General features: G+C 67.1%; 117 protein-coding genes and 4 tRNA genes (2 of these 121 only partly in view). 54 read left to right on the forward strand and 67 right to left on the reverse strand.

Annotated elements, in window-relative coordinates; all coding sequences use genetic code 11:
• The 16 genes from secD to D4739_RS15060 all read right to left on the reverse strand — a co-directional run.
• A protein-coding gene (gene secD, locus D4739_RS14985; protein ID WP_120061355.1) for a protein translocase subunit SecD crosses the window boundary here: on the reverse strand, positions 1-425 show its start. 1,120 nt of this gene lie to the left of the window's left edge; the window shows 425 of its 1,545 coding nt (coding positions 1-425); it begins with the start codon at positions 423-425; the stop codon falls past the left edge of the window.
• Positions 425-754 (reverse strand): preprotein translocase subunit YajC, encoded by a 330-nt coding sequence (gene yajC / locus D4739_RS14990; RefSeq protein ID WP_147384946.1) that lies wholly within the window; start codon positions 752-754, stop codon positions 425-427. Before yajC ends, secD begins: the two co-directional genes overlap by 1 nt.
• A 72-nt stretch (positions 755-826) precedes the next feature.
• Positions 827-1,858, reverse strand: coding sequence for a Holliday junction branch migration DNA helicase RuvB (gene ruvB, locus D4739_RS14995; RefSeq protein ID WP_120061943.1), 1,032 nt, complete (start codon positions 1,856-1,858; stop codon positions 827-829).
• Positions 1,859-1,918: 60 nt separating this feature from the next.
• The gene (gene ruvA, locus D4739_RS15000; protein WP_120061357.1) at positions 1,919-2,515 is read right to left on the reverse strand and encodes a Holliday junction branch migration protein RuvA; all 597 of its coding nucleotides are present in this window, start codon (positions 2,513-2,515) and stop codon (positions 1,919-1,921) included.
• Complete coding sequence (ruvC, locus tag D4739_RS15005; RefSeq protein ID WP_220699309.1) at positions 2,512-3,057, reverse strand: crossover junction endodeoxyribonuclease RuvC; 546 nt, start codon at positions 3,055-3,057, stop codon at positions 2,512-2,514. Before ruvC ends, ruvA begins: the two co-directional genes overlap by 4 nt.
• A gap of 94 nt (positions 3,058-3,151) precedes the next feature.
• Entirely contained in the window at positions 3,152-4,303 is a 1,152-nt protein-coding gene (locus D4739_RS15010) for a WD40/YVTN/BNR-like repeat-containing protein (protein ID WP_147384947.1), read from the reverse strand.
• A gap of 28 nt (positions 4,304-4,331) precedes the next feature.
• On the reverse strand, positions 4,332-4,694 hold the full coding sequence (locus D4739_RS15015) for a DUF1801 domain-containing protein (protein ID WP_120061359.1): 363 nt from the start codon (positions 4,692-4,694) through the stop codon (positions 4,332-4,334).
• 57 nt (positions 4,695-4,751) lie between these two features.
• Positions 4,752-5,522 (reverse strand): YebC/PmpR family DNA-binding transcriptional regulator, encoded by a 771-nt coding sequence (locus D4739_RS15020; protein WP_120061360.1) that lies wholly within the window; start codon positions 5,520-5,522, stop codon positions 4,752-4,754.
• Between the two features lie 23 nt (positions 5,523-5,545).
• Positions 5,546-6,163 (reverse strand): pyridoxal 5'-phosphate synthase glutaminase subunit PdxT, encoded by a 618-nt coding sequence (gene pdxT / locus D4739_RS15025; RefSeq protein ID WP_120061361.1) that lies wholly within the window; start codon positions 6,161-6,163, stop codon positions 5,546-5,548.
• Positions 6,164-6,172: 9 nt separating this feature from the next.
• The gene (locus D4739_RS15030) at positions 6,173-6,934 is read right to left on the reverse strand and encodes a TetR/AcrR family transcriptional regulator (protein ID WP_120061362.1); all 762 of its coding nucleotides are present in this window, start codon (positions 6,932-6,934) and stop codon (positions 6,173-6,175) included.
• A gap of 9 nt (positions 6,935-6,943) precedes the next feature.
• Positions 6,944-7,816: an acyltransferase family protein gene (locus tag D4739_RS15035; RefSeq protein ID WP_147384950.1), complete on the reverse strand. Its 873-nt coding sequence runs from the start codon at positions 7,814-7,816 to the stop codon at positions 6,944-6,946.
• 94 nt (positions 7,817-7,910) lie between these two features.
• A complete protein-coding gene (locus tag D4739_RS15040; RefSeq protein WP_120061364.1) occupies positions 7,911-8,459 on the reverse strand; it encodes a DUF6891 domain-containing protein in 549 nt (182 codons plus the stop codon).
• Positions 8,460-8,468: 9 nt separating this feature from the next.
• A complete protein-coding gene (gene pdxS / locus D4739_RS15045) occupies positions 8,469-9,383 on the reverse strand; it encodes a pyridoxal 5'-phosphate synthase lyase subunit PdxS (RefSeq protein WP_120061365.1) in 915 nt (304 codons plus the stop codon).
• 118 nt (positions 9,384-9,501) lie between these two features.
• Positions 9,502-10,107 carry a phosphatidylinositol phosphate synthase gene (pgsA, locus tag D4739_RS15050; RefSeq protein WP_120061366.1) on the reverse strand — a complete coding sequence of 202 codons (606 nt, stop codon included), beginning with the start codon at positions 10,105-10,107 and terminating at the stop codon, positions 9,502-9,504.
• Between the two features lie 12 nt (positions 10,108-10,119).
• On the reverse strand, positions 10,120-10,881 hold the full coding sequence (locus D4739_RS15055) for an inositol monophosphatase family protein (RefSeq protein ID WP_120061367.1): 762 nt from the start codon (positions 10,879-10,881) through the stop codon (positions 10,120-10,122).
• Between the two features lie 103 nt (positions 10,882-10,984).
• Complete coding sequence (locus D4739_RS15060) at positions 10,985-11,605, reverse strand: antibiotic biosynthesis monooxygenase (protein ID WP_120061368.1); 621 nt, start codon at positions 11,603-11,605, stop codon at positions 10,985-10,987.
• Between the two features lie 251 nt (positions 11,606-11,856).
• Here D4739_RS15060 and D4739_RS15065 point away from each other — a divergent pair, with 251 nt between their 5' ends.
• The 4 genes from D4739_RS15065 (at position 11,857) to D4739_RS17375 (ending at position 15,221) form a co-directional block, all read left to right on the forward strand.
• Positions 11,857-13,545 (forward strand): sigma-70 family RNA polymerase sigma factor, encoded by a 1,689-nt coding sequence (locus D4739_RS15065; RefSeq protein ID WP_182920436.1) that lies wholly within the window; start codon positions 11,857-11,859, stop codon positions 13,543-13,545.
• A 79-nt stretch (positions 13,546-13,624) separates the two neighbouring features.
• Entirely contained in the window at positions 13,625-14,275 is a 651-nt protein-coding gene (locus tag D4739_RS15070) for a sortase domain-containing protein (RefSeq protein WP_120061370.1), read from the forward strand.
• Between the two features lie 112 nt (positions 14,276-14,387).
• Positions 14,388-14,975: a hypothetical protein gene (locus D4739_RS15075; protein WP_120061371.1), complete on the forward strand. Its 588-nt coding sequence runs from the start codon at positions 14,388-14,390 to the stop codon at positions 14,973-14,975.
• Positions 14,976-15,092: 117 nt separating this feature from the next.
• Positions 15,093-15,221, forward strand: a complete 129-nt coding sequence (locus D4739_RS17375; protein WP_274380498.1) for a hypothetical protein — start codon at positions 15,093-15,095, stop codon at positions 15,219-15,221.
• On the opposite strand, the gene D4739_RS15080 is transcribed toward D4739_RS17375, so the two are convergent.
• The 3 genes from D4739_RS15080 to D4739_RS15090 all read right to left on the reverse strand — a co-directional run bounded on the left by D4739_RS15080 (position 15,205) and on the right by D4739_RS15090 (position 18,521).
• On the reverse strand, positions 15,205-15,747 hold the full coding sequence (locus D4739_RS15080) for an HIT family protein (protein ID WP_120061372.1): 543 nt from the start codon (positions 15,745-15,747) through the stop codon (positions 15,205-15,207). The two genes, D4739_RS17375 and D4739_RS15080, sit on opposite strands and share 17 nt — an antisense overlap.
• Positions 15,748-15,752: 5 nt before the next feature.
• Positions 15,753-17,762 carry a threonine--tRNA ligase gene (gene thrS / locus D4739_RS15085; protein ID WP_120061373.1) on the reverse strand — a complete coding sequence of 670 codons (2,010 nt, stop codon included), beginning with the start codon at positions 17,760-17,762 and terminating at the stop codon, positions 15,753-15,755.
• A 78-nt stretch (positions 17,763-17,840) separates the two neighbouring features.
• A complete protein-coding gene (locus tag D4739_RS15090; RefSeq protein WP_120061374.1) occupies positions 17,841-18,521 on the reverse strand; it encodes a GAF and ANTAR domain-containing protein in 681 nt (226 codons plus the stop codon).
• A 125-nt stretch (positions 18,522-18,646) separates the two neighbouring features.
• On the opposite strand from D4739_RS15090, the gene D4739_RS15095 reads away from it, so the two are divergent.
• On the forward strand, positions 18,647-19,126 hold the full coding sequence (locus tag D4739_RS15095; protein WP_120061375.1) for a DUF6328 family protein: 480 nt from the start codon (positions 18,647-18,649) through the stop codon (positions 19,124-19,126).
• Here the strand turns inward: D4739_RS15095 and D4739_RS15100 are convergent.
• From D4739_RS15100 to D4739_RS16960, 3 genes are read right to left on the reverse strand one after another with little or no spacing between them, the layout of a single operon-like run.
• Positions 19,094-19,330 (reverse strand): hypothetical protein, encoded by a 237-nt coding sequence (locus tag D4739_RS15100; RefSeq protein ID WP_120061376.1) that lies wholly within the window; start codon positions 19,328-19,330, stop codon positions 19,094-19,096. The two genes, D4739_RS15095 and D4739_RS15100, sit on opposite strands and share 33 nt — an antisense overlap.
• A 35-nt stretch (positions 19,331-19,365) precedes the next feature.
• Entirely contained in the window at positions 19,366-19,512 is a 147-nt protein-coding gene (locus D4739_RS16955) for a GPGG-motif small membrane protein (RefSeq protein WP_182920437.1), read from the reverse strand.
• Positions 19,513-19,568: 56 nt separating this feature from the next.
• The gene (locus tag D4739_RS16960) at positions 19,569-19,727 is read right to left on the reverse strand and encodes a Z-ring associated ZapG family protein (RefSeq protein WP_182920438.1); all 159 of its coding nucleotides are present in this window, start codon (positions 19,725-19,727) and stop codon (positions 19,569-19,571) included.
• Positions 19,728-19,867: 140 nt separating this feature from the next.
• Between D4739_RS16960 and D4739_RS15105 the strand changes: the two genes are divergently transcribed.
• Genes D4739_RS15105 through D4739_RS15115 form a run of 3 tightly spaced genes read left to right on the forward strand, consistent with a single transcriptional unit; the run spans position 19,868 to position 21,527 of the window.
• Positions 19,868-20,689 carry a sigma-70 family RNA polymerase sigma factor gene (locus D4739_RS15105; protein WP_120061377.1) on the forward strand — a complete coding sequence of 274 codons (822 nt, stop codon included), beginning with the start codon at positions 19,868-19,870 and terminating at the stop codon, positions 20,687-20,689.
• Positions 20,690-20,719: 30 nt separating this feature from the next.
• The gene (locus D4739_RS15110; RefSeq protein ID WP_120061378.1) at positions 20,720-20,905 is read left to right on the forward strand and encodes a hypothetical protein; all 186 of its coding nucleotides are present in this window, start codon (positions 20,720-20,722) and stop codon (positions 20,903-20,905) included.
• Between the two features lie 19 nt (positions 20,906-20,924).
• On the forward strand, positions 20,925-21,527 hold the full coding sequence (locus tag D4739_RS15115; RefSeq protein ID WP_120061379.1) for a class I SAM-dependent methyltransferase: 603 nt from the start codon (positions 20,925-20,927) through the stop codon (positions 21,525-21,527).
• Positions 21,528-21,549: 22 nt separating this feature from the next.
• Here the strand turns inward: D4739_RS15115 and D4739_RS15120 are convergent, their stop codons facing one another.
• From D4739_RS15120 to D4739_RS15140, 5 genes are all read right to left on the reverse strand, one after another.
• On the reverse strand, positions 21,550-21,882 hold the full coding sequence (locus tag D4739_RS15120) for an STAS domain-containing protein (RefSeq protein WP_120061380.1): 333 nt from the start codon (positions 21,880-21,882) through the stop codon (positions 21,550-21,552).
• On the reverse strand, positions 21,879-23,960 hold the full coding sequence (locus D4739_RS15125) for a SpoIIE family protein phosphatase (RefSeq protein WP_120061381.1): 2,082 nt from the start codon (positions 23,958-23,960) through the stop codon (positions 21,879-21,881). Before D4739_RS15125 ends, D4739_RS15120 begins: the two co-directional genes overlap by 4 nt.
• Before the next feature lie 74 nt (positions 23,961-24,034).
• Positions 24,035-24,502 carry a hypothetical protein gene (locus tag D4739_RS15130; RefSeq protein WP_120061382.1) on the reverse strand — a complete coding sequence of 156 codons (468 nt, stop codon included), beginning with the start codon at positions 24,500-24,502 and terminating at the stop codon, positions 24,035-24,037.
• A 95-nt stretch (positions 24,503-24,597) separates the two neighbouring features.
• Positions 24,598-25,290 (reverse strand): response regulator, encoded by a 693-nt coding sequence (locus D4739_RS15135; protein WP_120061383.1) that lies wholly within the window; start codon positions 25,288-25,290, stop codon positions 24,598-24,600.
• A complete protein-coding gene (locus D4739_RS15140; protein WP_120061384.1) occupies positions 25,287-26,435 on the reverse strand; it encodes a sensor histidine kinase in 1,149 nt (382 codons plus the stop codon). The genes D4739_RS15135 and D4739_RS15140 overlap by 4 nt, the downstream gene beginning before the upstream one ends.
• Positions 26,436-26,567: 132 nt before the next feature.
• On the opposite strand from D4739_RS15140, the gene D4739_RS15145 reads away from it, so the two are divergent.
• Complete coding sequence (locus tag D4739_RS15145) at positions 26,568-28,709, forward strand: MMPL family transporter (RefSeq protein WP_120061385.1); 2,142 nt, start codon at positions 26,568-26,570, stop codon at positions 28,707-28,709.
• A gap of 66 nt (positions 28,710-28,775) precedes the next feature.
• On the opposite strand, the gene D4739_RS15150 is transcribed toward D4739_RS15145, so the two are convergent.
• Both D4739_RS15150 and D4739_RS15155 read right to left on the reverse strand, forming a co-directional pair.
• Positions 28,776-29,744 (reverse strand): ADP-ribosylglycohydrolase family protein, encoded by a 969-nt coding sequence (locus tag D4739_RS15150; protein ID WP_120061386.1) that lies wholly within the window; start codon positions 29,742-29,744, stop codon positions 28,776-28,778.
• Between the two features lie 64 nt (positions 29,745-29,808).
• The gene (locus D4739_RS15155) at positions 29,809-32,238 is read right to left on the reverse strand and encodes a GmrSD restriction endonuclease domain-containing protein (RefSeq protein ID WP_120061387.1); all 2,430 of its coding nucleotides are present in this window, start codon (positions 32,236-32,238) and stop codon (positions 29,809-29,811) included.
• A gap of 329 nt (positions 32,239-32,567) precedes the next feature.
• Between D4739_RS15155 and D4739_RS15160 the strand changes: the two genes are divergently transcribed.
• Entirely contained in the window at positions 32,568-33,416 is an 849-nt protein-coding gene (locus D4739_RS15160) for a hypothetical protein (RefSeq protein ID WP_120061388.1), read from the forward strand.
• A gap of 241 nt (positions 33,417-33,657) precedes the next feature.
• Here D4739_RS15160 and D4739_RS15165 read toward each other — a convergent pair whose 3' ends face one another.
• The 6 genes from D4739_RS15165 to D4739_RS15185 all read right to left on the reverse strand — a co-directional run bounded on the left by D4739_RS15165 (position 33,658) and on the right by D4739_RS15185 (position 39,075).
• Positions 33,658-35,367 (reverse strand): DUF2075 domain-containing protein, encoded by a 1,710-nt coding sequence (locus D4739_RS15165; protein WP_120061389.1) that lies wholly within the window; start codon positions 35,365-35,367, stop codon positions 33,658-33,660.
• A complete protein-coding gene (locus D4739_RS15170) occupies positions 35,348-35,674 on the reverse strand; it encodes a nucleotide pyrophosphohydrolase (RefSeq protein WP_120061390.1) in 327 nt (108 codons plus the stop codon). The genes D4739_RS15165 and D4739_RS15170 overlap by 20 nt, the downstream gene beginning before the upstream one ends.
• 191 nt (positions 35,675-35,865) lie before the next feature.
• Positions 35,866-36,549, reverse strand: coding sequence for an MAE_28990/MAE_18760 family HEPN-like nuclease (locus tag D4739_RS16710; RefSeq protein WP_182920439.1), 684 nt, complete (start codon positions 36,547-36,549; stop codon positions 35,866-35,868).
• A 3-nt stretch (positions 36,550-36,552) separates the two neighbouring features.
• The gene (locus D4739_RS15175; RefSeq protein ID WP_120061391.1) at positions 36,553-37,734 is read right to left on the reverse strand and encodes a DUF262 domain-containing protein; all 1,182 of its coding nucleotides are present in this window, start codon (positions 37,732-37,734) and stop codon (positions 36,553-36,555) included.
• Positions 37,735-38,024: 290 nt separating this feature from the next.
• Positions 38,025-38,459 carry a hypothetical protein gene (locus tag D4739_RS15180; RefSeq protein ID WP_120061392.1) on the reverse strand — a complete coding sequence of 145 codons (435 nt, stop codon included), beginning with the start codon at positions 38,457-38,459 and terminating at the stop codon, positions 38,025-38,027.
• Positions 38,460-38,880: 421 nt separating this feature from the next.
• A complete protein-coding gene (locus tag D4739_RS15185) occupies positions 38,881-39,075 on the reverse strand; it encodes a MerR family transcriptional regulator (RefSeq protein WP_120061945.1) in 195 nt (64 codons plus the stop codon).
• A 221-nt stretch (positions 39,076-39,296) separates the two neighbouring features.
• On the opposite strand from D4739_RS15185, the gene D4739_RS15190 reads away from it, so the two are divergent.
• The 6 genes from D4739_RS15190 to D4739_RS15215 all read left to right on the forward strand — a co-directional run bounded on the left by D4739_RS15190 (position 39,297) and on the right by D4739_RS15215 (position 45,417).
• Positions 39,297-40,220: an Nmad2 family putative nucleotide modification protein gene (locus D4739_RS15190; RefSeq protein ID WP_147384954.1), complete on the forward strand. Its 924-nt coding sequence runs from the start codon at positions 39,297-39,299 to the stop codon at positions 40,218-40,220.
• A complete protein-coding gene (locus D4739_RS15195; protein WP_120061394.1) occupies positions 40,217-41,083 on the forward strand; it encodes an Nmad3 family putative nucleotide modification protein in 867 nt (288 codons plus the stop codon). Before D4739_RS15190 ends, D4739_RS15195 begins: the two co-directional genes overlap by 4 nt.
• An 87-nt stretch (positions 41,084-41,170) precedes the next feature.
• The gene (locus D4739_RS15200) at positions 41,171-41,998 is read left to right on the forward strand and encodes an HNH endonuclease (protein ID WP_120061395.1); all 828 of its coding nucleotides are present in this window, start codon (positions 41,171-41,173) and stop codon (positions 41,996-41,998) included.
• Between the two features lie 294 nt (positions 41,999-42,292).
• Entirely contained in the window at positions 42,293-42,997 is a 705-nt protein-coding gene (locus D4739_RS15205) for a hypothetical protein (RefSeq protein WP_120061396.1), read from the forward strand.
• A complete protein-coding gene (locus tag D4739_RS15210; protein ID WP_120061397.1) occupies positions 42,930-43,304 on the forward strand; it encodes a hypothetical protein in 375 nt (124 codons plus the stop codon). Before D4739_RS15205 ends, D4739_RS15210 begins: the two co-directional genes overlap by 68 nt.
• A gap of 313 nt (positions 43,305-43,617) precedes the next feature.
• Entirely contained in the window at positions 43,618-45,417 is a 1,800-nt protein-coding gene (locus D4739_RS15215) for an IS481 family transposase (protein WP_274380506.1), read from the forward strand.
• 670 nt (positions 45,418-46,087) lie between these two features.
• Here the strand turns inward: D4739_RS15215 and D4739_RS15225 are convergent.
• A complete protein-coding gene (locus D4739_RS15225; protein ID WP_182920440.1) occupies positions 46,088-52,501 on the reverse strand; it encodes a DNRLRE domain-containing protein in 6,414 nt (2,137 codons plus the stop codon).
• 663 nt (positions 52,502-53,164) lie between these two features.
• On the opposite strand from D4739_RS15225, the gene D4739_RS15230 reads away from it, so the two are divergent.
• Entirely contained in the window at positions 53,165-54,292 is a 1,128-nt protein-coding gene (locus D4739_RS15230; protein ID WP_147384956.1) for a hypothetical protein, read from the forward strand.
• Between the two features lie 10 nt (positions 54,293-54,302).
• Positions 54,303-56,543, forward strand: a complete 2,241-nt coding sequence (locus tag D4739_RS15235) for a hypothetical protein (RefSeq protein WP_147384958.1) — start codon at positions 54,303-54,305, stop codon at positions 56,541-56,543.
• A 584-nt stretch (positions 56,544-57,127) separates the two neighbouring features.
• On the opposite strand, the gene D4739_RS15245 is transcribed toward D4739_RS15235, so the two are convergent.
• Positions 57,128-58,213, reverse strand: coding sequence for a helix-turn-helix domain-containing protein (locus tag D4739_RS15245; protein ID WP_120061402.1), 1,086 nt, complete (start codon positions 58,211-58,213; stop codon positions 57,128-57,130).
• Between the two features lie 41 nt (positions 58,214-58,254).
• Positions 58,255-58,911: a hypothetical protein gene (locus tag D4739_RS15250; protein WP_120061403.1), complete on the reverse strand. Its 657-nt coding sequence runs from the start codon at positions 58,909-58,911 to the stop codon at positions 58,255-58,257.
• 462 nt (positions 58,912-59,373) lie between these two features.
• On the opposite strand from D4739_RS15250, the gene D4739_RS15255 reads away from it, so the two are divergent.
• Genes D4739_RS15255 through D4739_RS15290 form a run of 8 tightly spaced genes read left to right on the forward strand, consistent with a single transcriptional unit; the run spans position 59,374 to position 66,679 of the window.
• A complete protein-coding gene (locus D4739_RS15255) occupies positions 59,374-59,637 on the forward strand; it encodes a hypothetical protein (protein WP_120061404.1) in 264 nt (87 codons plus the stop codon).
• A gap of 3 nt (positions 59,638-59,640) precedes the next feature.
• The gene (locus D4739_RS15260; protein WP_120061405.1) at positions 59,641-60,051 is read left to right on the forward strand and encodes a hypothetical protein; all 411 of its coding nucleotides are present in this window, start codon (positions 59,641-59,643) and stop codon (positions 60,049-60,051) included.
• Complete coding sequence (locus D4739_RS15265) at positions 59,993-62,515, forward strand: ATP-binding protein (protein ID WP_120061406.1); 2,523 nt, start codon at positions 59,993-59,995, stop codon at positions 62,513-62,515. The genes D4739_RS15260 and D4739_RS15265 overlap by 59 nt, the downstream gene beginning before the upstream one ends.
• Positions 62,512-64,338, forward strand: a complete 1,827-nt coding sequence (locus tag D4739_RS15270; protein ID WP_147384960.1) for a hypothetical protein — start codon at positions 62,512-62,514, stop codon at positions 64,336-64,338. Before D4739_RS15265 ends, D4739_RS15270 begins: the two co-directional genes overlap by 4 nt.
• A gap of 43 nt (positions 64,339-64,381) precedes the next feature.
• Positions 64,382-64,849 carry a hypothetical protein gene (locus D4739_RS15275; protein WP_147384961.1) on the forward strand — a complete coding sequence of 156 codons (468 nt, stop codon included), beginning with the start codon at positions 64,382-64,384 and terminating at the stop codon, positions 64,847-64,849.
• Positions 64,846-65,841, forward strand: coding sequence for a M23 family metallopeptidase (locus D4739_RS15280; RefSeq protein ID WP_120061409.1), 996 nt, complete (start codon positions 64,846-64,848; stop codon positions 65,839-65,841). The genes D4739_RS15275 and D4739_RS15280 overlap by 4 nt, the downstream gene beginning before the upstream one ends.
• Positions 65,838-66,113 carry a hypothetical protein gene (locus tag D4739_RS15285; RefSeq protein ID WP_147384963.1) on the forward strand — a complete coding sequence of 92 codons (276 nt, stop codon included), beginning with the start codon at positions 65,838-65,840 and terminating at the stop codon, positions 66,111-66,113. The genes D4739_RS15280 and D4739_RS15285 overlap by 4 nt, the downstream gene beginning before the upstream one ends.
• Before the next feature lie 29 nt (positions 66,114-66,142).
• A complete protein-coding gene (locus tag D4739_RS15290; protein ID WP_120061411.1) occupies positions 66,143-66,679 on the forward strand; it encodes an HD domain-containing protein in 537 nt (178 codons plus the stop codon).
• On the opposite strand, the gene D4739_RS15295 is transcribed toward D4739_RS15290, so the two are convergent.
• From D4739_RS15295 to D4739_RS15315, 5 genes are all read right to left on the reverse strand, one after another.
• Entirely contained in the window at positions 66,667-67,137 is a 471-nt protein-coding gene (locus tag D4739_RS15295) for an NUDIX hydrolase (RefSeq protein WP_120061412.1), read from the reverse strand. The genes D4739_RS15290 and D4739_RS15295 overlap by 13 nt on opposite strands.
• Positions 67,138-67,188: 51 nt before the next feature.
• Positions 67,189-69,384, reverse strand: coding sequence for an AAA family ATPase (locus D4739_RS15300; protein ID WP_120061413.1), 2,196 nt, complete (start codon positions 69,382-69,384; stop codon positions 67,189-67,191).
• A complete protein-coding gene (locus D4739_RS15305) occupies positions 69,381-69,980 on the reverse strand; it encodes a hypothetical protein (protein WP_120061414.1) in 600 nt (199 codons plus the stop codon). The genes D4739_RS15300 and D4739_RS15305 overlap by 4 nt, the downstream gene beginning before the upstream one ends.
• Complete coding sequence (locus tag D4739_RS15310) at positions 69,977-71,431, reverse strand: SIR2 family protein (RefSeq protein ID WP_147384965.1); 1,455 nt, start codon at positions 71,429-71,431, stop codon at positions 69,977-69,979. The genes D4739_RS15305 and D4739_RS15310 overlap by 4 nt, the downstream gene beginning before the upstream one ends.
• 109 nt (positions 71,432-71,540) lie before the next feature.
• Positions 71,541-72,317 carry a DUF5919 domain-containing protein gene (locus D4739_RS15315; RefSeq protein ID WP_182920441.1) on the reverse strand — a complete coding sequence of 259 codons (777 nt, stop codon included), beginning with the start codon at positions 72,315-72,317 and terminating at the stop codon, positions 71,541-71,543.
• Between the two features lie 148 nt (positions 72,318-72,465).
• On the opposite strand from D4739_RS15315, the gene D4739_RS15320 reads away from it, so the two are divergent.
• From D4739_RS15320 to D4739_RS15335, 3 genes are all read left to right on the forward strand, one after another.
• Complete coding sequence (locus D4739_RS15320) at positions 72,466-72,897, forward strand: plasmid replication, integration and excision activator (protein ID WP_120061416.1); 432 nt, start codon at positions 72,466-72,468, stop codon at positions 72,895-72,897.
• Positions 72,897-73,115, forward strand: a complete 219-nt coding sequence (locus tag D4739_RS15325; RefSeq protein WP_120061417.1) for a hypothetical protein — start codon at positions 72,897-72,899, stop codon at positions 73,113-73,115. Before D4739_RS15320 ends, D4739_RS15325 begins: the two co-directional genes overlap by 1 nt.
• A gap of 226 nt (positions 73,116-73,341) precedes the next feature.
• On the forward strand, positions 73,342-73,548 hold the full coding sequence (locus D4739_RS15335; RefSeq protein ID WP_120061419.1) for a hypothetical protein: 207 nt from the start codon (positions 73,342-73,344) through the stop codon (positions 73,546-73,548).
• A gap of 188 nt (positions 73,549-73,736) precedes the next feature.
• Here D4739_RS15335 and D4739_RS16965 read toward each other — a convergent pair whose 3' ends face one another.
• Positions 73,737-73,877, reverse strand: coding sequence for a hypothetical protein (locus D4739_RS16965; protein ID WP_182920505.1), 141 nt, complete (start codon positions 73,875-73,877; stop codon positions 73,737-73,739).
• A gap of 192 nt (positions 73,878-74,069) precedes the next feature.
• On the opposite strand from D4739_RS16965, the gene D4739_RS15340 reads away from it, so the two are divergent.
• From D4739_RS15340 to D4739_RS15365, 5 genes are read left to right on the forward strand one after another with little or no spacing between them, the layout of a single operon-like run.
• A complete protein-coding gene (locus tag D4739_RS15340; RefSeq protein WP_220699310.1) occupies positions 74,070-75,014 on the forward strand; it encodes an FtsK/SpoIIIE domain-containing protein in 945 nt (314 codons plus the stop codon).
• On the forward strand, positions 75,011-75,271 hold the full coding sequence (locus D4739_RS15345; protein WP_120061421.1) for a WhiB family transcriptional regulator: 261 nt from the start codon (positions 75,011-75,013) through the stop codon (positions 75,269-75,271). Before D4739_RS15340 ends, D4739_RS15345 begins: the two co-directional genes overlap by 4 nt.
• An 11-nt stretch (positions 75,272-75,282) precedes the next feature.
• Positions 75,283-76,836: a replication initiator gene (locus tag D4739_RS15355; RefSeq protein ID WP_220699311.1), complete on the forward strand. Its 1,554-nt coding sequence runs from the start codon at positions 75,283-75,285 to the stop codon at positions 76,834-76,836.
• Positions 76,829-77,029 (forward strand): helix-turn-helix domain-containing protein, encoded by a 201-nt coding sequence (locus tag D4739_RS15360; RefSeq protein WP_120061424.1) that lies wholly within the window; start codon positions 76,829-76,831, stop codon positions 77,027-77,029. The genes D4739_RS15355 and D4739_RS15360 overlap by 8 nt, the downstream gene beginning before the upstream one ends.
• A complete protein-coding gene (locus D4739_RS15365; protein ID WP_120061425.1) occupies positions 77,026-78,186 on the forward strand; it encodes a site-specific integrase in 1,161 nt (386 codons plus the stop codon). The genes D4739_RS15360 and D4739_RS15365 overlap by 4 nt, the downstream gene beginning before the upstream one ends.
• 99 nt (positions 78,187-78,285) lie before the next feature.
• On the opposite strand, the gene D4739_RS15370 is transcribed toward D4739_RS15365, so the two are convergent.
• From D4739_RS15370 to D4739_RS15380, 3 genes are all read right to left on the reverse strand, one after another.
• Positions 78,286-78,360: transfer RNA gene (locus D4739_RS15370), tRNA-Val, on the reverse strand.
• Between the two features lie 28 nt (positions 78,361-78,388).
• Positions 78,389-78,462 (reverse strand) — tRNA-Cys (locus D4739_RS15375).
• Between the two features lie 34 nt (positions 78,463-78,496).
• A tRNA-Gly gene (locus tag D4739_RS15380) sits at positions 78,497-78,569 on the reverse strand.
• Positions 78,570-78,677: 108 nt separating this feature from the next.
• Here D4739_RS15380 and D4739_RS15385 point away from each other — a divergent pair.
• Positions 78,678-79,460: an aminotransferase class IV gene (locus tag D4739_RS15385; RefSeq protein ID WP_182920442.1), complete on the forward strand. Its 783-nt coding sequence runs from the start codon at positions 78,678-78,680 to the stop codon at positions 79,458-79,460.
• Between the two features lie 90 nt (positions 79,461-79,550).
• Here D4739_RS15385 and D4739_RS15390 read toward each other — a convergent pair whose 3' ends face one another.
• On the reverse strand, positions 79,551-79,982 hold the full coding sequence (locus tag D4739_RS15390) for an SsgA family sporulation/cell division regulator (protein ID WP_238473743.1): 432 nt from the start codon (positions 79,980-79,982) through the stop codon (positions 79,551-79,553).
• Between the two features lie 133 nt (positions 79,983-80,115).
• On the opposite strand from D4739_RS15390, the gene D4739_RS15395 reads away from it, so the two are divergent.
• The 5 genes from D4739_RS15395 (at position 80,116) to D4739_RS15415 (ending at position 82,501) form a co-directional block, all read left to right on the forward strand.
• Entirely contained in the window at positions 80,116-80,583 is a 468-nt protein-coding gene (locus tag D4739_RS15395) for a PGPGW domain-containing protein (RefSeq protein WP_182920443.1), read from the forward strand.
• A 54-nt stretch (positions 80,584-80,637) separates the two neighbouring features.
• Positions 80,638-80,709, forward strand: a tRNA-Val gene (locus tag D4739_RS15400).
• A gap of 74 nt (positions 80,710-80,783) precedes the next feature.
• Positions 80,784-81,659: a class I SAM-dependent methyltransferase gene (locus D4739_RS15405; RefSeq protein WP_120061947.1), complete on the forward strand. Its 876-nt coding sequence runs from the start codon at positions 80,784-80,786 to the stop codon at positions 81,657-81,659.
• Entirely contained in the window at positions 81,656-81,997 is a 342-nt protein-coding gene (locus D4739_RS15410) for a DUF2200 domain-containing protein (RefSeq protein WP_120061948.1), read from the forward strand. The genes D4739_RS15405 and D4739_RS15410 overlap by 4 nt, the downstream gene beginning before the upstream one ends.
• 105 nt (positions 81,998-82,102) lie before the next feature.
• On the forward strand, positions 82,103-82,501 hold the full coding sequence (locus D4739_RS15415) for a hypothetical protein (protein ID WP_120061428.1): 399 nt from the start codon (positions 82,103-82,105) through the stop codon (positions 82,499-82,501).
• A 3-nt stretch (positions 82,502-82,504) separates the two neighbouring features.
• On the opposite strand, the gene D4739_RS15420 is transcribed toward D4739_RS15415, so the two are convergent.
• Positions 82,505-83,446 (reverse strand): DMT family transporter, encoded by a 942-nt coding sequence (locus D4739_RS15420; RefSeq protein WP_120061429.1) that lies wholly within the window; start codon positions 83,444-83,446, stop codon positions 82,505-82,507.
• 83 nt (positions 83,447-83,529) lie between these two features.
• Positions 83,530-83,769: a hypothetical protein gene (locus tag D4739_RS15425; RefSeq protein ID WP_120061430.1), complete on the reverse strand. Its 240-nt coding sequence runs from the start codon at positions 83,767-83,769 to the stop codon at positions 83,530-83,532.
• A 104-nt stretch (positions 83,770-83,873) separates the two neighbouring features.
• Here D4739_RS15425 and D4739_RS15430 point away from each other — a divergent pair, with 104 nt between their 5' ends.
• The 3 genes from D4739_RS15430 (at position 83,874) to D4739_RS15440 (ending at position 85,207) form a co-directional block, all read left to right on the forward strand.
• Positions 83,874-84,230 (forward strand): PASTA domain-containing protein, encoded by a 357-nt coding sequence (locus D4739_RS15430; RefSeq protein ID WP_182920444.1) that lies wholly within the window; start codon positions 83,874-83,876, stop codon positions 84,228-84,230.
• A gap of 118 nt (positions 84,231-84,348) precedes the next feature.
• Positions 84,349-84,783 carry an SRPBCC family protein gene (locus tag D4739_RS15435; protein ID WP_120061432.1) on the forward strand — a complete coding sequence of 145 codons (435 nt, stop codon included), beginning with the start codon at positions 84,349-84,351 and terminating at the stop codon, positions 84,781-84,783.
• A gap of 55 nt (positions 84,784-84,838) precedes the next feature.
• Positions 84,839-85,207, forward strand: coding sequence for a hypothetical protein (locus D4739_RS15440; RefSeq protein ID WP_120061433.1), 369 nt, complete (start codon positions 84,839-84,841; stop codon positions 85,205-85,207).
• Positions 85,208-85,520: 313 nt separating this feature from the next.
• Here the strand turns inward: D4739_RS15440 and D4739_RS16970 are convergent, their stop codons facing one another.
• Positions 85,521-85,799 (reverse strand): hypothetical protein, encoded by a 279-nt coding sequence (locus D4739_RS16970; protein WP_182920506.1) that lies wholly within the window; start codon positions 85,797-85,799, stop codon positions 85,521-85,523.
• A 510-nt stretch (positions 85,800-86,309) separates the two neighbouring features.
• Between D4739_RS16970 and D4739_RS15445 the strand changes: the two genes are divergently transcribed.
• Positions 86,310-86,708 carry a hypothetical protein gene (locus D4739_RS15445; RefSeq protein ID WP_120061434.1) on the forward strand — a complete coding sequence of 133 codons (399 nt, stop codon included), beginning with the start codon at positions 86,310-86,312 and terminating at the stop codon, positions 86,706-86,708.
• 117 nt (positions 86,709-86,825) lie between these two features.
• Here D4739_RS15445 and D4739_RS15450 read toward each other — a convergent pair whose 3' ends face one another.
• The 9 genes from D4739_RS15450 to D4739_RS15490 form a co-directional block, all read right to left on the reverse strand.
• Entirely contained in the window at positions 86,826-87,125 is a 300-nt protein-coding gene (locus D4739_RS15450; RefSeq protein ID WP_120061435.1) for a hypothetical protein, read from the reverse strand.
• A gap of 97 nt (positions 87,126-87,222) precedes the next feature.
• Positions 87,223-87,591: a hypothetical protein gene (locus D4739_RS15455; protein WP_147384969.1), complete on the reverse strand. Its 369-nt coding sequence runs from the start codon at positions 87,589-87,591 to the stop codon at positions 87,223-87,225.
• 61 nt (positions 87,592-87,652) lie between these two features.
• The gene (locus D4739_RS15460) at positions 87,653-89,014 is read right to left on the reverse strand and encodes an HNH endonuclease (RefSeq protein WP_120061437.1); all 1,362 of its coding nucleotides are present in this window, start codon (positions 89,012-89,014) and stop codon (positions 87,653-87,655) included.
• A gap of 105 nt (positions 89,015-89,119) precedes the next feature.
• On the reverse strand, positions 89,120-89,782 hold the full coding sequence (locus D4739_RS15465; protein ID WP_120061438.1) for a potassium channel family protein: 663 nt from the start codon (positions 89,780-89,782) through the stop codon (positions 89,120-89,122).
• A gap of 26 nt (positions 89,783-89,808) precedes the next feature.
• On the reverse strand, positions 89,809-90,783 hold the full coding sequence (locus D4739_RS15470) for a DUF389 domain-containing protein (RefSeq protein WP_120061439.1): 975 nt from the start codon (positions 90,781-90,783) through the stop codon (positions 89,809-89,811).
• 3 nt (positions 90,784-90,786) lie between these two features.
• Positions 90,787-91,866 (reverse strand): potassium channel family protein, encoded by a 1,080-nt coding sequence (locus D4739_RS15475; protein WP_238473675.1) that lies wholly within the window; start codon positions 91,864-91,866, stop codon positions 90,787-90,789.
• Positions 91,867-91,868: 2 nt separating this feature from the next.
• Complete coding sequence (locus tag D4739_RS15480; RefSeq protein WP_147384970.1) at positions 91,869-92,213, reverse strand: hypothetical protein; 345 nt, start codon at positions 92,211-92,213, stop codon at positions 91,869-91,871.
• Positions 92,214-92,218: 5 nt separating this feature from the next.
• The gene (locus D4739_RS15485) at positions 92,219-93,115 is read right to left on the reverse strand and encodes a YihY/virulence factor BrkB family protein (RefSeq protein WP_120061441.1); all 897 of its coding nucleotides are present in this window, start codon (positions 93,113-93,115) and stop codon (positions 92,219-92,221) included.
• A 114-nt stretch (positions 93,116-93,229) separates the two neighbouring features.
• Positions 93,230-94,621: a cation:dicarboxylate symporter family transporter gene (locus D4739_RS15490; protein ID WP_120061442.1), complete on the reverse strand. Its 1,392-nt coding sequence runs from the start codon at positions 94,619-94,621 to the stop codon at positions 93,230-93,232.
• Between the two features lie 145 nt (positions 94,622-94,766).
• On the opposite strand from D4739_RS15490, the gene D4739_RS15495 reads away from it, so the two are divergent.
• Positions 94,767-96,341 carry a sensor histidine kinase gene (locus tag D4739_RS15495; protein ID WP_120061443.1) on the forward strand — a complete coding sequence of 525 codons (1,575 nt, stop codon included), beginning with the start codon at positions 94,767-94,769 and terminating at the stop codon, positions 96,339-96,341.
• Positions 96,338-97,018 (forward strand): response regulator, encoded by a 681-nt coding sequence (locus D4739_RS15500; protein ID WP_120061444.1) that lies wholly within the window; start codon positions 96,338-96,340, stop codon positions 97,016-97,018. The genes D4739_RS15495 and D4739_RS15500 overlap by 4 nt, the downstream gene beginning before the upstream one ends.
• A gap of 43 nt (positions 97,019-97,061) precedes the next feature.
• On the opposite strand, the gene pgm is transcribed toward D4739_RS15500, so the two are convergent.
• The gene (gene pgm / locus D4739_RS15505; protein WP_120061445.1) at positions 97,062-98,705 is read right to left on the reverse strand and encodes a phosphoglucomutase (alpha-D-glucose-1,6-bisphosphate-dependent); all 1,644 of its coding nucleotides are present in this window, start codon (positions 98,703-98,705) and stop codon (positions 97,062-97,064) included.
• A gap of 55 nt (positions 98,706-98,760) precedes the next feature.
• A complete protein-coding gene (locus tag D4739_RS15510; protein ID WP_220699313.1) occupies positions 98,761-100,218 on the reverse strand; it encodes a glycine hydroxymethyltransferase in 1,458 nt (485 codons plus the stop codon).
• A gap of 237 nt (positions 100,219-100,455) precedes the next feature.
• Here D4739_RS15510 and D4739_RS15515 point away from each other — a divergent pair, with 237 nt between their 5' ends.
• From D4739_RS15515 to D4739_RS15530, 3 genes are all read left to right on the forward strand, one after another.
• Positions 100,456-102,141 (forward strand): nitrite/sulfite reductase, encoded by a 1,686-nt coding sequence (locus D4739_RS15515; RefSeq protein WP_120061446.1) that lies wholly within the window; start codon positions 100,456-100,458, stop codon positions 102,139-102,141.
• Between the two features lie 208 nt (positions 102,142-102,349).
• A complete protein-coding gene (locus D4739_RS15525) occupies positions 102,350-103,096 on the forward strand; it encodes a phosphoadenylyl-sulfate reductase (protein WP_120061448.1) in 747 nt (248 codons plus the stop codon).
• Between the two features lie 135 nt (positions 103,097-103,231).
• Positions 103,232-103,975 carry a sirohydrochlorin chelatase gene (locus D4739_RS15530; protein ID WP_120061449.1) on the forward strand — a complete coding sequence of 248 codons (744 nt, stop codon included), beginning with the start codon at positions 103,232-103,234 and terminating at the stop codon, positions 103,973-103,975.
• Between the two features lie 88 nt (positions 103,976-104,063).
• Here D4739_RS15530 and D4739_RS15535 read toward each other — a convergent pair whose 3' ends face one another.
• Genes D4739_RS15535 through recA form a run of 5 tightly spaced genes read right to left on the reverse strand, consistent with a single transcriptional unit; the run spans position 104,064 to position 107,734 of the window.
• Positions 104,064-104,456 (reverse strand): DUF3037 domain-containing protein, encoded by a 393-nt coding sequence (locus tag D4739_RS15535; RefSeq protein ID WP_120061450.1) that lies wholly within the window; start codon positions 104,454-104,456, stop codon positions 104,064-104,066.
• A complete protein-coding gene (locus D4739_RS15540; protein WP_120061451.1) occupies positions 104,453-105,247 on the reverse strand; it encodes a HipA family kinase in 795 nt (264 codons plus the stop codon). The genes D4739_RS15535 and D4739_RS15540 overlap by 4 nt, the downstream gene beginning before the upstream one ends.
• Positions 105,244-106,086, reverse strand: a complete 843-nt coding sequence (locus tag D4739_RS15545) for a polyphosphate kinase 2 family protein (RefSeq protein ID WP_120061452.1) — start codon at positions 106,084-106,086, stop codon at positions 105,244-105,246. Before D4739_RS15545 ends, D4739_RS15540 begins: the two co-directional genes overlap by 4 nt.
• A complete protein-coding gene (locus D4739_RS15550) occupies positions 106,083-106,682 on the reverse strand; it encodes a regulatory protein RecX (protein ID WP_120061453.1) in 600 nt (199 codons plus the stop codon). Before D4739_RS15550 ends, D4739_RS15545 begins: the two co-directional genes overlap by 4 nt.
• 8 nt (positions 106,683-106,690) lie before the next feature.
• Complete coding sequence (gene recA, locus D4739_RS15555; RefSeq protein ID WP_476638913.1) at positions 106,691-107,734, reverse strand: recombinase RecA; 1,044 nt, start codon at positions 107,732-107,734, stop codon at positions 106,691-106,693.
• Between the two features lie 251 nt (positions 107,735-107,985).
• Between recA and D4739_RS15560 the strand changes: the two genes are divergently transcribed.
• The 5 genes from D4739_RS15560 to D4739_RS15580 form a co-directional block, all read left to right on the forward strand.
• On the forward strand, positions 107,986-108,753 hold the full coding sequence (locus D4739_RS15560) for a GntR family transcriptional regulator (protein ID WP_120061455.1): 768 nt from the start codon (positions 107,986-107,988) through the stop codon (positions 108,751-108,753).
• 85 nt (positions 108,754-108,838) lie between these two features.
• Complete coding sequence (locus D4739_RS15565; RefSeq protein ID WP_120061456.1) at positions 108,839-110,416, forward strand: NCS1 family nucleobase:cation symporter-1; 1,578 nt, start codon at positions 108,839-108,841, stop codon at positions 110,414-110,416.
• Complete coding sequence (locus D4739_RS15570; RefSeq protein WP_120061457.1) at positions 110,413-111,120, forward strand: aspartate/glutamate racemase family protein; 708 nt, start codon at positions 110,413-110,415, stop codon at positions 111,118-111,120. The genes D4739_RS15565 and D4739_RS15570 overlap by 4 nt, the downstream gene beginning before the upstream one ends.
• Entirely contained in the window at positions 111,117-111,815 is a 699-nt protein-coding gene (locus D4739_RS15575) for a DUF1275 family protein (protein ID WP_238473676.1), read from the forward strand. Before D4739_RS15570 ends, D4739_RS15575 begins: the two co-directional genes overlap by 4 nt.
• Positions 111,812-112,388 carry the 5' portion of an acetamidase/formamidase family protein gene (locus tag D4739_RS15580; RefSeq protein ID WP_120061458.1) on the forward strand. Its footprint extends 506 nt past the window's final position, so 577 of the gene's 1,083 nt are visible here — the first part of the coding sequence; the start codon lies at positions 111,812-111,814; its stop codon lies beyond the right edge, outside the window. Before D4739_RS15575 ends, D4739_RS15580 begins: the two co-directional genes overlap by 4 nt.

Below are 112,388 nucleotides of genomic sequence, written 5' to 3' on the forward strand. Positions count from 1 at the left end.
GCAGGGGTCGGCACCTCCTTGGTGGCGCCCGGGCCGCTGCAGCGCGTCGCCGCGGCGCCTCCCGTGGCATCGGAGCAAGCGATGACGCGCATGCCGAGGCGGGCCTGGCGCTGCACGACGTCGATCAGGTCGCGCCGGCTCTCGCCGGGGATCTCGACGACGACGTGCCGGCCCGACTGGATGAAGACATCGGCCTCGTTGACACCCGAGCCGTTGACGCGGTTGTCGATGATCTGACGGGCCTCGTCGAGCTGGGACGCGCTCGGGTTGCCGATCGCGGTGAGCGTGATGCGGGTGCCGCCCTGGAGGTCAAGTCCGAGGGCGGGCTTCCAGTTGCCGGCGAGGGCAACGAGCCCGAAGAGCACTCCCAGGCCGAGCAGGAACGCGAGGAGATTGCGCCCCGGACGGTACTTCGGCTGTGCCATCAGTTGTCTCCCTCAGCGGACTTGTCAACGACCGGCTGGTCCGCGGGGTGCGCCGAGGCCGGGTGCGCTCCGGGCTGCGGCGCGCCGACGATCGCACCGCGGGCGAGCTCGACGATCACGCCGGGCGCGATCTCGAGACCGATGCGGTCGTCATCGAGCCGGGTGACCGTGCCGTAGATGCCACCGCTGGTGACCAGCGTGTCACCGACCGCGATGCCGGCCTGGAGCTCGGCCATCGCGCGCTGGCGACGACGGGCCGGGAGGACAAGGAGTAGCCAGAGAACGGCGAAGATGCCCAGCATGGGCAGCAACGCGTACAGATCCGTCACGGGAACGTGAGCCTCTCGGAGGGGAACGTCTGCGGGGCCGCTCGCGCGACCGCCGGTGCAGTGTAGCCCGGCTCAGGAACCGAAAAGGGTCGACTCCCCTGCCCCTCCTGCGGGAGCGGTGAGACCGAGGTGCTCCCACGCGGCAGCGGTCGCGACGCGCCCGCGCGGAGTGCGTGCAAGGAATCCGTTGCGGACCAGGAACGGCTCTGCGACCTCCTCGACGGTTTCGCGCTCCTCGCCCACCGCGACAGCGAGGGTGGCGAGACCGACGGGGCCACCGCCGAAGCGCCTGCAGAGCGCGTCGAGAACGCCGCGGTCGAGCCGGTCCAACCCCAGCGCGTCGACCTCGAACAGGTCGAGCGCCCGATGGGCGATGTCGAGGGTCACCACTCCGTCGGCGCGCACCTGGGCGTAGTCACGAACCCGCCGCAGCAGCCGGTTGGCGATGCGCGGCGTGCCACGCGAGCGCGAAGCGATCTCGGCCGACCCCTCCGGGGTCAGGTGGACGTCGAGGAGCCCGGCGCTGCGGTGCACGATCTTGTCCAGCTCATGCGCCTCGTAGAACTCGAGGTGGCCCGTGAACCCGAAACGGTCGCGCAGCGGCCCGGGCAGCAGGCCGGCGCGGGTCGTGGCGCCGACCAGCGTGAACGGCGGGATCTCCAGCGGGATCGCGGTGGCGCCCGGTCCCTTGCCGATGACGACGTCGACCCGGAAGTCCTCCATCGCCATGTAGAGCATCTCCTCGGCGGGGCGCGACATCCGGTGGATCTCGTCGACGAAGAGCACGTCTCCCTCGTTGAGGCCGGACAGGATCGCCGCCAGGTCTCCGGCATGCGTGATCGCCGGGCCGCTGGTCAGGCGCAACGGCGCCGAGACCTCGGCCGCGATGATCATCGCCAGCGTCGTCTTGCCCAGACCGGGCGGGCCGGAGAGGAGCACGTGGTCGGGCACCCGACCGCGCGCCTTGGCGGCGTCGAGCACCAGCCCGAGCTGCTCGCGGACCCGCTCCTGGCCGATCACCTCGTCGAGGGACTTGGGACGGAGCGCCGCCTCGACGACGCGCTCGTCCGCCTCGGCGTCAGCCGCGGTGAGCCGGCCCTCCATCCGGGCCAGGTGCGCGGCTTCGGCGGGGGTCAGCTCGTCGAGCTCGTCGTCGTACACGGATCAGGCCTTCCGCAGCATCTGCAGCGCGGCACGCAGCAGCACCGCGACATCGGGAGACGGTCCGGCCTGCGGGGCGACCTCGTCCACCGCGCGATCGGCCTCGCGTGCCGACCAGCCGAGCCCGACCAGGCCGTCGGCGACCTGGGAGCGCCACGCATCGACAACGGGTGCGGCGGTCCGACCGCCGATGCCGGTAGGCGCACCGATGCGGTCCTTGAGCTCGAGGATGATGCGCTGGGCGCCCTTCTGACCGATGCCCGGCACGCGAGTGAGCGTCTTGACGTCCTCCCCCGCAATGGCAACGCGCAGCTCATCGGGACCGAGCACCGCCAGGATCGCCTGGGCCAGCTTGGGCCCGACGCCGCTGGCCGTCTGCACCAGCTCGAAGCAGACCTTCTCGTCGTCGTCGAGGAAGCCGAACAGGGTCAGGGAGTCCTCGCGCACGACCAGGCTCGTCGGGAGGGTCGCTGTCGCACCGAGTCGGAGCGTGGCCAGCGTGCCGGGCGTGCACATGAGCTCGAGCCCGACCCCGCCGACCTCGAGGACTGCGCTGGTCAGGCTGACGTCGGCGACCGTGCCCCGGACGTGTGCGATCACTTGTGTGCTCCGACCTTCAGGGCCTGGGCGGCGACGGCCGCCTCCAGACGGTTCTGTGCGCCACCGCGCCAGATGTGGGTGATGGCCAGGGCGAGCGCGTCGGCCGCGTCCGCCGGCTTGGGCATGGCATCGAGGCGGAGCAGCCGGGTGACCATCAGGCCCACCTGCGCCTTGTCCGCGCGACCGTTGCCGGAGACGGCCGCCTTGACCTCGGAGGGCGTGTGCAGCGCGACGGGTACGCCGCGGCGCGCGGCGCAGACCATGGCAATGCCGGCCGCCTGCGCGGTGCCCATGATCGTGCTGACGTCGGACCGGGCGAAGATCCGCTCGATGGCGACGGCGTCGGGCTGGTGCTCGTCGAGCCAGGCGTCGACGCCCTTCTCGATGGTGACCAGGCGCTCCCAGACGGGCAGGCTCGACGTGGTCCGCAGGACACCGACATCGACCAGCGACAACGGCCGGCCGATCGAGCCGTCAACCACGCCCATGCCGCAGCGGGTCAGGCCGGGGTCGATCCCGAGCACACGCACTGTCGTCTCCATCCGTCCGAACACCTGTTCGGACGCAACGTTAGCCCGGTGCCTCGACGGGTCGGGCCGCGACACGCGGCGACGCAGGAGTCAGCCGCCGAAGGACTCAGCCGCCGAAGGTGCGGGCGGGCGCGATCTCGACCCAGGTGCGGCCGCCGTCCTCGCTGCGGGTCAGCTGACCGTCCTCGCCGAGGATGTGGCCGACCTTCGCCGTGACGAACCCGACGGCGCCCGGATAGCCGCCGCGCCTCAGCCCGACCACACCTTCCAGGTCGCCGGCTGCGTCGACGCGCAGCACTCCGCTTGCGGTGCCGAGCAGGAACGTCTGGTCATCGTCCACGGCGACGACCCACTGGACCTGGTGCTTCTCCCCCACGCCCGGCCGGGCCAGGTCGCGCCACGGCTGGCCATCGGTGCTGATGCGCACCACGTCGGTCCAGGAGTCACCGGTCATGCAGCGCGCCACGGTGGCGTGGGTGCCCGTGGGGTACGGCGTGCAGGTGCCGCTGCAGCCGGCGCAGGGGTTGGGTTCGGGCGTGACGCGCGTCCACGTCGCACCGCGATCGGTCGACCGCAGCAGTGACTCGCCCTCCGGACTGACCGCGATCCCGTTGAGAGCCCCGGCCCGCGCGCGCAGGTCGAAGAGACCCTCTCCCGTGCGCAGCGGCACGGTCACCTCCTGCCAGTCGACGCTGCCGAGCCGGGCGCGCCAGAGCTTGTCGGCGCAGTCAGCGCCGCCACAGTCGTCGAGCATCGAGAGCAGGACCTGGCCGCCGTCGATGACGGCGCTCCCCCTGGCCCGGGCGCCGTCGGGGCCCGTGACCGGGAGCCAGGTGCGGCCCCCGTCGCCGGTGGCCAACAGGCCGTCCGTGTCCCAGGCGAGGTAGCCGTGCTTGCCGTCAGGCGCCATCGCCAGAGCGGTGGCGTTGACCGGCGGGAACGGGCCCGCCCCGTCGTCGTACCCGGCCTTCTCCGGCCGGGGCAGCGTCGCGACCGGCGCCCACGCGCTCGCGGTGCTCGTGCGACGCCACAGGCTCACGCAGGAGGGGCAACCCTTGACCCCGTCTGTCACCGCAAAGACCACGTCGGCCTGCGGTGCCGAGTGGCTGAGCACGGTGCCGAATTTCGTGGGCACCGCCGCGGGCGAGGACGCCGCACGCGGGGCGGAGCTGTCCGGAGACGAGCATCCACCCAGGGCCAGGACCACAGCGACAACGGTGGCCGTCAGCACGGCACACAGGTGATTCGGGGACCCCATGCGCCGATGATGCCCGACGCAGACGCATTCAGCGACGACGGGCCAGCGCGGCGTCGATGTGGTTGCGGGACCACTCCACCATCAGCACGTACGCCGCGTCCGGGACGAGGCGGTCCGCAGTGAACTGAACGCCACCCCGCGTCGTCGGCAGCCCGCCGAGCAGTGGCCGCGCCAGCGCCACCGGCTCCGAGCCGAACGGGAACATCGAGAACCCGGCCTCCGTGCGGATCACCGAGATCAGGCCGCGACCGCGGTAGGTCAGGCAGGCCATCGCGTACTTGGAGCCGTCCTCCGCCTCGGGCACCAGCTCGCGGGCGCGGTCGTAGTAGCCGCGGATCACCGCAGCGGTCACCGGAGGCAGTCCCTCCAGATACGCGTCGACCTCGGTCATGGAGCCAACATGGCACCCACGGCCCCGCTTGTCACCCGTGCCGTCGAGCAGGCGATCTCAGGCGTCGAGCTCCGCAAGGACGTCGTCGGAGATGTCGACGTTGGAGAAGACGTTCTGCACGTCGTCGAGGTCCTCGAGGACGTCGACCAGCTTCATGACCTTCTCGGCTGCCTCGGCATCGACCGGGATCTCCATGCTGGCGACGAACTCGACCTCGGCCGAGTCGTAGTCCAGGCCGGCGTCCTGCAGCGCGGTGCGCACGGCGACCACGTCGGTCGCCTCGGAGATGACCTGGAAGGCCTCGCCGAGGTCGTTGACGTCCTCGGCACCGGCGTCCAGCGTGGCCTCGAGAACGGCGTCCTCGTCGACCTCGGCCGCGCTCTCGGGCTGCTCCTTCGCGACGATCACGACGCCCTTGCGGTTGAACAGGCGCGAGACGGAGCCGGGGTCGGCCATGGTGCCGCCGTTGCGGGTGACCGCGGTGCGGACCTCCATCGCGGCACGGTTCTTGTTGTCGGTCAGGCACTCCACCAGGATCGCGACACCCTGCGGGCCGTAGACCTCGTACATGATCGTCGAGTAGTCAGCGCCGCCGGCCTCGAGGCCGCCACCGCGCTTGACCGCACGGTCGATGTTGTCGTTGGGGACCGACGACTTCTTCGCCTTCTGGATGGCGTCGAAGAGGGTCGGGTTGCCCGCGACGTCGGGGCCACCCATCCGGGCCGCGATCTCGATGCCCTTGATCAGCTTGGCGAACATCTTGCCGCGCTTGGCGTCGATCGCCGCCTTCTTGTGCTTCGTGGTCGCCCATTTGGAGTGGCCGGACATGCGCTCTCTTCCTTGCTGGGTGACTACGAACGGACGAGCTCGACGAAGAGCTCGTGAATGCGGGTGTCACCGGTGATCTCGGGGTGGAACGACGTGGCGAGCAGGCGCCCCTGTCGGACCGCGACGATCCTATCGCCCGCGCCGGCGCCGCTGATGCTGGCGACGACTTCGACGCCGTCGCCGACCTTCTCGACGTAGGGCGCGCGGATGAAGGTCGCGGGATAGGTGAACTTTTCTGCCCACGAAGGCGTGAACTCCACGACTGCCTCGAAGGAGTCGACCTGGCGCCCGAACGCATTGCGGCGCACGACGACGTCGAGTCCCCCCAGGGTCTCCTGGCCCGCGATGCCGGACTCGATGTGGTCGGCCAGCATGATCATGCCCGCGCACGTCCCGAAGGCGGGCAGACCATCGGCGATCGCGGCACGCAGCGGTTCGAAGAGGTCGAAGTGCCGCGCCAGCTTGTACATCGTCGTCGACTCGCCACCGGGAAGGACGATGCCGTCGAGGCCGGCCAGCTCGGAGGCACGGCGTACGCCGGTCGTGGCGACGCCGCAGGACTCGAGCATGGCCCGGTGCTCGCGGACGTCTCCCTGCAGGGCAAGGACGCCGATGGTCAGGTCGCGGGTGGGGCTGCTCACCCGACGAGTCTAGTTTTCGGGTGACTCCGCGCCTGCACCGGTCCCGAAGACCTGACCGTCGAGGCGGGCCACGATCTCCGAGAACGGCAGAGCGGGATCGAGGACAGCGCCCCGCTTGCGGGCCATCCCGTCGAGTTGATACCAGAGCACCTCGGCCAGTCGCGTGGCCAGTGCCTCCGGCGCCGGCTTCCGGTCGTCGCCACGCGCGAGCCAGAGCCGCACGGCCGACACGATCTGCGACGCGGTGCCGAAGACGATCAGGTCCACGGTCGCCTCGTCGTCCTCGTCGAGGGCAGCGCCGATGGCCTCGGCCCCGCTGAGAAGGACCGGCCGCATGCCCACGGACATGCCCCGGATCGCGTTGCGCAGGGGGTTGTCGATGCGGCCCGGAAGCTCGCGGACGGCGAGCCGGTGCAGCGCGCGGTGGGCGTGGGCCCACTCGACGTAGCGGCGGATCGCGCGGTGGATGACCTCGTGCACGGAGCCGTCGAAGGCGTCCGGCTCCGCGACTGCTTCGTAGAGCATCTCGAGTGCACGCTTCTGCACGGCGCGATCCAGGTCGGCGCGATCCTCGAAGTGGCGGTAGACCGCGGGGCGCCCGATGCCCGCACGGCGTGCGATCAGGTGGACGTGGATGTCCGTGGCCGGCGGATGCTCCTCGGTGACCTCGATCGCGGCCTGGATGATCTTGGCCCGACGCTCACGCTTGTGCTGCTCCCAGCGCACGCTGCGGCCGTCGACCGGCGGCGTCTCACGGGAGGAATCAGTCACGGGATGACCCTAAGGCACGAGCGCGACCTGACGCTCGACGGCACGCGCAGGTGCGGGCTGCCGCCGCGGCCAGCTGAACAGCCAGCGCCAGCCGGGCCGGTGCTGCACTCCTGCCAGGGCGCGCCCCACGATGAGCGCCACTGCCACTGCCGAAGCCCACAGCACCCCCGGATGCGTGACGCCCGCGGCGTGGAGCAACGGGACGGCGTACACGATGACGAGCATGTGCGAGGCGTAGTAGACCAGCGAGCTCCGGCCGACCGCCGCGAGCGCCGGCACGCGAAGGTGCCGGGACACGCGGACGACCGGCGCCGGCACGCGACCGGTCAGCAGCCGCGCCAGCACGTCACCGACCAGGAACCACCCGAACAGCCACAGGAACTTCTCGGCCGAGGAGTGGTCGACCTGGGTGTGCGCCCAGAAGACCGCGGGCATCGCGAGCGCCGGCGCCAGTGGACCGGCCAGGCTCAGCACGCCAGCGAGCAGGTGGAAGCAGAAGAGGTAGGCAAGGAACCACAGATAGGTGTGGGGGTCGTAGAAGACCTGCGCTGCCAGGTGCCAGGGCAGTCCCTTGCCGAGGACGAGGCAGTCGACGAACACGTGCACCAGGTCGAAGGTCACCCACACGGCGTACGGCCAGAGGATGTGGTGGACCTTGCCGCGCAGGTGACTGCGGAAGCCCTTCGCGACCGACCGCGGGACGAGCACACCCGAGAGCAGCACGAGCACCGGCATCCGGTAGTCGCCGAGCAGGTGGTTGAACGCGTGGACGAGCGGGAGGTCGTGCCCCGTCGCCGACACCGCGCTCAGCTCGGCGTGCATGATCACCACGCCTACGACGGCCCCGCCCCGAAGCGTGTCCATCCAGTCCATCCGTGCCATGTCGGCCACCGTGCCCCACGAAATCCGGGATCAGGTGACGCCGCAACGACTGCAGGGTGAACTCCGGCTCAGGCGATTCCGACGGCCCGGGCCCTCAGGAGAGGCGCCGCCGCCAGCGCGCGACGACCTCGATGCGCCCCTCGTCGAAGTGCGCCGAGAGGCCGTGGCGGGTCAGGCAGCTGAGTACGCCGTCGAGCAGGGCGTCGCCGGGGGCGGCGTTCGCGCCCGACGCGTGCCAGAGGTTGAGCTCGAGCATGCCGTTGTCGATCGCGTGCCACACGTCCGTCGGCAGGAACCAGATGACGCCCTGGAGGCTGCTGCCCTCGTTGTCGAGGAGCTTGCGCGCCGCCCAGTGGTCCTCGGCACCTGCGAGCACCTTCACCCCGTGCTGCTGGCACTCGACGAAGGCCGCCCGGAGGCGGTCGACATCGGTCGTCTCCGGCCAGGTTGCCTGCTCGGCGAGCAGCTCCTGACGGGCTGCAGCAATCCACGCGCGAGCGAGGATCGCCGCATCGATGCCGGGCATCTCGGCCGCCACCGCCTCGGCGACCTCGGCGAGCTGCTCAGCCTCGGTCAGCAGGCCCGACCGCACCTGGAGCCGCGCGTAGTCGCGCAGCTCCTCCTCAGGCGTGCGACGTGCCATTGACTCCGTTCACCAGCCGCGTTCGGCGAGGCGGTGCGCGACGGGGATGTCGTCGACGTTGATGCCGACCATCGCCTCGCCCAGTCCGCGGGAGACCTTGGCGATGACATCAGCGTCGTCGTAGAAGGTGGTGGCCTTCACGATCGCCTCGGCGCGCTGGGCGGGGTTGCCGGACTTGAAGATGCCGGAGCCCACGAAGACGCCTTCGGCACCGAGCTGCATCATCAACGCAGCATCCGCGGGGGTGGCGATGCCACCAGCGGTGAAGAGCACGACGGGGAGCTTGCCCGTCTGCGCGACCTCGGCGACGAGCTCGTAGGGGGCCTGGAGTTCCTTGGCGGCGACGTAGAGCTCGTCGGGGGCGAGGGTGGTGAGGCGGCGGATCTGCGAGCGCAGGGTCCGCATGTGCGTCACCGCGTTGGACGCATCACCGGTGCCGGCCTCGCCCTTGGAGCGGATCATCGCCGCACCCTCGGTGATACGGCGCAGCGCCTCACCCAGGTTGGTGGCACCACACACGAACGGGACCGTGAAGGCCCACTTGTCGATGTGGTTCTCATAATCCACGGGGGTGAGGACCTCGGACTCGTCGATGTAGTCCACACCGAGGGACTGCAGGATCTGGGCCTCGACGAAGTGACCGATGCGGGCCTTGGCCATCACCGGGATCGAGACCGAGGCGATGATGGAGTCGATCATGTCGGGGTCGGAGGCGCGCGAGACGCCGCCCTGGGCGCGGATGTCGGCCGGGACCCGTTCGAGGGCCATGACCGCGACGGCGCCGGCGTCCTCGGCGATCTTGGCCTGCTCGGCGTTGACGACGTCCATGATCACGCCGCCCTTGAGCATCTCGGCCATGCCGCGCTTCACGTGCGAGGTGCCGGTGGCGGCCGAGGTGGACTGAACGGGCTGCTGCTGGGTCACTGCGGGTCCTGTCGTGGATCGATCCGGGCGCGCCGAGGAGGCTGGCCGGAAGTCTTTGCCGGAAGATGCGGAGAGCGCACCAAGCCTACCGCTCGGGAGGTGCGCGGGAGCTCCGCGGTCAGGCAGCGAGAGCCTGGGTGCGAACCGCCCAGATCCGCTGGCCGACCGTGATGGTGCTGGCCGCTGCGAGCACCCACAGGGTCACGTGCAGCAGGATCGGCAGGTCGAGCAGGCCGGAGAGGCCGGTCGCCACCAGGATCGCCACGAGCCGGTCGGCGCGCTCGGCGATGCCGACCTTGGCGTCGAAGCCCAGGGTCTCGGCACGCGAGCGGGCGTAGGACGTCACGCTGCCCATCACCAGGCAGACCAGGCTCAGGGCCGTGTAGAGCGTGTCGTCGCCCGGCCCGGCGAAGTAGAGCACCAGGCCGCCGAAGATCGCGCCGTCGCCGACCCGGTCCAGCGTCGAGTCCAGGAAGGCGCCGAACTTCGAGGTCCTCCCCGAGAGCCGCGCCATGGTGCCGTCGAGCAGGTCGCTGAAGACGAATGCCGTGATCACCAGGACTCCGGTGAGCAGCATCCCCTGGGGGAAGAAGACCAGCGCACCGGCCACGACACCGAGGGTGCCGACGAAGGTGACTGCGTCCGGGCTGACCCCGAGGCGGAGCAGGAGCCGGGCAACTGGGGTGAAGATGGCCGTGAAGAGGCCGCGGAATCGTTCAAGCATGATGGCCGAAGGCTATCCCGGCAGCGCCGCCGCGACGTCACGAACAGGCGTGGGCAGGCCCATGACGTTCCACGTCACACCGCCGGCCTCCACGCAGACCCGTTCGCCGCCGAGGGAGCGCAGGATCGCCTCACCGGGCAGACGGTCCCAGTCCGGCACGCTGTGCTGGAAGCTCACCCCGATGGTGCCCTGCGCCACGGCGGTCGCGTCCATGCTCCCGCTGCCCAGGAACCGGAGTGTCGCCACCTGCGCGGCGGCCCGGAAGAACGCACTGGCCACCTCGCCGCCCAGGCTCGTCGGATGGAGGTACGTCGTCGCGCCGACGCTCTCGGTGGGCCGGTCGACCAGGGGCGGGATCGGCACTCCGTTGCGGGTGGCCGGGAGCCCCGGCCCGCCGGCGTACGTCGCGTCCCCCGCGGGGTGGTGGATCGCGCCGAGGATGACGTCGTCCGGGCCGGTCAACGCGATGGCGGAGCACCACCAGTCGAGCCCGTGGAAGAAGTTCCAGGTGCCGTCGACCGGATCGATCACCCAGGTCCGCCCCGACGTGCCCACGTGCTCGGCGCCCTCCTCCCCCACGATGCTGTCGTCGGGGCGCAGCGCGCGGAGACGCTCGACCACGAGTGCCTCCGCGGCGTGGTCGGCGGCGGTGACGATGTCGGAGATCGATGTCTTGTGCTCGGCGTCCAGGTCCATCTGGCCGCCGGCACGCATCTGGGCAGCGAGGGTGCCCGCCGCGCGCACCAAGGAGGCAGCCAGCTCGAGGTCGTCCATGCCGCGGAGGCTACCGGCCGCCGACGACGGGCAGGAGTCGAGTGCGCAGCCATGTGGCAAACACGGCCACCTGCGCACTCAACTCCAGCGATCAGACCAGCGATCAGACGAGCGACGGCACCCTGAGGTGGGCCATCACCAGCTCGAACTCGGCCGCGTCGATCACGTCGACACCGGCATCACGTACGCCGCGCTCCCGGATCGCCCAGGCCTGCTCACGGCTGGCCGCCATCGTCTCCATGCTGGCGAACGACGTGGTCGCGCAGGCGCGCTGGGTGTCCCGGTTGACCAGGAGGCTGGCACTGCAGAAGCCCGGGAGCTCGCGCAGCATCGGCAGCAGGACGTCGCGATAGATCCCGATGCCGTGGTCGAGGTCGGTCTGGTTCGTGCGGAGCCAGACGGCACGAGCACAGGAGCCGGGAGCGGACAGGTGGTCACGGTGCATGGCCGCGATCTCCCACTCCTCGACCTGGCGCTTGCCGCCCATGATCTCGGTGGCGCGGGAGCGAACCGCGGCGAGGTCTTCGAAGCTTCCGTGGAGGGCTTCCTCGTCCTGCCACGAGGTCGTCGCGATGCAGGTGCCCTGCTCGCGGTCGACCATGAGCGACAGGCCGAGGCAGCCGTCCATGTGCTGGAGCATCGGGTAGACGTCGTCGCGGACGTAGGCGATGCCCGCGTCGAGCTGGGACGGCTCTCCCTGAATGGTGGTGGAGCGTGCGAACACGTTGGTCTCCCTCGATCGGGGGTGGCGCCCCGGCGGCGCCGCCGCTCCTCCCACACTCCGCCCGACTCACGGGTAACACAAGAGCGCGGCAGCACGGGTCTGGAGCACTCGACCCCAGAAAGTCTGACCAGAAAGTTGCAAGGTCCCGGGACGCCCGCGCCTCCCACTGGTGAATGCCTGCAACCTCCGGGAGGAAGTGATGATGTCGTGGAACGCCGGAACCGCGTCGTGCACAGCCGTAGGATCCGATCGTGACTGCCCCCTCCGGGCCCCTCGGACCCACCGACGCCGTGCTGGTCGAGCGCGTCCTGGCGGCCGATCGGGAGGCATTCGCGCAGGTCTACGACCGCTACGGCGGCAAGCTCTTCGACTTCGCCTACTCCATGCTGCGGCATCGCGAGGACGCCTCGGATGCGGTGGCGGACAGCTTCATCCTCTTCGCGGAACGACTCCCCCAGCTGCGCGAACCCGACCGTCTGCGGCCGTGGCTCTACGCGATCGTGCGCAGCGAGTGCCTCCGGCGGCTGAAGGCCCGCAAGCGGGTCGCCTACGGCGGCGAGGAGCAGCTGATCGAGATGGCTGACGACGCGATCTCCCCCGACCAGTACGCCGAGCAGTCAGCGCTGCGCGACCTCGTCTGGGACGCGGCCGCCGGTCTGGCCGAGCGTGACCGGGCACTGCTCGACCTTCACCTGCGCCAGGGCCTCGAGGGCGCAGAGCTGGGCGAGGCGATGGGCACGACCGCAGCCAACGCCTACGTGATGCTCAACCGGCTGCGCGCGCAGGTCGAGCGGTCCCTCGGCGCCCTGCTGATCGCGCGCCTCGGCCGCGACGACTGCCCTGATCTCTCCGAGCTGTTGCGCGACTGGGACGGCTCCTTCTCCGTGCTGGTGCGCAAGCGGGTCGCACGTCACGTCGACAACTGCTCCGTCTGCGCCGTCCTGCGGCGCACGATGGTCAGCCCGTGGGCGCTGCTTGCCTCGGTGCCCGTCTTCGTCGCACCCGCTGCCCTGCGCGACCGGGTCCTGGAGACCCGGCTCGTTGCCCACACGGCGCCGGCCGACGGAAGCGCCGCGGCCGGGGTCCCGGCTGCGGGCCCGGACGCCACCGCGCGACGGGGCGGATGGCTCTCGGATGCACGGTTCCCGGCACTCGTCGGTGCACTCGGCATCCTGCTGCTCCTCGGCGGAGTGATCCGTTGGGCCTGGGCCGAGGACGCCCTGCCCGGGCTCGCCCCGGCGCCGTCGCTCTCCGCCCAGGGCCTCGCCGTCGAGCCGACGCTCTTCCCGAAGGGCACGCCCACTGGGGCAGCCTCGACGAGCGCAACGCCCACGCCGTCCGCCACCTCGATCGCACCGGCCCCGGCAGTGCTGACCGTCTCGACCGGTTCGATCGACCTCGGGCGCCGCGCCACCAGCGGATCGGTCGTCGTCGGCAACGACGGAGGCGAGCCGCTGTCGTGGACCGCCACGACCTCCGTCGACTGGATCAGCGTCGCGCCTGCCTCGGGCGAGCTCGACGGCGGCGCGACGGCCACCCTCGCGATCACCGCCGACCGGAGCCGTCTGCCCGAGGGCAGGTCCACCGGGTCCGTCGTGATCTCGGGTGCCGACCAGAGCCGCACCGTGACGATCACCGCCACCGAGGAGCACAACCCCGTCGTGGGCGCACCGACGACCGGCGCCAACCCCTCCTGCCAGGTGCCCGTCACGGCCTCCGTCTCCGACGAGAGCGGTCTCGACTCGGTCACGCTCTTCTGGTCCGGGCCGAGCGGCAAGGGCCAGGTCGCGATGAGCGGCTCGGGCAGCCGGTGGTCGGCCGAGATCAGTCCCGTCAACGTGGGCGGCAACATCACGATGTACGTCGTCGCGCGCGACACCCGCGGCAACACGGCCACCGGTCCATCGCGCACGATCTACGTGAATCCCTGCCCTGGCTGAGGATTCGCCGAGTTACTGCAAGGTTGAGGGGCGCATCGCACTCCTACTCGTGAACCCTCACGAGAACGGGAGAACCGCGATGCGCCCCTCAACTGTCACCCTGCGTCACCAAGTCCAGCTGGCCCTGTCGGCCGCCGTCTTCCTGGTCGGCATCGGCATCGTCCTGCTGGTCTTCTTCCTGGCCGGGCTGAGCCGCTCCGGCTCCCCCGGCATCCTCGGCTCGCCTGCAGCAGTCGCCCCGGGTGCGGCAGCCGACCCCGTCGTACTCCGGTCGCCGGAGGCGGCCCGCGCCGTCGGGCTTCCGACGGAGGTCGTGATCCCGGCGATCGGGGTGCGCGAGCGACTCCATCCCGTCGGGCTCAAGCCGGACGGCGCGATGCAGACGCCCGCGTCCGGCGACGCCGGCTGGTTCAGCCGCGGCCCGCGTCCTGGTGCACCCGGTCCAGCGGTCGTCCTGGCCCACGTGCACGGCCGCTACGGCGACGACGTCTTCACCCGGCTGCACGAGCTCCGAGCGGGCGACCGGGTGACTGTCCGGCGCACGGACGGCACCTCGACCTTCGTCGTCACCGGCCAGGAGCTGGTGGCCAAGGAGGCCCTTCCCTACGACCGGATCTGGAACGACACCGACGACCCGGTCCTCCGTCTGATCACGTGCGGCGGGACGCCCGACCCGGCCACCGGCCGCTACCCGGCCAACACGATCGTCTACGCCCGACTGGCCCGCTGACCTGCGGAAACAACTTCCGAAAAAACTTTCCGGAAAAAGGTGCAAGGACTCGAGGGGCCTGTTGCTCCTACTTCCGAAGCCACCAAACCAGCCCCCTCAAGGAGAACCAGCCATGAAGACCATGATCCGCAACCTCGCCGTCGCCGCCCCGCTCGCCTTCGCCACCCTGACGATGGCTCCGGTCCCCGCCTTCGCCACCGACCCGGTGATCGTCCTCCCGCCGTCCGAGCCCGACCCGGCCCCGATGGACATCGCGATCCCGAAGCCCGAGCCGGTCCAGCCGCAGGGTCCCGACCAGGTCGCGCAGCCGGAGCCCGGCCCGGTCCAGCCCGACGGCCCGGACGAGATCGCCCAGCCCGAGCCCGGCCCCGTGCAGCCTGACGGCCCCGACGACATCGCCCAGCCCGAGCCCGGCCCGGTCCAGCCCGACGGCCCGGACGACCTGACCAACCCGGAGCCGGAGCCGACCCACCCGACGGACCCGTCCGGCGACGACAGCACCGACGAGGCGCCCAGCAGCGCCGACGAGCCGACCTTCGAGCAGGTGGACGTCCCCACCCGGATCGACACCGGCGCCGCAGCCGTCGACAGCAACGACAACCAGGACCTGGCCCTCGCGTTCCTGCTCGCCGGTGGCGCGCTGGTCACCGTCTCCGGCGCCGCCTTCGTGGCCCGCAACCGGGCGCGTCGTACCTCCTGAGGCACGCCACCTCGACACCGCACCCGAAGCCCCGCGCCCCAGCAAACCCCTGGGGCGCGGGGCTTCGGCGTACTGTCGAAGCACGGAGCCAATCAGGCTCTCAATCTGGGAGTCCCCATGGGTGACAAGTCACCGCGTCAGACAGCGTCGAAGAAGTCCGCGAAGTCCATCAAGGAAAAGCGTGCCGAGAAGCGTGACAAGGGGACCACGGTGAGCGGCATGGAGTCGCTCACCAAGAAGCGCTGAGCAGGTCGCGGGTGTCGGTCATCAGTTGAGGCAGCACCTTGGTGCGACCGATGATCGGCATGAAGTTCTGGTCGCCCGCCCAGCGGGGCACGACGTGCTGGTGCAGGTGCGCCGCGATGCCGGCGCCCGCGATCGCGCCCTGGTTCATGCCGATGTTGAACCCCTGCGCGCCCGAGACCGAGCGGATCACCGTCATCGCCTTCTTCGTCAGGTCGGCGATCTCGACCGCCTCCTCCACCGTCGTGTCGGCGTAGTCCGCGACATGGCGGTAGGGGCAGACCATCAGGTGCCCGGGCGCGTACGGATAGAGATTGAGTACGACGTAGGCGAGCTCGCCGCGGTGGACGATCAGCCCGGCCTCGTCGTCCAGAGCCGGGATCCGGCAGAACGGGCACTGCTGCTCCGTGGCGTCATCGGGCTTGGACTCGCCCTTGATGTAGGCCATCCGGTGCGGCGTCCACAGCCGTTCGAGGCCGTCCGACTCCCCCACGCCGTCCTGGCGGTGCTCCGCGCCCGAGCCCTCCATCCGGATCAGACCTGCTCGCGGCTCGCGACGGCGGCCTGGACGCGGGCGATCGCCTCGTCGATCGGCACGCCGTTGTCCTGGCGGCCGTCGCGGTAACGGAAGGACACCGCACCTGCGGCGACGTCGTCGTCACCGGCGATCATCATGAACGGCACTTTCTGCAGCTGCGCGTTGCGGATCTTCTTCTGCATCCGGTCGTCGGAGTCGTCGACCTCGACCCGCAGGCCGAGCGGCGCCATGCGGCGAGCCACGTCGTACAGGTAGTCGACGTGGCGCTCGGCGATCGGGATCGCCTCGACCTGGACCGGCGCGAGCCACGGCGGCATGGCACCGGCGTAGTGCTCGATGAGCACGCCGAAGAACCGCTCGATGGAGCCGAACTTCGCCGCGTGGATCATCACCGGGCGCTGCTTGGTGCCGTCGCTGGCGCTGTACTCGAGGCCGAATCGCTCGGGCTGGTTGAAGTCGTACTGGACGGTGCCCATCTGCCAGGTGCGGCCGATGGCGTCCTTCGCCTGGACCGAGACCTTGGGGCCGTAGAACGCCGCGCCGCCCGGGTCCGGGACGAGCTCGAGGCCGGTCTCCGCACAGACGTCGGCCAGGACCGCAGTCGCAACGGCCCAGTCCTCGTCGGAGCCGACGAACTTGTCCGGCTTCGCGTCGTCACGCGTCGAGAGCTCCAGGTAGAAGTCCGTCATGCCGAAGTCGCGGAGCACGCTGAGCATGAAGTTCAGCAGGTGCTTGACCTCGGCCGGCGCCTGCTCCTTGGTGCAGTAGGAGTGCGAGTCGTCCTGCGCGAAGCCACGCACGCGGGTGAGGCCGTGGACGACGCCCGACTTCTCGTAGCGGTAGACGTGACCGAACTCGAACAGCCGCAGCGGCAGCTCGCGGTAGGAGCGTCCGCGCGAGGAGAAGATCAGGTTGTGCATCGGGCAGTTCATCGCCTTGAGCTGGTAGTTCGTGCCCTCGAACTCCATCGGCGGGAACATCGTGTCGGCGTAGTAGGGCAGGTGGCCCGAGGTGTGGAAGAGGCCGTCCTTGGAGATGTGCGGCGTGCCGACGTAGGAGAAGCCCTCGTCGATGTGGCGCTGGCGGACGTAGTCCTCCATGACCCGCTTGATCACGCCGCCCTTGGGGTGGAACACCGGCAGGCCGGAGCCGATCTCGTCCGGGAACGAGAAGAGGTCGAGCTCCTTGCCGAGCTTGCGGTGGTCGCGTCGCTCAGCCTCCTCGATCATGTGCAGGTGGGCCTCGAGCGCCTCGGCACTCTCCCACGCGGTGCCGTAGACGCGCTGCAGCTGCTTGTTCTTCTCGTCGCCTCGCCAGTACGCCGCGGCGGAGCGCATCAGCTTGAAGGCCGGGATCCGCTTCGTGGTCGGCAGGTGAGGACCCCGGCAGAGGTCCTTCCAGACGACTCCGCCGTTGCGGTCGAGGTTGTCGTAGATGGTCAGCTCGCCGGCGCCGACCTCGGCGTCGGCGCCGTCAGCCGCCTCAGCAGCCGAACCCTTGAGGCCGATCAGCTCGAGCTTGTAGGGCTCGTCGGCCAGCTCGACGCGGGCGTCGTCGTCGTTGGTGACCCGGCGGGAGAACTTCTGGTTCTCCTTGACGATCTTGCGCATCCGGGTCTCGAGCTTCTCGAGGTCGGCCGGGGTGAACGGGATCTCGACGTCGAAGTCGTAGTAGAAGCCGTTCTCGATCGGCGGGCCGATGCCGAGCTTCGCGTCCGGGAAGATGTCCTGCGCGGCCTGCGCGAGCACGTGCGCGGTCGAGTGGCGCAGGATGTCGCGGCCGTCCTTGCTGGCCATCTCGACACCCTCGACGACATCACCCTCAGCGAGCTCGTAGGCGAGGTCCTTCAGCGTGGAATCGGTCGGGGCACTGCCTGCCCGGTGACCGATGCGCGCGGCGATGACGTCGGGCGCATCGGCGAAGAGCTGCCACGCCTTGGTGCCCGTCTCGACGGTCCGCTCCTCCGTCCCGCTTGCGGTGACGATGCTGACCTTGACCTCGGACACGAGAACTCCCTCGACTGCAGACGTGCGGGATACGGCCCCGCCTCGGTCGGCGATCCTACCGAGGTCTGCGCTCGCCGCTCACAGGTCGGGCAGCGTGCGCGTGCTCACCAGGAGCCGGGCGACCTCGTTGAGCTTGGTGTTGGTCGTCTGCGAGTAGCGGCGGAGCACGTCGAAGGCCTTGCGGTCGTCGAGGTCGAAGCGCTCCATCAGGATCCCTTGCGCCTGGCCGACCAGCTTGCGCGCATCGATCGCCTGGCTGAGGGACTCCTCCTGACGGGCGGCGGCGAGCGCCACCGACGCGTGCCGGCCCAGGATCTCCGCGATCGCGACCGAGTCGGGGTCGAAGGCGCGCGGCCGCTCGGCGTACAGGGTGATGACGCCGAGCGTGTGTGCCGCCGTCCAGAGGCGCACCGAGAGGACACTCCCGACGCCGATCACCGACACCGCCGGCGCCCACTGGGTCCACCTCTTGTCGGAGCTCAGGTCAACCGAGACGATCGTGCGCTGCTCGCTCACAGCATTGAACGCGGGACCCTCACCGAGGGCAATCTGCAGGCTGTCCGCCTTGTCCGCCAGCACACTCGTCCCGGGGTCGGACTCCTCCAGCCGGCCGTGGCGTGCCATCAGCACCGAGGCACAGTCACTGCCGACGAGCGCTGGCGCGGACTCCACGAGCAGGTCAACGGTCTCTTCAAATCCGTCCTGGTCGTGCAGGTCGCGAGCGAGGTGCGCAAACCTCAAAGCCTCGGGTGTGTCCACCGAAGATCCTTCCTGCCTCAGGGAAACATCTCTCTTCCATCATGTTGCCCTGCGCAAGGAAAGAGCGGTAGACGCCTCACCGGGCCACAGGCGTGAAGGACCGTTTCCGTGGGTACGTGCCTTCCATGACCACGCAGCAGCCCGACGCCACGCGCCTCGACCGCAACTGGGACGAACTGCTGCAGGAGCTACGCGTGACGCAGACGGGTGTGCAGCTTCTCTCCGGCTTCCTGCTGACCGTGCCCTTCTCGAGCCGGTTCGAGGACCTCGACCGGGTCCAGCACGCCACATTCCTCGCGGTGTTCAGCGGTTCGGTGCTCGCCACGGCCCTGCTGGTCGCACCGGTCGCCTTCCACCGTCTGCTCTTCCGCCAGCACCAGCGGCGCTGGCTGGTCGAGGCGGCCAACCTCTGCGCAAGGGCCGGGCTCACGGTCCTCGCGCTCACCACGAGCGGGGTGCTCTTCCTGGTCTACGACCTGGTCGTCCCCCGCGAACTCGCGGCCAGCGCCGGAGCGCTGACCGCGAGCCTGTTCGTGATGCTGTGGGTTGTCCTGCCGCTGCTGGTGGTCCGCTCACGCGGCGTCGATGCGCTCACGGAGGAGTGACTTGGCCTCCTCCGCTCCACGGATCGAGTTCTCCTGGGCACGCCTGAACAGGTCGGCGATCTCCTGGTCGCCCGACCTCCGGGCGTCCTCGATGTAGGTCTCGAGGCGGAGCGCATTGCTCAGGCAGACCTCGGTGAACCAGATCAGGTTGTAGTCCTTGTCTGCCGTTCCGGTCACGATGCCAGCTTCGGTGAGTTGAGCCATTGCTCTTCCCTTCATCGACGTGCGGGCTGCATGAGTCACCTGCTGAAGAGGCTCACGCCACCCGGCCCGACGAGCAGGCCGACCACGATCAGGACGATGCCAGCAAGAATCTGGCCCCGGACGAGCGAGACGATCCCAGCGATCACCAACACCACCGCAATGATCCACAACAACGTATACATGCAAGTACCTCCTGGTTGGAGCGCTTCGGTTCCCCCTGGGTCGCAGGCGCAAACCCTCAGACCTGCCCGGGCCCGTCCGGCTCCTGCGTGGTGCGCTCGTCGAGGTCCTCGACGAGCTCCTGACCGCGCTCGCGGTCGCGGAACGCGGCCCACAACAGGCCCAGCCCGATGAAGGCGGCGACGAGAATTCCAGCGGTGACGATGATCCAGGTCATGGCTGTCAGGTACCCGGAACCCTGAGTTTCATGCCGCCCTTGGCACTCGCGTCCGGAAAGCGCTACGGTCGAATGGCAGTCAAGGTGTCACCGCCTGCTTGAGACGAAGGCAGGCCCGCACTAGTCCCCCAGGGGTCGACATGCGAAGCAACACCACCATCAGCACTGCCCTTCCCGCCCGCCTCATCCGTAGGCAGCGCACACGGGCACTTCTCCACGAGATCAGCGAGACGACGTCGATCGAGGCTCGTGAAGCAGCGATCGACGAGGCCATCCGCATCAACATGGACGTCGCGCGCACGCTCGCGGCGCCGTACCGCGGCCGAGGCATCCCGTCCGAGGACCTGGAACAGGTCGCGTACACCGCGTTGGTGCGCGCGGTCCGGGGCTACAAGCCCGGGCTCGCGGGCGACTTCCTGGCGTACGCCGTGCCGACGATCCGGGGGGAGGTGAAGAAGCACTTCCGTGATCACGGCTGGACAGTGCGTCCCCCGCGCCGGATCCAGGACCTCCAGGCTGCGGCCGCGCGGACGCGCGCCGAGCTCGAACAGGAGTCCGGAGTCACCCCCGACCTGTCGACGCTGGCGGCGGCGATGGGCGAGCCCAGGGCCGAGGTCGAGGAGGCCCTCGCGGCCGATGGCTGTTTCCGTCCGTCGTCACTGGACCGACCGCTCGGCCCCGAGTCGACGACCACCATTGGCGAGACGATTCCGGTCACCGAGGACGGGTTCGAAGCAGCAGAGGCCCGGGCGATGCTCGCTCATGCCATGCGGCGGCTGGAGCGTCGTGACCGGCGCATCCTGCAGCTGCGCTTCTTCGACGGCCTCACCCAGCAGGAGATCGGCGAAGAGATCGGCGTGACGCAGATGCAGGTGTCTCGGCTGCTGACCCGCATCCTGCGTGACCTGCGCTCCGATCTCGTCGACACGTGCATCACTCGCCCGATGCAGAAGACCGGCTGATGGCCGGGTTCCCGTTCCAGGAGGTGCGCCATGTACGTCGGTCTCGGCATCGTGCTTGCCACCATCGGTCTGATCGCGCTGGCGATCAGCGGAGTGAGCCCGTGGATCGGCGCCGCGCTGATCCTGCTCGGCGCGCTCGCCCTGATCGCGGCGGAGCTGCTCCCCGACCCGCTCCGCCGGCTGTCCCGGCGCAACGACATCCCGACGCTGGGCTGACGGGCCCTACGATCGCGGGGTGAGCGACGAACGGGACCGTGCCTCCGCGCGTGCGTTCTTCGCCGAGCGCGCCGCCGACTGGGAGGAGCGCTTCCCCGACGACGGCCCGAAGTACGCCGAGGCGGTCGCTGCGCTGTCACTCGCTGCTGGCGCAACCGTCGTCGACCTCGCCTGCGGGACCGGGCGCGCCCTCCCGTTGCTGCGCGAAGCTGTCGGCCCCTCCGGCGTGGTCGTGGCTGTCGACTACGTGCCCGAGATGCTCGGTGAAGCCGCTCGGCGCGGGCGCGATCGCCTGGCCTCATTGGTGATCGCCGATGCGATGGCCCTCCCCCTGGCATCAGGGAGCGTTGATGCGGTGTTCGCTGCCGGGCTGATCTCGCACCTGCCTGCGCCGCTCGAGGCTCTGGCCGGCATGGCCCGGGTCTGCCGGCCCGGCGGACGGCTGGCGATCTTCCACCCGATCGGACGTGCCGCACTCGCGGCCCGTCACGGACGCACCCTCACCGGCGACGAGCTCCACGCGCCCGCCAACATCGTGCCCGGACTTGCGTCCGTCGGCTGGCAGGCTGATCTCGTCGACGACGCCGACGATCGCTACCTGGTAGTCGCCACGCGCCTGTGAAGACGCCTGAGGTCCGGCTTCTCTAGCCGTCGAGCGACTCGTGGAGCGGGATCACGTCGGAGATCCGGGTCAGCTCGAGCACCCGACGGATGGGCGAGGCCAGTGGCACCACCAGGCGCAGCTCCTGCCGGCTGTAGCCGATCCGCTCGTGCAGCCGGAACAGCATCGAGATCCCGGAGCTGTCCAGGAACGTGACGCCGCTCAGGTCGACGACGATCGCCGTGGCCCCGCTGCGGACGGCTTCGCCGATCGACTCCAGCACGTCGTGTGCGTTCGACAGGTCGATCTCGCCACTGACCCGCACGACCCGCACGTTGTCCAGGTCCGCTGCCTCGACCTCCGCCAGCTCGTTCATGGCCCGCCTCCGATCCCCACTGCTCGACGCATCACGACCTGGGTGCCCTTCTTGCGAGCGCGGACATCGACGCTGTCCATCAGCGCCCGGGTGAGGTCGAGTCCCCAGCCACCGCCACGGTCCGCCTCGGGTCGCCAGGTCCCGTAGTCGCGGACAGCGATCTCCACCGAACCGCCCACCATCCGCAGGTCGACCTCCAGCGGCCCCGGCGCCGCGCCGTACGCATGCTCGACGACGTTGTTGCAGGCCTCGCCGCAGGCCACCAGGATCTCCTCAGCGATCGAGTGGCTGACTCCGAGGTCCCGCAGCCAGTGACGGCAGGCGCTGCGGATCTGGACCAGGACCTGCGGCTCGGCGAGCACGTCGATGTGCAGCGGGCTGCCGTCGGAGTGCGCGGTCCGGAGGACCAGCAGGGCGACGTCATCCTCGACGGGTCCCTGGTCGAGCAGCGAGCCGAGGAGCACGTCGCACAGCTCGTCGAGGTCGGTGTCACCCAGTGTCAGGGACAACGCCTGCAGGCGGTCGAGGCCATCCTGGATCGACACCCCGCGGCGTTCGATGAGGCCGTCGGTGTAGAGCAGGAGCGTGGTGCCGGGTGCGAGCTCGACGCTCGACTCGCCATGCGTGCCGGCCGTGGAGACGCCGAGGGGCGGCGACGTCGCCTCGCCGAGGTACGCCGCGTCCCCGGCGCTGACGCGGAGGGCGGGCGGATGGCCGGCGTTCGCGAAGGTGAGGATCCGTGAGTCCGGGTCGAAGACGAGGTAGAGCAGCGTCGTCATCGTCGCCGCCGGCGGCTGCGACGCGAGCTGGTGCAGCCGTGCCATCACCGACGCCGGGGCGGAGTCCTGCAGCGCGTAGGCACGCACCGCCATCCGGAGCTGGCCCATGGTTGCTGCGGCCGCGAGCCCGTGTCCGGCGACGTCACCGATCGCCAGCCCGATCAAGCCCTGGGGCAGCTGCACCACGTCGTACCAGTCACCGCCCACCTGCATGTCCGACGATGCCGGGATGTAGCGGGCGGCGATCCCGACACCGGGGATCGCGGGCAGGTGCCCCGGGAGCAGCGTCCGCTGAAGCGTCACCGCGATCTCGTGCTCACGCTCGGAGCGCGCTGCTTCCTTGCTCAGCTCCACCAGCGCGTCGGAGCGGCCCTGGGTCTCGTAACGCACGCGATCCTCGAGCGCCCGCGCCGTCTGCTCCAGCACCTCGGCGGTCCGGATCCGCTCGCTGACAAGGGCAGCGAGGAAGAACGACGTGAGCGCGACACATGCGTTGAACCCTTGCAGCGTCAGCATCTGCTCGAACAGGCTGCCCGGCGCGAACAGGGCCGAATCATGGGTCACCGACCAGGTGATCGCGACAGAGGCCACCAGCGCTGCCGGCGCCGCCCCACGCAGCTGGAGCCGCCACGCCGCCCACCCGAGGATCGGGAGCACCGGGAACAGGACGGGGATGTCGGCGCGCATGCCGACGAGGGCGACCCCGGCAACACAGACGGCCACGACAACCGCCTCGACCCACTGCCCCACGTGCCAGCGCGGCAGCTCCCGGAACAGCGGAATCGCCAGGAAGAACGGAGCGACCAGGATCACGCCCATCGTGTCCCCGGTCCACCACACGGCCCACGCCTCCACGAAGCTGTTGGCGTCGATCGCCCCCGAGACGACAAGGGTCACGGCGCCGATCGTGGCGCTGACCAGCATGCTCACGAGCGCGACGACGACGATCAGGTGCGCGTCCCGCTGCCGGTCGAGCTGCCTGCGGAAGCCGAACCGCTCCAGCAGCACCACGGCGACGTACGGCGCCAGCACGTTGCCGACCGCGGTCGTCCCCGCAGCCAGGGCGTTCTCGCTGATCGGCAGGTTGACCAGGAACGCAGCCGCGGCCACCGCCGGCCACATCGACCGACCCAGCAGCACGAACGCCGCCACCGCGATGCCTGTCGGCGGCCACAGCGGAGTGACGTTGTGCTCGACCAGTGACAGCCGAAGGCCCAGGCGGGCGCCGACGTAGTAGGCAATGCCGACCGCGAGCAACAGTCCCGCCCGTCGCGCCAACCCGTCGACCGCATCAGGCATTTGCCCAGAATGCCCGAGTCACGCAGCAGCAGTGCCCGGTTCGGCGGAACTCAGCGAGTTTCACCGCGTCGGCGTCACGAACCGACGTTCCCTCTCCTGATCGGCACCTGAACGCTGCGGCTCCGGGAGTCCGTCCAGCTCAACGTCAGCACGAACCGGCGCTCGTCGCTCCGCGCGAGGCCGTCCTCCCCCAACGCCCACGGGATCGGGTAGCGGGCACCGGGGTCGAGCTGCGCCAGCGGGAGCTCACCCGGCGCGACGTCGGTCAGGCGAAGCGTTTCCGCCTCCTCCCCATCCATGAAGTGGACCTCCACATCGACGAGCCGGGCACGGGCCGGGCCCCTGTTCCACAGGACCAGGTGGTAGCCCACCGACACGTCATCGCACCCGTCGACGCTGATGTAGGCCCGCGCCGGGAGCCAGTGCAGGAACGCCGTGACATCCGCTCGACGCAGAGAGATCCAGCGCCAGCTCAGCGTGAAGATGGCGGTGCCCACCGAAACGATCAGCGCGGACAAGGCGATCCAGTCGCTCGTGACCATCCCTCAGCAAAGCGCGTGAACGCACACGGAGGCAATCCTCTCGGCGCCACATCCAGCGTGCGAGCTGCGTGGACGCGACCGGAGGTCAGCCAGCCCTATCCCTTGACGCGCCTGGTCTCGTAGGCCCACATCGCGACCTCGACGCGGTTGCGGGCACCGAGCTTGTTCATCAGCGCGGCGACGTGGGTCTTCACCGTGCTCAGGGTGATGTGCAGCTCGTCGGCGATCTCGGCGTTGGTGCGACCGCGGGCGACGGTGAGCAGCACCTCTTCCTCGCGTTCGGTGAGCGGCTCGATCGGCTGGGTCGGCGGGGAGGTCCGCTCCAGGCCAGCCAGCGTGGTGAGCAGGCGGCGGGTGATGTCGGGCGAGATGAGCGCGTCGCCGTTCGCGGCTGCGTGGATCGCCTGGACCAGCAGCTCGGGCCCGGCGTCCTTGAGGAGGAAGCCTCGGGCGCCGGCCTTGAGGGCGCCGTGGACGTACTCGTCGAGATCGAAGGTCGTGATGATCACGACGGCCAGGGGGTTCTCGACGCTTGGGCCAGCGAGCTGGCGGGTGGCCTCGACGCCGTCGATGCCGGGCATCCGGATGTCGAAGAGGCAGACGTCGGGACGCAGCTCGCGCGCCACGGCCACCGCCTCGAGGCCGTCCGTTGCCTCGCCGACGACCTCGATCCCGGGCTGCGCATTGAGGATCATGGTGAGCCCGGTCCGGACCAGGAGCTGGTCGTCGGCGACCACCACCCGGATGGTCCCCTCGCTGGTCCCCTCGCTGGTCCCTTCGCTGGTCACTGCGGCACCTCCCGCGGGAGAGTCGCCTCGACGGTCCAGCCGCCGGCCGGGTCAGGTCCGGCCTGACAGGCCCCGCCGAGCAGCTTGGCCCGTTCCGCCATGCCGAGCAGGCCGTAGCCCACGCTGGTCGCGGGGCGGGCTGCCTCTCCGTCGTCGTGCACACGCAACCGTATGACGCCGGGGTCGCCGGTGACCTCCACGGTGACCGCCGTGGCGTTCAGCGAATGCCGGATCGCGTTGGTGACCGCCTCCTGACAGATCCGGTAGACCGCCATCTCCACCGGTTGCGGCAGGCCCGCGAGGTCGCCGCCGCGGTGCACCTGCACCACGGGGCTCATCCGGGCCAGCTCGTCCAGGTCTCCGATGCCCCGCTGCGGCGCGTAGTCGGCCGCCTCGCCGGCGCCCGCCTCACCATGGCGAAGCACCCGGACCATCGTGCGCATCTCGTACAACGTCCGCGACGCCTCCGCCTCGATCACTGCCAGCGCCTCGAGGGCCGCAGCCGGGTCGGTGGCTGCCACCGCCCGCCCCGCCTGGGCCTGGATCGCGATGGCCGACACGTGGTGCGCGACGGTGTCGTGCAGCTCGCGGGCGAGCTCACCGCGCTCGAGCGTCCGGACCTGCTCCACCTCGCGCCGGCGCGCCACCGCGCGGTAGCGCATCGCGGCCCCGAGGGCGAAGGAGGCGACCAGCACGGTGATGCCGCCGATCACCTCACCGAAGGGGGTCTCGGTGGTCGCGAGAGACAGGGTCGCGGGGACGGCGACGATCGCCGTCCCGACCAGCGCCTCGGGCCCGGAAGCCCAGCGGTACAAGGCGTAGGGCAGCAGCAGGACGCTGGCCATGGCGTACAACCCCACATCGGGGTTGTCGTCGACGACCGCGGGGATGTGCAGCACCATCCCGCCGCCGAAGCCGACCGCGGTCGCCAGCAGTGGATGGGTACGCCGCCAGAGCAGGGCCGGGATCACCAGAAGCGCGACCACGGTGGCCAGGGGGCGCCACGGCACGTCGTCGCGGAAGAGAGCCTCGCCCGCGGCCGTGACCAGCAAGGCGCCCACCAGGACCCAGTCCCGCCACACCCGCGCTGGCGGGTCCGGGGCACGGGGCTCGGCAAGGATCGAGCGGATGAGGGCGGCGAACACCTCTCCACCCTAGAGAGCGGACGCGCTCGTCGTACGGGGCACAAGCATGAGTCGCTTCTCGTCCTTTCGGCCGAGGAGTCCCCCACTCCTGCGCCCGATGTACGCCGCGCGCCGCCGCGCCACCGTGGAGGCATGTCGAATCTCCTCTACCGGCTCGGCCGGTCTGCTGCCACCCGGCCCTGGGCCGCCATCGGCGCCTGGGTCGTCCTCGCGCTCGTCGTCATCGCCTCCTCCGTTGCCTTCGGGCGTGATCTCGAGGAGAGCTTCGAGGCACCCGGCCTCGACTCCTACCTGGCTGCGGAGCTGCTCGCCGAGGCCCAGGCTGACGAGGGCGGGATCACCGCTCACGTCGTACTCGAAGCCCGGGACGCGGCCGCGCAGCTGGCGCCGGTGGAGGCCGCTCTCGAGGCACTCCCGCGCGTGCTCACGACGACCAGCAACGTCTCGCCGGACGGCACGGTCGCACTCGTGCGTGTGCAGTACCCCGCGGTCGAGCACCTCGATGCCTCCGACCTGGACCACCTCAAGGACGCCGTCGCCGACCTGCGTGACGAGTCGTCGCTGACCCTGGAGAGCGGAGGCGACCTGTTCTTCGCGTTCGAGGAGCCACCCACCGGGATCGGCGAGGTCGCGGGGCTCGTCGTCGCGATGATCGTCCTGCTGATCGCCTTCGGCTCGTTCGTCGCGATGGGGCTGCCGATCGGGATGGCGCTGTTCGGTCTGGTCATCGGCATCACCTCGATGAAGCTGGTGACCTACCTGGTCGACATCCCGGCGTGGGCGCCGCAGCTTGCGGCCATGGTCGGGCTGGGCGTCGGTATCGACTACGCGCTCTTCCTGGTCACCCGGCACCGCGAGAACCTGGCCCTGGGGATGCCGGTCGCCGAATCGGTCGGCCGGGCTCTGGCAACAGCAGGACAGGCAGTGATCTTCGCCGGCGGCACGGTCGTCGTGGCGATCCTCGGGTTGCTCGTCGCGGGGATCCCGTTCGTGACCGGTGGTGGGGTCGCCATCTCCGCGATGGTGCTCGTGATGGTGCTCGCTTCGGTCACCTTGCTGCCCGCACTTCTCGGGCTGGCGGGGCACCGGATCAACGGACGCCGCCGCACGCCCCACCGGCCGAGCACTGGCTGGACCCGGTGGGGTGCTCACGTGACCCGCAACGCGACGGCGTACCTCGTCGGAGGCGCGGTCCTCATGATCGCCCTGGCCGCACCCGTCCTCGCGCTCAACCTGGGCTTCCCGGACGACGGGACCAAGCCCGAGTCGAGGACCGAACGCCGGGCCTACGACCTGATCGCCGACGGCTTTGGCCCCGGCGCCAACGGGCCGCTGGTGATCGCGGTCGACATCTCCCAGGGCGCCGGGTCCTCGGATCAACAGAGTGTCGTGGCGCCGCTGGCCGCCGCGATCGCAGCCGATCCGGGCATCACCTCGGTCGGCGACCCGGCCATCGATCGCGCCGCAGGCGTGGCGACCCTGGTCGCGCAGCCGATCACGTCGCCCCAGGACGTTGCCACCCAGGAAACCGTCGAGAGACTCCGCAGCGAGGTCTTCCCGACGGTGCTGGACGGCACCGCGGCGACCGCCCACGTCGGCGGCCAGACGGCCACCTTCGCCGACCTCGGTGACCGAGTGCAGGAGCGGATGCCACGCTTCGTGGTGGCCGTGCTGCTGCTGTCGTTCCTCCTGCTCACGGTGCTGTTCCGGTCGGTGCTGGTGCCCCTGAAGGCAGTCCTGATGAACCTGCTGAGCGTCGGCGCGGCGTACGGCGTGCTGGTGATGGTTTTCCAGTGGGGCTGGGCCGCCGGCCTGATCGGCGTGGAGTCGACGGTGCCGATCGTGTCGTTCATCCCGCTGTTCATGTTCGCGATCCTGTTCGGGCTCTCCATGGACTACGAGGTGTTCCTGCTGTCGCGGGTGCGCGAGGAGTACCGCCGCCACGGCGACAACACCCGCGCAGTCATCGCCGGGATCGCCAACACCGGGCGCACCATCACCGCAGCCGCGCTGATCATGGTGGCGGTCTTCTCCGGCTTCATCCTGGGCAGCGACCCGGCGATCAAGATGATGGGGCTGGGACTGGCCACCGCGATCTTCCTCGACGCGACCGTCGTGCGCCTGGTACTCGTCCCGGCCACCATGAAGCTTCTGGGCGATGCGAACTGGTGGCTGCCCGCGTGGCTGGATCGGCTGCTGCCGGAGCTGGACCATGAGACGGCGGAGTCGCAGCCAGTGGAGGTCGCAGTAGGCCCACCGCCGCTGACTTCCTAGTTCAGGGACTGTCCTGGCCGATCCTCACAACAAGGAAACCTCGGCGCGACCCGGATCCGATCGACGTCACCTTCCGCGCGGAGAACCCGCCACTGACGTCGCTAACGCCGCGAGCCCTTCTCCACCCATCGATGGCCACCCGTGGATCAACTCGATCCAATCCTTGGGGATTCTGCCGACTCCCCAGCGTGCGCCCAACAGGGCGCCGGTGATTGCGGCCACCGTGTCGGTGTCGTTACCAATCCGAACGGCCGCGTGGAGGCCGCGTTGAAACTGCCCTTCCTCCTCCGGCGAGTGGGCGATGACCGAGGCCGCTGCTTGGAGGGCAGACACCGTCCAGCCATTCGGGGTGAAGGTCGACGGCGGGCGCGACACCGCCTCGCTCAGCCACGCGCGCCACTGCTCGTGGCGTTCAGTTGGCAGCAGGTCGACGCCGGCGTAGAGGTCGATCCGCTCCTCGACCGCGGCGACGCGGATTGCTTCGTTCCACAAGACGCAGGAATCGCCCGCCAGCGGGTGCATGTGGGTGAGCTCGGCGATCGCGCGGCCCCGGGCTGCGAGCAACGTTCGGTCATGGAGACAGCCGACAGCCACCGCCGCGCTGCGCATCAGCGCGCCGTTGCCGGCCGCATCAGGGCTGCGTCGGTGGAATTCTGCGGCCGACGCCCGAAACTCGGCGGACCCCGGGGCATCCAAGTGCCGCTCCTTGGCCAGCTTTTGTGCCGCCAGGAGAACGTTGAAAGTCAGATTGCCGATACCCCGGCCATCCTCAGTCGCCCAGCGCAGGAAGGTCCGCGCGACAGCGTCTTGCCCGATCGGTGTTTCCAGCTCGGGCAACTCGAGTGCGCCCAAGAGAACAGCGACAGCCATGGCCGTGTCGTCGGTCCACGTGCCAGCTTCGCCCCACCCACGGGGCGCATGAAAGTCCGCATCGCCGGCTCCCTGACCGGGGCCGAACTCGTACGGTGCGCCGAGCGCGTCTCCACATGCGAGGCCGACGATTGCGCCAATCGCGCGGTCAGTCCGTGTTGCCATGGCCTGAACGTAGAGGGCAGGGCCGACAAATCCGCCGCGCGCGGGGCACGGCACATGCCGGTGTTCAGTCGTCAGCGGCGAGCAGGACGGCCAGCGCTTCGCTGTCCAAGCGGTGTTGAACGTCCGCGAGGCCGTTCACGAATGTCACTCCCTCCTCGCGGAGTAACAGCTCCGGATCCCGGTCGTCCGCTGGATCAGCCCACGCAAACCCTGAAGCCACGCGTCCGTCGGAACCAAGCACTCGCCAGGCGTTGGCACATTGCCGACATCGGGCAATGTGGGTGCCAAGGGGCTGCGGAGCGGTGCCTACGGCATCGGCGAGGTCGCTGTAGGAGGTCCAGTGTCCAGCCGGGAGTGCTTCGAGAATTTCGTGCATCCGCGACCAATCGAAGCCCGCAGGCTTGTCCGCCGACTGACCCCTGTACTGAGCACGAACGTCCTTGAGCTGCCCGCCGTTCGGCAGGCGCCAGAACGTCCAGCCGTTTGCTGCCTTGCCGCCCTTGACGTGATATCCCGCGCTGGACGGGGAGGCGTACAGCTTGCCGTCAACTTCGATCTGACCATCGGCCGTGACAATGCCCTCGACAGCGTCCCACTGGCCGGGCCTCGGGCGTAGGACAGTTCCGGCCGGTAGGAGTCCGGCAGCCACGAGGTGTTTCAACTCGACCCATGCCGCCTCCTTCTGAGGTGCGTCGCTGATCGAGCCAACATGGCCAGCAGGAATGGGCCAGACCGCCAACAACAGTTCGGTGAGAAGGGCCGTCCGCTCATCGATAGCAGCCTCGTCCCAGCTCGCCTTGTCATGGAAGTGGCGATTGAGGAGCATCACGTCGTGCTTCAAGAGACGCTCGCGCTTCCCACCCTGTCCGCCCCACGGACCATTTGAAACGGTGCTGTTCAAACTGGTCGTGAGGAGCGTCAGGTTCCCGATTCGATGGACGTGCTCGCTCCGTGCAAGCTCCGCCTCGAGGCCCACGACGTTCCAGTTGTTTTGCCACTTCTGCGGCAGAACGTGCTCGATCGGATAACCCGCGCGTGCGACCTGCGGGTATTTGTGAACGCCGCGCAGGTGGTCCTCTACTGCTTCCAGGTAGAGGCGCATTCGTCCACGGGTATAGCGTCGGTACGCCTGCTCAGTGCGGAGGTGTGCACGGATCTCGTCATCGCCGGGCCAGTAGTTGGAAGCCACGTTCAGGCGCGTGAGGTTTCCACGGACCCGCTCCACGAGCAGCGACGCGTCGGTGTCGCGGTTAACGCGGATGATCTCCGCAACGATGCGTCCAAGGTCAGCCGAGGTCAGCCGAAGGAGCTGTCGTCGCACGACCCACGACTCGAGCATCGCAATGACTTCGTCGGCGACATCCCGTGGGATCGCCATTTCTGGGTCGTACAGCCAGATGATTGCGGGCTTGAGCAGCTCGACACCTCCGGCGCTCATTCGGTAGAAGGCCATCTCAGGGCGCGTAAGGATCCGGGACGTCTCGGCCGCGTGCTCGGTCCACCCCCGGTAGAGACCGGCTTGGGCCTTGATGGCCAGAAGCAGGTCGCCCATCTTGCTGCCAGACTCGTAGTCGACGTACGTCTTGAACCTGATGAAAGTCTGGCGAGGGCTGACCTCCTCTCCCAGTCGGCTCCCGAGCCATTGGCTGAGGAACAGTGAGCTCCGACTCATGCTGTAGCGGCCGACGCTGACCTCGACCTCCCAGAACGGTTCCTCGAACGGCCAGTCCTCGGCATAGGCGCGCCTCGTATCGGCGCCCTCGGCTTCGAGCCTCTGGAATACAAAGTTCTTGATGAGATCGGCTGCCGTCAGCGGAGTTCCACGTGCGTTGAGGGTCTCGAAGATCTCCTGCGAGTTCTCCTGGGCTTGAAGGTCGATGACGACGAGCTGCAGCCCCTGGCTGATCGAGTGGGCGAGGGCATCAGCGCGCGCACGAACGTCGTCGCCCTCCCCGAGCCACTGCTCGACCCGGTCAACGAAGAACGCGTGCGCCCGTACGATCCTGGCGCCGGTGTGCTTGAGCAATTCGTGCACAACCGGGGGCTCGGCATCCATGACTTCGCCGAACGCCACGCCGTCCTGATTCGTGTGCTGCAGCTTCAGGCTCGCGCCCACGACATCGCTGTATGCGCGATTGTGCGTGAGGTCCCTGAACTGAGCTGCGAGTCCATCGAGCCCTCGTCCTTCGAAGACCGCCGCGGACGCGTCAATGAGGACCTGAAGCGTGGTGAGGCGCTGCTGACCATCGATCACGTTCTTGGCGGGCACCACGCCGTGCTGACTCTCCAGCGCCTGGAGGACAACAGCACCCAGGAAGTGGGTTGGGGTTGAGTACGGGTCTCGAAGCCGCAGCTCTGCGAGGCGCGAGATGTCCTGCCACAGCGGCAGCCACTGCTCCGCCTCGTCCCAGACGTACGGCCGCTGGAACAGTGGAACCACAAGGTGCTGCGGAAGGTAAAACACAGCCTGTGGAGTCAGGACGTCGGTTCTCACCCTTGGCACGATAGTGATGGCGTCCGAGTGAGGTCGCCGAACAGCTCAACTTCCGCAATCTAGGGATCGATCGCGTTCGGGGAGGCCGTGCTGAGCGGCAGACCGTCAGTGAGTCGGGAGCGAGGATGGTCGCATCAGCCGTCGACAGACGAGACTGGTGCCGCTACGAGCGAGGTCGAGATCACCAATCGAAGTGGGTGCGTCGAAGCGCTCACCTGCCGAGCAACTCGACGACGCGGGGGGTTGAGCGAGCGCATTGACAAACTCGCATCTCCACGTCACCAGAGCATCCACCGTGGCTGCCGAGATCTGCCTCTACGCTTGCGGACGTGTCGACCGAAGAATCGGGGCAACGCCCCCAGCCGCAGTACCCCCGACTGACCAGCACCGAGCGGGCGATCTACCGGCGCGAGCACAAGCAGAGCTCGTGGGTCGGTGGTCCGGCCGCACTCAAGAAGATCCAGCAGACCGTCGAAGACCTGCTGGAGCGCGAGTTCCTCAAGGAGGTCGCGGCCCTTGGGCCAGCGCCGACCGAGAATGATTACGGCGTGCACGAGCGCGCGCTTGAGCGGATCGTCCAGAAGCACAAGTTGTCGGTGCGCGTCTCTGGCAGGGGCGACCGCTGGACAAACACTGGCGACATCGCCTCATCGCTCGAGGGCGTGAAACTTGATGAGATCGACCGCATCACGATCCAGACCTCGTGGTCGAGTCATTCGCCGCAGATCGACATTACCCTCCGGGACACGACCGTGCGAGACGGCGCAAAGCTCGTCGTGTCGGGCACGGATGAACACTGGGTCGCGGGGGCCTTCGACCAACTCAAGGAACAGCTGCTTGACCAGCGTCCGAAGTGGGCGCCGTTCCGACACTTCACTTGGCCAACCCTCATACTGGCGATCGTCTTCAACTTTGGCATCCAGCTGGTCGCTCTAGCGCTACCCGACGGGAAGTGGGAAGCCTCCTCAGTGGCCCTCGCTGTGCTGCTCGCGGTCGTGGTCTACGCGGGTTCGCTCTGGCTGCTGGAGAGGGCCCGGCGCTGGGCCCTTCCGTCCCTCGACGTCCATCGCGATGGCGATCCCAGCCGTTCGCACCGGCGGATCAAGACGGTAGGAGCGACCGTCACTTTCCTGCTGGCAAGCGTGATCATCCCTGCCGTGTTCTTGCTCCTGGATTAAGGAGTGAATTGCTGCTTTCAGGCAGCAGACACCACACCTGCGGAATTCGAGGTGATGGTTGCGAACGCACTGGGCCAGAACCAGACCGGTCGACTTCGGACCAGACCGACGCCGGGACCATGACGTTCCCAGGCGTGGCCGATTTCGGTCCGGGGTAACTGCGAGCATCTGACCGGGCGATTGCATTCCGGTACGGACCGATTCGGGTGGCCACGGCGTCCGCCGCCCATGCAAGGCACTGCTAGAAGAACTTGCGCAGGTGTTCGCGGAGCGAGTCGTCGCAGACGTAGACGTAGGTCCCGCGCATGCCCCGCGTCAGCAGCACGGCGTAGATGTTCCGCACGAGCCCGAGTACGTCGTCGTCGGTGAACCGGATCCCCCGCCGCGGCATGTTGTTCGCGGCTGTCGGGTCGAAGTAGTTCGTCCGGTCGAAGTACATCCGCCCGAGCTTGGCGTCGTAACGCAGGTCCTTGCCGATGATCACGCCGGCGTAGTTGAGGTCATAGCCTTGGATGGTGTGGATGACGCCGACCTCGTCGGCCGACGTTTTCGAGCTGACCCAGTCCAGGTCGGTCTGGTTCCACCGCAGCTTCACACCGTCGATGACGATGTCGTAGGCGCTCTTGTCGTTCTTGGTGACCCACTTCCACGCGAACCCAGCCACCAGCCGCGCAAGGCCGTGCTCCGCATCCTTCACCCGAATCGCCTCGCGCATCTCGCCGAGATCGTCGAAGAAGCGCAGGTCGTAGTCGGCGAAGGCCCGCGGCTCGGGAGGGAGGTCGCTCAGGATCTCGCGCACGTAGCCGACGTAGTCCTCACCCGCCCGGACGCGCATCTGCGAGGTCAGCCGGTACTTCCGCTGCAGCTCCCCCGTTGCCGCCACGAGCTCGTCGAGCAGTCGCATCGGTACGTCGGCGGTGTGGACGCTCTGCGCGGCATCGAGCAGGAAGATCTGGTGGGAGCTCTTCTCCTTGATCCAGTCCAGCTGGGTCAGGTCCTGGTCGTCGCGCCCGAAGAGCTTGATGTTGATGTCGGAGAACATCTTGTAGAGCGGCCCAGCGGGCTGGTTGCCGGCCTGCCGGAGCCGGTGCGTCTCGTCGACGATCAGCAGGTCGAAATGGCCCTCGCGATTGCCGACCTCGAAGGGCGACATCACCATCGCCGGGTGCAGGCCGGGCGTCTTCTTGAAGACCCGCTGGATCGTCTTGCGGAGCGACATCTGCGGCACAACGAACCCCATCCGGAAGTCCTGCAGCAGCTCGGGATAGCCCTCGACGAAGTAGTCCGCCATCACCGAGTCGCTCTCAAGCTGGCTGCCGTCCCAAGCCTTGATGTCGCTCAGCAACTTCATCAGATAGACCGCCACGATCGTCTTCCCCGTGCCGGGGTCGCCCTGTACGACGATCTGGCTGCCGCGCTTCGCTTCGAGGTCGTCGAAGAGCCCGTCGAGAATGTCCTCGACGACAGCCTCCTGGTCCTTGCTCAGCGCCTTGAACGGCGAGAGCTTGAAGAGGTCAGAGTTCTCGATCTCGCGGATCGTGCCCTCGAAGAGCCCGTCGTCGCGCAGTGCCTCGAAGATCTCGACGAACACCTGCTGGTAGTCAGCCCGCGCGTAGTACTCCGCGTTGGTGATGCCCTCGTTGCGGTTCAGCACCGTCAGCCGGCCATCGCCAGCGAGCAGCCGGATCAGATACGACTCCAGGTCCAGGCACACCGACTTGTTGAAGGTCTCATCGAGTACGACGCGTGCACCGTGCAAAGCAGCCTTCTCCGCGGTCTCGAGGTGCTGGCGGAAGCGAGCCACGACGTTGCGCGACTCCCCCACGTAGACCCGGCTGTCGCCGTCGAGGGCATAGACCACCGGCCAGTTCTTGAAGCGCCTGTCGCCGGTCGCCCACTCATCGATCTGCCGGCTCGCGAAGGGCCCGCTCTCAATCCGGAAGCTGGTCATACTTCTCGCTCCGGCCGCGGGCACGGTCGACCGGGTACTTCGCCTTCGTCACCTCGAGCTTGTCGAGCACGATCTGGTCGAGGTCGACTCCGAGCTTGTCGGCGAGGAGATGGCAGTAGGTCACGACGTCGGCCAGCTCGTGGGCGACCTTCTCAGCGTCGGCTTCCACGTTCCATTGGAAGCACTCGAGCAACTCGGCCGCCTCGATCACGATGCTCTTGGCGAGGTTCTCGGGAGTGTGGAACTGGCCCCAGTCCCGCTCCGCGACGAACTCGCGCAATGCCTCCCGGACCGCCTCACTCGCCATGCCCGCCACCCTAGCTAGCCAACCTCACGCAGGCTGCCGGTTCAACAAGAAGGAGCCCGCGCAACTCTGCCCACGCTGTTGCATCGCTCATTGCAGCACCGTCGCATCGATAGTCCTGCGGAAATGCACAGTTCGATGCGGTCGATAAGTAGCGCGTGGCACGTAATCCGAGTGCCAGCGCCAGACCGAACTCATGATTCCGATTTCTGTTCGGCGGCGTCGCGTGAAACTAGGTAACGCTTCGATCGCACCTGACCAATGAGAACATCGCGCATCGACTCCATGAGTCCTAAGACTTCGGTGCACAACTCGAGGCTCTGGTCAGGAGGAACGAACAGTGCACGACCATGGGCAACGCCGTTGCGTCTGTCGCAGAGAAGAACGTCAATCAAATTGGCTTTGAGTTCGAAAGCATCCAACGGGATGCATCCTCGCTCAAACAACTGCGCCAGCACTGAATAGCGGAGATTGGCTTTCGTGTCAGCCAGCAGCGACTTGTCAACCTTGATCCGTTCGTCTGAGTCTCCGCGGATGGCAGCGGCCAAGGACGTTCTTGCTTCCCGGTCCCCCGACGCTATTCGCTTCATCAGCCGGTGAACATGCTCAAGCACGAAACCGTCGCTTACCTCCGAGATACGAGGCTTTCGACGTGACACCAACTTCGCGTAATGCTCTAGGCCATTCTTGGAATACCCTTCCCAGTGGGCGTAGCACATCGCGACCATGGCTCTGCTGAGTCCGCGACTGGCAGGGCTATCTGTACTCTTCGCCGCGGCGTCGGCGAGTGCCTTCTTGAGATGCACCAACTCCATCCGACGCCACCCCAAGTCATCTGTGAGCGCTTCCTCAAACGCATCATCAGTTAGGGACGTCACGGCTTAGGCAAAGTAGGTTCGTGCTCGGTTTACAAGACGAGGAACTCGGCGTCGGGTACTCATTCCGGTACCGCTCCAGGCCTTGAACACATCGTCCGACCAGACATTACGAATGCGCTCCGAGAGTTCCTCAGGCTTCGCACCTACCCAGCGTTCAAGGTTGTAGGAAACGCCGCTCGTTATGAACTCATAGCAGGAGATTGAGAACGGTCCCATGTGTCTGGCGCCGTCCCACTTGCGAAAGACATCATCGCTTTCCGCGGCGACCAGCAACTCGAACGTTGTCCGGAAGTTCGCCTCGTCTGCGCTGGATATCCCCCTGCCGGTCGCGACACCACGCATCCAGGTCGTGAGGTACTCACCGAACTCTTGAGGAAGCTCCTTGTCCGGCCCGTTGAAGTCCTTCTGCGCAAAGAATCGAAGGACCAATTCTTGTCGATACGCCTGCTCTTCCTGCCGCTCCGACAACTGAATGCTCGCCCCAAACGGCTCGTCGCTCGCCAAGGTCTGCGTCAGAGCGAACATGTCCCTGTTGATCATCACCATCAGACAGTTTCGAGCTTCCTGCGGCGAAAGCACACTGCCGGAGTTCAACCTCTGGAATAGGTCGTACTTTGCGGATTCATCTGACCCCTTGGTGATGATCCGGAACTCCAACTTGGCTCGTTTGAAGTCGCGCTTAAGCACGTCGTCGAACTCAAGTAGCTCAGTTTCATCTTGACCCTCGTCCTCGTCCTCGTCCTCGTCCTCGTCCTCGACGAGGGCGACCTGGCCGCTGTCCACTGAAACAGCGGACGAATCATCCGCAAGCGTCCAAGTGAAACCCCTCATCTCAGTGAGGTACTCGCCACTGACGAGCGGGAATCCAGGCTGACGCTTGCCGTCCTCATTCACATAGTTCCCAGTGAACTGAAGAACCGTGGAGAGCCGCTGAACGCCATCGATGACGTCCCAAACGCCATCCTCTCGTTGTGAGACGAAGATCGGTGGAATGGGAATTCCCAGCAGAATCGACTCGATCAGTCGGGACTTCTGCTCTGCCTTCCAGCGAAAAATCCGCTGGAATTCGGGGTGGATGTCGATGTCACCTTCGTTGCATAGTCCGATGACCTCGCCGATAGACATGGAGTAGCCATCCGTACGAATTTCCTTGGCCCGGCTCTCAATCTGGTCTCGCAGTGACACTGAAGTCCTCCCGTTGCTAGCTCATCGCCGAGCGTAGTCCCAGGCCGAGGAACTCCGCGTACGGCACTCGGCAAACAGCTACCGATATGTTGTCGTCCTCGCGACCGCTCCCATGTCGGCGTGCGGGAGCGACGGAGGCCACGCACCTCGTCGCCTTCGGGCTCTTCGAGGAAATTGCGGTCCAACCCGGCGCGGTGCGCGCGGTGCGGTCCCTGGCGTTGGCCCAGGAGACGTGCCCGCCGATGCTGCCCTGCAGCAGGCGCTCAGCCGAGTGGGACCGTCGTTCATGGTCATCCCACCGAGCCTGGTGCCGATGCAAGGATGCGCGCAGCTTCCCAGATCTGCTCCGGAGTAAGCGGCGGCATGTCTGCAGCTGCCAGCGCGCCACCCTCGCGCGGCGTGAGCCGGAGCGCTTCGCCCGCGACGCGCCGCCAGTCGGCTGCACTCAGGTCATTGGGGACCAGCACGAGAGTGTCGGTCTTGAAGACGTGCCAGCTGTCCAGGTCGGCGCGCCTGACCACGTCGGAGCCGGCCTCTGTGAGCATCGTCCAGACCGCCCGCTCAGTGCCCGACGATGCGTCGTTGGGCACGCACTCGTCTTCGGAGAAGTAGATGCCCGCGCCCTTCCCGATCTCGAGAATCAGCTCAGCTGGGTCTTGGCTGCTCTCCGGTGCGAGGTTGGCGACGTAGTCCCAGGTCGAGTCGGTCGGGAGGCCGTGCCTCACGGCCAATGTTTCCCAGAGAGCGCGCGCCCGAATGTGCTGCGTGATCCAAGGCTTCGTGTTCTTCTGATTGCCCCTTACCGGTGAGGTGAGGCGGCGCAGCTGGGGCACATTGGGTGCACGGAGCCGAAATGAGAACCGCCTCTGATCTGCTGTTCTCACAGGTCAGAGGCGGTTCTGTGGTGGTGGGCGATACTGGGTTTGAACCAGTGACCTCTTCCGTGTCAGCTACTTCTGGGCCGCCTGAACACGAGTGCCCTGGTCCCCCCGAGGCGCGCTGACCGTTCACAACGTGGCAGTCGACGCGAAGCAGGGTGGGACCGATAGTCCCTCACTTAGTCCCTCACTCAGGCGCGAACTGATCAATAGCGCCAACCATCCCTGGGATCTGCGCGCACCTACGCTCAGACCGTTGGCAGGGCACTCACCGCCCCATGTAGCCAGACGGGATCACCCGCACGAGTTTCTGATCGACCTCCTCGGGGTCGACCATGATCAGGCGGCCGATCCGGTAACCGACGATCGTCCCGTCGGAGATCCTGCGTCGGAGCGTCTTCGGGTTGATGCACAGCCGCTCGGCGGCGTCGTTGAGGCGTTCGTACCGTCTCGGCCTGGTCATGCGAACACCCTCGCCGACGGCGACCCGGAAAGCCGTAACCACCCGCCCGAGGTGGGGCTTCGGGGCGGCCCCAGAGATTGTGACGACGTCTCCACCGTGGCGATGGAGTCAGCCGTGATCGCTGGTGCGAGACCGCCGCGACCATCGTCGCTTCGCACCCTTCTTGTCGCATCTGTCGGATGTCAGGTCTACCGTGACGGTCACTTGCAGACTCCATATGAATGGTGACAGTGATGATTGCGTGCCCCGAGTGCACCGAGGACGAGGACCTGTACGGCGTGCCGCTCGAGGACGGCCGGCGGCAGATCAGTTGCGAGTCGTGCGGACATACCTGGGCGCGCGGCGAGGCGACCCGCTCTAGACCCTCCCCGGCTGGCACTCTGCGGCACGCACCTGCAGCCGACTCCTGCGGCCCGAAGTGGTCGGACCCGCCGTTTGGCGCAATCGATGCGCTTCCGCTTGGTAGCACTGAGACATCTGCCGCGGCCGTCGCCTTTCGTCCCGACGAGCACCAGCCGGCTTGGGTTCGGGGCGATCCCGTCGAAACGAACCGCGTCTTCTCCTACATCGTTGTCCACGACTCCGGGTTCTCCCCCAATCCATTCCACGGCCTCTTGACCCTCGCATGCTGCAAGCCTCTTATCCGACGCACGGCCGGTGTGGGCGACATCCTCGTCGGGCTCTCTAGCCGCAGCGAGCGCGTTGTCTACGCCGTTCAAGTGGCCAAGGTCATCGGCTTCGAGGAGTACTGGGAGGACCCGAGGTACCTTCCGCGTCGCCCAGTTCGGTGGTCGCCACGCATCATCGAACGCGCTGGCGACAACATCTACGAGCCCGTCGGTCGCGACTTCCACCAGCTCCCCTCCTTCCACTCGCGGCCGGATGGGTCGGAAGACGCCGAGCGTAAGCGCGTCGATCTCGGTGGCGAACGTGTCCTCGTCGGCGAGCGGTTCACATATTGGGGAAAGCGCGGACCGGATCTGCCAGAGGAACTTGAGTTCCTCGCGGTTGGGCGTGGCCACCGGTCGCACTTCACACCTGACCAGATCTCGACGGCAGCGAACTGGTTCTCGAACCTTCCGGGCGGGGTGCTTGGTGCACCAGCCCAGTGGAAGGTCGGCGACCCCAGTTGGCGTCAGGAATGAAGATCATTCTGAGCCGGAAGGCGTTCGACTCGGGAGCGGGCAAAGTCGCCAACCCGATCCTCGACGACGGCACCCTGATTCCAATGCCAATCCCGGACAAGCAGTCGTCAATCCGATACCAGGACATCGTGGTCGGCGGCGAGAACCTGGGCATCGTTGCATCCGACTTGACCCGCGGCCGGACGCGCCGGGACCACTTTGCGCACCTGGACCCTGACCTGGATCCGGGTGCGTACCCACGGGAGGCGGGATGGCGTCCCCTCTTCGGGCAGACTGACGCCGCACAATCAGTGCTGTCCCGTGAGTCTGTCGGGCCTGGAGATCTCTTCCTCTTCTTTGGCTGGTTCCGTCGCGTCACGCGTATCGGTGGACGCCTTTCCTATGTCCCCCGCTCTCCGGATGTCCACGTGATCTGGGGCTGGATGCAGGTCGGCGAAATGGTGCCCGTCAACGGGTCTCCCCTGCCGGACTGGATGAGCTATCACCCGCACCTAGTGCCCGGGTCCCGAGGTTCCAACAACACTCTGTACGTCGGCCAGGACAAGTTGGAGCTCGCGGGCACCACCGTCGATCTGCCGGGCGCGGGCGTCTGCGGCACGTACGACGATCGGAGGCGACTGACAAAGCCGGGAAGCAGCCGATCGCTCTGGGAACTGCCCGCATGGTTTGCACCAACTGACACTCGCCCGCCGTTGGGCTATCACAGCGACCCCGGCCGGTGGCAGATCAATGGCGACCGGGTGGAGCTCACGAGTGCAGCGCGCGGTCAGGAGTTTGTACTGGACACCGCGTCGTATCCCGAAGCGATTCCGTGGGTGGCCGACTTGCTGATTGGGTCCAGCGCCAACGGCCCGCGCACGTGACTCAACGGCCCATTTGGAGTAGTCCGATGAGCCCAGATTGATTCGAATCGTCTCGAAGCGTCGGCTCTTGTCACTAGGGTGAGCCGCATGTCCGCCCCTGACGTGGCGGTCTTGCTTGTCACCTGGAGTGCGCTGCTGGCGGCTGTCGTTTGGATCAGCATCGGACTCCACCGCCGCAAGATCGTGAAGACCACCAGTGAAGCCTTGGCCGCGCTGCGCGATCTCAACGGATCGGTCGCGGGCCAACTCACGTCGGAGCCCATGCTCAAGCAACGGTTCGTAGATGCCGTCAGCTCGAAGTCCAAATTCGATCGCTACTCGCTGCGCGACTACTTCCTGAGGTCAGTCCTCGAGTACGAGGCCTACTTCGATGGCTATGTGTCGCGCCGACTTCAGGTGCTCGACATCTACACGGACTACGCAAAGCGCGCCGACTACCTTGGCCTGACCCTGCTCGGAATGACCACACCTGAGCGGATGGCTCAGACGCGGTACGCCAAGGTCGAACAGCGGCTCTTCACGAAGACGAAGCTGGCCGAGCCACGCCGCCAGGCACGCGTGGAGTGCGTCGTCACCTACCGCAGCCCCAAGGGGCAGAACTCCTACAGCCAGAGCATGACCTGGGACTTCGAATCATTGCGGCTTGCGATCGCGGAAGTGCGCCAGATTCAGGCGACCAAGCAGACGACTCAGTTTCTCAGGAAGCTCGAGCGCAGCAAGATGACCGATCGGCTGCGGGCCGACATACTGCGGCGCGATGGCTACCGATGCCGGATGTGTGGCACTTCTGCGCAACACGGAGCTGTCCTTCACGTTGACCACATCGTCGCGGTGAGTCGAGGTGGGCAGACCGTGTCCGAGAACCTTCAGGCCCTCTGCCAGGCATGCAATCTGGGCAAGAGCAATCGGTTCTGAGCCACCCACGGCCAGCGACGTCTGCGAGGTCCGGGACCACTGACGCCCCGCAACCACGCACGACGGTGACGCTTCGGGGCGGCCCCGGAGATCGTGGCTACGTCTCCACCGTGAGTGATCGGAGCGGACTGTGACCGCCGGGGCGACACGGCCCGGGGCCAGAGCCCGCCCTCCGTCGTCAGTGCGCCGACTGGGATCACAGGATCCGGTCATTCCAACGGATCGACGTACGGCGCGCGTTGCCCGCCACTACGTTTGCGTCGCTGTGTCGATCCGAGAGTTGGGGAGTTCTACGTGGCCGGCGAGATCAAGTACGAGAAGAAGACTGTCCAGACCGTTCGCGGTACCGAGGGAGTCATCGTCTCGAAGCTGGCCAAGGACGGTTGGGAGCTCGTCGACCAGGAGACCGGTCGCATCAAGGCGACACCGAACTTCCGACGCCCGAAGAAGCCGGTAAACATGCTGCTCGTCGGTGGCGGCATTGCAGCCGCTGTGCTTCTGGTCGCCGTGATCGGCATCGGTTCCGCACTCGGAGGCGATGACAAGAAGACGGACGGGGTCAAGCCGGAGCCGACTGCCGTTTCGGCGAGCGAGTCGCCCTCCGAGGAACCTGCGAAGGCTCCAACAAAGATCACGGTCGACGAGCTCCTCGACAGGCTCAATTCACCGAGCACAAGCGGCATCAAGACCGGTGACCGGTTCGAGGTCATCGGGGAAATGATCGCGTCGGATATCTGGGGCGTCGGCGCGTCGGGCGACTACGCGGTGAATCTGAAGGCCAAGGGCGGCGCGCAGGACCTTCAGGTCTTGCTGGAGAACGAAGGCCAGGCGGGCGCTCTACAGAACGGCACCAAGGTCCAGATGGTTCTGGAGGCCTCGGAGGTCCACCATCAACGACGAGAAGTCCGACGGCTGGATGCGCGCGGTTTCGGTGAAGGTCCTCTCGGGCGGTACGACGTCCGAGGCGAAGGCGGCAGGCACGGAGGATCAGACGTTTAAGGATCTTGCGGACCTCGCGAAGACCTTCAACACAGCCTTCGGCGACCCGCCGATGATTTCGAGTATTGAGCCGGGCAGTGCACCAGGCGTCGTTTACGTGCAACTGCACGCTGGCCTCCTCGGCGTCGACGTAGATGTCGCTCAGCAGGCAGTCATGAAAATCAACGAGCAGATCGTCGAGACGGTGGGCGACAACGATGCGTTCAGCGGGATGGTCAAGTACTTCGTTGGCAGCGAACTGGTTGGCCAAAACCGCTCGATCATGGACCCGTATGCCGTGTCCTTCAGGGGTGGGCTCGAGGACTAGGTAGCTGGATTCCGTGGCGCCCCGCTTAGCCCGCGCGGGGTGCGCAGAGGGACCGGCCGCTAGGCCGCAGCCCGGAGCGCGGGGCCCCGCGGCGGCGCCGGCGGAGCCGGCGCCCTTGATTTCCTAAGAGCCGGAATCGGCAGAGCGCTTCGTCAAGACATGTCCTGTCCCGGTACGTGCTTGACACCGGAGTGTCAGTACCTGCTTGACACCTTGCCGCGATGGCGGGCTTTCGCTCGACGATGTTCCGTGGTCGTCGTCGGGCGGGAGGCTGGGATTGGCACTGATTGCGTTGTCGGTTGTCGAGCAGCGGTTGGACGCGGTTCGCGCGGTGTTGGCAGGTGCCTCGGTCACCGAGGTTGCTGCCCAGGTCGGGGTTTCCCGTCAGTCGGTCCACACGTGGGTGGGCAGGTATCTGTCTGAGGGCGTCGCCGGTCTGGCGGACCGGTCGTCGCGGCCGCGGTCGTGCCCGCATCAGGCAGCGCAGGCCGTGGAACGGGCGGTCCTCGAGTTGCGCCGCGAGCATGCCCGGTGGGGCGCGAAGCGGATCCGACTCGAGTTGCTCCGCAAACCACCGGAGTACTTCACCGGCCCGGTGCCGTCGACCTCGACGATCAACCGGATCCTGCGGCGGCACCAGCTGCTCAAGGAACGCCCACGGAAGCGGGCGCGGGATTCCTACATCCGGTTCGAGCGGCCTGGGCCGATGCAGTTGTGGGGCATCGACATCGTCGGTGGCATCACCCTGGTCAACACTGTCACTGGTGAGCTGCGGGAGGCGAAGATCGTCACCGGAATCGACGACCACTCGAGGTTCTGCGTGATGGCTGCGGTGGTCGAGCGGGCCACCGCCAGATCGGTGTGCCTGGCGTTCGCCCAGGCACTGGCGAAGTACGGGGTGCCGGAGGAGGTGATCACCGACAACGGCAAGCAGTTCACCGACCGGTTCAGTCGGCACGGACCGTCCCGTGGTGAGGTGCTGTTCGACAAGCTCTGCCGCCGCAACGGCATCACCCACCGGCTGACGGCGCCGGCATCGCCGAACCAGAACGGCAAGGTCGAGCGGTTCCACGGCACCTTCCGTCCCGAGATCAGCGAGCTGGGCCCGTTCACGTCGGTGACGCAGGCGCAGGCGGCGGTGGACGTGTGGGTGGCCGACTACAACCGGGAGAGGCCGCACCAGGCACTCGATGACCGCGTGCCGGTCGTGCCAGCGGACCGGTTCGCACCAGCCCCGACGAGCGAGCTCGAGTTGTGGGTGCCGCCCGCGTTGGAGGTCGCTCCCCCACCACCGGCTGAGGTGCCAGGTTCAGATCCTGTCCCCGCTACCGCCCAGCAGAAAGCGACGATGCGTAGGGAGCCGGGTGGGCCGATCGAGCTGGAGAAGTCGGTGCCGCCGTCGGGGAACATGAGCCTGACGGGCCATCAGTTCTGGCTGGGTCCCGAGCGGGCCGGGCAAGTGATCAGGTTCTGGATCGATCGCGACTGGGTGCACCTGTCGACCGGCGGACACCGGTTCAAGTCGGTGCGGTCGCGGTTCACCGCCGCGGAGATGGACAGGCTCGTGGCCCAGGGCGCGGCCCCAGCTGGTCCCCCGCCCGCACCGTCGCAGCGGCAGCCCCGCCATGGGGTCGTCGAAGTCGAGCGGACCGTGTCGATGGGCGGCACGGTGTCGCTGGGCAGACGGGTGATCCTGGCGGCGTGGATGCTGGGTGGGCGCAAGGTCGGGATCTGGATCGAGGACGACGCCCCGTTGCTGTTCTTCGACCCCGAGACCCGCGAGCTGCTGCGCACCCGTCCGAACCCGCTCGAGCCCGGCGAGCAGTGGACGTTGCAGCGCCGCAAGCCCGTCGGCGAAAGGCCGCGGCCGTCGACCGAGCCGATCACCGTGGAACGTCGCTCGGACAACTCCGGCGGCATCATGGTGGCCGGTCAGCGGGTCGCGTTGGGCAGGCAGTTCAAGCACGCCGTGGTCACCGTGCACGTGTCCGAGTCAACGCTGGCCATCGATCTGCCCGACGGCGACACCAAGGTCGTCCGGCGGACCACGGACCAGGCCGTCCGTAACATCAGGACCATGCGGCCACGGACCGCAGCTACCTCAATTTCCTAGGCAGAGCGTCAAGCAGGTCCTGACACAACTCCGTCAAGGACGTACTGAGCCAAGACAGCTTCGTCAAGACATGTGCAACTGACAGAGGTTCGTCAAAACACAGCGCATCAACCATGCGCACCAACCCCCGCTGCCTAGCCTGAAAAACTCACACGGCGTCAGGACGCAGCAGTGACATCTCCCAGCAAGACCGATGTGCGCCCGACCCATTCGAATCTGGCCGTACCGTTACCAGGTCCCGGCCCAGATCACCCCCGCCATCGTCAGCGCGGCGACGAGGCCACATCCATATGCACCCGCTGTCGGAATCACTTTCAGCCCGAAGGTATTGGATCCAGTTCGGCGAAACATGTACCAGCAGAGCGCAATTCCCGAAGCCACGGGCAACGATGGCAACCAGATGAGCATGCCTGGCGTCGTGTACCGAATCTCTTTTCCAACAGCATGGTCGATGAGGACCAGGAAGATCCCCCCCAGTGCCCAAACCACCCCCGCGTCCCCGAAGCCGCGAATTCCGTCCGCCCAATACATTGAGACGTCCCTCGGCTGTGGGTGCGGTTGCGAAAGTGCCGCTAGGACCGCCCTGTGCTCGTAGCGCGGCGATGTCCGCTTCCGGATCGCGCGGCTGAGCGCAACCACCCAGGTGGTCGTTCTCCCGCCAGGCTGGCGGCTACCGATAACTGTATGCATAGTGGAGAGAGTCGTAGCCAAAGGCGGCCCTGTCGAGTGCCGGTGCCGCACGGCGCTTGATCGTATAGGCGCGGGCCAAAGGCTTCTGAAGGGCACGGCGTGCCTTGCCAGTCGTCGCCGCGCGGTGAGCTGCCCTAACGCGCGCGACGTTGGCCGTCGCTGCCAGTCGACCCCCGACTGGGATGAAGCTTGCTGCACCTCCGAGCGCGCCCCTGACCCCTCCGCGTCGATAGCCCTGCACGGTCTTATAGCCAGCGATCCCATATGAGATTGCTGCAGCCGCGGTACAAATGGCGCACACACCCAAGGCCACGAGGCCGATGCCCAGTTGGACTGCTCCGACAATCTTCTTATGGTCGTCCGCCCAGTCCTTTGCCTTCTTGAATGCATCCTTGATGCTAAAGCCCCAACGTCCATCAAGGTCGACGCGATTCACTGGGTCTTGGGGGTACGCATAGGCGGTTGTGTTGCCGCCGAAGACAGGGTCGGTTGAGCTAAAGGAACCGGTTGCTGGGTTGTAGACCCGAACCCCCATGAGCATGAGTCCGGTGGCCTGGGTCGCGCGTTCCTTGGCGCCGAGCCATCCGTAGTTGAGGCCGTCCGTCTGGGATCCACCCGTTCCGGTCTTGTTGCCGTACTCGTCGCCGTCTGCCCAGCCGGTGATCCCGACACAGGGGCCGGCGGCGGGGATGTTCGCGGTGGTGACGACATCACCGTGCGGATTCGCGAGCGCGAGCTCAGCCTGCACAGTTCCGCCGCCGGCGGGGTTGGTCAGCGTGAGTCCGAGGTCTCCGCCGAGTGAGCCGGCGTAGCGGGTGGTCGCGGTCCCGGATGCGGTGACGAGGGTGGACCAGCCGGGGTTGTCGGATCCGTCGGTGTAGTGACGCGTGGTGGTGGACGTTGCCGCTTGTCCGATGGGACCGGTGGCTTCCGTCTGGCGGCGTCCGGCCTGATCCAGCGCGAACCCAGTCGTCTGGCCGTTCTGGGTGATCGAGGCGACGGCGTCGGTGTCGGTGTAGCCCAGCGTGATCGCCCCGTTCGCGGCGACGGGTGCATCGGTGGCGGGGATGGTTGTTTGGCGGCCGAACGCGTCATAGACGTACCCGCCGGTGAGCCTGTCACCGGCATCGTAGGACCAGTTCTTGGTGGTGACGCCGGTTGCGCCCGGCGTCTGGCAGGTGCCGTCGGCGTTACCTGGGGTGCGCGACAGCGACAGACGGTTGCCGTTCTTGTCGAAGCTGAACGCGCGGGTTTCGCAGGTTTCGTTGAGCGGTTCGCCAGTGATCGGATCGATGCCCGCCCCTATCGTGCTGGTGCGGTCATCGACCTGGGTCAGGCGGCCGGCCTTGTCGTACTTGTAGGCGCGGTCATACGCCGCAGCTGCGGCGGGTCCGGTGAGGCCATCGGTGGTGAACGCGGCACCGGCCGGGGTCCACTCGCGGCGGACGCGGCCGTTGATGTCGTTCTCGGTCGACCAGCCCAGCCAGCCACCGTTGGAGTCGATGGTGGTGGTGCCGTCGCCGTTGTCGATGGTGACCTGGCCGGTGTATTCCATGCTGACCGGCTCACCCGCCGCATCCACCAGGGTGGTTTGTGTCAGTCCGCCGGGAAGCTTCTGCTTCACGAGGGTGCCATCCGCGTTGTACGCACCGCCGAACTCAAGGGCACCGCCCGGTCCGCCGGTGACGGTGAGGGTGGTCGGCAGACCACGTCGGTCGGTGTCGCCGTTGGCGTCGGCGCCGTAGCCGTAGCCGTAGCTGGTGGTCCCCTTCGGGTCCACCACCTGCGTGATCCGTCCGATGCTGTCGAAGGTCGTCGTGGTGACCTCCCCGGCCGAGGGTTCGTAGGTCAGCGCGCGACCCCACGAGTCATAGGTCGTGTTGATCGGGTCACCGACGTGGGCGCCGCCGGTAGTGGCCCACTGCTTGATCGGGAGGCCCGTCGCGGAGTCGTAGGTCGTTTCGCTGCCCTTGACCGACGTCGAGCCGGAGATTCCCGACGCGACCACGGTCGTGGCGACCGGTCGTGAGGCCGTGTCGTACGTCGCGGTGGTGGTGCGGGTTCCGCCGTTGGCCGACTCGACGGTGGTGGTCGGGGACAGGTAGGCGTTGTAGCCGGTGACCTTGGTCGAGATCAGGTCTTGGCCTGATGCCTGACCTGCGTAGTACGTGCGGCATGCCGCGCCGGCCCATTCGGGCTTGTTCCCACACGACGCGTCGTCGGCGTTGGTGCCGACGGTGTAGTAGATCGTCTTGCGGGTCCCGGCATCAGAGCCGGTGGCGGTGGGCTGCCGCTGGGCGATGACACGACCAACCGAGTCGTAGTCGCTGACGGTGGTGATGTCGCCCGATCCGCCATCGATGACGGTGGTTTGGGTGCGGGCCGCGCCGAGCTTCCACGCCGCGGTGTCGCTTGAAGACCCGTAGCTGATTTTGCTGACCTCGGCCGCCTCCAGGAAACTGAGGTCGTCGGGGGCGACCGGTCCGCTGCTAATGGTGGTGGGCAGCGCCCAGCCGTGGCCGGTGTCGGGGTTGATCCCGCCATCCGGCGAGGCCTCGTCATAGGTCATAGCGGTGTGCGGGCGGGCCTGCACGCGGTCACCGTTCTTCAGGGTGACCCAACGGGTTGGTCCGTAGGTGTCGGTGACGATCGATCCGACCGGGGTGGCGGCGGGGCCGTTGCTGGCGGTGTTGTAGACCGTGAGAGTGCCGGCTTGGCCGATGGTGGATTCACCGGACTTGATCGCCTGGATGTCCCCTGCGTCCAGTTCGAGGATCGGGTAGCCGTCGTCGTTGAACTGAGTGAACGTGGGCAGCCATTTGCCCGGTCCGTATTCGGCGGTGTTGATCGTGTAGCCACGCGCGTCGGTGGCCTGGATGGAGGCGTAGGACCAGTCCCCCGTGGCGACTGCGGCCGGGTCGAGGGTGGTGATCGGCTTGTCGGGCCCGAAGACCGCTGCGGCGTAGGTCGGGGCCTTCGGCTGACCCCACACGGCGACACCGTTGGCCGACAGGTCCGGCAAGCCGGTCCCGGAGGTGGGAACGTCGTAGAGCACCGTGGCCAGCGTCGCGGTTCCGCCGCCCGCCGAGGCCGGATTGTCGCGCTTGACACGGGCCAGTTTCGTCGGGGTGCCGGCGTACTCAAGGTTGTACGGCGCAAGACCGGCCGGGGTGAGGGACGTGAGCCGGTCCGAGCTGTCGTAGGCGTAGCTCGTGGTCAGGGCCGGGGTCGGGCGCGGGTCCGTCACCGTGACCAGTCGGTGCTGGTCGTCGTACTTGTAGGTCGCGACATCGATCAGCGCTGTCGTCGATCCGCCGACGGCCGGGTTGAAGATGTTGAGGCTGATCTTCTTCACCTGGCCTGCCACATCGCCCGGCGTGCTGCTAGTCGCGGTCGTGGTGGTGGCGTAGGTGATGTCCAGGGCACGGCACCCCTTCGCCATCGGCGATCCGACCGCACCGGTGCAGGTGACGGCGGGCGGGACCGGCGCAAGGATCCTGGTCACGCGGCCTGAGGAGGGATCGCGGGTGTAGGTCGTAGTGCCCGAGCCCGGCTCGGTGACGGACTCCGGGGCGAAGAGCGCATCGGTTGTGGCGGTGGCGGCGGTGGTGATCTTGAAGGTCGTGGTGACGCCGTCGGGGTCGACGATCGAGAACACCGTTGAGGTGCCGGATCCGGTGACGGTGGCCTTGACGCCTGCGTCGGCGGTGGCCTCATCGACCCCGTTCCAGGTGCCGGTTGCCAGGTTGGTGCCGGTGCGGCGCGTCCAGGTCGTCGGGGCGAACACCATCGGGTCCGCATCGTCGGCATACAGCACCAAAGTGCCGTCGACGAGGGTGTTGTCGATCAGCTGGAATCCCGCGAGTCCGGCATCGGAGCCGTCCAGGGACGCGGTCCAGCCCGGACCGAACACCGCTGCGGCCGGGTTCGGTTCACCGGCGAAGGTGGCGTGGGTGCGTGAGATCGACAGCGAACCGGTGTAACCGGGCACGACCACGTCGGTCGCGGCGGTGGTGAACTCACCGGTCCACAGGGCGACCTGCCCCGGCCCCGCGTCGGCGACGGGGAATCCAGCACCGAAGGCGTGCGGCACCCGCAGCACCCGCAGGGGCTGGCTGTTCCAGGTGCACTGCGTGGCGCCGCCGGTGTAGGTGGTGCAGACCTGCAGCTCAAGAGTCGCCGGCAGGCGCGGATCGAGGGCGACGTTGCCGTTGGCTGCATCGGTGGTTGCGGCCATGGTGTTCCAGGTGCCCGAGACCTTCAAACCACCCGTCGCCGGGTCCGAGGTGGCGCTCAGGTTCTGGGCGGTGTTCCAGCCAGTGGTCTCGTCATTGGTGGTCGACGCCAGTCGCCACTTCAACACCGACGAAGCGGTCGTTCCCGACGGAGCTGGCGGGCTGTCCGCGGTGATCTTGATGTCGCCGGTGGTCACCGGCACGGGGTCGGTGGCCGGGCTCTCGACCGCGGTGGTGCCGTAACCGAAACCGTAATCGGACTCGCTGGAGGCGACGCTTGCGCGGCTGATAGCCGTCGCGGCAATACCGTGGCCACCCTTCGCCTTCGGCACCGTGACATTCACCTTGGCGACGTTCGGGTCCGAAGACGGCGTGATCTGGACCTTCTTCGCCAGTGCCCCGTCGACCGAGTAGCTGATGTAGCCCGGTGCGCTGTTGCCGGTGCCGGCGGCGCTGATCGTGCACGCCACATCGTTGGCGGGCGGGTTGTCGCTCCACGCCCCGTCGCTCTGGGTGGGGCACACGATCATTGGCGCGGACGGTGCTGCCGCGGCCATCTTGAACGTCAGATATGCCGTCGACCACGACGACAGGTCCATGCCGTCGGTGGTCTGGGTGCGAACGAAGTAGGTGGTGTTGTCCGCCAAGGCCGTACCCACCGTGCAGTTCGCCATCGCCCCCGAGGCCACGTACGCGGAGTTGCACGAAGTCACCAACGAACCCGAGTTGAACGCGGTGGACGTGTGGATCTGGAAGTTGATCGAGACGTTGTTGGCGTTGCCGTCACTCGCCGCCGCGAAGAAGGCCGGCGTCGTGTCGGACGAGTACACCGTCGAGGCGTACGTCGAGGCCGACGAGACCGTCGGGACCGACGAGACTCCGGGATAGTTGTTGTAGCTGATCGACAGGTACGGATCCGTCGAGGACTCCAGGGAGCCGAACTCCTTGTACGCCACCGAATCGGTCTCGCTCTGCGCCCTCAGGCCCACCCGATTCACCGTCGAGGAATCAGCGGCCCAGGCCTGCACCATCGAGGTGACCGCCATCGAGGACCACCCCGCCGCGCACTCCGAGGAGTGGCCCTTCGCGTCCGTCAAGGTGCCGTACGTGGTGCCCATGGTCGGCTGGTTCGACCAGACCGTGGAGGTGGTGACATCCGCGCTGACGTCGCGCGCGTCGAAGGAACGCGCCGAGCAGTTCCATGAATAGTTCTCATACAGCTTCAAAGAAGCGCCCTTGATGACACGGCCCTTCAGCGTCCCGAGTTCGAACTCCAGGAACGAACGCGACACATCGCCAGCGCCGTTCTTGCCCAGCTTCAACTTCGTCGACGACGACTGCCCGCTCGATACCCCCTGGGTGACGTAGGTGTCGAAGGTCGTCGTCCGCGTCGTCGAGGTGTAGGTCGGGTCGATCGTGACCGGGAACTGCGTCGCCGGATCCACCAACCAGGCCGCGTCCGGCGACACCCGCAACGTCGCATGCCCAGGGTTGCGCTGGGTCACTGCCAGCGTCACTGGTGCATAGTTGACCGGCTCCCCGGTGTGCTCGTCGACGCGCGAATCCCAGGCCACGGCAGCAGGAATGTGCGAAACGACCTTGTTCTTGGCATCGACAAAGTTGATTGACCCGTCGCCCTGGGCCTTGGCGGTCAGACCCTTGGTCTTCAACTGCAGGTCCCACGAGACCGCGGCACCTTCGGTCGGGCGTTCGTCAAGGACGAAGGTCTGCTCGAACCCGGTGCGGCGCGACTCCAAGACAACGTCCACACCCGGAGCCACATCCGCGTAGGTCGCCTTCAAGCCGTCGACCGTCGGCTTGGTCAACTCGCCAGGCAGCACCATTGACACAGTGCGGCCCTGGCCCTCGTCGAGACGGATCTCGCCGGCCGGGCCCTTGCCTGGGAACTTCAGCCCCAGAGGGTGCGCCACCGGTTCGACCGAACCATCCGGCTGAGCCGCCAGATCGAGATTGACCTCCACCCACTTGCCCTGCGAGTCCTTGAACCGCTGCACACCCAGGTGATTCTCGGTGGTCCACGTGCCATCCGGGTTCGCCCACGTCGAGGACCGCTCGGTTCGCTGAGAGGTGTCCTCCACACGCTTGCCCTGCGAACGCGCCGTCAACGCAGCCGACATCGCATCAGGACGCTCCGCCACCACCGTAGCCCGCGCCGGCACAGACTTCCCCGGCCTCGCCGCCTCCGCCGGCAGCGCCGCACCAGCAAAGGCAACAGCCAAGACCACCGATGCGGTCACAACAGGACGGGACACACGAGCGACGCGCAATGCGAGCACGGAGACTCCTCGGAACGGAGGGCAACCAACAAGGGAGCCAGCTTCCGAGTCCGGCGAGCGCGAAGGTATCAACACGGCGAAGCCTGAACGCGCGAAGGGACAACCCGAGACGTCGCTGTTATCGGATCGATACATTCACAGGAGGCGTTGATCCGATCGAGCCCTGCTAGGGGATAGCCGCGTCAATGCCCGACGAAGATCGGCCACCAACGCGCGCGTATTGCGCGTAATTACATGCCTACCTGCTGCGATTGCCGTGCTCTAGATAGGCAGCGCAGCCCGACGTGTGAGCGTCGACAGCAGGTGATGGTGCCCTAGGCGCGATTTCAGTACGTCACGCTCCGACCAAATCCCGCGAGGAACCGTTCTCACCTGCGCAGCCCGTGTGACATGCAAGCAGATTCGACGGTGGGCCGAGAAAGCTATGCGGCCATCGGCCACATGGCGCCATACTGATTGCTTCGCATCGCGCCAAATCGAGTCAGGACTTCAATGGCGGTTTCTGTTGGCCCTCAGAGGGTGCCGTTGCGTTCTCCCCTGCGTGCCGCAGATGTCGAGGGCTTGGCAGCACCGGCGTTCTCTGGCTGGGACCAGCAGATCGTCGCGGAGGGTCAGATTCGTTCAGAGTTCGGTGCCGATGCGCGACTGCTTGGCTGGCTGATGCGTCTGAGGAGTGAGCGGGGATTCAGCTTCCGCATTCCTGGCTTTGCTCCCCATAGCGACGACGACGTCTGGGCCGATACGCCTAGGGCGCTATTGACGGAGTCTCTCAGCGGTGTCATTGCATCACGGTTGGCCAGCCAGGTCCTTGATGCGAGCGACCGCGACGTCTCCGCACGGGTCATGGCCCTTCAGAAGGCAGTGATCGGGAAGACGAACGTGCTTGGAAACACGCACAACGTGTCTTATCTGATCGACGACAATTTTGAAGGACTGGGCCGAGCTGAGTTCATAGACCCAGAAGACGAGGACTTCAGCAGCCGACTCGCTGACACATTGGACTGGGAACTGAAGCGACGTGAGCTCGTCGGCCGCGACGCGACCAGCCAGCCCTCGTCTCAGCAGCTCCTTCAAGTCCGGCGGTTCCTCACCGAGGCACTTGAAAATACACAGCGGCATGCGACACGTGACCTCGCCAAGCGGCGCGTTGGAGGCGTCAGATTCTTGGCCGTTCGGCGACACTTCATTCGTGAGATCCAGACGACCATGGCGCCAAAAGAGAGTGGGCATCAGTCGCTCAGCCACTACCTGACCAGAGCGCGTGAACAGTTCGGCGATGTGGCGATGGTCGAGTTCACAGTTGCCGATTCCGGGATCGGCATTTCGGCTCACCACCGCAAGGATCTCGCGATCTACTCAGGTTCGATCGAGGAGGAGTTCGCCGCACTTCAGTCGGCTTTCGGGCTGCCCGAGGCGAACATGGGCTGGGAGGGCCTCGGACTCCCGAAAATTCAGGACTCATGCCGCGACCTGCGGGCCTTCCTCATGGTCCGAACTGGCCGGATCCTCGCTACACAGCATCAGTTGGACACGTCCTCCAACTCCTCGGACTTAGTGCCGTTGACTCGAGAAACTCGCCCGCTTCCATTCTTGGCTGGGACCTCAATCACGATCGTCGTCCCCTGGGTCGACCTACACGAGTCTCTCTTCTAGGCAGGCCACGTTGAGAGTCCAAGTGGCACTACTAGGGTCGAAGCGCGCCCGGGTCCTCGACACCGCCCAGCACGCTTCGGGGATCGCCGAGGTCTTGCTGATTGGCATTCCGCGGTATGGCGAACTATTCGATATCGATCGAAAGGTCCACGAGATCCGACGGCGGCTCAATGGAGCACCGGAGGTGGTCGTGCTTCGCGCACACAAACACGAGGCTCAGCGCCTCACGACTGCTCCAGGAGAGCTACCGTCTCGTGAGATTCGAGAGCTCTATCGTCGGACGAACACACCTATCTACCTCCTCTCATACGAGTCAGGTGAACACACGCTCACTCTTCTCGCTGGGTCCCTCAAGCGCGGAGCATCCCTAGATGACAGCGTGCCCCTGTTGCGCCGTGCCGAACTGAACTACTACGCCGGCGAGTCAGGCGCTCTCCTCCCACAAAGCGGCACCTTCCATTACGCCGGCCCAAACGGTCAGCACTACCGATCGTTCCTTCGAGTCGGCTCCGCGATTCAGTCGCCGGACTCATTGGACGCTGTTTCGTTCTGGCTGCTCCCGTATGTCGGGCCGTCAACCATGGTGATCGTCGAAACGACGACGATTTCGATTATCGGCATGCACCTCGCCCAGTACCTCCGTGAAGAGGCGTATGAAGATCGAGCAATCACAGCGGTGCACGCTCTTCCGGGCTACGGCCGCCCCGCCCTCAGACAATTCATCGCACGAACCCGGGCCACGAGGCCGGTGATAGTCGACGGGGCGTCAGCGCTCGTAGTCATCAGCGTCAGCAGCACCGGCGTCATGGCCGAGATTGCACGAAGTGCCGCTCATGATCTCGGATTCACCACAACCGCTGCCGTGGCACTCTACGGAACTCCTGCGCGGGCGACAGACGCGGGCACCTCCGACCAAACATCGGCTTTGAACGATGTCTTCTGTTTCCTGGAGAGCGATCTTGGGCGGTCTCCGTCAAATGACTGTGAGATGTGTGATCCAAAGGCGCCCCACTCAAGCCCCGCCTTGCCTATCTCCCCGGTTACCTTCACCGTGGGAGTAGCCGAGTCTGTTGTGCCTGCCAAACTGGACGCCGTGTACGCGACCGAGGCTAAGGAGTTCGTCGACCGCTACCGCACAACAGACGCATTTTCAGTCCACCGCGACGACCCCTCGGATGGGCGCCACCACGCAGTTCACATTGACGTCGCGAAGCTTCTCGGCCACAAGGACAACATCTTCAAGGTTCGGTTCTTGGCGAAGGTAGATGAGCTTGCTGGGCAAGTCGACACAATTCTTGCTCCGGACCACTTGACAGCACGATCGATGGCCAAACTCGCTGGCGATCGACTCAAGATTCCCGTCGTCGTCAGGAACCCACAGGATCTGGGCGCAGCAACAGCTGAAGAGATCGCTCATCTCAATGCATCGCGACTGCTCATCATCGACGATGCCATCGTTAGTGGCGACCGACTCAGGTCCTTTCGTGACGAACTCATCGAGAAGGGCTACGACCACGAGGAATGCCATGCCCTCGTCGGAGTGCTTCGCACGCAGACCGACTCCGAGACGCGCGGCATTGCGAACATCGTGCACCAGCTTGGCCCCACTGAGAAGCAGTTGCACGCAGTCGAACAGGTACTCTTACCCAACTGGCAGGAAGACGACTGTCCGTGGTGCTGGGAACAGAATCTCCTTCATAGCCGGGGAAAGCTCGGCATCAATAGTGAGCAACTTGCAAACCGAGAGACCGTCCTCACAAGCGCAAACGGGCTTCGAGAGGTGCTGTTCTGGGGGTGGAACGACGATCAGTTTCGTCTCGGCCCAAACAGCGTCTTTGGCCATAAGGACCTGAACCAAGCGCAAGTGTTTGTCGTGGTTTCGTCAGCGCTCCAGAGCATGCGGAACAGGAACGTTCTGGACGAGCAGTTCACGCCGCCCGTCTCGAAGGTATTGACGCCTGAGTTCTGGACGCACGGGCGGTTCTACGTGAATGTTGTTGTGGCATCGATCCTTCGCGCCGCGCGGCGACATGACCTTCTGGCACCGACTCCCGGAAAGGCCTACTTGTCGGCTGCAGAGAGCCGTCTAGGGAAGAGGAAGGGCACCAACCTTCGAATGGAAGTCCTTCTCGGAATGGCGGCAGGGAAGATGCCAACGGCCCAGATGGCAGCGGCCGTAGCACTTGAAGAGGCCGACCCCGCAATAGGTTCGTTGTTCAATCAACTACTTGGCCTATCGCCCAAACAATAGAGGCACGCTTCCCCGACTGCTTGCCCAGTCGATAGGTGCCGCTCGGCCGTCCTCGCGCAAGCCGCCGCCTGCAGCATCAATCTGCTTCGGAGAGCGGCGCGTACCTGCCCTCTGAGGTGGTCTCGTCCTGACCTGCACTTCACGAACGCCGGCGCCGAGCACCTGCGCGTTCGTATCGGCGTCGAGCAGTGGCACAGGGAGGTCGACGGCAGTTTTGCGAAGCTTGAGCCGACCTTCCACGACATGGTGGCCTTCCACGACATGGTGGCCATCGACAGCACCGCCAGGGAGGCATGCGCCCGGTTCAGGAAGGGCGACTCGTTCGTCGCCAGTGGCTACGTCCACGAGTACGAGGTGGACCGTACGGGCGTGATCAAGGAGGAGTTCGTCGCGCGCAAGCTCGGTCACAACGTCAACAGGTCGGCTTGCGAGGTGCAGCGAGGTCGCCTCGCGCCGGCGAGAGCGGCCGATACCCTGCCGGTTCTGGGCCGAGCCAACGGCCTCAGAGTTCACGACGCTATGTGCCTAGATCTGGCGACACCCCGATCTTGGATGCCCAGGGTCGCCGCCCTCGCCGCAGACCGTCAGTCGACCAGGCGAAGGTGGTCGGAGCTAGTGCGGCCACCCGTGCTGGGTGCACCACCAACAGCCGTAGGCGTGAGGCCGAGCATGTAGGCCTGTACTTCGGCGGCGTGAAGTCCCAGGTCGGCGGCGATCGATTGGGCGCCGAGGCCGTGCGCACGGAGTTGCTGCATGGCCTTGGTGAGGAGCTGGGAAGACTCGTGCGCGATTCCTCCCGGCTCGCCGCGCCGGTAGCCCATTCTGGAGAGGTCAACGCAGACGGTTCGGTATGCCCATTCGGTCATGAGGTTGAGTTCGTTCGCTCGGTGCGCCATGGCCATCGCGGCGACGTTCCAGCGCTTCTTGGCATGGAGGATGCGCTGGACATGGGCGTTGTGGAGCCCTTGGGCCAAAACTCCTGCCTTGGGCATGAGAAACGCTGCCGCGAACTGGTTGGCTTCGGCTTCTGCTTCCGGGCCGTTGGGAGTCTGATCTTCGCCGTGAAGGACGAGGTGGCCGAGTTCGTGGGCAGCGTTGAACCGGTGGCGTTCGCCGGACTTCTCGCGGCTCAGGAAGATAAACGGTTGGCCGTGCCAGTTCAGGCAATAGGCATCGAGGTCCTTGGTGTCGTCGGTCAGGGAGAAGATGCGTATGCCGTGGGCCTCGAGGAGGTGGACTAGGTTCCCGATCGGCTGTTCGCCGAGGCCCCAGCGGGCCCGTACTTCCTGTGCTGCTAGCTCAGGGTCCCGTCCCGTCAGTGTCGGTACGTCTGCTGCGGGGAGGTCGAATCGGTCCTCGAGCCATTCGTTAATCAGGATCGCGATGCGGCCTGAGTTGAGTCCGCGGTCGCGCGTGCGCGCGGTCATCTTGCTCAGCGCGCGGAAACTGACTGCCTCAACAGGGATCTCGTCGAGGTCGTCGCCGGTGAGAAAGTCTTCTGCGACGCCGAGCACTGCAGCGAGCGTGATCAGTGTCTGCGGCGTTGGGTCCTGGTGCTGGTTTTCGTAGGTAGACAAGCTAGCGCGGCTCAACCCCGTCTCCTGGGCGAGCTTTGTCAGCGTCCATCCGCGGCGCTTGCGTGCCGCCGCTAAGCGTGTGGGGTTCAGCATGGCGGATGCTGCCTCAATCTCTGGTCGATCGAAAGGACCGGTCAGCGCATGGCGACGTCGACCGAGTACGCGTCGCCATCACTGGCCGGCGGCTCCTCAACCGTGGTGGCGTCGTTCGACTCGGGTTCGTGTCGAGAGATGCGCGGAAGGAGGATGCGCTCCTCCCATTCGGTGATCATCCCGTCCGTCATGCGAACGGGCAGTGAGAGCTCGGCGTAGATGTAGTCCGGGGTGACTCGCTGAAGCAGGAACCACACGTTCTCGAGCTCGGCAGGTTCCACGGTCGGCTCGTCGAATGCCTCGCCGAGGTCCAATGAACCCTGGTCGGCGTTCTGTCGCACGGCGATGGCGGTGAGTTCACCCTTGGGGTTCTTAGTGCGCGGCACCCTGCCAGGGATCTCCACGCCGGTGGCCTCGTCACCGGAACTCGTGACGATCGAGAATTCGTGGCTGGGATGCACCGTGCGACAGAAGTTCTTGCCATCATTGACACCCCAGCCGAGCGGAACCAGCTCCTCGCGCAGGAACCGTACGGTCTTGAAGTAGCGGGTGGTGCCCTCGGCCGTCGGCGGCTCGAGGCCAGTCGTGTGCTTGGCTTCCGCGTCAGCCCGCAGGAGCGTGCGGATGATCTGGTCGCCAGCGATCCCGAGCGTGTGAAGTCGGTATTCGGCGGTACCGTCGACTGCGACGATCGTCATGGGCGTCTCTCCTGCCACTCTGCGGAAACTTGACGAAATACTACCTCATATGAGGCGGAAAAGTGTCAAGCAGAGTTTGGTGTGTCGGAACTGTCCAGCCCCGGCCCCAGCAAAGGTCCCGAACCTCGCTCAGGGCCGTCCGTTGCACCTTAGGCGGCGGACGAACCTCCATCACCCATCGGGGGATCACACTCGAGACCGAAGCTCACTCCAGCAACAGCACACCGCTGACATTCACCCGGTGGTCATCGGCCACCGCACGGATGTAGTCCGTCAACGGCCTCCGTGTCGACAGCAGCGCGGTTTTCCACAGGTTGCGATATGCAGTTTGTGGCGCGAGGGCTCGGGTTGTGCTGGGCTACTCCCAGCCAACTTCATAGTTTCGCAGGACCGCTCTCATCTCGGGGAGACGGCACCGCGCCGCTCCCCCGAGGTCTCCATTCAAGTCTCGGGAGGACTTCCATGAACACGCTTGTCGCTGCCTTCGTGGCAACTGCTTCACCGGACCTCAACTCGGACGGCATCGTCCAGTGGGGCGTCAAGAACATCATTCCGATCATCCTGCTGTTCGTCGGGATCGGAATTATCGCCTCGGCTCGCAAGGGCCAGATGAGCCAGAACGCGCTGACGGTCTCCAACGTCCTGTTGGGCTGCGTCGTCATCGCAGGTGCGGCCTTCTTCTACGGCTTCGCCGACAACATCGCGCAGTTCGTTTTCCAAGGCTGACCGATGCTGATCAGGCCTGACGACGAGGTCTACCGCGTCGACGCAGTCTGGCTCGGCCCGCGGGGGCTCACGCTTCCCTGGGCGGCCAGGTACTCGGCGTACGGGATCTGGGTCGTGTTGTTCGTCAGCATCCTCTTGATCGAGGCCGTGCTGCCGATGCGAGTGAGCCTGCCACCAGTGTGGGAACTGGTGTTGAGCATCCTCGCGACCTACGCACTGACCGGCGTGATCGATCACGAACGTCCATTGTCCAGCGCGCTGCAGACGCTCCGAGCCGAGCTGACTGCACCCCGCGCACCCACGGAGGCCCGGCCGGTGCTGCTCGACGCAGCGCGCGTCCGGATGAGGGAGAACCATGTTCACGAGGCACCCCACCGAAGCCGCAAAGGGCCGACTGGCGCTTCGCAACATTGACGACCACCTGTGCTTCACCGCAGACGAGGTCTGGGCCTGGTACGTCCTGCCGACTCAGCTGTGGGCATTCCGATCCGACACCCAACGAGGCCAGCTTCTCCACGGGTTCGGCGACGGGCTCGCTTGGCTGGCTGGCCACCGGCTCCACCTAAGGGTGACGTCGCGGCCCTACCCGACTGGCGAGTGGGCCAAGCAGCTGCACGGCCTGACTCCAGCGCCGCTCGAGACGCCGGGGCAGCCACCGTGGAGCGAGCACCTGGTCGAGATGCAGCTGCACCTGCGCCACCAGACGATGGCCGAGAAGGAGGTCTATTTGGGCGTTCGGATCAAGTCCCGGCCGCCGTCGCATCGGATGATGTCGGCGATCACGCGGCGTCCGACAGACATCGAGCACGCTCGTGTCCTGCCGGAGTTGGAGCGGATCACCGAGACCGTCGCGCTCCCCGGACTCGAAGGTCGGCCCGCAACTGCTCGGGAGTTGGAGTGGCTGCTGCGACGCTCGATCGGTCTCGGCATGCCGTCTCCCACGGACCTCTCCCCCACGCCCGACCCCGCCTGGGATCGAGAGGACCTGGCGTCCTTCACCGACCGGGTGGAGTACGCCGCCCAGCCGCTCGGCCGCACGGTCAAGCTGACCTCCCGCGGCGCAGGATCGGCGGTCGAGCGGCATGTGGCGGTCCTGTCCGTGGGCCGGCTCGAGGAAATCGAAGCCCCCGATCCTGCCCACGAGCCTTGGCTCTCCCACACGGACCGGCTGCCGTTCCCCGTCGAGTGGTCAGCGCAGTTCGACGTGCTCTCCGGGGTCGACGCCCGGCGGTCTATCCAGCACAAGCTCCTGGTTGTCAGGGACATGCAGCGGCATTACGCCGAGCACGACCTGGACGAGCCGCTGGCACTCGACCGTCAGGCGCGTCACGCTCGGGAGGTCGAGGACCAGATGACGCGTGGTGTTGACGTCGCCGCGGCCCGAATCCATGGCTGGTTCCGGGTGGCCGTATCTGCCCCGACCGAGCAGGAGTGCCTGGAGCGGGTCCGCAAGGTCACTACTTCCTATCGCTCGCGCCGAGTGACGATCGAGCATCCGAAGGCGCAGTACGGATTGCTGCGGGAGTTCATCCCGGGCGAACCGTTGGCCACGACGGCGTACCGGCGCCGGCTACCAGCGCTCTACCTGGCGGCGGGAGTCCCGACAGCGTCGAGCCGTCTCGGTGACCGTCGCGGTCCGTACGTCGGCTACACGGCCGGCGCCTCTCGTCGCGCGGTCATGTTCGACACGCACTACGCCACCGAGGTGAAGGAGACCTCCGGGCTCGTTCCCGTCGTTGGCGGGCTCGGTGCAGGCAAGTCGGTGCTCCTCGGGCAGATCGTCTACGAGGCCGTACGCCGCGGCATCCCCTCGGTTGTTCTCGACCCTTCGGGACCACTAGCGCGACTGACCGAGCTCCCTGAGTTGGCCCCGCACAGCGAGCACATCGATCTGACGACGGCTGCGTCCGGCACCCTGAACCCGTTCGAGGTGGTCGCCTCTCCCCTCCGGAGCGCCTTCACCACCGAGGATGCCTTCACCGAGGCTGAGGTTTTCGCGGCCCAGGATCGCAAGCTGCTGGCGATGGATGTCGTCAAGATGCTGCTCCCCGCGTCCGTTGATGCGTTGCCGGCGACATCGCTGGTCGTCTCCGATGCTGTTCGCACGACGGGCGGGTCCCCGCATTCATCGCTCTGGGATGTGGTCAAGCACCTGGAGAACCACCATAATCCGCACGGGCGCGTGGTGGCGAACTACCTGCGGGACATGTCCGAACTCCCGCTCTCGCGGCTGTTCTTCCCGAGTGCACAGGCGACGGGCGAGCGGTTGCGGGCCAACCTCACCGTCCTGACCATGCCGGGGCTCGTCCTGCCACCGAAGTCCGTGCCCCGCGATCACTGGTCGACATCCGAACAGCTCGCGGTGCCTCTGCTGCACCTGGCGTCCTGGTACGCCACCCGCGCGGTCTACGGCCGACAGATGCAGGCACGCAAACTCGTGGCCCTAGACGAGACCCACTTCCTCGGTGAGTGGTCAGCCGGCCGCGCGCTCTTCACCCGACTCGGCCGAGACTCCCGCAAATGGAACACCTGCGTCCTCGCCGCCTCCCAGAACCCATCCGACGTCCTCGGCATGGATGTCGCCAACTTCATGTCCGCCGCGTTCGTGGGACGGCTCGAGGACGAAGAGGCCGCCCGGGACGGACTGCGGATGCTCCGCGTGCCGACCGGAATCGGCTACGAGCGAGCGCTCGCGAACCTCTCCTCCGCCCGCGGCCAGTCGGCCTTCCGTGAATTCGTCATGCGCGACGTCGATGGCAACGTCGACAAGCTGCGCGTCGACCTAACCGGCAACCCCGGACTGCTTGAGGCGCTCAACACGACAGCAGGGCGTCGTACAGCAAATGGTTCCAAGTCGGATGGCGAGGCCGTCGCATGAGGCGCCACATCGGCCGCGGAATCTGGCTGGCCATAGTCGTCGCAATGCTCGTCGTGCCGAGCTGGTTCTCCACCGCTGGCGCGATCCCGGGCATCGACGACTGCAAGGACGCCCCGACCCCCGACGTACCCGGGCAGGGCATCGCCGGCTTCTTCAGCAACACCCCCGACAAGGTCCCCGCATCGGCGGATCCCTTTGCAGCGGATGCGAAGACGACGATCTATGAGCAGTACGGATACGCCGGACTGCGTTGGAGCACGTACGACCTCGGCTGCGGTCCCGACACGATGCGCAACCCGGATGCCGTCATCGGCACCGCGTTCGCCAACTGGATCATCCAGCCTGCCCTGGCGCTGACCGCACTCACGGGGTCGGTCACCGAAGTCGCCTTCAACCCGACCTTCCTCAACGTCTTCGACCCGGTCATCACCCGGGTATCGACCGCCCTGCACGAGAACCTCTTCGCAACCTGGATCCCGGCGGTCCTGGCACTGCTCGGCATTCTGTTGATCTGGCGAGCCAACCGGGCCTCACTGGCTACCTCAGCGGCCGCCGTCGGGTGGGCCCTGATCGTCGTCATCATGGCCACTGCCTTGTTCCGCTGGCCCATCGCCGCCGGCCACGCCGCCGACCTCACCGTGACCCGAACCCTCGGCACAGTCGTGGAGAAGCTCGATGGACACGACGAACAGGTGGACCCCGGCACAGCGGTCGCCTCCAACGTCGTCGACTCAATCTTCTACGAAGCCTGGCTCGCCGGCACGCTCGGATCAGCCGACTCGAAGACCGCAAAGGAGTACGGACCCGACCTGTTCCAGGCACAGGCCCTCACCTGGGCAGAAGCCCGCACGCTCGAGCAGAATCCCGACGCCGGCCGCCAACTCCTGGAGTCCAAGCAGGACACCTGGAAGGACATCGCCGACAAGATCAAGGACGAGGACCCCAATGCCTACGAGTACCTGACGGGACAGCGCTCAGACACACGCGTTGGCTACGCCTTCCTCGTCACGCTGGCGACGTTCCTCTCGCTCCCGTTCCTGCTGATCTCGGCACTCCTCCTGCTGGGCTGCTTCATGATCGTTCGGCTCGCTGTGATGCTCTTCCCGGCCTTCGCCACGCTCGGCGCCTTCCCACAGGGGCGCGGCCTGATCACAGGACTCGGCAGGACAGTCGCCGCGGCAATCGTGAACTCGATCGTCTTCGGCATCGGTGCAGGCATCACCGTCTCCGTCCTGGGCATCCTCATGTCGCCGAGCGGTGCACCCGCCTGGCTCGGCCTGGTCCTCATGCCGCTATTCAGCTTCGTGATGTGGATGGCGCTCAAGCCATTCCGACGACTCACCAGCATGGTGAGCACCGACGATGACCACTTCCGGCGGGCCTCCGACAGCTTCAACAACGCAGGATCCGGAGTCGGCTCCCGCGCAAAGGACGCCCTGATCACAGCAGCGGCCGCATCCGTCGGAGCTGGCGCCGCAGTCTTCGCCACCAAGAAGGCGAACGAGGACGACTCCGAAAACGGCCCCGAAACCGATCGGGTCGAGGCACGACCCACCCCGTCGTGGACAGCGACAGACAACGTCCGTGCCTTGCCGGCCGCTGCCGACGCGGATCCTGGCCCGACTCGTGCCGAGGGACGCCACCGCCCCGAGGAACACTTCACCTCACCGCCAGCGGACACGACCTACGCCGATGCCTACCGCCCGGATGCCGCTGGAGGCGACGTCCCGATGATGCCGGCCGAAGTGGAGTGGGATGGCGACGACGAGGTCTACGCGATCTACCGTCCGACCAACTCGTCGGAGGACGACGATGTGGCCTAGTCCCCTCGCGTGGGCGCTCCACAGCCCGGGACGGTTCGCAGCGGTGATCGCCGGATGCCTTGGGCTGCTGGTCGCGATCGCGGCATTGGGCCTCCGGGACGCAGGCGCTCGCCCCGAACGGTCCCACGAGCAACAGCGTCCTGCCGCACAGGCCCATGCCGCTCCGACTGCCTCGCCGCACACAACCGACCACGCGGACGAGGAGGGCGAATCGATCCGCCCAGCCGCGCGCCGTACGGTCGAGCGATTCCTCGAGCACTACCTGGCGCCGACTTCGCGTGAGGAACTCGATCAGCTCAGGCCGCTGTGCACGCCGGAACTCTGGGCCGGCCTGAATGTCGCCGACCCTTCCAACATGCCACCGGGCCCGGTCCAACGCATCGTGAAGGTCGCCGATGGAGCCTTCGCGGCCAGCTTCACTGTCTCGCTACTTAACGGGTCGCTCGCCGTCGACGTTGTTGCTGCGCCCGACGGTCTACGCGTCGCGTCGGTCGAACCGGAGAAGCCATGAGGCTGCTGGCTGTCGTCGGGGGCTCGGGCATGCTCGGGGCCGTCTCTGCAGCCATGCTCCTGCCGCTGGCCATGATGGGGACCATGGGCACCAGCGAGGTCGCCCTTACCCCCGTTTCGAGCTGCACGATCGGCACAAGCGAACTCACCGTCGACGAGCTCGATGACGAGCAGCGGAAGAACGCCGCGATCATCCTTGGGGTCGCCGTTCAACTGAAAGTGCCTCCGAAGGGGCAAGCGATTGCGATCGCGACGGCCATGCAGGAGTCCGGGATGCGCAACCTGGACTACGGCGACCGCGACTCGCTCGGGCTCTTTCAACAACGCCCGTCGACCGGCTGGGGCACGGCGGCTCAGGTCACGACGCCCGAGTACGCCGCCAAGGCCTTCTTCGGCGGCCCTAGCTCCCCCACCGGCAACAGCGGCCTGCTCGACATTCCACACTGGCAAGACCTCGACCTGACGATCGCTGCCCAGTCGGTGCAGCGCTCCGCCTTCCCCACGGCGTACGCCAAGTGGGAACGGCTTGCGAACGACGTGGTCAGCAAGATGGCCGGGGCAGACATCGACTGCGAGCCACTCGCCACAGGTTCGTGGACGTTGCCCGTTGCGAGCTACACGCTGACGTCAGGGTTCGGTTCGCGCGTGCATCCCATCACCGGCGAAGTCCGCGTCCACACCGGCATCGACATGGCCGCACCGACGGGCACCCCCGTGCGTGCTGTCACAGACGGCGTGGTCGAGGTAGCGGGCCCCAGCAGCGGCTACGGAAACCTGATCACGATCAGGCACGCCAGCGGAATCGAGACCTACTACGGCCATCTGTCGCGCATCGATGTCCGCCCGGGCGACACCGTCTCTGCGGGCGAGCTGATCGGCGCAGTCGGGAGCACGGGCAACTCGACCGGGCCCCACCTTCACCTCGAGGTCCGTCACAACGGCACCCCAACCGACCCTGAACCGTTCCTCCGCGAGAAGGGACTCAGCCCATGAACACGAGCGCCTCCTACCCATGGTTCGGCCAACCCCCGACCCGCGAACCACTCCCCTCCGCCCGGGTGCCTGCACTGCGCGGCAAGCGACTGATCCTGTCGACGCCCGAGGGCTTCGTCTACGACATGCGCGCTGCGACCGACCGGTACGTCGACGACGCCAATCGCGACGTCATCGACGTGGTGACCGAGGAGGACTGGTACCGCTGGATGCTCATCGGCTCCGAACCAAGGCGGGCGCCCTGGGCGGCGCATCTCGTGTGGGTGGAATGACCCTTCGGCTCTTCCAGCACAATGAAGTCATGTGGACGCCAGAGGATGCCAAGGCGCTCGCGGGCACCTACCTCGGGCAGGACTCGGACCGCTGGCAGCACGTGCGAGCCGTCGCTTCCGTGGCGCATGAACTCGTCGCCGCGGGCGCGCCACTCGACCTCGAGATGGCAGCGTGGCTTCACGACATCGGATACGCCGACCCGCTGGCCCGGACGGGCATGCACGCTCTCGACGGAGCCCGATTCCTCGAACTTGTCGAGGCACCGCCCATCGTCGTCGGTCTGGTGGCATTCCACACCGGCGCAGAGTTCGAAGCCGATGAGCGGGGGCTCCTTGGAAAGCTGCTGGAGTTCGAGCGTCCAGTCCAGCCACTGCTGGACCAGCTGATCCTTGCCGACATGCTTTCGGGGCCCCGCGGCGAGCGCGTCTCAGTGAGCCGGCGCCTTGGCGACATCTTCGCCCGCTACGGACCAGAGCACCCGGTCCACCGGGCCGTCTCGCTCTCAGGCCCGTACCTCAGGCTCGCCAGCGAACGAGCCTCCGCTGCGGCCGGTTACCCGATATAGGGCTGCGGACCTGGGTTGATCGCGTGCTCGATGCGCAGCCGCATCGAGGGGTGAATGGTCAGCGCCTTGAGATCGTCTGGCGAGACCCACTCAACGCGGTCACTCTCGGAGCTCGTCTGCGCTTCGCCTCCGAGGAGGCGAGCCAAGAACGCGATCGAGAACTGCTGGCGCACCTCGCCGTCGTCGTACGCCATGACGTGCCGCGGGTTCGTGTAGGTGCCCGTGATTGTCACGACTTCGACGTCGTACCCGGTCTCTTCCTTGACCTCGCGCACGACCGCATCCGCGATCGACTCGCCGATCTCGTGGCCACCGCCAGGCAGCGCCCACTTGTCGTTGTCGGTCTTGTGAATCATCAGCACCCGACCATCGCCGTCACGAACAACTGCGACCACCGAGGGCACAACGCTGTTCGCCTTCGGAGCGTTGGGGTCGTCGATGTAATCCACCCGAGCCATGCCCGTCAGCCTAACGTGGCCCTGCCTGGCACTAGGTCGTCTACCCGCGGATCAGGCTGTGAGAACCCGAGGTGCCTCGTCGACCGGAGTGAACGCACTGGTCTCGATCTCGGGCCCGCCCCTGCTCCAACCCGTAAATTTGTGAACGAGGAGAGTCTCTCCCGGCCGAACTCCCGAGAGCTTTCGCGCGAGGAGATCTGCAAAGCGGGCCTCGTGCGTCGCGAGAATCACCTGACGATCTCGGCGGAGGTGTCTTGCGAGATCTGCAAATCCCAGCACGTTCACGTCATCCATGGCCTGTAGCGGGTCATCCAACATTACGAACGGAAGGCTGCCATTTCCGGCGGCCCAGCCGAGCGCTAGAAACGCAGACAGGACGACAATGTTCGCCTGAGCCGACGAGAAGATCAGCATCGGGTTGACGCTGATGTCGCGCTCAGAATCCAGCACCGTGGCCGACGCTGTTGGCCTCGATCTAAACGACTCCACGTTGAAACTAAGGTGCGTGAATGCCGGGTGCGGGTCGAGCCTGGAGTAGACGTCGTTCATCAACGGCTCCAGTGTTTGGAAGCGCTTACGGAAGATCGAGGAATTCGCGGACATCGTGCTGTCTGCCAATGACGAAGACGCTGTCGCGTGCTTCCGGTCTCGTTCGACCACCGTAGCCATTCGCTCGATTTCACTGTTCAGCAGAGCGACAGTCTCTCGCTGCCTCGGAAGCGCATTCTGACGCTCGATCGCAAGGCGGGTGGCTGCTTGCTGCTGCGACAGGATCTGGAGCGCCGCCTCTACAGCACTCGCGCCAGCGTCCAGAGCAGCCAGATAGTCGCCGACTTCTTCGCGCATGGCTTGAAACCCATCGGCGGTGTCCGCGTGCAAACCTGGATGCGGACGAGACACGTTGAAGCCGGATATCGATGGAGTCGTCAGTTCGTCAAGGAGCCGGCGATACTCCGCAACCTCTTGCTGCCACGCCGATCGCTGTGCTTCACGATCCTCCTGTGCGACTTCGGCCGATTCCACGTCCGCCACTCGATCCACAGCAGCGCGATGTCGCACCTGCGCTGCGCGAAGGATGTCGTTGGCAACAGCTAGCGCTTCGCCGTCGTGCGAACGCTTGGTCAGAGAATCTCGCACCGCGACTGGATCGATTTCACTCAAGCAAACAGGGCATTGAGCGGACGCGTGTGCGTCCGGCAGCAACGGAAGAGCGGCAGCACTTAACCGCGCCAGACTGTCGCCTTCGCTCGCAGCGCGCGCTTGCGCTTGTTGTGCTGATGCCAGTGCCTGTACCGCATCAGCCAGTTCCCTGTCTGCGGCGCTGCGCCCCGCGGCGAGGTCGCCGACGGAGGCTTCCTGACCGTCAGGAAGCCTCGAAGGCCACGAGAGCAACCGCTGCTTCAAGGTCGAGATCTCGCGACGACGACGCCCGATATCAAGAGACAGCTCTGGTAGTCCGTCGAGATCTGGCTGTACGACTTCGAATCTCCATGCGTTGTGAGGAAGCAGGGCTTGCTGGATCGCAGCACGGATGTCTGCAGGCGGCGCAACGCGCGTTACCTGAAGTTCGGATGTCTCGAGCTGTTCGACCGCGCTCTCGTATTTGCGAACCGCCTCCTCATAGGAGCGCTCACTGCCAGCAAGGCGAGCTCGCGCGGCAGTCTTTCTTTCGCGAACAAATTGCTCAAACTGCTCAAGCGCTTCGAGCCCAAGCAACCTCATCAGCTGTCGATACCGCTCGTCGGGCTTCGTCTTCAGGATCTGCCTGAGGTCGTCCTGCTGCAGAAGTCCGCTGGTGTGGAGCACCTCGGCAAGCGGCAGAGCTCCGGGAGCTAGGTGCGATCGCATCCTGTCCTCGGCCACCGGTCCGCTCACACGACCATTGGAGTCCTCAACCTCAAGGAGTGACGAACGAAGGTCGCCCCGCCGGGTGACTCGAATGAGCTCAGTCCTGGTTCGGAATGTGGCGCTAACATGCGCTTGCGTGACATCGGAGAAAGCGTTTCGTAGGTACTGATCAGTCCTGCGAAGGCCAAAGGGCGCCAGCCGCGGAATGTCTGCGGTGAGAAGCCACTGGACAGCATCGAAGACGCTTGTCTTTCCGCTTCCATTAGGGCCATGAAGGAGCACTGCCGATGCGTCAAAATCGAGTTCTACCCGACGGTTGAAACCCCGGAATCCTTCGATCGCAAGCGTGACGAGTCGACTGTCCGTGGTTGATACAGCGCCGTCGACCTCCGCGTTCATTCGTCGTCACCCATTTCGGTTCGGTCTCTCACACTGTTCTGATAGCTCGTTTCGCTGCTCGGGACGGCGACCTGGAAGTCGTCCACGGCAGCCTGAACCACCGCGACATCAAGCCCATCCACTACGAGAATTCTTCGCAGCTCGTCGAGTGGATCGAGGAGCGGCTTGTCGTGGGCGGTTGGGAGGGGCAGGAGCGGACGAAGAGACCGAGAAACACCCGCCCTGGTCGGAGCAACTCCGATTCTTACCAACCGTCGAGCAAACCGAAGGTTGTTCACGAGATCCGCGATCGGTTCTGTCTCTTCGGTCGTGGCCTCCTGCGCACACAGGAACACTACGAACGCGTCCCACCGTTTGCGATTTGGCGGTCCCGCCACCAGCCTCTCGCTCAGTGAGCGACTTACTAGCGGCTCGATTTCGAGGAGGTGTTGCAAGGTGATCGGCGCGGCAATCACAGCGATGTTGTCGTCGTTCTCCACCAAGAGCACCTGCGCACCCTCGATGCCAGCCTTTTGAACTACGTAACCGGCACCGGACATGACGGATTCAGACAACTCAAGCAGTTCAAGGTCCGCAAGTTCGGCAGGGACGGTCACGACACCTCTCCTATGCTTCCCGCTCTTACATAGAGGATGTGGCCCGCGGCGGGGCCATCGATGAGGTGACTTGGTTCCGAACTGCCAATGAGGTCGAAAGCGAGGCCGTCCATTGTGCGCCTCGCGTCAGCAAGCACGTCGTCAAGGTTCGACATCCGACCCGCCTGGAGCTCCGCTGAACCAAGCGATCCGAGGTGTCCTCCCGCGACGACGAGAACCGGCGCATCGGTCGATAGGTCCCCCGACCTTCGAGCCATGGCGACGCGCCGCTCGGCTTCCTTCACAACCGCCGGTCCGCGGGCACCGTGCCCAGACAAAAGCGGCATCACATCGAACCTCTCATCGTGCGCAGAATTTGTCAGCGGGCTGAAACCCATTACTTCGGAGCCCAACGCGGGGGCACCCCAAACCGCTCCCATCAAGCCGCTCAACGCGACCAGCACCTCGAGGGTCACCGCTGACGATGCGACACTCGTGCCGGGTGCGTATCCCCAGGAAATGCCCCTGAGCCACCGCAGAGCCTTCACACCGTCAACGGCATGGATGGCAGACAGAAGTTGTTGCACGCCCTGCTTCTGAGGATGCTCCGGCGGAAACCCGTCAACGGTTTCGGCTAGGGACTGGCAGACCGTCAGGACATACGCACGCAGGAGGGCGTCGCAGAACTCCTCGGCTGGGCTAGCCACTCTTTGTTCGAGCGGAAGATCACCGAGCAGGACCTTCCAGTCCAACGGAGGCTCGGCCACCTCCCAATCCGCGAGTGCCGGGTCGACAAGGTAAAGGTGTTCGTTGCCGACCGCGCCGACAACCGTTTCGAGAGAGGCCTGAACATAATCGGCGACGCTCCCGATTCCGATAAAAACGAAGTGGTTCTGGCTCAGGTTCGCTCGCACGATCGCGTCGGCCCAAAAGCCGACACCTTCAAGATCGGCGCTCGTCACCAGCATTGTCTGTGGGAGCGTCGCGCATCCGTGGACCTTCATTAGTGCGCTGCTAGAGCCGTGCAGGAGTTCAGTCGGAGTCCTGACGACCATCGGGATCTCGGGCTGCGCAGCGCGTTCAATGCAATTGTCATAGTTCATCTCGAGCACCGTGGCGACGCCCTCGCACAGCAGAAGGGCGACAACTTCGTGGGCGTAGTTGAACGAGGCGCCTGTCATGTCGGCGACCCCGAGCACGGTCTGCCGCAGCAGTTGGCTGCCTGCAGGGTGAGCCGCAACTGCGTTTGCAACGCATAGGAGATCCCACTCATCTACATCCCCCAGGTCCATAAGGGGGGATAGCTTTCGCCAGATCAGATTTGCCAAGCTCTTTGCCCCGGGGAGCGAAGTCGGGTCTGCGGCTGAGATGCCCGCGCCGGCGTAGATGGTGAGCTGGTTGCTAGTCGCCAGACCCGCGAGCCTGACCGCGAGCGAGCCTGGCGGCGTCGAAAGTGGCTGCGGCTGATACACGGCGTGAGCCTACGCAGTGCGCTGGTTGCGCGTCAGGGAACCCTGGAATCGAGGTTTGGAAAGCCGGACTACCGCCCAACCACGTGCCCCGCGTCCGATCCTTGTCGCGTTAACGTTGGGGTCGTCCTTCATCGATCGCCACGGACAGGACTGACTGATCAGCCGCACTCCAAGCACTCTCGAAGCTCTGGAGATACTGCGCGAATAGTCTGCCGCCCGCGACCTTCTGCAAGTGAAGGACGGGTGAGTGGCTGGCAGCGACTCCGAGCGCATGGGTGTTCACGAGCAGCGTGTCGTCAAAGCGGAACAGCGAGTTGTAGAGCGTCGTTTCGTGCATGCGTGCCTCGATCCCCTGCTCCTCCAGGAATGGGGCCCAGTAGCTCCAGGTGAGCCGGCATCGAGCAGCGAGCAGATCATCGATGCCTTCCTCCCGGCCGCGCCGCTCCACTGCCTCCGAGTCGGGATCGCCGAACAGCAGACGGACCCGTACGCCTGAGCGTGCCTTGGTCGCGAGGAGATCCGCAAAATCCGGCAACGCGTCGTGCAGGAAGGAAGCGGCGTACGCGAGCAGGTCGACCTGATCGACCGCCCGATCGACCGTCGACAGCCAGAACTCCGAGCTCACCGACCCCCGGTTCGGGAACAGTTCGACAAGCTCCGCCTGGCTCGCTGATACCGACGCCCGGTCGTTCGCTGTTTCGGGCCACAGGAACCCATCGTCCTCGCTCAGGACGGCGGCAACTCTCAGGCGATGTGCACGGTGCGGCCTTCGCGGCTGCGTCACCCAGCGCTCAACGGTCTTCGGATCTACCGAGACCTTCTCGCCGAGATCGGCGTAGGTCAGACCTCGCTTCAGGAGCGCGCTCCGGAGTCGCTCGTTCGACATGTCCATCCCCATTCCCGAGACGTTGAGGGACGTTTCCACCGTCCCACAGACGTCCTGAAGCGTCCACCAGGGTGGTGTAGTTATCCCCAGCCCCTGCGGTCTTCTCGGTTGTGAGCACTTCAGCTCCCAACCGAGAAGGGGAAGACCCATGGCAGTTCAGCGACGCATCAACGTTCGTCACGGTGACGTGTTCTCACACGGCGCCTATATCCTCGACGCCTTCGAGCCGGTCGCGGACTTCGACGCACCCGCTCGGCCCGACGGCTCGAAGGCCCAGGCCGTCGACAAGGAGAACGGCCTCCCGGTCTGGCAGATCAACGTGATCGACGCCGACCCCTACGCCGGCAAGAAGGAGAAGACCGTCAGCGTCAAGGTCGCCGCGAAGGTCCAGCCGGTTCCGCCCGAGAACAAGTCGGGTACGCCGTTCACCCTCGTCGAGTTCTCTGGGCTCACGTTGACCGCGTGGATCGACGACTCCAACAAGGAACGTCCCAAGCTGCAGTGGTCGATCCGGGCCAGCGGCATCCACGCTCCCGGCCAGGCCCGCTCAGGCGGCTCCGACTCGAAGGCGGCGGCGTGATGATCCGGCTGATTGACGAACGCGAGTCGTACTTGAGCGCCGCGGCATTCATCAGTGATGCGGCCGAGTCGCTGACGTCAGCTGCGCAGACGCTGGCGCTGACCGACCCCCGCCTCGAGGCCGTTGCATCAAGCCTCGCGCTCGCGTCCGACAACCTCATGGGCCGTGTGATCTCCGAGGTGCCGCGCGACGGCGAGGACGACGAGGTGGCGCTGTGATGTCGATCGAGCAACTGGAAGCGGCCAGCCTGATCCGCTCAGCGGTCCGAGCCGCCAACGACGCAGCCGACTCCCTCGGCCTCGTCATGAAGTGCCTTGTAGACGCGGAAAGCGCACACCAAGCAGACGCTGGACGAGTTCGCTACCTCGTGAACGAGCTCGTCGATGACCTCAACCGAGACCTCCTGAGCCGTCAGGACGCGACCTCGAACGTGAGGTGGCTCTGATGTCGACCGCAGTGGCAGCCATGAGGGAGGACCTGACAGCGGCGTACCGCCTGCTGAGGGAAGCAGGCGAGGAGGTTCACCGCGCCGCAACTCTCGTTGACCGGTACTCCCCCTCTATCGCTGACCAGACGCTCTCAACCTTGTCGCTGCTCGAAGACGGGGCCAGCCGCCTGGAGCGGGCGATCCGCCAACTGGAGTCACGGTGAGTCGCGCTATCAGCCTCGGGGCCACGGTCGTCCAGCTCGTTGTGACCTGGCGGAACTGGGCAGGTCTGGGTCTGGTGGTTTCAGGTGCTGCGGCGATCGCGGGACTTGACCCTCTCGCCCGGGTCGCCGCCGTCGTCGCCTGGGCGCCGATTCCGGCGCTGCTCATTTGGAGCGTGGCGTCAGCCGGTTCATTCGAGCAGCGGTACGCCGCACCGGTTCGCCGACGCTCCTGGCGTCGACGCGTCCATGAACGCTGGGCAGACCTCATGCAGCAGTGCGGTCTTGCCGCCCCGTTCAGAAAGGGTCGCGATCTCGATCCGCAGATCCACGTCCCCCGCCTGCTTCGGTGCCGGACCTACGGCTCGGTGCTTGAACTCACCGTGGAAACCCGGCGAGGTCAGACCATTGAAGAACTCAACACTGCGGCGCCCAAGCTGGCAGCCAGCCTGAGGGCAGCGACATACCGCGTCCGACCTGCACAGGGACGCCGCGCTGGGTACTCCACGGTCATCGAGCTCGTCATGCATGACTCGCTGACGGCACCTGTTCAAGCCGCGGCTGCGAGCCCTCTGCCGACGTACGACAAGGTCACCCTCGGCCGAGGCCAGAGCGGTGCGACATGGCAGCTCGTCGTTCGCGGTCGCCACACACTCATTGCCGGCTGCTCGGGGGCTGGCAAAGGGTCAGTGCTCTGGGGACTCTGCTGTGGCCTCTCCCCTGCGGTTCGCCGGGACCTTGTCCGGCTGTGGGGCGTCGATCTGAAGCGCGGTGTCGAGTTGCAGATGGGTGCTGGGCTCTTCTCAGCCGCGGCGTACAACCCACGCGATGCGCTCGCCGTCCTGAAGTCCTTGCTCCAGGTAATCGACGAGCGCGGCACGAAGATGGCCGGACACAGCCGTCTTCACCAGCCGAGGCCAGGCGATCCACTGCACGTGCTGGTGATCGACGAGCTCGCCGCCCTCACCGCCTATTCCGACATCACGATCCGGCGAGACGCGGAGCGCTTGCTCAGCGAGATCCTCACTCAAGGCCGGGCCCTCGGTGTTGTGGTCGTGGCCTGCGTCCAGGACCCGCGCAAGGACGTCGTGCCGATGCGCGGGCTCTTCACCCAGACTGTCGCGCTGCGGCTCCGGTCCATCGAGGAAACGGTCATGGTCCTTGGTGAAGGCGCGGCGGCGATCGCCCCCGCTCACCGGATCTCACCGCGGGCTCCGGGCACGGCATGGATCGTCGACGACACCGGAGCCGTGGATCGCGTCCGGGCCGACTACTGGCCTGACGAGGTGATCGCCGCGGTTGCGACCACGAATCGCGCGAATGTCCTCGTCGAGCTGCCGGCGAACGACAACCTGGATGACTTCGCTGGCGACGGCGAGTGGGACGTCGTATCACCCAGGCGGCCCCGGACACCGCGGAAGCCACGCGAGATGTCCCTCGTGGCACCCATCGGAGGTGACGACGAATGACCAGACCAGGACGACCCACCAGCAGGGAGTTCTCGACGGACTGGATGCGCGACTCGTTGTGCATTGAGGCGCCTGGTCTGCCGTGGACTGACAACTTCCGCGTGCCGACGTACTCATCTGACCTGATGCGCTACCTCTGCCAGCGGTGCCCGGTCTCGGTCGAGTGCACCGTCTTCACGCGCGATGCCGAGGTGAGCGCTGGATTCTGGGCAGGGACGACGCGCAATCCTGTCTACGGCCCGGGTGACGCGGCATGAGTACCTCGTCGTTGTTCACCGCGCCGCCCATCGACACCCAGATGGTTCAGGCAGGGGCAGACAAGGTCGGTGTGTGCCGGCGTCCGTTGCTGCGAAAGGTCAGCGACCGAGCCACCGGTGATGTCACCTCGGTGCCCATCCCCTGCGGTTCAACTCGAGCGAGCGTCTGTCCGTCGTGTGCTGACAAGGCACGTCGGCTCCGGATGCAGCAGTGTCGCGAAGGGTGGCACCTGGTCGACGACCCGCTCCCGCCCGAAGACCCGGATCCAGAAGGTGAGCCGGAGGATGACGATCCCGGCGATGGTGACGGCCCAACCGATCGGCGTACACGGTCGACGCGGCGGCTCGAGGGATTCCCGGATCTGCCGAAGGTCCAGGCCGACCACACCAGCGTCGGCCGAAAGTTCGTCGACCCCCGGACGGGCGCGACTTTCCGGCCGTCGATGTTCATCACGCTCACCCTGCCGAGCTACGGCAAGATCAACGCTCACACCGGAGCGCCGACGGACCCCAACCGGTACGACTACCGGCGCGCTGCCCTCGACGCGATGTTGTTCTCGCGGACAGTCGATCGGTGGTGGCAGAACCTGCGCCGCTGCGCCGGCTACAAGGTGCAGTACTTCGCCACGGTCGAGCCCCAGCGAAGACTGGCGCCCCACCTGCATGCCGCCCTTCGCGGCGCCATCCCACGCTCGGTACTGCGCCAGGTCACCGCTGCCACGTACTGCGCCGTCTGGTGGCCCTCGGTGGAGGTGGTGAAGTACGACGAGGGGCGCGGTGATCGTCTGCCGCAATGGGATCCGGTGACGCTGTGCTACTTCGACCCGGAGACCGGTGAGTTGCTGCCGTCATGGGAGGAAGCGCTCGACCAGGTCGACGTTGAGGGCGAGCCCATGCACGTCGTGCGGTTCGGCAGGCAGCTCGACATCAAGGGCATCGTCGGCGGCTCGGAAGAGACCGGCCGAGCTGTGTCCTACCTCTGCAAGTACCTGACCAAGGCGATCGCCGAGACCTACTCCGACCCCGAAGATCCGGACCCGGCATACGAAGCGCACATCAATCGGCTCTTCGGCGAGGTCCGCTGGCTCCCCTGCTCCGAGACCTGCGCCAACTGGCTCCGGTTCGGGATAACGCCAAAGGACGCCGAGCCGGACCTTGTCCCAGGCCAGTGCTCATCGAAGGCGCACGATCGGGAGTTCCTCGGGTTGGGCGGCCGCCGCGTTCTCGTCTCGAGGCATTGGACCGGAAAGACCTTGGGCGAGCACCGTGCTGACCGATCGGCGGTGGTCAGGGCTGTCCTTGAGGAAGCCGGCATCAATGCACCGGAAGCACGACGCCTCGCGGCCGACGTTCTGGCTGATGACGGACTCCCCCGCTTCGTTTGGGAGGACATTCCTGTCGAACAACGCAACTACGCCGCGACCATCGCGCGATCGATCCGCCAGCGACGCGCCTGGACGGACGAGTACAAGCGCGCCAAGGAGGCCATCCGTGCCGGCCCGCGGCTGCCCGAAGCCTGTGGACAACCAGTTCGGCAATCTCGGGAAGGGAAGGAAGATGGATGAGAAGTACGAAGTGCCGCCGGTCGTCTACACAGTTGAGGAGGCCGCACGCGCGCTGCGCATGAGTCGTGACCGGGTCTACGAGCTGATCCGCTCGGGCCGGCTGCGCACTCTCAAAGAAGGCCGGCTCAGGTTGGTCCCGATCTCGGCGCTCGGGGAGTACGTCGAGACAGCGAGTGGAGGGGACGCCGCATGACCACGAAGCAGCGCCGCCCACGGAATGAGGGCGGTGTGCACTGGGACGAGAAGCGCGAACGCTGGATCGCGGAAAGGACCGTCGGATACGACACCCGCGGGAAGCGGATCCGACGCAAGGCCTCCGGCACGAGCAAGTCGGCCGCGCTGCGGGAATTGGCCAAGCGGGTCAAGTCCTACGAAGCCGGGCTCGCGGTGGGGTCCGAGTTCTACAAGGTCTCGGATGCGATGCGCGACTGGTTCGAGTACGGGCAAGGCAACGTCGACGACGAGACGCGCAAACGCAACAAGAACATGATCGACAACCACATCATCCCGAAACTAGGCGGTCGAAAGCTCCGCGAACTTCGAGCGGACGAAGTCGACAGATGGATGCACGACCTGGCACCACGTCTGTCGACAAGCAGCCTCCGCCGAGTGCGGTGGATCCTTCAGCGATCAGTCATGCAGGCGATGCGCCGCGACATGGTCGATCGCAACGTAGTGGATCTCTGCCAAGTGCCCCGTGGACGAGAAGGTCGAAAGTCCAAGTCGCTCACGATGGAGCATGCCCAGGCGGTGGTCGCCAACACAATCGACGATCCGCTGCACGCGTACATCGTGATGTCACTCCTGACCGGGGCGCGCACCGAGGAGCTCCGGGCGCTTCGCTGGGAGCATGTCCACCTCGAGGCAGATCCGCCGCATGTCGAGGTGTGGCATTCCGTTCGTCGGTCCGGAGACACCAAGACGCCGAAGTCGCGGCGCACGATCGCGCTGCCGGCACTCGTGACCCAGCGGCTCAGGGAACATCGCGTCCGTCAGGCCGAATTCCGTCTGAAGTCGACGACCTGGGCTGATCCGGGAATCGTCTTCGCGACCTCGAACGGGACAGCCATGGACGCTGCCAACGTGCGGCGCGACTTCCGACGGGCCCTCAAACTCGTCCCAGGCATCGATCCCGACGATTGGACGCCGCGCGACCTACGGCACTCCTTCGTCTCACTGCTGTCAGCGTCGGGCCTGAGCATCGAGGACATTGCTCGAGCGGTCGGCCACAGGGGCACCCGTGTCACCGAGCAGGTCTACCGCCACGAGCTACGGCCGATCATTGAAACCGGCGCGACGGCGATGGATGCCCTCTTCGACATGCCGAGTGAATCCGATGAAACCCGTTAGTCCCTCAGTTAGTCCCTCAGGCCCGCGAAAGCAGCGGACGGAGGACGAAATGCGAACAGCCCCTGACCGCGTTTCCGCTGTTCAGGGGCTGTTTCATGGTGGTGGGCGATACTGGGTTTGAACCAGTGACCTCTTCCGTGTCAGGGAAGCGCGCTACCGCTGCGCCAATCGCCCGGGTCTTGAGTTGTATTGCTGGTGGGTGTGGAGGTGGGTACGGGATTTGAACCCGTGTACACGGATTTGCAGTCCGTTGCCTCGCCTCTCGGCCAACCCACCGCGGAGGCCAAACTTCTGCGGAGAGACCTCTCCGAGCGGACAACGAGACTCGAACTCGCGACCTCAACCTTGGCAAGGTTGCGCTCTACCAACTGAGCTATGTCCGCCTGCTACCCGTCCGGCGAACCGCTCGGGCAACGACGAGAACATTAGCCGAACGGGTACGGCGTGCAAAATCGGGGGTCCGTCAGCGCGTCGAATGGGAGGGTTGCCCTGTGCAGGCATGGGTGAACGGTCACATCGTCACGGATCCCGACGCGCCCGCGGTCGCGGTCACTGATCGCGGCTTCACGGTCGGGGCCGGGGTTTTCGAGACCCTCAAGGTGCTCGACGGCACCCCGTTCGCGCTGACCAGACACCTCGCCCGCCTGAACCACGGTGCGGCAGTCCTCGGCATCGACTCCCCCGACGACGCCCTGGTACGCCGAGGGGTCGCCGAGGTCCTGGCCGCAGAGGCCCACCCACTACAGCGACTGAGGATCACCTGGACCGGCACGACACTGGCGATCACGTCGACCGCCTTCGCGTCGTACTCCCCCACGACGGCGATCGTGACCTCGCCCTGGCCCCGCAACGAGCGGAGCCCGCTGGTCGGCATCAAGTCGACCGCGTTCGCCGAGAACATCCTCAGCACCGCCCACGCAGCGAAGCATGACGCGGGCGAGGCGATCCTCGCCAACCTCAACGGCGACCTGTGTGAAGGCGCCGGCTCCAACATCTTCTACGTGCTCGACGGGGAGCTGCGGACGCCCACTCTCGAGTCCGGCTGCCTCCCGGGCGTCACGCGGGACCTGGTGCTCGAGTGGTTCGGAGCGCGCGAGGTCGACGCGCCCCTCGGCGTACTCCTCGAAGCCGACGAGGTCTTCCTCGCGTCGAGCACCCGCAACGTCCAGGGCGTCCACGCGATCGACGGCCGCGCGCTCGGCGCGCCCGGACCCGTCACCACCGAGGTCGCCAGGGTGTGGGCCGAGCGGGAAGCACAGAGCCTCGATCCCTAGTGGGAACGAGGCTCTGGCAGTGGGCCGATGCTGTGACGGGCTCCTCCCTCAAAGAGTCCGTACCAGCGTCGCGCGTCCGAGTTGTGGGGGTCAGGCAGCCATCAGCTGGTTGATCAGCGCGTCGAGGTCGAGGTAGTCGCCCTCGGAGCCGAGCGGGACCGCGCTGAGCGTGCGGTTCACGAAGCGGTAGACGTCCTTCGTCGGGATCTGCACGAGCAGCTCACCGTCGGGCGAGTTGAGCTCGACGATCACGACGGCCTGGCCGGAGGCGTCGAGGCATGGCCACACGTGGACGTCGCCGTCGCCGGAGGGCGAGGTGAGACCGCGGATGAGCAGGTCGCGGGCGAAGGTCCAGATGACGTCGCCGCCACCCGTGTGGAAGGTGGTCGTGACCGCGTAGGGGTCAGTCGTCGAGTAGCCGAGGTCGGCGTCGAGAGACAGGGTCTGCCCCGCACCGTCGACGCAGTCCATAGCCACTGACTGGGTGACCGAACCGGTGTGGATCTCGCCTTCGAACATCATCACGTTGCCTCCGCCTTGACTGGGCCGCTCCGTGGCCCTGTGGGAGAGGAACGGAGCAAGTGCGACACCATGACGCGGTTTTTCTGGACGAGTGTCACGTGGTCCCGCTCACACCCGCGGCTAGGCTCTGCATGTGACGACTGAGGAGCGCCCACCCGAGACCGAGCCCCGGCCGAATGCGGCCAAGCGGCTCCACACGCGCCTCCACGCCAACCCGGTCACCGGCCTCGCCACGAAGGTCGTCGTCACCGTCATCGGCGTGGCGATCGTCCTCGCCGGCGCCGTGATGACCGGCCCGGTCCCCGGCCCCGGTTTCCTGATCGTCGTCGCGGGTCTCGCGATCCTCGCGACGGAGTGGGCCTGGGCGGAGAAGCTGCTGCAGCGCGCCCGCGCCTGGCTGGAGAAGTCCACCGCCCAGGTGAAGAACATGGACCCGGCCGTACGACGCCGTCGACTGCTGCTGGGACTCCTGGCGACAGTGCTGGTGCTCGGTGTTGCGGCGGCCCTGATCGCGGCGTACGGCTGGCCGGGGCTCGCGATCAGCAGCTGGGACCGGATCCAGTCGATCAGCGACGTCGTGCCCGAGCTCCCGGGCATGTGACCCCGATTTCGGGTTTGGGGCCGCTGGTGCGCTAGAGTTCCCGGCGCACCACACGGGCGATTGGCGCAGTGGTAGCGCGCTTCGTTCACACCGAAGAGGTCACTGGTTCGAACCCAGTATCGCCCACCGACAGGCCCCGCTCCGGCGGGGCCTTGGTGCATTTCTGGGCTGTTGTGGACCGGTGCACCTACGCTCGCGTGGTGACCCCGTCCAAGCGCCTCCCCCGCCTTCGCCGCAGCCCCGACGCGGTGAGCCCGACGGCCCACTACACAGGGCACGTGTGGGCACGCAACGGTCTCGGACCGGCAGAGCTGGACACCAGGACTGGCGCGGTCCTGCACGGCCTGCTCGCGCCTCTCAATGCCGTCAGCGGGCGCCTCGGTGGACCGACGCTCGAGGGCCTGCTGCTCGGCCGCCACCAGGTGATGGACGACCTGCTGCACGCCGCGATCAAGGACGGCCGGATCAGCCAGGTCGTCGAGATCGCGTCCGGGATGTCGCCGCGGGGGCAGCGCTTCTCCGAGCAGTACGGCGAGGCGCTGGCCTACGTCGAGGCGGACCTGCCCGCGATGGCAGACCGCAAGCGGCGCGCTCTTGAGGGTTTGCCGCGGAGCACGACGCACGCGGTCGTGGACTTCGACGCGCTGCGTGAGGACGGGCCGGGCAGCCTCGCCTCCGTGATGGCCTCGCTCGACCCGACGCGCGGCACGGCGATCATCACCGAGGGGCTGCTGAACTACCTGCCGCCGGAGGCCGTCCGCACGCTCTGGGGTCGCCTCGGTGCGGAGCTGGCACGGTTCCCGGCCGGGGTCTACATCTCCGACCTGCACCTCTCCGGCGAGCTTCGTGGCGGCGCAGCCCGGGGCTTCGGCGTCCTGCTCGCAGCGTTCGTCCGTGGCCGGATCCACTTCCACTTCGCTGATGCCCCGGCTGCCGAGAAGGCGCTCCACGAGAGCGGATTCGACCGCGTCGTACTCCATCGACTGGACGACCCCGCGCTCGGCGTACCCGCCCGGCTGCACGCAGGAGCCCGCCTGGCGCGGGTCATCGAGGCATGGACGGAGGCACCCGCATGAGCCGCATCTTCACGACCAGCTTTGCTTCGGTCTATCCCCACTACGTCACCAAGGTGGAGAAGAAGGGGCGCACGAAGGCCGAGCTGGACGAGGTGATCGAGTGGCTCACCGGGTTCGACGAGTCAGCCCTGGCCGGCCACCTCGCCGCCGGCACGACGTTCGAGGAGTTCTTCGACGCCGCCGAGCTCAACCCGCACGCGTCGCTCATCACCGGCGTCGTGTGCGGCGTCCGCGTCGAGTCGGTCGAGGATCCGCTGATGCAGAAGATCCGTTACCTCGACAAGCTGGTCGACGAGCTGGCCAAGGGCAAGGCGATGGAGAAGGTCCTGCGGGCCTGATCCTCTGCGACGGTCGACCGGGCGACGAAGTTGAGTAGTTCTACGCTCGAACTCCGCCCTCACCGGATGTCAGCATCGACCATGGTCCGGATTCTTGGTGTTTCAGTGGCACTGGCCCTCTTCTCCGCGGCCATGTGGTTCGCCTGGCTGGGGTGGGACCACGAGTACTACCTCGTGGACGGCTATCCGCAGGGCCCCTATCGCGCCTGGCAGGTGATCGGCTGCGGCGCGTCCATCGCGGTCGCCGCCGTCGCGGCGTACCTGCTGAGTCGCCGGGTCGTCGCCATCTTCACGCTTGCGCCGGCCGCGGTCCTCGGCTTCGCGGTCGCGTGGGGCCAGGATGCGGCGACGACTGATGAGTCCGGCCTGTGGGTCGTCGGACTGGGCATGATCCTGGTCGGCGGCACCGGCGCGCTCCTGGCCCTGCTCGCCATCACCGCCGCCATCACGGCCGCCGTTGCAGCCACACGCAGCAACGTCGGGCTGGTCAACCCAGGCCATTGACCCTCAGACCGGCGCGGGATATTCCTCGGCGGGGTTCAGCGCAACGACCGCCGCCAGGATCAGGGCTCCCCCTACGACTCCGAGCCAAGGCAGCCGCTCGCCAAGCAGCACGGCCGCCAATGCTGCGGCAGACAACGGCTCCACGAGCGTGGCCACCGTGGCTGCGGATCCAGACGTGGTCCGCAGTCCTGCGTACAGGAGCCCGTACGACAGCGCCATGGTCGCGATCCCGAGGTAGGCCAGCAAGGTCAGCGAGACCGGATCCGGTGTGAGGACAGGTGCGCCCGTCACGGCTGCGACGACGAAGAACGGGGCCAGGACGATCGCGCCCACCACTGTGGCGCACGTCGTCAACGCGATGGCCTCGACCTGTTGGGAGAGCCGGTGCCCGAGCACCGTCGTGCCTGCGTACGTCGCTCCGGCCGCGACCGCAAGCAGCAGACCCAGCGCTGGCTCGTCACTCGGCGCCGCCGATCCATGACCCGCAGCGAAGCTGATCAACACCAGCCCACTGAGCGCTCCGGCGAGGACCGCGACCTGTCGCCGCGATGGCCGGGTCCCTGCCGCGAGGTGCTCCCACGTGGCGGCGAGGATCGGGGCGAGCCCCAACGAGACGACCGTGGCGACACTGACCCCGACCATCAGGACAGAGACGAAGTAGAGGCCCTGATAGGTGGCCGTGCCGCAACCAACGAGGGTCACCAACAGCGGGTGTTCCCGCATCGTTCTCAGGACGGCGCGTCCCCGCCGTGCGGCAGTTGCGAAGACGATCAACGCGACTGCCGCGATGACCATCCGCCACGCGCTGACGGTCATCGCTCCAAACCCGTCGCGCTCGTGCAGGAACGTCACCACCAGGCCACCGGTCCCCCAGAGGACGCCCGCTGCGCAGACCTGGAGCAAACCGATCCGAGTGCGCCGGGAAGCGCGTGCGGTGGTGGTCACCGCTGAAACCTATCGACCCGGGCAATCAATCCTGTGAACGCTGTCGGCACACCCTCCGCGGCTACAGATGAGTGCGTTCGACTTCACTCGAAGGGCACGGTCCTGTCATCGACGGATGCCAGGACCCAGACCTTCCGACCAAGCAGCTGCTCCAGAACCTGCTCCAGGACACGCTCGTCGCCGGTGAGCGCCAAAAGGTCCTCCTGATCCAGCACGAAGCAGACCTCGTCGCCAGATCCCAGCGGAAGGGTCCTGAGCTCACCGACGTAGCCGGCGAGCTCGAAGGCACCGCGAACGGCAGTCTGCTGCCCGACGTTGAACATGCTCGTCACGCTAACCCGCTCCGACCGTTGGCGTCCGACCATCGGAAGACATGCGCTCATCGACGCGCACGGCCTACCGTCAGTCGACCCGCAGAGGAGAATCCATGTTGTCGCTCGCCTCGCGTGCCCTTGTCGGGATCACGCTGTTCACCACGCTGACCGCGTGCGGCGCCGATTCTCCAGAGGTGCGGCCTGACACCTCACCAGTAGTTGAGAAGGCGCCCGAGGCGCCGAGCGTCGTCGAGCCAGTCATGCCCGACCTGGTCGGGATGTCCTATCTCGATGGCCAGGAGCTCTTGGGTGCCGCACTCGACGCCGCCGGGAATGACACCGTCATTCAGGCACGCACGAGGCGCACGGGCAGTGCCGAACCCGGCACGTATGTGGATCAGTCTCCAGCCCCGGGCACGGTCCTCACTGCTGAGACCCCGATCAGGATCTTTGTCGAGGAGGGGCCGTAGTAGTGACGGCACAGCGGCATGATCGCGCCACTCGCTCCGCCGTGCCGCGCCTCGGCTGATGATCGTTCTAGCCTTTGGTTAGGGAGTCCCTCGCCCCTACGCCCGTGAGGAAGCCTGCATGACCTTCCAGCTGAGGCTCGACATCGCTGCCTCACCGGCGACAGTCTTCGCCTTCGTCTCCGATTTCACGACTACGCCCGAGTGGTACTCCGCCGTGCATCGGGTCGATTGCATCGCCGGCACCGGAGGGCTCGGGACGCGATATGAGGTGCACCGGCAACTACCTGGCGGCTCCGCGCACAACGAGGTTGAGATCACCGGCTACGAGAGTGGGCGCGAGGTCACCTTCTCTTCCATCAGCGGCCCGACGCCGTTTGCCTACCGCTACATCGTCGAGCCACGTGACGCGGCGACCCGGCTCACGCTCGAGGGCACGATCGGTGCAGCCGGACTCACAGGGCCCGCGGCTCTTCTCGGACCGGTGGCAGAACGCTTCTTCAAGCGAGGCATGCGGGCCAACCTCGACGTACTCGCGAGGATCCTCGAGCGCTGACCCGTCGCATCCTGTTCGAGGCAGATCCGCGCACTTGGTTACTAGGCTGAAGGGCGTGGACAAGGACTCGCGGGACGGTCGGCAGACCGAGCTCCTGATTCGACGGTTCGGCCAGTCAGGGGCGACTGTCGATGACGCTGTCCCTGCCTTCTCTGGCATGTACCCAGCGTTTAGCGGGTTCGGCAACTGGGAGTTGCTCTTCACGCGCTGGCGGATCCTCGCGCTCGCTGCCGGCGAGGTCCAGGTCTGGACTGCGTGGACCGGGCCCACGCCAAAGAAGTTGCTCGCCTCAGCCGATCGACATGACCTCGTCGTGGAGCGGGGCCACCTTGCTTACAGCAGGGTCACGGTCGCTGGGCACCGCCTATGGGTCCACCGGCGCGACTTGGCCTCGCTCAAACGCTGGCGCGAGTCGGCTGAATGATCGAGCGAACATCGGCAGTTCCCGCTGTATCAGCGGCATGAGCGAGCGGATTCAGCGGGCGTTGACGTGCAACTCAGGGTGAGCGCAACACGTCGCGAAGCCGCCGTGCCTAGGGCATTCGATGTCCACGGACGACGGGCAGTAGTAGATGTCAGGGCACCGGCAGTCCCGCGCGACTCGCTCCCATGCCGCAGCGATTGCCTCGGGGGTAGCGGGGTCCGGTGTGGGAACTCGCTTACCCAGCCCAAGCCAGCGGAAGATCCTCATGCCGCAAGGATCCCAGCTCCGACCACCCGCGGCTTGTGAGGCCGGATCACTCCCAGTTGCGCGAGGCGTACGACTGCCCATCTACGTCAGGGAAGTCGGTCGTGTTCACGCCCCACCCTTGACGCTTCCAGTAGAGGGTCATGGCTTCAAAGTGGCTCGCAGCTTCAACCGTCCAGACAAGCGTCGCCCTGGCGAAAGGTCGCGTCGCGCTCCATCGCCCATCGGCCTGGCCAGACAGAACGTCAGGTACCCACCCTTGTCCGCCGGCGGCGATCTCCGTCCGCATCAGCAACGTGAACTGTTCGTCATCAGGACCTTCGCGCATGTCCACCTCATGACGGAAAGCAGTGCCGTCATCGCGGCTGAGCGGGTCATATCGCCTTCGCTACTTTTCCCATGCCTGCCTGAGAAGCGGGCCTCCGAACGCCTCGACGTGCGGTGCCCAAACCGCATTCGTGAGCGTGCGTCCAGTAGTCGATCATGTCGTCGTCGGCGCCTAGGAGACGATCGATCCAGTCGAAGACCAACCGCAGCGCGACTGGATCATCCAGGGCCTCGCTCATCACCTCGTGGCGAAGACCTAGTCAACTCGGCCAGCGGGATCGGTGCCCGCATCTTCAGCGACGGCCGCGGCCTTGTGCGGAAACGTCAGGCCGAACTCACGCTCCACGTTGTCACTGGTCAGCAGCACGGAATCAGAGTAGGTCTGAACCGGCATGTCCGAGCGGGCCGCCGCGCCGAGCCATAGGCTGCCGAGTATGGCCGTGATCCTGCGCTTTCACCTCCGAAATCAGCTCAACGACATTGTTCGAGCGGTCACTTTCCGGGCTCAAGCGTGAGCGTGCACGCCGTACTTCTGCGGGCAATTGCCTGGATCACGATCCTGGTGTTCGCCGTCAGGAGGTGCCTCATCGAGCAGACCGTGTCCATGGAACATGCGGACCGGATTCTTCTCCTAGCCTTAGCAATCCCGATTGCATTTGGGTTCGGCTACCGCCTTGACCAACTTGCACCCTGGGCCATGAAGCCCCAAAACGATCGCCAAAGCCGCCGGTCGGCGGCGATTCTCATTGCCTTCTTTGTTGCGCTGACCGTGGTACTTCCCTCGGGTACGAGCTTGGTCGTCGCGTCCGCACTGGCGGTTGTAGCTGCGCCCTTAATGCTTGGCCTCGAGTTGCGGAATCTGAAGTCTGGCGGTGCACTGTTCCGCTCATCCTTGACCCAACTCGACTAGAGGGTGGCGGATGCTCTGCCTGGGCTCACCCCGGATGGCCGCACCATCACCACGCGACCACCATCGGCAGGTCCGCACTGGTCGCGGCAGATGAGTGCTTCCCGGTTTGTGCGTGCTCTATGCCAGGCCAAGGATCGCGAAAAGAAGGATGAAGACGAGCACCGCCACCGGAACCATCAGGACCGCGCCGCCGGCGAACCCGAACCACCATCGTCTGCGGGTCCGGGACCGTGCTGCGGCTGCAAGCGACGCCAGCGCGACCACTCCAAGGACGGGGAGTACAAAGACATCCCAGAAGAGTCCGTCGAAGACACTTGCTTGCACGAAGTAGACGACCCAAACGGCAACGCCGCAGGCAGCCCCGATTGCAAAGCCGATGGGCCATTGGGTCAAGCGGGCGCGTGCTGCCAGTTCCATCTGCTGATCATGTCGACCTGAGAAGCGGGGCGCAGGAAAACGCCCTCCTTGCGGCAGGTGAGGGCGGATTGCCGACGCGCTCGACCTCGATATGGGGTCACGCCCAGTAGGCGATTGCGTCTGCGCCAACGCCGTAGTGCCGAGGCGCAGCCTCCTGCAGGGCGTAGTTGGGCCAGCGCCCGTCAGAGATCTGTGCGCCATCCGGCACTCGCGCGCGTCGGCCGCTCGCCAGTTCGCGGGGTGCGCCCTCCATGACGTAAACCGCGGCCAAGGCGCAGGCCTTCGCCAGCTGCATACTTGCCCCTGACTTGGTCGTCGGTCCGTGCAGGAGAAGCCAGTCCGCTACTGAGCAGACTCGAACGAGCTCGTCGTCGGTGCAGCCGATCATCCACTCGGCTGCGGCCGCCTCTGAGAATGCGAGGAGATCGTTCGCGATGTCACTGGTCCTGGCACCAAGCATGAACATCAACCTATCCATCCGCTGAGGGCGTGCACGGATCTCGCCAGATCCGGGCACAACGAGCGGGTCAGGCAGCGCCGTCGTACGGAGTGGGAGCTCGTGGCGGCCGGGACACGTAGGAGTGTCCGGTGGGGGTGGTCGTGACGATCGCCTGGTCTTCTGGCGGACCGTGCGGGGACGGTCCGGCCCGCCAGTTCGGCGCTTCCTTGGCGTGGTTGCACATCTCGCACAGCCCCTGACCATTGCGGGCGGAGGTCGGACCACCCTGATCGTGATCCAGAGCGTGGTCGAGGTGCCTGATCGGCGCCCCACACCACTTCGTGCGGCAGACCCGGTCGCGGAAGATCATCAGCTTCGCCAACAGCTTGGGAAACAGACGAGCGCGGGAGTCCATCGCCACGAGACGACCATCCGGTGAGGCATAGAGCCGACGGAGCCAGACCTTCAGCCCTGCATCCAGCGTGTCGTGCGCAAGCTGCCGGGCCAGGTCGGCGGGGATCTGCCCGAACCCGTCGACATGCGCGGGATCATCGGAGCCGCCCAGCAGTGTCTGGTCCGAGACCACGAGGTTGATCGCGACCGGCACCACCGGCGGACCACCCGGCGTCACAGGAGCAGCGCCGGTGACCCGGGTGACGAGCAGGTCAGCCATCAGCTGACCCCGGGAGCGTCCATCGCCCGCGGCGCGGAGCCGGTCGGCTTCCTTGCTCAACGCGGCGAACACGGCGACGCCTTGGGTGACCGGGAGCAGCGCGGACAGCTGACTCATCACGTCCGGCGCCGGCCGCAGCGTCACCCGCCGGTCGGCCTCGGCCTTGGCGCGGCGGTCGATCACCGAACCCGGCTCAAGCTTGTAGGCGAGCCGATGGACGTCAGCGATCAGCTGCTTGTCGGAGTAGTCCGACAGAGCCTCAGGGTCACCCGCAATCGCACGGTCGATCGTGATCCGGTTTTCGAGGGTGAGGCACGCGGTCTCCTGCAGCAGCACCTTCGCGCGGTCTTCGGTGATCAGACCAGCCCGCAACGCAGTCAGTGTGTGGGGCATCTCGGTCGGGAGGACCTTGGCCATGCCCAGGTGCTGCCTGCCGCGGAACGGGGACTCGCGTCGAGCCAGCGCCACCTGCGAGGCGACCCCGCGACCTTGCCGCGCCACCGGCACACCCTGGGCGGCCTGCTCGGCGCGCTGCGAGGCGTCGAAGTCAGCGGTCACCATCACCTGCGCACCCGCCGCAGCACACGTCAGCTCCTCGAGCGCGCGGAGCAGGTCGATGCGCTCACCGTCGTCCAGGGCCCGGGACACCGACAACAGCGCCGACGTCCAGGACTGCACCGCCGCCGCTCCCACCGGCACACCCGCAGGCACACCTCCGGGCACACCGAAGGGCCCAGCGGGTGCCGGGCCTCTCCGGGCCTGCGAAGGTTCGAACATGTTCTCGATTCTATCGAGATCAGCCTACGGATGGAACCCCCGCAGACCGATCTGTGGAAACTATTTCCGCAGGTCAGAGCCCACTTCTCACCCACAGGCCATGCCTCACCTGTCGACACCCGCGGACAGGTCCTTGGGCCGCGTCTCCCCCACCTCGACCGCTCTCACCAACCACGCCGCAACCGAAGCGGTCACAGCGCCGACCATCGCGATCCCGATCACCATCAGCACGACTGCAACCAGCCGCCCGGTCGTCGTGACCGGGTAGACCTCGCCGTAACCGACGGTTGTGACGGTGCAGGTCGCCCACCAGAGCGCGTCGCCAAACGCCGTGATGTTCGCGCCGGCCGCGTCCTGCTCGGCATCGAGGGCAGCTACCGCTCCCAGCCCGACTGCCATCACCGCCGCCCCGACCGCATAGACCGTCACGCGCCCGACCAGGGAAGTCGCCGCACTCCGGTGCAGGATCCGCATCAACGCCAGGAGACGGAGCAGGCGCAGCGGCCGCAGCACCGGAAGGATGATCAGCGCGACGTCGTACCAGTGGACAAGCGCGTACCGACGGCGATCCCCAGCAAGGACGAGCCGGATGGCGAAGTCGACCGCAAAGGCAACCCACACCGCCCACGAGACGAACCGGAGGAAGAGTTCGAGGTCCGGCTCCAGGCGGGGATCGACCACCGGCCACGCGTACGCAACGAGGAACGCAAGAGCCAGCAGAAGCAGAGGAATCTCAGTGCGCCGTTCCCAGCGCTGCACGCGAGTCATGCGCCCATGCTCGCAGCGAGACGTCCTCAGCTGTCGAACAGATCCGACCGCCGACGCGCTTCGATCCGCCGGGCACGGCGGAGCGAGATCGCATTCCAGACACGCTCCTGGACCGCGAGCGTGAGCCATCCGGCAACCGCCATGCCGGTGAGGTTGAGCGCGAGCTGCTGGACGCTCCCCCAGATCTCGGAGGGCACCCAGAACGCGAGGCCGAGGGCGAGGTTGCCGGCCGCCGGGATGGTGGTGACCGAGATGAAGACGCCGGACAGACCGCCGACTCGCGAGGAGGTCACGGACAGGACCCCAGCGGCCGCCGCGATCAGCGCGACGATGAACGACCACTTGTCCGGTGTGTAGATGAAACCGGTCGCCGGCCTCGGAGCGGTGACCTGCGCGAGCGTGATCCAGCCGAGCCACCGTGTGACCAGCGCGAACACGGCCGTCACCGCAATCGCGCAGAGGAAGCCCAGGACCAGTGCCCGGGAGGACGCCAGGAGCAACGTCCAGCGCCGCCGCACGAGGGACACTCCGAGCGCCGCGACCGCTCCGAACTCCGGGCCCAGCACCATCGCGCCGATCACCAGGATCTGGGAGTCGAGCACGATCGCGATCGAGGCAAGCACGGTGGCGAGGCTCATGAAGGTCAGGAAGGTCCAGTTGAGCTCACTGTCGTCGTAGCCGCGCTGGACGACGGCGGCCCAGACGACCGCGTCGGCGCTGCTGCCCGGCGTACGCCTCTCCGCGTCGAAGCCATCCTGGGAGATCCAGGTGTCGACGGCGTCGAGGTGGATCGTGCCGGTGCGGTGCACCCCGAGAGCGCGCAGGCCCTCGACGATCTCGTTGGCTCCCTCACGCGCGAGGTCCGCGGTGACCAGGTCGCCCGACGGCACGATGGACGCGCCGCGGATCACGGCAAGGCTGGAGACCGCGGGGTCCGCCTGCAGCAGCGCGAGAACGGCCGAGGTCGTCTCCGAAGGCGACGAGACCCGCAACCGCAGCACGGCTCAGTCCCTCTCCACCGCGAGTTCCTCGCCGTGGGTGCCGGGGCGCGGCGCCCACGGCAGCTCCTGGGCGGGGCGTACGACGATGAGCCGGTCGCCGCGGGCAAGCAGGGTCACCGAGGGATCGAAGTAGCGGTAGACCTTCTCGTCACGCACGACCGCGATCACCTGGTCGGTGAGCGACTGCGGCTGCTTGCCGACCTCGTTGACCAGCAGCTCCCGCTCGGCGACCTCGAGGCCCTGGCCGTAGGTGAGCAGGTCCTCGAGCACCGCGCCGAGTGTCGGCGACAGCGACGAGAGGCCGACCAGGCGGCCGACCGCGTCGCTGGAGGTGACCACCGAGTCGGCGCCACTCTGGCGGATCAGCGGGACGTTCTCCTCCTCACGCACCGCCGCGACGATGTACGCCGCGGGGTTGAGCTGGCGGACCGTGAGCGTGGCGAGCACGGTCGAGTCGTCGCGGTCAGTCGTGATGATGACCTGGCGCGCGTTCTCGACCTCGGCGCGACGCAGCACCTCGCGGCGCGTCGCATCGCCGGCCACGACGGCGTACCCGTCCGCATGGGCGTCCTCGACGCCGGTCGGGCTGGGGTCGACGACGACGATGCTGCGCGGGTCCTGGCCGTTCATGACCAGGGTGGTCGTGGCGCTGCGGCCCTTGTTGCCGTAGCCGATGATGACGACGTGCTGGTCCATGTGCTTCCTCCACCGGGCGACCCGGAACATCTCGCGTCCCTGCGAGGCGAGAACCTCGAGGGTGGTGCCGATCAGGAGCACCAGGAAGGCAATGCGCGCGGGGGTGATCACAAACGCGTTGATCATCCGGGCGGTGTCCGTCGAAGGAGCGATGTCGCCGTAGCCGGTCGTGCTCAGCGTGACGGTCGTGTAGTAGATCGCGTCGCGGAACGACACGTGCTCATCGCGCGCGTCGTAGTAGCCGTCGGCGTCGAGCCACACCAGCAGCACCGTGCCGACCAGGATCGAGAGGGCGAGCAGCAGTCGCTGGCCGAGCTGCCACCACGGCGACCGTGTCGGCAGCGGCAGCGTGACGCCGATGCCGGCGCCCAGACCCCGAGCGCTCACAGTCAGTCGGAGACTTCGCCGAAGATGGTGATGACGTCGTCATCGGAGCCGGACTGGCCCTTGTTCATCGTCGAGACGAACCTGAACTTGTCACCCTTCGCGGGCTGCGCGGCGTCGTCGGTGCGGCGCCAGACTCCGCAGATCACGTCGTCCTTCGCGCCGTCGAGCTCGGACACGGCCTCACCCTCGAGGCAGAGCTTGCGGGTCGGACCCTCATAGCTCGTCACGACGGCCGTGGTGCGGTCGGGCGCAGGCGGACCAGCGACGACGCCGACCAGGTAACCACCCAGAAGGCACAGTCCGGCACCGGCGAGGACGACAGGAGTCGGCAGGTTCACGTTTCCCACGGGGGTCAGTCTGGCACGGAGCGGTTCGAAAGCCGCGGCCACACGGTGTCGACCGACGCATTGAGTGCGGCGCCGATGAGGACGGCGATGGAAACGATGTAGAGCCAGAGCAGAACGGTGATCGGCGCGGAGAGCGGACCGTAGACCGAGGTCGACTCACCCGCGGTCGCGGTCAGCACCCAGCGGAGCACCCAGGAGCCGACCACCCAGGTCAGGAGCGTGAAGCAGGCACCCGGCAGGTTGTAGCGCCACGCAGTCCTGACCGGCACCGACACGTGGTAGAGCGTCGCGAGGAAGCAGACGCAGAGCAGGAGTACGACGGGCCAGTAGAGGTCCTCGAGGAACTCGATGCGATCGGGGATCCACCGGTTCACCAGGGTCGGCCCGGCGACGAGCAACGGGATCGTCACCATGCCGGTGAGCAGGCCGAGCACGTAGAGCCCGAACGAGAGCGCCCGGGTCTGCACGATCCCCCGGTGCCCACCGAGTCCGTGCATGATCGTGATGGTGTCGACGAAGACGTTGAGCGCGCGGCTGCCCGACCACAGGGCCAGGACGAATCCGATCGAGATAACGTCGAGGCGGCCACCCTCGATGACCGTGTCGAACGTCGGCTCGATGACGTTGCGCACCGCGCTCTCGGTCATCGCGCGCCCGGCAAGGTCGAGCGTCGCGGTCCGGATCTCCTCGATCTGCCCGGGAGTGAAGCGCTCGGTGAAGTAACCGATCGCACCGGTGAGCGCGAAGATCAGCGGCGGCATCGAGAGCACGGCGAAGAACGCCGCCTCCGCCGCGAGGCCGGTGACGCGCCAGCGCATGCAGGAGGCGACGGTTGCGGTGATCAGCCGCCAGAGCGGGTGAAGGACCCGGCGCAGCATGGAGAGCAGCGCGTCCCGGGTCATGGGGTCACCGTAGCGAGCGGGCCGGGCACTTGAGGTGCACCGACCCGCCCGCAAGCGGTCACGCTGCTAGATCACCGTGGGCTCCGCCCTGGTGTCGCAGCTCGTCGTACGCCGTCAGACGGGGACGGTCCGCGGCTCCGGGACGACCGCCACAACCGGCTCCACCGGCTCCACCGCTCCATCCGGACCGTGGTCGTCGACCATCGTCGTCTCGTCGAACGGGTCGGCACCCGAGAGCGCGCGGTCGAGCTGGGGCCGGTCGATGCCGCCGGTCCATCCGGCGACCAGGACGGTGGCCACCGCGTTGCCGGCGAAGTTCGTCAGCGCGCGGGCCTCGGACATGAACCGGTCGATGCCGACGATGAGGCCGACGCCGTCGAGCAGCTCCGGACGGTGCGAGCTGAGGCCGCCGGCGAGGGTGGCCATGCCGGCGCCGGTGACACCGGCCGCGCCCTTGGAGGCGATCATCATGAAGAGCAGCAGCGAGACCTGCTCGCCGATCGACAGCGGGTCGCCCATGGCCGAGGCGATGAAGAGCGAGGCCATCGTCAGGTAGATCGCCGTGCCGTCGAGGTTGAACGAGTAGCCGGTCGGGACCACGACGCCGACGGTCGGGCGGTCGATGCCGGCGTGCTCCATCTTCGCGATCAGGCGCGGCAGGGCCGACTCGGACGACGAGGTGGAGACGATCAGCAGGAACTCGCGACCGAGGTAGCGCAGCAGGCTGAAGATGTTGACCCCCGCAGCGATGCGGAGCAGCGAGCCGAGGATGACGAAGACGAAGAGCGCGCAGGTGATGTAGAAGCCGAGCATCAGGACGGCGAGGCTCTGCAGCGCGCCGAGGCCGGTCTCGCCGACGACGGCAGCGATGGCACCGAACGCTCCCACCGGGGCGGCCCACATGATCATCGACAGCACGCGGAAGACCAGGCGCTGCACGTGACCGACTCCCTTGAGGATCGGCTCACCCGAGGTGCCCATGGCCTGCAGGGCGAAGCCGACCAGCAGCGCGACGAGCAGGGTCTGCAGCACCTCGCCGGAGGTGATGCCGGAGAGCATCGAGGTCGGGATGATGCCGAGCAGGAACTCGGCCGTGGTGGCGTGTGCGCCAGCCGCCTGGGCACTGCCGGCCTCAGCGGTCGCCGGGGTGATCTGCAGCCCGTCACCGGGGTTGAGGACGTTGCCGACGAGCAGGCCGATGCCGAGCGCGACCGTCGACATCGTGAGGAAGTAGCCGAGTGCGAGGCCGCCGACCTTGCCGACCTTGGCCGCGCTGCGGACCGAGCCGACTCCGAGGACGATCGTGCAGAAGATGACCGGCTGGATCATCATCTTGATCAGGCCGACGAAGGCCTGGCCGAGCGGCTTGAGCTCGACGGCGAACGCCGGCGCCACGGCGCCGACCAGGATGCCGAGCGCCACGGCCGCGATCACGGCCAGGTAGAGGTAGTGGGTGCGGTCCTTGCGGCGAACGGGTGCGCCTGCCTGACCAGTGGTGCTGCTCATGATTCCTCCAGCGGTTTCGGGACCGTCCCGACGAACTCATGCTGTTCGGACATGTGACCGTCGTCACCCTTGCGTTCACAGAGTTCACGGCGGGGCGACGCGGCCACGCCGCAGGGTCCGCGCCGGGTGGGGCAGAATCGCGAACATGCGCTGGCTCCGCCGCGACCACTCCGTCGCCCGGCAGATCTTCCTTCTGCAACTCCTGCTCGTGGTGCTCCTGGTCGCCGCGGCGCTCGGGTTCGCGGCGTACGACGCGCGGCAGGATGCCCGCACGCAGGCGACCAGCCGGGCCGTGGCCGTCGCCGAGGCGGTGGCCGACTCCCCCGCGGTCCGCTCCGCGCTGCGTGACCCGGACCCGACGCGCGTCCTCCAGCCGTACGCCGAGGACGTCCGCCTCGACACCGGCACTGACTTCATCGTCGTCATGGAGCTCGACCGCACGCGGTTCACGCACCCCGACGTGAGCCAGATCGGCAAGCCGTTCGTCGGCGATCTCGGAGGTGCGCCGGATGGCGAGATCTTCACCCAGGAGTACACCGGCACGCTCGGGCCGTCGGTGCGCGCCGTGGTGCCCGTGACGGACGACGGGGCGGTCGTCGCGCTGGTCTCGAGCGGCATCACGCTCGAGCACATCCAGCAGGACGTCCTCCGCGAGATCCTGCGGCTCGGCCTGGTGGGCTCGGCAGTCCTTGCCCTCGGCGCAGTCGGGGCGCTGCTGATGAGCCGACGCCTGCGACGCCAGACCCACGGCCTGGAGGCCGGCGAGATCACCCGCATGTACGAGTACTACGACGCGGTCCTGCACGCGGTGCGCGAGGGGCTCCTGCTCCTCGACACCAGCGATCGCGTGCAGCTGGTCAACGACGAGGCCCGCCGACTGCTCGCCCTCCCCGACGACGTGATCGGTCGCTCCGTGCACTCGCTCGGGCTGCCGCCGGCGCTGAGCCGTGCGGCCGTCGGCGAACGCGCAGCCGCCGACGACATCTACGTGACCGACGAGCACGTGCTGGTGGTCAGCTCGTCGCCCGCGGTCTGGGAGGGGCACACCGTCGGCTCCGTCGTCACCCTGCGCGACCGCACCGAGCTGCAGGACGTCACCGGCGAGCTCGACCTGGTCCGCGGCCTCACCGACTCGCTGCGTGCGCAGAACCACGAGGCCGCCAACCGGCTGCACGCCGTGGTCTCCCTGATCGAGATGGGGCAGCCCGACGAGGCGCTCGACTTCGCCACCGAGGAGCTCCAGGTGGCGCAGCTGCTGGCCGACCGGCTCACCGCGTCCGTGCAGGAGCCCGTGCTGGCGGCGCTGCTGCTCGGCAAGACCGCGGACGCCGCGGAGCGGGGCATCGCGCTCGAGATCTCCGGCGAGGTGTCGGGTTCGTCGCTCCCCCTGGCCGCCCGTGAGCTGCTCACCGTCGTCGGCAATCTCGTGGACAACGCGCTCGAGGCAGTCTCCGGTGCTGACTCCCGGCGGGTGCGGGTGCTGCTCGAGGGTGGCCCCGGCCAACTCACCGTCGTCGTCGAGGACAGCGGACCGGGCATCGCCCCCGGCGACGCGGAGAAGGTCCTGGAACGGGGTTGGTCGACCAAGGCGACCTCCGGGCGAGGCGTGGGGCTGGCCCTGGTCGCCCAGACCGTACGCCGCCACGGCGGGGACATTGCCGTCTCCGGGTCCGACCTGGGCGGGGCGTGCTTCCGGGTCTCGATCGGAGGGACCGCATGACGATCCGGGTGCTCGTCGTCGAGGACGAGGAAGTCGCGGCCCGCGCCCACGCGGCGTACGTGGAGAGGATGGAGGGCTTCGCCGTCGCCGGGGTCGCCCGGTCGGCCGCCGAGGCGCTGCGCCACCTGACCGCCGATCCTGACGTCCAGCTGGTGCTGCTCGACATGCACCTGCCCGACGGCCACGGACTCGGCCTGCTGCAGCGCCTCCGGGCAGCGGGTCACCTGTGCGACGTCATCGCAGTGACCTCCGCGCGCGACGTCGACGTGGTGCGTGCCGCAGTCGCGCAAGGCGTGGTGCAGTACCTCCTCAAGCCGTTCACCTGGCCGACGTTCCGGGCCAAGCTCGAGCAGTACGCGGCGTACCGGGCGCAGCTGACGGCGAGCGTCGGCGACGTGGCGCAGGACGAGGTCGACTCGATGCTCGGCGCGCTGCACGCGCGCGGCACCAATGCACCGCTCCCCAAGGGGATGTCCCCCGAGTCGCTGCGCCAGGTGACCGCCGTCCTCCGTGCCGCTGAGTCGGGTCTTTCCGCCACCGAGGTCGCTGAGGCGATCGGCGCCTCCCGCGTCACCGCCCGGCGCTACCTCGAGCACCTCGCGGACACGGGCTCCGTCGAGCGCTCACCCCGCTACGGCGGGAGCGGCCGACCCGAGGTCGCCTACACCTGGCGCTGAGCCGGGATCGTGGCCCGGCACGGGCAACACACCTGTGCGGCCATCAGCCCAGGGCTGCGGACACGACCTCGCGAGCCTCGGCCTGAACCCGGGCGAGGTGCTCCGGTCCCCGGAACGACTCGGCGTAGATCTTGTAGACGTCCTCGGTGCCCGACGGGCGGGCAGCGAACCAGGCCGACTCGGTGGTGACCTTGAGCCCACCGATGGCCTCACCGTTGCCCGGAGCCTCGGTGAGGCGCGCGGTGATCGGCTCCCCCGCCAGCTCGGTCGCGGTGACGTCCGCCGGCGAGAGCGCGGCGAGCTTGGCCTTCTGCTCACGGTTGGCGGGTGCGTCGACGCGCGCATAGGCCGGTGCGCCATGGAGGTCTACGAGGCCCGCATAGAGCTGGCTGGGCGTCGAACCCGTGGCTGCGAGGATCTCGGAAGCCAACAGGGCAAGGAGGATCCCGTCCTTGTCGGTCGTCCACGTCGAGCCGTCGCGGCGCAGGAACGACGCACCCGCCGACTCCTCGCCACCGAAGCCGAAGCTCCCGTCGACCAGACCTGGCACGAACCACTTGAACCCGACCGGCACCTCGACCAGCGGCTTGCCGAGGTCGGCGGCCACCCGGTCGATCATCGAGGACGAGACCAGCGTCTTGCCGATGCGCGCCGCGGCCGGCCAGTCGGGACGAGCGCCACCGAAGAGGTAGCCGATCGCCACTGCCAGGAAGTGGTTGGGGTTCATCAGCCCGCCGTCGGGAGTGACGATGCCGTGGCGGTCGGCGTCGGCGTCGTTGCCGGTCGCGATGTCGAAGCGGTCCTTCTGCGCGATCAGGGAGGCCATCGCCGAGGGCGAGGAGCAGTCCATGCGGATCTTCTCGTCCCAGTCGAGCGTCATGAAGCGCCAGGTCGCGTCGACCAGCGGGTTCACCACCGTCAGGTCGAGCTTGTGCCGCTCCGCGATCGCGGCCCAGTAGGCGACGCTCGCGCCTCCGAGCGGGTCGGCGCCGATGCGGATGCCCGCGTCACGCACGCGGTCGATGTCGAGCACCGACGGCAGGTCGTCGACGTACGTCCCCATGAAGTCGTACGCCGCCGCGGCAGCCCGCGCGCGGGCGAAGGGGACGCGGCGTACGCCGTCGAGGCCGGCGCGGATCAGCTCGTTGGCGCGGCGTGCGATCACCGACGTGGCGTCGGAGTCCGCAGGGCCGCCGTGGGGCGGGTTGTACTTGAAGCCGCCGTCCGCGGGCGGGTTGTGCGACGGCGTGACCACGATGCCGTCGGCCAGGCCGGGCCCGTCGAGGGACTTGCCGGCGTTGGCGCGGATGATCGCGTGCGAGACCGCGGGCGTCGGCGTGTAGCCGTCGCGGTCATCGACCAGCACGGTCACGTCGTTGGCGACCAGCACCTCGAGCGCCGTCGCCCACGCCGGCTCGGAGAGCGCGTGCGTGTCGCGGCCGATGAAGAGCGGGCCGGTGAAACCCTGCTCGGCGCGGTACTCGCAGATCGCCTGCGTGATCGCCGCGATGTGCTGCTCGTTGAACGACGTCTTCAGCGACGAGCCACGGTGTCCGCTGGTGCCGAACGCGACCTGCTGGTCGACGTTGTCCGGGTCGGGCGTCTCCGTGTAGTAGCGGGTGACGAGATTGGCGACATCGATGAGGTCGCCGGGTTCGGCCACCAGGCCGGCGCGCGAGGAAGTCATGCGGTTGAAACTAGTCCTGCGCACCGGCCCGGTCGAGCCGAACATGAGGGTTGTCTCAGGAAAGAACGAGACCGGGGTAGAGCGGGTGCTTGTCGAGCATGTCCGCCGAGGCAGCCTTGGTCTTGTCCGCGATGCCGTCGGCCAGGGTGTAGGTCGCCTTGGAGACGCCGCCGTCCTTGGTCGCGTTGGGCTTGGTGTTGTTCAGGACGTCGACGACCAGCTCGGCCACCGTGTCGAACTCGTCCTTGCCGAAGCCGCGGGTGGTGAGCGCCGGGGTGCCGAAGCGGATGCCGGAGGTGTACCAGGCACCGTTCGGGTCCTGCGGGACCGAGTTGCGGTTGGTGACGACGCCGGCGTCGAGCAGCGCCTGCTCGGCCTGGCGGCCGGTGAGGCCGAAGGAGGTGACGTCGAGCAGCACCAGGTGGTTGTCGGTGCCGCCGGTGACCAGCTTCGCCCCGCGGGTCAGGAAGCCCTCGGCGAGGTGCTTGGCGTTGTCGGCGACGTTCTGCGCGTAGGTCTGGAACGACTCGGTCTTGGCCTCGGCCAGCGCGACGGCCTTGGCAGCCATCACGTGCGACAGCGGGCCACCGAGGACCATCGGACAACCGCGGTCGACGTTGCCGGCGTACTCCTTGGTGGCGAGGATCAGACCACCACGCGGGCCACGCAGCGACTTGTGGGTCGTGGTGGTGACGACGTCGGCGTAGGGGACGGGGTTCTCCTCGCCCTGGAACACCTTGCCCGCGACCAGACCGGCGAAGTGCGCCATGTCGACCATGAGCGTGGCGCCGACCTCGTCAGCGATCTCGCGCATCTTGGCGAAGTTCACGCGACGCGGGTACGCCGAGTAGCCGGCCACCAGGATCAGCGGCTTGAACTCCTTGGCCTTGGCGCGCAGGGCGTCGTAGTCGAGCAGGCCGGTGACCGGGTCGGTGCCGTACTGCTGCTGGTGGAACATCTTGCCGGAGATGTTCGGGCGGAAGCCGTGGGTCAGGTGACCGCCGGAGTCGAGGCTCATGCCGAGCAGGCGCTGGTTGCCGAGCTCGTGGCGAAGCTTCTCCCAGTCGGCGTCGGAGAGGTCGTTCATGTTCTTGACGCCGACGTTCTCGAGCCACGGGCCCTCGACGCGCTGCGCCAGGATCGCCCAGTACGCCGTGAGGTTGGCGTCGATGCCGGAGTGCGGCTGCGCGTAGGCGTACTCGGCGCCGAAGAGCTCCTTGGCGTGCTCGGCGGCGAGCGACTCGACGGTGTCGACGTTCTGGCAGCCGGCGTAGAAGCGGTGACCGACCGTGCCCTCGGCGTACTTGTCCGAGAACCAGGTGCCCATCGTCAGCAGGACCGCCGGCGAGGCGTAGTTCTCGGAGGCGATCAGCTTCAGCGACGCGCGCTGGTCCGCGAGCTCCTGGCGGGTGGCCGCGGCGATGCGCGGCTCGACCGACGCAATCACCTCGAGGGCCTGGGAGTACGCGGAGCTGGCGAGAGCTGCAGTCTGAGCGGCAGAGAGGTCGGTCATGGCGCACAGCGTAATGACCCGGCGTGCCGCGCGCCGCATCGGGAAGCTCGAGCGACAGGACGGGCCCAATGACGAGTAGGTCACATCGCCACGCCCCGGTGAACGTGAAATGGCCGCGCGATGTCTCGAATTGCGGACCTTGCATCCACATCATGAGATTTCAACTTGTGGGAGGCGTGTCCGAACAATGAGACTCGGTCGCGGAATTGCGTGTCTTCCCATGCCGTTAGGACATCGATGAACGACCAGCCCACCGCCACCGTGAAGGTGGAGATCCCGCGCCCCAAGCGAGGCGAGGGCCAGTGGGAGCTCGGATACCGCGAGCCGCTCAACAAGAACGAGCAGTCCAAGAAGGACGACAACCCGCTCAACGTGCGGGGTCGCATCCTGGGCACGTACTCCAAGAAGGGCTTCGACTCGATCGACCCGGCCGACCTGCGTGGTCGCTTCCGCTGGATGGGTCTCTACACCCAGCGCGCTCCGGGCTTCGACGGCGGCAAGACCGCCACCCTCGAGGAGGAGGAGCTGGACGACCGCTTCTTCATGATGCGGGTCCGCACCGACGGCGCGATCCTCGACGCCGAGAAGCTCCGCGCGCTCGGCGAGGTCTCGCAGGCCTACGCCCGCGGCACCGCGGACATCACCGACCGCAACAACATCCAGTACCACTGGATCGAGGTCGAGTCGGTCCCCGCGATCTGGGAGCGCCTCGAAGGCGCTGGCCTGTCCACGATCGAGGCCTGCGGCGACTCGCCGCGCCCGTTCCTCGGCTCGCCGGTCGCCGGCATCGCCAAGGACGAGATCATCGACGGCACCTCGGCGCTCGAGGAGATCAAGCGTCGCGCGATCAACAACCCCGACTTCTCCAACTTCCCGCGCAAGTTCAAGACCGCGCTCACCGGCCACCCGAGCCACGACGTGGCCCCCGAGGTCAACGACGTCGCGTTCGTCGGCACCGTGCACCCCGAGCTCGGCCCCGGCTTCGACGTCTGGGTCGGTGGCGGTCTCTCGACCAACCCGCACCTCGCCGCGAAGCTCGGCGTCTGGATCCCGCTCGCCGAGGTCCCGGACGTCTGGGAAGGCGTCGCCGGCATCTTCCGTGACTACGGCTACCGCCGCCTGCGCTCGCGTGCCCGCCTGAAGTTCCTCGTCGCTGACTGGGGCGTCGACAAGTTCCGTGAAGTCCTCGAGGTCAAGTACCTCAAGCGTGAGCTGGTCTCGCTGGCCTCCCCCGAGGTCCCCGAGCACCAGGGTGACCACATCGGCGTGCACGAGCAGAAGGACGGCAAGTTCTTCATCGGCGCCGCCCCGATCGTCGGCCGGGTCAACGGCGACATGCTTGTCGCCCTCGGCGACCTCGTCGCGAAGTACGGCGCCCTCGGTGCCCGCCTCACGGCGTACCAGAAGCTGGTCGTGCTCGGTGTCGAGGCGAAGGACACCGACGCCTTCGCCGCCGACCTGGAGGCCATCGGCCTCACCTCGGCTCCCTCCAACTGGCGCCGCCGCACGATGGCCTGCACCGGCATCGAGTACTGCAAGCTCGCGATCGTCGAGACCAAGCAGCGCGCGACCGACCTGATCGCCGAGCTGGAGAAGCGCTTCCCCGAGCTCGACACCCCGATCTCGATCAACCTCAACGGCTGCCCCAACGCCTGCGCCCGCACGCAGGTCGCGGACATCGGCCTCAAGGGCCAGCTGGTCCTCGACGAGGACGGCAACCAGGTCGAGGGCTACCAGGTCCACCTCGGTGGCGGCCTCGGTCTCGGTGCCAACTTCAGCCGCAAGCTGCGCGCCCACAAGGTCACCAGCAAGGGCCTCGACGACTACGTCACCAAGATCGTCGAGAACTTCCTGGCCGAGCGCGAGCCGGCCGAGTCGTTCCAGACCTGGGTCCAGCGCGCCGACGAGGCCCAGCTCCGCTGAGAGCCCTCACCATGACCACGACAAGGACCCCCCGGGCAGCGGAGATCTATCACTGCCCCTTCTGCGGAGATGTGGACCTGCGTCCCCACTCCGCGGAGGCTGGCGAGTGGGAATGCCGCTCGTGCCTCCGGGCGTTCACTGTCACCCTGCTGGGAATGATCCGACCAAACGGACCCGGCGGGTCCGCCCATGGATCGGAGATCCCCTCATGACGTCCGCCACCACGCGCGCCGCGCGCGTCAACCGCGGCTCGGAGATCGCGGGACGCACCCCGGAGCAGCTCCGCGAGATCGTGTCCCACGTCGGTGCCGAGCTCGAGCTCGCTCCCGCCGAGCACATCATCGAGTGGGCTGCGGCCACCTTCGGCGAGCGCTTCTGCATCACGTCCTCGATGGGCGACGCGGTGCTCGCACACCTCGCCTCCAAGGTCGTGCCCGGCATCGACGTGGTCTTCCTCGACACCGGCTACCACTTCGCCGAGACGCTCGGCACTGCTGACGCGGTCAAGCACACGATGCCGGTCAACCTGATCACCATCCTGCCCAAGCAGACCGTTGCCGAGCAGGACGCTGAATACGGCCCCGACCTCTACAAGCGCGACCCCGACAAGTGCTGCGCCCTGCGCAAGGTCGCACCGCTCGCCACCTCCCTCGACGGGTACGACGCGTGGGCCACCGGCCTGCGCCGGGCCGAGACGCACAACCGCGTCATCGCTCCCGTCGTCGGCTGGGACGCCAAGAAGGGGAAGGTCAAGGTCTCCCCCATCGCACGCTGGACCGACGAGCAGGTCGAGGCCTACATCGCCGAGAACAACGTGCTGGTCAACCCGCTCGTCTACGACGACTACCCCTCGATCGGCTGCTGGCCGTGCACCTCGCGGGTCAAGCCGGGCGACGACCCGCGCAGCGGGCGCTGGGCCGGCCAGAACAAGACGGAGTGCGGCATCCACTCGTAATCCGTCGCCCACCCACAGATCTCAAGCTCTCGGGACTGCACCACAACTCAACACCGCACGCTCGACCGAACGACAGCGTTGTCGCTCCTCGCACCGAATCCCCGTTCCCCATGCACGCTGAAGGGAGACCGCACGATGGCTGCACCCGCACTGGTTGCCCTGGCTCACGGAAGCCGTGATCCGCGGTCCGCCGCAACGATCAACGCCCTCGTCGGCGAGGTCCGGGCCCTGCGCCCCGATCTCCGCATCGAGGCCGCGTTCCTCGATCGGTCGCGCCCGTCGTTCACCACCGTGGTTGACCGCCTGGTCAAGGCCGGTTTCGACGAGATCGTCGTCGTGCCCCTGCTGCTCAGCGAGGCCTACCACGCTCGCGTCGACGTGCCGTCGGCCGTTGCGGAGCAGGCTGCGCGCCACCCCGCCCTTCAGATCCGGGCCACGGCGATCCTCGGTCACGAGCTGTCGTTCCTCGAAGTGCTCGACCAGCGCATGCGGGAGGCCCTGGCGGCAGCCCGATGTCGCGAGCTGGACGCCCTCGTCCTCGCCGCCGCCGGTTCGTCGGACCCGCTCTCCAACCAGGCCGTCGGCCGCCTTGCCCGCGTCTGGGGCTCGCACCACAAGCTTCCGGTCAAGGCTGCCTACGCGTCCTCGACTCCCCCGGCCACCGGTGAAGCCGTCCGCGCGTTCCGCAACGAGGGCCGCCGCCACATCGCGGTCGCCTCGCTGTTCCTCGCGCCGGGCTCGCTGGTCGACCGGGCCACCGAGCTGGCTGTCGAGGCCGGTGCCGTCGCGGTCTCCGAGCCCCTGGGCGCCCACCCGGAGCTGGCCCGCACGGTCCTCGCGCGCTACGCCGTCGGCGCCGTCGAGCTCGTCCCCGTCTGACCCGCCGAAAGGTCAGGTCTGGCGCGCCGAACGGCCAGGTCTGGCGCGCCGAACGGCCAGGTCTGGCGCGCCGAGCGGTCAGGTCTGGTCAGCTCACGAAGCGCTGGAGCAGGTGCTCCAGCTCGCGGGCCGGGTCGGCGGTGATGCCACCGTGGACCGGCCCCGGCTGCAGGACGGTGCTGCGTGGCGCCTTCAGGAACCCGAACCGGGTGCCGAGATCTCCGCGCGCAGCGGCGCCGGCGGCGGGGTCGCCAGCGCTCACGCCCTCGACGTAGGCCAGGGCGTCACACACCCGGCCGATGTCGAGACCGGGCGAGAAGGCCTCGAGCCGTGCGGTGTCGCAGGACCACGCCGCGGCGAGGAACTCCGTCGCCTGGCAGTAGAGCAGCACGCCCACGTTGACGAACTCCTCCCGCTCAACGCGCGGGACACAGCGCAGGACGACGTACTGATAGGCGTGGAGATCCTGGCGAGTGGTCATCCGCGCACCCCCGCGAGCCACTGGTCGGTGCCCAGGCGCGCGGTCAGGAACTCGACGTACGCCGCGCGGAGGGCGTCCGGCGACAGTGCATCCGCATCGGGGCCGCCGGGCACCGGCTCGAGCCAGGCATCGGGGACCTCGGCGAGGATCTCCTCGAAGGCCTCACGATCAAGGGCAGCGCGCGCCTTCTCGTCGACGGCGTCGAGGTCGTCGGCACGGGCGGCTTCGAGCAGGACGTGGTCGTCGGCGTTCCACGGCTGCGCTGCGAAGCGCGCAGGGTCTCCGACTCCCCCGGACCAGCCGTGGTGGAAGTAGAGCGAGGCGCCGTGGTCGATCACCCAGAGGTCGCCGTGCCAGACCAGCAGGTTGGGGTTGCGCCAGGAGCGGTCGACGTTGGCGCAGAAGGCGTCGAGCCACACCACCGTCGCTGCCTGCCCGGCAGGCACGGCCGAGGTGCCGTCGAAGCCGAAGGCACCCGGCAGGAAGTCGACGCCGAGGTTGAGCCCGACACTGGCCCGGAGCAGGTCCTGGACCTCCTCGTCCGCCTCGTAACGAGCGATGTCAGCGGCCAGCTCGAGAGCGACCAGGCGCGGCGTGGCCAGCCCGAGGCGACGAGCGAGTCCACTCACGATCACCTCGGCCACGAGGACCCGCAGCCCCTGACCGGCGCCACGAAACTTGCAGACGTAGGTGCCGAGGTCCTCAGCCTCGACGATCCCCGGGAGCGAGCCACCTTCGCGCAGCGGTGCGACATAGCGGGTGACAGCAACCGTCTCGATCGGGCCGGTCATGCGATCGGCTCCTCGTCAGCGAGGCGTTGCTTCTCGACCTCGACATCGAAGTCAGCAACCGGCCACTGCAGGTCGAGCCCACGCAGCGCGTCGAGCAGGAGGTGCCCGATCACGAGGTTCCGGTACCACTTGCGGTCACTGGGGATCACGTGCCATGGCGCCGCAGCGGTGTTGGTGCGCTCCAGTGCGATCTCGTAGGCATCGCGGTAGGCGGGCCACAGGGCACGCTCGTCCAGGTCGCCCGGGTTGAACTTCCAGTGCTTGGTCGGATCGTCGAGCCTGGCGAGGAGTCGCGACTTCTGCTCCTCGGGCGAGATGTGGAGCATGCACTTCACGACGATGGTGCCGGAGTCGACGAGCTTCTGCTCGAACACGTTGATCGCCTCGTAGCGACGCTCGATCTCCGCGGCGTCAGCCCACTCGTGGACCTTCACGATCAGGACGTCCTCGAAGTGCGAGCGGTCGAAGACCCCGATCAGGCCCGCGGGCGGCAGCGCCTTCTCGATGCGCCACAGGAAGTCGTGCGCTTTTTCCTCGTCGGTCGGCGCCTTGAAGCTCGTGACCTTCACACCAGCCGGGCTGACCAGGCCGACGGTGTGCTCGAGCACGCCACCCTTGCCGGAGGTGTCCATGCCCTGCAGGACCAGCAGCACGTTCCTGCCGGACTCCTTGTTGGCGTAGAGCCGCTCCTGGAGGTCAGCGAGCTCCGGGCCGAGGGCCTCGAGCGCCGCCTCGCCCTCCTCCTTCGACCCGTCGTACGCCGGGTGGCCGGCCGGGTCGATGGCGGTGAGGTCGACCGGGCCAGCGGGAAGGCGGTGCGCCTGCGCGAAGGAGCTCATGGCTGAACGATAGAGCTCAGCTCCTCGCGCACGACGCGGTAGGCGACGCCCGGGCTGTGTCCCTTGCGGGCCAGCATGCCGACCAGGCGTCGGGTGGCCCTGACCTCGTCGAGACCGGAGACCGAGCGCAGCTTGCGGCGGACCATCACGCGGGCCACCTCGAGCTCGTCGTCAGGGTCGATCTCGTCGAGCGCCTCCCGGGCGATCTCGTCGTCGATGCCCTTGCGGCGCAGCTCCTGGGCCAGCGCCCGGCGGGCCAGTCCCTTGCCCGGCTGCCGCGAGGCGATCCAGGCGCGGGCGAACGCCTCGTCGTCGATCAGGCCGACCTCGGTGAACCGGTCGAGCAGCCGGCTGGCCAGCTCGTCGGGAACGCCCTTGGCCGCGAGCTTGTCGGCGAGCTCCTTGCGGGTGCGGGCCTGGCCGGTCAGCTGGTCCAGCAGGATCTTGCGCGCGACCGTCTCCTGGTCCGCGTCGGGACCGAGCGCGACCTTGTCCGGCGGAGGTGGGACCGGCAGGCCAGCCTCGCCGAGCCAGGCGGCCACCCCGGCGGCAACGTCACCGTGCCAGCCCGGGGAGGCCGCCTCGCGTGTGGACATCAGCCGACTCAGAAGTCGACGTTGACCGGCTCGACCACGGCAGGCGCATCGACCTTCGGGCCGACGCCGAGCTTCTCGAGGATCTTCTTCTCCAGCTCGTTGGCCAGGTCCGGGTTGTCCTTGAGGAAGTTGCGGGCGTTTTCCTTGCCCTGGCCCAGCTGGTCGCCCTCGTAGGTGTACCAAGCACCGGCCTTGCGGACCAGGCCCGCCTCGACACCGACGTCGATCAGGCCACCCTCGCGGGAGATGCCCTTGCCGTACATGATGTCGAACTCGGCCTGCTTGAACGGCGGAGCCACCTTGTTCTTCACGACCTTGACGCGGGTGCGGTTGCCGACCATGTCGGTGCCGTCCTTGAGCGTCTCGATGCGGCGCACGTCGAGGCGGACCGAGGAGTAGAACTTCAGCGCGCGACCACCGGTCGTGGTCTCCGGCGAGCCGAACATGACGCCGATCTTCTCGCGCAGCTGGTTGATGAAGATCGCGGTGGTCTGCGAGTTGTTGAGCGCGCCGGTCATCTTGCGGAGCGCCTGCGACATGAGTCGGGCCTGCAGACCGACGTGGCTGTCACCCATCTCGCCCTCGATCTCGGCGCGGGGCACGAGCGCCGCCACGGAGTCGATGACGATCAGCGAGAGCGCACCGGAGCGGATCAACATGTCCGCGATCTCGAGCGCCTGCTCACCGGAGTCGGGCTGGGAGACCAGCAGGGCGTCGGTGTCGACACCGAGCGCCTTGGCGTAGTCGGGGTCGAGCGCGTGCTCGGCGTCGATGAACGCGACGACGCCGCCGGCGGCCTGGGCGCTGGCCACCGCGTGCAGGGCGACCGTCGTCTTTCCGGAGGACTCCGGGCCGTAGATCTCGACGACACGGCCACGCGGCAGGCCACCGAGGCCGAGCGCCACGTCCAGCGCGATGGAGCCGGTCGGGATCACCTCGAGCGGGGCTCGCGTGTCGTCGCCCAGTCGCATGACCGAGCCCTTGCCGAACTGCTTCTCGATGTTTGCGAGCGCTGCATCGAGCGCCTTCTCGCGATCTCCAGCCATGGTGATGTCCTTGTCGTGTCGTCGTTTGTGGGTACATCGGCGACGTTAGGGCGAGCCACCGACAGCGCCTGATCAGCACCGTCGACACCTGTGGAAAACCTCGCCGGACGTCGTACCCGTAAGCACAAACCTAGCCGAACACCTGTTCGATCGGGGCATCCGACACCCCGCGTGTCGCCACCGCTTTCCACGGGCCGGACGGCACCGTAGCGGCTGTGCAACGCGGGCGTAACAGAACAGGCTTAACGTCGACTCGCATGACGGGCACCACCACACCCTCCCCGCGACGACGCGAGCGTTCGCCGGCGCCACGGAGGCGATCTGCGTTCGCGGCACAGCTGGTGAACAGCGCTCCGAGCGGCGTCGCGCCACGCGTCCTCGACGACCTGAGGCGGGCCATCCTCTCCGGGCAGGAGCCTCCCGGCACGCTGATCCCGATCGACGCCGTCGCGGAGTTCTTCGGGGTCAGCCACATCCCGGTCCGCGAGGCGCTCAAGATGCTGACCAGCGAGGGGCTCGTCGAACACGTCCCGCACATCGGCTACAGCGTGGCGAAGCTGACCTTTGCGGAGTTCAGGGAGCTCTACGAAGTGCGCGAGGCCCTCGAGGCCGCGGCCCTGCGTGCCGCCGTGCTCAACGCGTCGACGGAGGATGACGACGTCGTGCGGGCGTCGCACGCGGCACTCACCGTGGCCGCAGCGACGAAGGACGCCTCCGCCTACCACGAGGAGTCGCGCCGGTTCCACATGGCGCTGATCGCTCCCGCCGGCATGCAGCGACTGGCCCACATGTACGAAGCCGCGTGGAACATGACCGAGGCGGTCCGCCCCATGGCGCGCGTGGCGGAGGACGACCGGCTGATGCTGTGCAGCGAGCACGACCACCTGCTCGATGCCTTCCTGGCCCGCGACGGGGACCGGCTGGCTGCCGAGTCGGCGCAGCACTTCGAGCACCTCAAGCTGGCTCTCCAGGCCTTCGCCAGCGAGCCCGAGGTCTTCCGCCCCGGCCATATATCTTTCCCGTGACGGGTGCGTGATCCGGAACCACGAGGACCGAAACACGAGATTCCTAGCGTCATCGGCATCAACTGCGACGACTAAGGAGCACCCCATGGAGCCCACCCAGCCCGACATCGTCGAGGCCGCCGGCTATCCGCCGGGCCGCGGCGTAGGAAAGCGCGACTACGACCCCCGACTCTCCAACGAAGACCTCGACCCACTGCCCGAGCAGACCTGGGGCTGGTACAACATCTTCGCCTTCTGGATGTCCGACGTGCACAGCGTCGGTGGCTACGTCACGGCAGGCGCACTGTTCTCCCTGGGCCTGATGACCTGGCAGGTGTTCGTCTGCCTGATCGCAGGCATCATGATCGTCCAGTACTTCTGCAACCTGGTCGCCAAGCCCAGCCAGAAGGGCGCGGTGCCCTACCCGGTCGCCAGCCGGATGTCGTTCGGCGTCCTCGGCGCCAACATCCCTGCGATCATCCGCGGCCTCATCGCGATCGCCTGGTACGGCGTGCAGACGTTCCTCGCGGCCGGCTCCCTGACGATCGTCACCCTCAAGCTCTTCCCCGGGCTGGTCGAGTACGCGACCCAGGACCACAGCTTCCTCGGCCTGTCGTACGTCGGCTACGTCAGCTTCGCGATCCTCTGGGTCGCCCAGGCGCTGGTCTTCTGGAACGGCATGGAGTCGATCCGCAAGTTCATCGACTTCTGTGGTCCGGCGGTCTACGTCGCGATGATCATCCTGTGCATCTACATGGTGATCCGCGCTGACTGGGACATCTCGATGTCGCTGACCGACAAGCACCTGACGACCGGGCAGCAGATCACCGCCATGTGTGGTGCCATCGCCGTCGTCGTGTCGTACTTCTCCGGCCCGATGCTCAACTTCGGTGACTTCGCCCGCTACACGAAGAGCTTCGACGAGGTGAAGAAGGGCAACGCCTGGGGCCTGCCGGTCAACTTCTTCATCTTCTCGGTGCTCGTCGTCGTCACCGCGTCGGCCACCGTCCCGGTGTTCGGCACGCTGATCACCGACCCGGTGCACACCATCGAGGCGATCGACACCTACACCGCAGTGCTGTTCGGCGGTCTGACCTTCGTCATCGCCACGGTGGGCATCAACATCGTCGCCAACTTCATCTCGCCGGCGTTCGACTTCTCCAACGTCAACCCGCAGAAGATCACCTGGCGCATGGGCGGCATGATCGCGGCCGTCGGCTCGGTCATCCTCACCCCCTGGAACTGGTACAACAACGACGAGGCGATCTTCTGGACCCTCGGCATCCTCGGTGGCCTGATCGGCCCGCTGTTCGGCATCCTGATCGCCGACTTCTACGCCATCCGCAAGGAGAAGATCGTCGTCGACGACCTCTACACCCTCGAGGAGGACGGCGAGTACTGGTACAAGGGCGGCTACAACCCGGTGGCGATCTACGCGCTGCTCATTGCCGCGACCTTCTCCCTGGGCTCGGTGCTCCTGCCCAAGATCCTGAAGCTCAGCGACGTCTGGGTGACCGTCAAGGACGTGGCCGGAAAGTCTGTCGAGTCCACGCCGATCGACTGGATCTCCAACTACAGCTGGTTCATCGGCTGTGCCGTGGGCTTCGTTGCCTACTACGTGCTCGCGGTCCGGGCCAACGTCGCCGGCGTGAACGACAAGGCAGAGGAGCCGTCGATCGCATGAGGATCCTGGTCGTCAACCCGAACACCACGGGGTCGATGACCGCACAGATCGGCGCGTGTGCCCGGGCTGCGACCAGCAGCCCGGGCATCACCGTCGACGCGGTCAACCCGGCCCACGGTCCGGCGTCGATCGAGAGCCACCGCGACGAGGTGCTCGCCGCCCTCGGCGTCATCGAGGAGGTCGAGGCCGGAGAAGCAGCCGGGTACGACGGCTACGTCATCGCCTGCTTCGGCGACCCGGGCCTGCTGGCCGCCCGCGAGATCGCCACCGGCCCGGTCGTCGGCATCGCCGAGGCAGCGATGCGCACCGCGGCGTACCTGGGCCGGAGCTTCAGCGTGGTGACCACCCTGGCCCGCACCGTGGGCCACGCGCACGACCTGACCCACCTCTACGGCGTGGCGGCACAGTGCGCAGGGATCCATGCCTGCGAGATCCCGGTGCTCGACCTGGAGACCGATCCGACCGCGCGCGACCGGATCCTGCAGGCCTGCAAGGAAGCGCTGGCAACCGACGGATCAGACGCGATCGTGCTTGGCTGTGCGGGCATGGCCGACCTCTGTGCCGAGCTGTCCACAACCCTCGGCGTACCCGTCGTCGACGGGGTGGCCGCCGCCACCGCCGAGGTCGAGAAGCTGGTCCGCCTGGGCCTGCGCACCGGCAAGACCGGGGAGTTCGCCACTCCCCCCACGAAGGAGATCCGTTGAGCCCGACGTCCCACCGCGACCTTGTCCACCTCTGGCTGATGATGGCCCTCACCTTCTCCACGGGGATCGTCGACGCGGTCGGCTTCCTCGGGCTCGATCGCGTCTTCACCGGCAACATGACCGGCAATGTGGTCATCCTCGGCATGGCCCTCGCCGGAGCCGAAGGGCTGCCCGTCCTCGGCCCCGCCCTCGCCCTGGTCTTCTTCCTCGTCGGCGCCGCCGTCGGCGGACGTGTGCTTCGGGGCGCGGTCGTCCCGTGGAGCCGTCGGACCAACGTGCTGTTCGGTAGCGTCGCCGGCATGGTCCTCGCCGTCGGCGTTCTCGTGCTCGCCTCGGACTCGCACGCCGTGGCTCTCCTCGCGACCACCCTGCTCGCTGCTGCCATGGGCGTCCAGGCTGCGACGGCCCGCTACATCGCGGTCAAGGACGTCACGACCGTCGTGGTCACCTCTGTCCTCACCGGCCTGGCGGCCGACTCGAAGCTGGGTTCCGGCTCCGGATCCGGTACGACGCGGCGCATCGTGGTCGTCGCCATCCTGCTCGCGGGTGCCGCGGTCGGAGCCGCCCTGCTGCAGTGGCACCTGGCCGCCGGAGTCATCGTGGCCGGTGTCGTCATCGCCGCGGTGACCCTCGTCGGCTGGTTCCACCCCGCGAGCCGCATCACCCCGGCTGCCACGGCCGGAGCCACTGCATGAGGCCCGCGCTGCAGCCGGGCACCGGGCCGATCCGCTCCGCTGCGTACCTCCCGGCGGAGCCGGACAGCGTGCTGTGGGGCCGGCTTCCGTGCGCCACTGATGCTGCCGTCCTGACCGTCGATCCGGGCACCCAGGTCACGTTCGACACGATCAGCCACGAGGGCATCCTGGAGGACCAGGGTCGCGACCCGGCCAGGTTCTTCGGAGGGCACGGCGTGGCCGAGGTGCTCGATGACGCCATCGCGCTGGCCGGCTCCGGCTACCAGCGCACGTTCGGTGTCGACGGTCCACACGTGGTCAGCAGGCCGGTCCACGTGACGGGCGCGGAGCCGGGTGACCTGCTGGCGATGACACTGGTCGAGGCGCTCCCCCGCGTGCCCTACGGCGTGATCTCCAACCGTCACGGCAAGGGCGCGCTGCCCGGCGAGTACCCCGTCGGCGGCGCCACCGTCAGCGTCTTCGCCTCGGTCGCTGACGAGCCGGGCGACGAGCTGCACGGGTTGCTCCCGTTGCGCGAGGGCGAGGAGCCCTCGGTGCGGTTCCCGCTCGCTCCCTTCCTCGGCATCATGGGTG

Origin of the sequence: Nocardioides cavernaquae (genome assembly GCF_003600895.1) — a bacterium.
Lineage (GTDB): Bacteria > Actinomycetota > Actinomycetes > Propionibacteriales > Nocardioidaceae > Nocardioides > Nocardioides cavernaquae.

Bases quoted from the DNA above. Each gene is read 5' to 3' on its own strand.
- D4739_RS15080 (WP_120061372.1), bottom strand. From the start codon at position 15,747: ATGGAGGGCTCGGGCGCGGAGCACCGCCAGGACGGCGTGGGGGAGTCG.
- D4739_RS15570 (WP_120061457.1), top strand. From the start codon at position 110,413: ATGAGGATCCTGGTCGTCAACCCGAACACCACGGGGTCGATGACCGCA.
- D4739_RS15015 (WP_120061359.1), bottom strand. From the start codon at position 4,694: ATGACCGAGGTCGACGCGTATCTGGAGGGACTGCCTCCGGTGACCGCT.
- D4739_RS15500 (WP_120061444.1), top strand. From the start codon at position 96,338: ATGACGATCCGGGTGCTCGTCGTCGAGGACGAGGAAGTCGCGGCCCGC.
- D4739_RS16960 (WP_182920438.1), bottom strand. From the start codon at position 19,727: ATGACCTGGATCATCGTCACCGCTGGAATTCTCGTCGCCGCCTTCATC.
- D4739_RS15485 (WP_120061441.1), bottom strand. From the start codon at position 93,115: ATGACCCGGGACGCGCTGCTCTCCATGCTGCGCCGGGTCCTTCACCCG.
- D4739_RS15120 (WP_120061380.1), bottom strand. From the start codon at position 21,882: ATGAACGAGCTGGCGGAGGTCGAGGCAGCGGACCTGGACAACGTGCGG.
- D4739_RS15110 (WP_120061378.1), top strand. From the start codon at position 20,720: ATGTACGTCGGTCTCGGCATCGTGCTTGCCACCATCGGTCTGATCGCG.
- ruvC (WP_220699309.1), bottom strand. From the start codon at position 3,057: ATGGAGACGACAGTGCGTGTGCTCGGGATCGACCCCGGCCTGACCCGC.
- D4739_RS15095 (WP_120061375.1), top strand. From the start codon at position 18,647: ATGACCACGCAGCAGCCCGACGCCACGCGCCTCGACCGCAACTGGGAC.
- ruvB (WP_120061943.1), bottom strand. From the start codon at position 1,858: ATGGAGGGCCGGCTCACCGCGGCTGACGCCGAGGCGGACGAGCGCGTC.
- D4739_RS15185 (WP_120061945.1), bottom strand. From the start codon at position 39,075: ATGACCAGGCCGAGACGGTACGAACGCCTCAACGACGCCGCCGAGCGG.
- D4739_RS15335 (WP_120061419.1), top strand. From the start codon at position 73,342: ATGTCGACCGCAGTGGCAGCCATGAGGGAGGACCTGACAGCGGCGTAC.
- D4739_RS15450 (WP_120061435.1), bottom strand. From the start codon at position 87,125: ATGGAACTGGCAGCACGCGCCCGCTTGACCCAATGGCCCATCGGCTTT.
- D4739_RS15285 (WP_147384963.1), top strand. From the start codon at position 65,838: ATGAACACGAGCGCCTCCTACCCATGGTTCGGCCAACCCCCGACCCGC.
- D4739_RS15200 (WP_120061395.1), top strand. From the start codon at position 41,171: ATGTCCGCCCCTGACGTGGCGGTCTTGCTTGTCACCTGGAGTGCGCTG.
- D4739_RS15490 (WP_120061442.1), bottom strand. From the start codon at position 94,621: ATGAGCAGCACCACTGGTCAGGCAGGCGCACCCGTTCGCCGCAAGGAC.
- D4739_RS15425 (WP_120061430.1), bottom strand. From the start codon at position 83,769: ATGTTCAACGTCGGGCAGCAGACTGCCGTTCGCGGTGCCTTCGAGCTC.
- D4739_RS15550 (WP_120061453.1), bottom strand. From the start codon at position 106,682: ATGTCCACACGCGAGGCGGCCTCCCCGGGCTGGCACGGTGACGTTGCC.
- D4739_RS15565 (WP_120061456.1), top strand. From the start codon at position 108,839: ATGGAGCCCACCCAGCCCGACATCGTCGAGGCCGCCGGCTATCCGCCG.
- D4739_RS15010 (WP_147384947.1), bottom strand. From the start codon at position 4,303: ATGGGGTCCCCGAATCACCTGTGTGCCGTGCTGACGGCCACCGTTGTC.
- D4739_RS15020 (WP_120061360.1), bottom strand. From the start codon at position 5,522: ATGTCCGGCCACTCCAAATGGGCGACCACGAAGCACAAGAAGGCGGCG.
- D4739_RS15410 (WP_120061948.1), top strand. From the start codon at position 81,656: ATGAGCCGCATCTTCACGACCAGCTTTGCTTCGGTCTATCCCCACTAC.
- pgsA (WP_120061366.1), bottom strand. From the start codon at position 10,107: ATGCTTGAACGATTCCGCGGCCTCTTCACGGCCATCTTCACCCCAGTT.
- D4739_RS15465 (WP_120061438.1), bottom strand. From the start codon at position 89,782: ATGACTCGCGTGCAGCGCTGGGAACGGCGCACTGAGATTCCTCTGCTT.
- D4739_RS15105 (WP_120061377.1), top strand. From the start codon at position 19,868: ATGCGAAGCAACACCACCATCAGCACTGCCCTTCCCGCCCGCCTCATC.
- D4739_RS15460 (WP_120061437.1), bottom strand. From the start codon at position 89,014: ATGTTCGAACCTTCGCAGGCCCGGAGAGGCCCGGCACCCGCTGGGCCC.
- D4739_RS15545 (WP_120061452.1), bottom strand. From the start codon at position 106,086: ATGAGCTCCTTCGCGCAGGCGCACCGCCTTCCCGCTGGCCCGGTCGAC.
- D4739_RS15430 (WP_182920444.1), top strand. From the start codon at position 83,874: ATGTTGTCGCTCGCCTCGCGTGCCCTTGTCGGGATCACGCTGTTCACC.
- D4739_RS15255 (WP_120061404.1), top strand. From the start codon at position 59,374: ATGAACACGCTTGTCGCTGCCTTCGTGGCAACTGCTTCACCGGACCTC.
- D4739_RS15325 (WP_120061417.1), top strand. From the start codon at position 72,897: ATGATCCGGCTGATTGACGAACGCGAGTCGTACTTGAGCGCCGCGGCA.
- D4739_RS15345 (WP_120061421.1), top strand. From the start codon at position 75,011: ATGACCAGACCAGGACGACCCACCAGCAGGGAGTTCTCGACGGACTGG.
- D4739_RS15295 (WP_120061412.1), bottom strand. From the start codon at position 67,137: ATGGCTCGGGTGGATTACATCGACGACCCCAACGCTCCGAAGGCGAAC.
- D4739_RS15365 (WP_120061425.1), top strand. From the start codon at position 77,026: ATGACCACGAAGCAGCGCCGCCCACGGAATGAGGGCGGTGTGCACTGG.
- D4739_RS15075 (WP_120061371.1), top strand. From the start codon at position 14,388: ATGAAGACCATGATCCGCAACCTCGCCGTCGCCGCCCCGCTCGCCTTC.
- D4739_RS15540 (WP_120061451.1), bottom strand. From the start codon at position 105,247: ATGACCGGCCCGATCGAGACGGTTGCTGTCACCCGCTATGTCGCACCG.
- D4739_RS15100 (WP_120061376.1), bottom strand. From the start codon at position 19,330: ATGGCTCAACTCACCGAAGCTGGCATCGTGACCGGAACGGCAGACAAG.
- D4739_RS15495 (WP_120061443.1), top strand. From the start codon at position 94,767: ATGCGCTGGCTCCGCCGCGACCACTCCGTCGCCCGGCAGATCTTCCTT.
- D4739_RS17375 (WP_274380498.1), top strand. From the start codon at position 15,093: ATGGGTGACAAGTCACCGCGTCAGACAGCGTCGAAGAAGTCCGCGAAG.
- D4739_RS15300 (WP_120061413.1), bottom strand. From the start codon at position 69,384: ATGAACGCGGAGGTCGACGGCGCTGTATCAACCACGGACAGTCGACTC.
- D4739_RS15535 (WP_120061450.1), bottom strand. From the start codon at position 104,456: ATGACCACTCGCCAGGATCTCCACGCCTATCAGTACGTCGTCCTGCGC.
- D4739_RS15455 (WP_147384969.1), bottom strand. From the start codon at position 87,591: ATGTTCATGCTTGGTGCCAGGACCAGTGACATCGCGAACGATCTCCTC.
- D4739_RS15040 (WP_120061364.1), bottom strand. From the start codon at position 8,459: ATGGCACGTCGCACGCCTGAGGAGGAGCTGCGCGACTACGCGCGGCTC.
- D4739_RS15170 (WP_120061390.1), bottom strand. From the start codon at position 35,674: ATGGCGAGTGAGGCGGTCCGGGAGGCATTGCGCGAGTTCGTCGCGGAG.
- D4739_RS15150 (WP_120061386.1), bottom strand. From the start codon at position 29,744: ATGGCAACACGGACTGACCGCGCGATTGGCGCAATCGTCGGCCTCGCA.
- D4739_RS15360 (WP_120061424.1), top strand. From the start codon at position 76,829: ATGGATGAGAAGTACGAAGTGCCGCCGGTCGTCTACACAGTTGAGGAG.
- D4739_RS15270 (WP_147384960.1), top strand. From the start codon at position 62,512: ATGAGGCGCCACATCGGCCGCGGAATCTGGCTGGCCATAGTCGTCGCA.
- D4739_RS16970 (WP_182920506.1), bottom strand. From the start codon at position 85,799: ATGCGCGAAGGTCCTGATGACGAACAGTTCACGTTGCTGATGCGGACG.
- D4739_RS15280 (WP_120061409.1), top strand. From the start codon at position 64,846: ATGAGGCTGCTGGCTGTCGTCGGGGGCTCGGGCATGCTCGGGGCCGTC.
- D4739_RS15265 (WP_120061406.1), top strand. From the start codon at position 59,993: ATGTTCACGAGGCACCCCACCGAAGCCGCAAAGGGCCGACTGGCGCTT.
- D4739_RS16955 (WP_182920437.1), bottom strand. From the start codon at position 19,512: ATGTATACGTTGTTGTGGATCATTGCGGTGGTGTTGGTGATCGCTGGG.
- D4739_RS15390 (WP_238473743.1), bottom strand. From the start codon at position 79,982: ATGATGTTCGAAGGCGAGATCCACACCGGTTCGGTCACCCAGTCAGTG.
- D4739_RS15070 (WP_120061370.1), top strand. From the start codon at position 13,625: ATGCGCCCCTCAACTGTCACCCTGCGTCACCAAGTCCAGCTGGCCCTG.
- D4739_RS15130 (WP_120061382.1), bottom strand. From the start codon at position 24,502: ATGGTCACGAGCGACTGGATCGCCTTGTCCGCGCTGATCGTTTCGGTG.
- D4739_RS15195 (WP_120061394.1), top strand. From the start codon at position 40,217: ATGAAGATCATTCTGAGCCGGAAGGCGTTCGACTCGGGAGCGGGCAAA.
- D4739_RS15525 (WP_120061448.1), top strand. From the start codon at position 102,350: ATGACGTCCGCCACCACGCGCGCCGCGCGCGTCAACCGCGGCTCGGAG.
- D4739_RS15560 (WP_120061455.1), top strand. From the start codon at position 107,986: ATGACGGGCACCACCACACCCTCCCCGCGACGACGCGAGCGTTCGCCG.
- D4739_RS15125 (WP_120061381.1), bottom strand. From the start codon at position 23,960: ATGCCTGATGCGGTCGACGGGTTGGCGCGACGGGCGGGACTGTTGCTC.
- pgm (WP_120061445.1), bottom strand. From the start codon at position 98,705: ATGACTTCCTCGCGCGCCGGCCTGGTGGCCGAACCCGGCGACCTCATC.
- D4739_RS15435 (WP_120061432.1), top strand. From the start codon at position 84,349: ATGACCTTCCAGCTGAGGCTCGACATCGCTGCCTCACCGGCGACAGTC.
- D4739_RS15515 (WP_120061446.1), top strand. From the start codon at position 100,456: ATGAACGACCAGCCCACCGCCACCGTGAAGGTGGAGATCCCGCGCCCC.
- D4739_RS15320 (WP_120061416.1), top strand. From the start codon at position 72,466: ATGGCAGTTCAGCGACGCATCAACGTTCGTCACGGTGACGTGTTCTCA.
- D4739_RS15165 (WP_120061389.1), bottom strand. From the start codon at position 35,367: ATGACCAGCTTCCGGATTGAGAGCGGGCCCTTCGCGAGCCGGCAGATC.
- D4739_RS15245 (WP_120061402.1), bottom strand. From the start codon at position 58,213: ATGCTGAACCCCACACGCTTAGCGGCGGCACGCAAGCGCCGCGGATGG.
- D4739_RS15260 (WP_120061405.1), top strand. From the start codon at position 59,641: ATGCTGATCAGGCCTGACGACGAGGTCTACCGCGTCGACGCAGTCTGG.
- D4739_RS15055 (WP_120061367.1), bottom strand. From the start codon at position 10,881: ATGGACGACCTCGAGCTGGCTGCCTCCTTGGTGCGCGCGGCGGGCACC.
- D4739_RS15510 (WP_220699313.1), bottom strand. From the start codon at position 100,218: ATGACCGACCTCTCTGCCGCTCAGACTGCAGCTCTCGCCAGCTCCGCG.
- D4739_RS15315 (WP_182920441.1), bottom strand. From the start codon at position 72,317: ATGTCGAACGAGCGACTCCGGAGCGCGCTCCTGAAGCGAGGTCTGACC.
- D4739_RS15190 (WP_147384954.1), top strand. From the start codon at position 39,297: ATGGTGACAGTGATGATTGCGTGCCCCGAGTGCACCGAGGACGAGGAC.
- D4739_RS15340 (WP_220699310.1), top strand. From the start codon at position 74,070: ATGCATGACTCGCTGACGGCACCTGTTCAAGCCGCGGCTGCGAGCCCT.
- D4739_RS15145 (WP_120061385.1), top strand. From the start codon at position 26,568: ATGTCGAATCTCCTCTACCGGCTCGGCCGGTCTGCTGCCACCCGGCCC.
- D4739_RS15290 (WP_120061411.1), top strand. From the start codon at position 66,143: ATGTGGACGCCAGAGGATGCCAAGGCGCTCGCGGGCACCTACCTCGGG.
- D4739_RS15250 (WP_120061403.1), bottom strand. From the start codon at position 58,911: ATGACGATCGTCGCAGTCGACGGTACCGCCGAATACCGACTTCACACG.
- D4739_RS15035 (WP_147384950.1), bottom strand. From the start codon at position 7,816: ATGGCACGGATGGACTGGATGGACACGCTTCGGGGCGGGGCCGTCGTA.
- D4739_RS15530 (WP_120061449.1), top strand. From the start codon at position 103,232: ATGGCTGCACCCGCACTGGTTGCCCTGGCTCACGGAAGCCGTGATCCG.